The 115,343-nt window shown below is 64.7% G+C and carries 42 protein-coding genes (2 of these 42 running past the window's edge); 24 read left to right on the top strand and 18 right to left on the bottom strand.

Annotated elements, in window-relative coordinates; translation table 11 throughout:
- From AC1M7R_RS26695 to AC1M7R_RS26675, 5 genes are all read left to right on the top strand, one after another.
- Nucleotides 1-25,713, top strand: the 3' portion of a protein-coding gene (locus AC1M7R_RS26695) for a non-ribosomal peptide synthase/polyketide synthase (protein ID WP_490610129.1). 3,354 nt of this gene lie to the left of the window's left edge; the window shows 25,713 of its 29,067 coding nt (coding positions 3,355-29,067); its start codon lies off the left edge, out of view; it ends in the stop codon at nt 25,711-25,713.
- On the top strand, nt 25,710-38,882 hold the full coding sequence (locus AC1M7R_RS26690; RefSeq protein ID WP_490610128.1) for an amino acid adenylation domain-containing protein: 13,173 nt from the start codon (nt 25,710-25,712) through the stop codon (nt 38,880-38,882). Before AC1M7R_RS26695 ends, AC1M7R_RS26690 begins: the two co-directional genes overlap by 4 nt.
- Nucleotides 38,883-39,206: 324 nt before the next feature.
- Nucleotides 39,207-70,130, top strand: coding sequence for a non-ribosomal peptide synthase/polyketide synthase (locus AC1M7R_RS26685; RefSeq protein ID WP_490610127.1), 30,924 nt, complete (start codon nt 39,207-39,209; stop codon nt 70,128-70,130).
- A gap of 78 nt (nt 70,131-70,208) precedes the next feature.
- The gene (gene macA / locus AC1M7R_RS26680; RefSeq protein ID WP_072398821.1) at nt 70,209-71,360 is read left to right on the top strand and encodes a macrolide transporter subunit MacA; all 1,152 of its coding nucleotides are present in this window, start codon (nt 70,209-70,211) and stop codon (nt 71,358-71,360) included.
- A 2-nt stretch (nt 71,361-71,362) separates the two neighbouring features.
- Nucleotides 71,363-73,324: a MacB family efflux pump subunit gene (locus AC1M7R_RS26675; protein ID WP_072398820.1), complete on the top strand. Its 1,962-nt coding sequence runs from the start codon at nt 71,363-71,365 to the stop codon at nt 73,322-73,324.
- Between the two features lie 198 nt (nt 73,325-73,522).
- Here AC1M7R_RS26675 and AC1M7R_RS26670 read toward each other — a convergent pair whose 3' ends face one another.
- Entirely contained in the window at nt 73,523-74,863 is a 1,341-nt protein-coding gene (locus AC1M7R_RS26670) for a diaminobutyrate--2-oxoglutarate transaminase family protein (protein ID WP_072432100.1), read from the bottom strand.
- Between the two features lie 368 nt (nt 74,864-75,231).
- On the opposite strand from AC1M7R_RS26670, the gene AC1M7R_RS26665 reads away from it, so the two are divergent.
- The 3 genes from AC1M7R_RS26665 to AC1M7R_RS26655 are packed head-to-tail and all read left to right on the top strand — an operon-like array spanning nt 75,232 to nt 80,842.
- Complete coding sequence (locus tag AC1M7R_RS26665) at nt 75,232-76,662, top strand: efflux transporter outer membrane subunit (RefSeq protein WP_072398818.1); 1,431 nt, start codon at nt 75,232-75,234, stop codon at nt 76,660-76,662.
- 59 nt (nt 76,663-76,721) lie between these two features.
- A complete protein-coding gene (locus AC1M7R_RS26660; protein WP_072398825.1) occupies nt 76,722-77,762 on the top strand; it encodes an efflux RND transporter periplasmic adaptor subunit in 1,041 nt (346 codons plus the stop codon).
- The gene (locus AC1M7R_RS26655) at nt 77,759-80,842 is read left to right on the top strand and encodes an efflux RND transporter permease subunit (RefSeq protein ID WP_072432099.1); all 3,084 of its coding nucleotides are present in this window, start codon (nt 77,759-77,761) and stop codon (nt 80,840-80,842) included. The genes AC1M7R_RS26660 and AC1M7R_RS26655 overlap by 4 nt, the downstream gene beginning before the upstream one ends.
- A gap of 52 nt (nt 80,843-80,894) precedes the next feature.
- Here the strand turns inward: AC1M7R_RS26655 and AC1M7R_RS26650 are convergent, their stop codons facing one another.
- Nucleotides 80,895-81,761 (bottom strand): helix-turn-helix transcriptional regulator, encoded by an 867-nt coding sequence (locus AC1M7R_RS26650; protein ID WP_072398816.1) that lies wholly within the window; start codon nt 81,759-81,761, stop codon nt 80,895-80,897.
- A 32-nt stretch (nt 81,762-81,793) separates the two neighbouring features.
- On the bottom strand, nt 81,794-82,567 hold the full coding sequence (locus tag AC1M7R_RS26645) for an acyl-homoserine-lactone synthase (RefSeq protein ID WP_072398815.1): 774 nt from the start codon (nt 82,565-82,567) through the stop codon (nt 81,794-81,796).
- A 591-nt stretch (nt 82,568-83,158) separates the two neighbouring features.
- On the opposite strand from AC1M7R_RS26645, the gene AC1M7R_RS26640 reads away from it, so the two are divergent.
- Nucleotides 83,159-83,758, top strand: coding sequence for a LysE family translocator (locus tag AC1M7R_RS26640; RefSeq protein WP_072398824.1), 600 nt, complete (start codon nt 83,159-83,161; stop codon nt 83,756-83,758).
- Nucleotides 83,759-83,833: 75 nt separating this feature from the next.
- Here the strand turns inward: AC1M7R_RS26640 and AC1M7R_RS26635 are convergent, their stop codons facing one another.
- Both AC1M7R_RS26635 and AC1M7R_RS26630 read right to left on the bottom strand, forming a co-directional pair.
- Nucleotides 83,834-84,559, bottom strand: coding sequence for a helix-turn-helix transcriptional regulator (locus tag AC1M7R_RS26635; protein WP_072432097.1), 726 nt, complete (start codon nt 84,557-84,559; stop codon nt 83,834-83,836).
- A gap of 383 nt (nt 84,560-84,942) precedes the next feature.
- Nucleotides 84,943-87,597, bottom strand: coding sequence for an excinuclease ABC subunit UvrA (locus AC1M7R_RS26630; protein ID WP_103894828.1), 2,655 nt, complete (start codon nt 87,595-87,597; stop codon nt 84,943-84,945).
- A 193-nt stretch (nt 87,598-87,790) separates the two neighbouring features.
- Between AC1M7R_RS26630 and AC1M7R_RS26625 the strand changes: the two genes are divergently transcribed.
- The 7 genes from AC1M7R_RS26625 to AC1M7R_RS26595 all read left to right on the top strand — a co-directional run bounded on the left by AC1M7R_RS26625 (nt 87,791) and on the right by AC1M7R_RS26595 (nt 97,199).
- Nucleotides 87,791-89,275: a hypothetical protein gene (locus AC1M7R_RS26625; protein WP_072459460.1), complete on the top strand. Its 1,485-nt coding sequence runs from the start codon at nt 87,791-87,793 to the stop codon at nt 89,273-89,275.
- Between the two features lie 144 nt (nt 89,276-89,419).
- Nucleotides 89,420-91,579 carry a transcriptional regulator NosR gene (nosR, locus tag AC1M7R_RS26620; RefSeq protein WP_490610501.1) on the top strand — a complete coding sequence of 720 codons (2,160 nt, stop codon included), beginning with the start codon at nt 89,420-89,422 and terminating at the stop codon, nt 91,577-91,579.
- A gap of 54 nt (nt 91,580-91,633) precedes the next feature.
- The gene (gene nosZ / locus AC1M7R_RS26615; protein WP_072398811.1) at nt 91,634-93,553 is read left to right on the top strand and encodes a TAT-dependent nitrous-oxide reductase; all 1,920 of its coding nucleotides are present in this window, start codon (nt 91,634-91,636) and stop codon (nt 93,551-93,553) included.
- 28 nt (nt 93,554-93,581) lie between these two features.
- The gene (locus AC1M7R_RS26610; RefSeq protein ID WP_072398810.1) at nt 93,582-94,901 is read left to right on the top strand and encodes a nitrous oxide reductase family maturation protein NosD; all 1,320 of its coding nucleotides are present in this window, start codon (nt 93,582-93,584) and stop codon (nt 94,899-94,901) included.
- Entirely contained in the window at nt 94,898-95,815 is a 918-nt protein-coding gene (locus AC1M7R_RS26605; RefSeq protein ID WP_072398809.1) for an ABC transporter ATP-binding protein, read from the top strand. The genes AC1M7R_RS26610 and AC1M7R_RS26605 overlap by 4 nt, the downstream gene beginning before the upstream one ends.
- Entirely contained in the window at nt 95,812-96,642 is an 831-nt protein-coding gene (locus AC1M7R_RS26600) for an ABC transporter permease (protein ID WP_072398808.1), read from the top strand. The genes AC1M7R_RS26605 and AC1M7R_RS26600 overlap by 4 nt, the downstream gene beginning before the upstream one ends.
- Nucleotides 96,643-96,671: 29 nt before the next feature.
- Nucleotides 96,672-97,199 carry a nitrous oxide reductase accessory protein NosL gene (locus tag AC1M7R_RS26595; RefSeq protein WP_072398807.1) on the top strand — a complete coding sequence of 176 codons (528 nt, stop codon included), beginning with the start codon at nt 96,672-96,674 and terminating at the stop codon, nt 97,197-97,199.
- A 121-nt stretch (nt 97,200-97,320) separates the two neighbouring features.
- Here the strand turns inward: AC1M7R_RS26595 and AC1M7R_RS26590 are convergent, their stop codons facing one another.
- From AC1M7R_RS26590 to AC1M7R_RS26540, 11 genes are all read right to left on the bottom strand, one after another.
- Nucleotides 97,321-98,817, bottom strand: a complete 1,497-nt coding sequence (locus AC1M7R_RS26590; RefSeq protein WP_092181895.1) for a nitrite reductase — start codon at nt 98,815-98,817, stop codon at nt 97,321-97,323.
- Nucleotides 98,814-99,653 carry a uroporphyrinogen-III C-methyltransferase gene (cobA, locus tag AC1M7R_RS26585; RefSeq protein WP_072398805.1) on the bottom strand — a complete coding sequence of 280 codons (840 nt, stop codon included), beginning with the start codon at nt 99,651-99,653 and terminating at the stop codon, nt 98,814-98,816. The genes AC1M7R_RS26590 and cobA overlap by 4 nt, the downstream gene beginning before the upstream one ends.
- Nucleotides 99,654-99,690: 37 nt before the next feature.
- Nucleotides 99,691-100,872 carry a heme d1 biosynthesis radical SAM protein NirJ gene (gene nirJ / locus AC1M7R_RS26580; RefSeq protein WP_072398804.1) on the bottom strand — a complete coding sequence of 394 codons (1,182 nt, stop codon included), beginning with the start codon at nt 100,870-100,872 and terminating at the stop codon, nt 99,691-99,693.
- 41 nt (nt 100,873-100,913) lie between these two features.
- Nucleotides 100,914-101,441 (bottom strand): siroheme decarboxylase subunit beta, encoded by a 528-nt coding sequence (gene ahbB / locus AC1M7R_RS26575; RefSeq protein WP_072398803.1) that lies wholly within the window; start codon nt 101,439-101,441, stop codon nt 100,914-100,916.
- Nucleotides 101,416-101,859 (bottom strand): Lrp/AsnC family transcriptional regulator, encoded by a 444-nt coding sequence (locus AC1M7R_RS26570; RefSeq protein WP_072398802.1) that lies wholly within the window; start codon nt 101,857-101,859, stop codon nt 101,416-101,418. The genes ahbB (AC1M7R_RS26575) and AC1M7R_RS26570 overlap by 26 nt, the downstream gene beginning before the upstream one ends.
- A complete protein-coding gene (ahbB, locus tag AC1M7R_RS26565; protein ID WP_072398801.1) occupies nt 101,852-102,364 on the bottom strand; it encodes a siroheme decarboxylase subunit beta in 513 nt (170 codons plus the stop codon). Before ahbB (AC1M7R_RS26565) ends, AC1M7R_RS26570 begins: the two co-directional genes overlap by 8 nt.
- Nucleotides 102,357-102,818, bottom strand: a complete 462-nt coding sequence (locus tag AC1M7R_RS26560) for an Lrp/AsnC family transcriptional regulator (RefSeq protein WP_072398800.1) — start codon at nt 102,816-102,818, stop codon at nt 102,357-102,359. Before AC1M7R_RS26560 ends, ahbB (AC1M7R_RS26565) begins: the two co-directional genes overlap by 8 nt.
- 2 nt (nt 102,819-102,820) lie before the next feature.
- The gene (locus tag AC1M7R_RS26555) at nt 102,821-103,999 is read right to left on the bottom strand and encodes a cytochrome D1 domain-containing protein (RefSeq protein ID WP_072398799.1); all 1,179 of its coding nucleotides are present in this window, start codon (nt 103,997-103,999) and stop codon (nt 102,821-102,823) included.
- On the bottom strand, nt 103,996-104,298 hold the full coding sequence (locus AC1M7R_RS26550) for a c-type cytochrome (RefSeq protein ID WP_231991136.1): 303 nt from the start codon (nt 104,296-104,298) through the stop codon (nt 103,996-103,998). The genes AC1M7R_RS26555 and AC1M7R_RS26550 overlap by 4 nt, the downstream gene beginning before the upstream one ends.
- A 107-nt stretch (nt 104,299-104,405) precedes the next feature.
- Nucleotides 104,406-104,714 carry a c-type cytochrome gene (locus AC1M7R_RS26545; protein ID WP_072398797.1) on the bottom strand — a complete coding sequence of 103 codons (309 nt, stop codon included), beginning with the start codon at nt 104,712-104,714 and terminating at the stop codon, nt 104,406-104,408.
- A gap of 24 nt (nt 104,715-104,738) precedes the next feature.
- Nucleotides 104,739-106,418, bottom strand: a complete 1,680-nt coding sequence (locus AC1M7R_RS26540) for a cytochrome D1 domain-containing protein (RefSeq protein ID WP_072432088.1) — start codon at nt 106,416-106,418, stop codon at nt 104,739-104,741.
- Between the two features lie 198 nt (nt 106,419-106,616).
- On the opposite strand from AC1M7R_RS26540, the gene AC1M7R_RS26535 reads away from it, so the two are divergent.
- From AC1M7R_RS26535 to AC1M7R_RS26510, 6 genes are all read left to right on the top strand, one after another.
- On the top strand, nt 106,617-107,420 hold the full coding sequence (locus AC1M7R_RS26535; RefSeq protein WP_072398795.1) for a CbbQ/NirQ/NorQ/GpvN family protein: 804 nt from the start codon (nt 106,617-106,619) through the stop codon (nt 107,418-107,420).
- On the top strand, nt 107,404-107,988 hold the full coding sequence (locus AC1M7R_RS26530) for a cytochrome c oxidase subunit 3 family protein (RefSeq protein WP_072398794.1): 585 nt from the start codon (nt 107,404-107,406) through the stop codon (nt 107,986-107,988). Before AC1M7R_RS26535 ends, AC1M7R_RS26530 begins: the two co-directional genes overlap by 17 nt.
- A 12-nt stretch (nt 107,989-108,000) precedes the next feature.
- Complete coding sequence (locus tag AC1M7R_RS26525) at nt 108,001-108,255, top strand: cytochrome C oxidase subunit IV family protein (RefSeq protein ID WP_072398822.1); 255 nt, start codon at nt 108,001-108,003, stop codon at nt 108,253-108,255.
- A 174-nt stretch (nt 108,256-108,429) separates the two neighbouring features.
- On the top strand, nt 108,430-108,870 hold the full coding sequence (locus AC1M7R_RS26520; protein WP_072398793.1) for a c-type cytochrome: 441 nt from the start codon (nt 108,430-108,432) through the stop codon (nt 108,868-108,870).
- Nucleotides 108,871-108,873: 3 nt separating this feature from the next.
- Complete coding sequence (locus AC1M7R_RS26515) at nt 108,874-110,301, top strand: cbb3-type cytochrome c oxidase subunit I (RefSeq protein WP_072398792.1); 1,428 nt, start codon at nt 108,874-108,876, stop codon at nt 110,299-110,301.
- Between the two features lie 179 nt (nt 110,302-110,480).
- Nucleotides 110,481-112,319, top strand: coding sequence for a nitric oxide reductase activation protein NorD (locus tag AC1M7R_RS26510; RefSeq protein ID WP_072398791.1), 1,839 nt, complete (start codon nt 110,481-110,483; stop codon nt 112,317-112,319).
- 4 nt (nt 112,320-112,323) lie between these two features.
- On the opposite strand, the gene AC1M7R_RS26505 is transcribed toward AC1M7R_RS26510, so the two are convergent.
- A complete protein-coding gene (locus AC1M7R_RS26505; RefSeq protein ID WP_072398790.1) occupies nt 112,324-112,524 on the bottom strand; it encodes a protein DnrP in 201 nt (66 codons plus the stop codon).
- On the bottom strand, nt 112,521-113,204 hold the full coding sequence (locus AC1M7R_RS26500; RefSeq protein ID WP_072398789.1) for a Crp/Fnr family transcriptional regulator: 684 nt from the start codon (nt 113,202-113,204) through the stop codon (nt 112,521-112,523). The genes AC1M7R_RS26505 and AC1M7R_RS26500 overlap by 4 nt, the downstream gene beginning before the upstream one ends.
- A 583-nt stretch (nt 113,205-113,787) precedes the next feature.
- Between AC1M7R_RS26500 and AC1M7R_RS26495 the strand changes: the two genes are divergently transcribed.
- Nucleotides 113,788-114,978, top strand: coding sequence for an NnrS family protein (locus AC1M7R_RS26495; RefSeq protein ID WP_072432087.1), 1,191 nt, complete (start codon nt 113,788-113,790; stop codon nt 114,976-114,978).
- Nucleotides 114,979-115,000: 22 nt separating this feature from the next.
- On the top strand, nt 115,001-115,343 hold the 5' portion of the coding sequence (locus AC1M7R_RS26490; protein WP_072432086.1) for a hypothetical protein. 98 nt of this gene lie beyond the right edge of the window; only the first 343 of its 441 coding nucleotides appear in the window; its start codon is at nt 115,001-115,003; its stop codon lies beyond the right edge, outside the window.

The raw sequence follows: 115,343 nt of genomic DNA, 5'->3' as shown, positions 1-115,343 counted from the left end.
TACCATCATCTGGCAACCACCGAAGGCGATCCATACCTGTTGCAGGCCCTGTTGCGCTTCGACAGTCGCCAGCGACTGGACGCTTTCGCCCAGGCTCTGCAGGCCGTGATCGCCCGGCACGATATCCTGCGCACCTCGGTGGCCTGGGAAGGGCTGGAGGAGCCGGTGCAAGTGGTCTGGCGCGAAGCGCCGCTGACGGTGCAGCAAGTGCACCTGGACCAGGTCGACGGCGATATCGCCGGCCAATTGCAGAGCCGCTTCGACCCACGCCACACCCGTTTCGACCTGCGCTTGGCGCCGATGATGCGCATCCACTTCAGCGAGGATCCCGCCGACGGCAGTTGGGTGGCAGTGCTGTTGTTCCATCATTTGATCGATGACGCCACATCCCTCGGCATGCTGGGCAAGGAAATCGAAGCACACCTGGAAGGGCGCGCAGCGGCGTTGCCGGTGTCGGTGCCTTACCGCAACTATGTGGCCCAGGTGCGCCTGGGCAGCGATAGCTCGCCACACGAGGCGTTCTTCAGCGAGATGCTCGGGGATGTCGACGAGCCGACATTGCCGTTCGGCCTGCAGGATGTGCAGGGTGACGGCAGCGGTATCGAGGAGGCGACGCTGGCCGTGGACACCGGGTTGGCCAGGCGCCTGCGCGCCCAGGCCCGGCGGCTGGGGGTGAGTACCGCCAGCCTGCATCACCTGGCCTGGGGCCAGGTAGTGGGGCGTCTGTCCGCTCGCCAGGACGTGGTGTTCGGTACCGTGCTGATGGGCCGCCTGCACAGCGGCCAGGATACCGGCCATGCCCTGGGCATGTTCGTCAACACCCTGCCGTTGCGGGTCGAGGCCGGCGCCCAGGGCGTGCTTGCCGCGCTCAAGACCACCCATGGCCGATTGGCCACCCTGCTGAGCCATGAACATGCGCCGTTGGCCCTGGCCCAGCGTTGCAGTGGCGTGGCCGCGCCGACGCCGTTGTTCAGCGCGCTGATGAACTACCGCCAGACCGCCGTTGCGGCACAGGCACCCAAGGATGCAGGCCAGGCGCGGGTCTGGGCCGGGGCGCGGATCCTCGCAGGGGAAGAGCGCACCAACTACCCGCTGTCGCTGTCGGTGGATGACCTGGGCGAATCGTTCGGGCTGACGGTCCAGGCAGTGGCCGGGATCGGTGCGCAACGGATCTGCGGCTACATGCACACCATGCTCGAATCGGTGGCCGATGCCCTGGACGGCGACGTGGCTACGCCGCTGCACAGCCTGGCCTTCGTACCCGCCGCCGAGCGTCGGCAATTGCTGGACGAGTTCAATGCCTTCGATGCGGCGTACCCGTCGGGGTTGCGGGTCCATCAATTGTTCGAAGCCCAGGTGCGCGCCCAGCCCGACGCCATCGCGTTGAGCTATCAAGGCCAGCACCTGACTTACGCGCAACTGAACCGTCTGTCCAACCAGATTGCCCATCGGCTGCTGGAGTTGGGCATCCGTGTCGACGATCGGGTGGCGATCTGCATGGAACGCGGCCTGGAAATGGTCGCCGGGCTGGTGGCCATCCTCAAGGCCGGTGCCGGCTACGTGCCGCTGGACCCGGCGTATCCCATCGAGCGCCTGGCGTACATGCTGCAGGACAGCGCGCCCAAGGTGCTGCTGACCCAGGACTCGTTGCAGGAGCGTTTCTCGCAATCAGGCGTGCCCGCGCTGTTGCTCGACGCCCAGGCACGCGACGCCTTCGACATCAGTTCGCAACCCACCAGCGATCCGGATGTGCCGGCGAGCGACGACAGCCTGGCCTATGTCATCTACACCTCGGGTTCCACCGGGCAACCCAAGGGCGTGGCGATGGGGCACCGAGCCCTGGTCAACCTCATGCAATGGCAGGGCGCGCAGGCGGAGCAGCATGGCAGGCGTGGGGCGCGCACCTTGCAGTTCGCCGCGCTGGGCTTTGACGTGGCGTTCCAGGAAATCTTCAGCACCCTGTGCGACGGCGGCGAACTGTCCCTGATCCATGCCGACATCCGCCTGAATTTCCACCGCCTGTTCGAGCACATCCGTCAACAGCGCATCGAGCGCCTGTACCTGCCGTGCATCGCCCTGCAGGCCCTGGCTGAGGCGGTGGTGGGCGAGCATCGGGACACGCCCCTGGAGTGCAACCTGCGGGACGTCATCACCGCAGGCGAGCAGTTGCGCATCACGCCCCAGATCCGCGCCTTGTTCGAACGCCTGGATGGCTGCCGCCTGCACAACCACTACGGGCCGACCGAGTCCCATGTCACCACGGCGCTGACCTTGCCGGACGCTGTCGCGGCCTGGCCGACGTTGCCGGCGATCGGCCAGCCGGTGGCCAATACGCGCATCTATCTGCTGGACGAACACCTGCAACCGGTGCCGGTTGGCGTGGTGGGCGAGATTCACATCGGTGGCGTCTGCGTCGCCCGTGGCTACCTGAACCGCGACGACCTGACTGCGCAGCGTTTCATCCGCGACCCTTTCGCCAGCGACGGGCAGGCACGCCTGTACAAGACCGGCGACCTGGGGCGCTACCTGCCCGATGGCCATATCGAATACCTGGGTCGTAACGACGACCAGATCAAGATCCGCGGCTTCCGTGTCGAGCTGGGGGAAATCGAGGCCAGGCTCTGCCAGCACGCCGGTGTGAAAGAGGCGGCCGTGGTCGCCCGTGAGGACAGCCCCGGCGACAAGCGCCTGGTGGCCTACATCACCGCCCAGTCCACCGAGGCCGTGGCCGAGGCCGATGACCTGCGTGCACACCTGCAAGCGCTGCTGCCGGACTATATGGTCCCGGCGGCCTTCGTGCGCCTGGAAAAACTGCCGCTGTCACCCAATGGCAAGCTGGACCGTCGTGCGTTGCCGGCCCCGGAAGCGGATGCCTTCGCCAGCCGTGCGTACGAAGCGCCGCTGGGGGAGGTGGAAACCACGCTGGCAGGCTTGTGGGCCGAGGTGCTCGGTGTCGGGCAGGTGGGACGGCACGATCATTTCTTCGAGTTGGGCGGACATTCGCTGCTGGCGGTGAAACTGATCGAACTGATGCGCAAGGCCGGCCTGAGCGCCGATGTGCGGGTGCTGTTCGGTCAACCTACCTTGGCCGCCCTGGCGGCGGCCGTGGGCGGTCGCGCCGAGATCAGCGTGCCGGCCAACGGCATCCCCGCCGGGTGCCAGCGCATTACGCCGTCGATGCTGGCGCTGGTGAGCCTGGACCAGGACACCCTCGACCGGATCGTCGCCGGTGTGCCGGGCGGTGCCGGCAACGTGCAGGACATCTACCCCCTGGCGCCGTTGCAGGAGGGCATCCTTTATCACCACATCGCCGCCGAACAAGGCGATCCCTACCTGCTGCAAGCCACATTCGCCCTGGACAGCCGCCCTCGGCTCGACGACTTCGTGGCTGCCTTGCAGGCGGTGATCGATCGCCACGATATCCTCAGGACCGCGCTGCTTCGCGAAGGTCTCGACGCGCCATTGCAGGTGGTACTGCGCCAGAGCCGGCTGACGCTCGAAGAGCAGGCCCTCGACCCGGCCGAAGGCGATATCGCCGCGCAGTTGCAGGCGCGGTTCGATCCTCGTCATTGCCGGCTGGACCTGGACAAGGCGCCGCTGATGCGCCTGGCCTGCGCCTGGGACAGCGTTCACCAGCGGTGGGTCGCGGTTCTGCTGTTCCATCACATCGCCCTGGACCACACCGCCCTGGACGTGATGCAGGAGGAGATGCTGGCGTTCCTCACGGGCGAGGCTGACCGCCTGGAGGCGGCCATGCCTTACCGCAACTACGTGGCCCAGACGCTGTTGGGGGTACCCCGTGAGCAGCATGAGCGTTTCTTCCGCGACATGCTCGCCGATGTGGAGGAGCCGACGCTGCCGTTCGGCCTGCGGGAAGTCCAGGGTGACGGTCGGGGCATCGAGGAGGTCAAGCTGAACCTCGATCCCACGCTGTGCCGGCGCTTGCGGCAGCAGGCGCGCCAACTCGGCGTGAGCGCGGCAGCCTTGCATCACCTGGCGTGGGCACGAGTGCTGGGACGTGTGTCCGGTCGCGAGGATGTGGTCTTCGGTACGGTGTTGCTGGGCCGCATGCAAAGCGGCGAAGGAGCCGATCGGGCCCTGGGCATGTTCATCAACACCCTGCCGTTGCGAGTCGACGTGGGAGGGCAGCCGGTACGCGCCGGGGTCAAGGCGACCCACGCACGGCTGACGGCCCTGTTGGGCCATGAGCACGCCTCCCTGGCCCTGGCCCAGCGCTGCAGTGGCGTACCGGCATCGTTGCCGCTGTTCAGCGCCTTGCTCAACTACCGCCACAGCCCGTCCCAGGAGGGCGAGGGTGTCGACCGCTGGGCCGGTACGCAAGTGCTGCAGGTCATGGAGCGGACCAACTATCCGTGCATGTTGTCGGTGGACGACCAGGGCGAAGGGTTCCTGCTGAGCGTGCAGACCGCCGGTGCGGTGGATGCCCGCCAGGTCGGTGGCTACATGCAGACAGCATTGGCGAGCCTGGTGGAGGCGCTGGAGTTCGCCCCCGACACCGCCGTCAATGACCTGGAGATCCTGTCCGAGTCCGAGCGGCGGCAGGTGTTGCAGGCGTTCAACGCCACCCAGGCCGAATACCCGCTGGCGCAGACGATTCACGGGCTGTTCGAAGCGCAAGTTCAGCGCACGCCGGAGTCGTTGGCGGTGCTGCATCGCGGACAACGCCTGAGCTATCGCGAACTGAACGAGCGGGCCAACCGCCTGGCCCATTACCTGCGCAAGCAGGGGGTGAAACCCGATTCCCGGGTGGCGATCTGTGTCGAGCGAAGCCTCGACATGGTGGTAGGCCTGTTGGCGATCCTCAAGGCCGGCGGCGGTTACGTACCGCTGGATCCGGCCTATCCGGCGGACCGGATCGCCTACATGCTGGAAGACAGCGCCCCGGCGGCGGTGCTGGCCCAGGCGGCGACGCTTGGATTGTTGGCCGGCGCTGCGATGCCGGTCATCGATCTGGGTAGCGAACTTTGGCAGGACGAATCCGTTCTGAATCCCCAGGTTCCGGAACTGACCTCGTCGCACCTGGCCTATGTGATCTACACCTCCGGCTCCACTGGTCTGCCCAAGGGCGTGATGATCGAGCACCGCAACACGGTGAACTTCCTGACCTGGGCACAGCGTTCCTTCGACTCTGAAACCTTGTCGAAGACGCTGTTCTCCACTTCGCTGAACTTCGACCTGGCGGTCTACGAGTGCTTCGCGCCGTTGACCTGCGGTGGCAGCATCGACGTGGTCGCCAATGTGCTGGAACTGCAACAGGGCGAGCACGACATCACCTTGATCAACACGGTGCCGTCGGCCCTCAAGGCACTGCTGGAATCCGGTGGCTTGGGCGAGGGTGTCGAGACCGTCAACGTGGCGGGTGAAGCCCTCAAGCGCAGCCTGGTGGAAGCGCTGTTCGAGCAGACTTCCGTCAAGCGCCTGTGCAACCTCTATGGCCCATCGGAAACCACCACTTACTCAAGCTGGGTATCGATGTCCCGCGAAGAGGGTTTCGCTGCGCATATCGGTAAACCGGTGGCCAATACCCAGTTCTATCTGCTGGATGAACAGCGACAACCGGTGCCATTGGGTGTGCCAGGAGAAATCTATATCGGCGGTGCCGGTGTGGCGCGCGGTTACCTCAATCGCGATGACCTCACCGCCGAACGCTTCCTGAAGGACCCGTTCAGCCACGAAACCAACGCCCGGATGTACAGGACCGGCGACCTGGGGAGATACCTGCCGGACGGCAATATCGAATACCTGGGTCGTAACGACGATCAGGTGAAGATCCGTGGTTTCCGCATCGAACTGGGGGAGATCGAAGCACGGCTCGCCGGGCACGAGGCCGTAAAAGAAGCCGTGGTACAAGCTCGCGAAGATGTCCCGGGCGATAAACGCCTGGTGGCCTATTTCACCGAGTCCCGGACCGTGGACATCGAGGCCCTGCGCAGCCATCTGCAAGGGCAACTGCCGGACTACATGGTGCCCGTGGCCTACGTGCGCCTGGACGCCTTGCCGTTGACCCCCAATGGCAAGCTGGACCGCAAGGCCTTGCCGGCACCGGATCTGGATGCAGTGATCACCCGTGGCTACGAAGCCCCGCAAGGCGACGTCGAAACCACCCTGGCGCAGCTCTGGCAGGCGCTGCTGAGTGTGGAACAGGTCGGTCGCCATGACCATTTCTTTGAACTGGGCGGTCATTCCCTGCTGGCTGTCAGCCTGATCGAGCGGATGCGCCAGGTGGGCCTGAGTGCCGACGTGCGCGTGCTGTTCGGCCAACCCACCCTGGCCGCGCTGGCCGCGGCCGTCGGCCGCCATGACAACCAGGAAGTGCAGGTTCCGGCGAACCTGATCGCACCCGATTGCCAACGCATCACACCGGACCTGCTGCCGCTGGTGGCCTTGTCCCAGGAGGCCATCGATCGGATCGTGGCGAGCGTGCCGGGTGGTGCGGGCAATGTGCAGGACATCTATCCCCTGGCGCCGTTGCAGGAAGGCATCCTTTATCACCATCTCGCCGCCAGACAGGGCGATCCCTACGTATTGCAGGCGCAGTTCGCCTTCGACAGCCGCGAACGCCTGGATGACTTCTCCCTGGCCTTGCAGGGTGTGATCGACCGCCATGACATCCTGCGCACTTCCATGGCCTGGGAAGGGCTGGAGGAGCCGGTGCAGGTGGTCTGGCGCAAGGCAGTGTTGGGCGTCGAGCAGATGCGCCTCAGTCCTGGCGACGGCGACGTCGCTGGCCAGTTGAAGGCGCGTTTTGACGCCAGTCATCATCGCCTGGATATTCGCCAGGCACCGCTGATGTGCATTCGATTTGCCGAGGATGCGCCCAACCGGCGTTGGGTGGCGAGCCTGCTGTTCCATCACATGGCGCTTGACCATGCGGCGCTGGAAGTGGTTCGGCACGAGATGCAGGCCCACCTGCTGGGGCAGGCTGGCCGGTTGGGCGATGCGGTGCCGTATCGCAACTATGTGGCCCAGGCGCGCCTGGGCGTGAGCCCTGAAGAGCACGAAGAATTCTTCCGCGATATGCTCGGGGGTGTCGACGAGCCGACGCTGCCTTTCGGCTTGCAGGATGTTCGCGGCGATAACGGCGTCATGGAGGAAACCCGACAGGACGTCGCGATCGATCTGAGTCAACGCCTGCGCGCCCAGGCCCGGCGCCTGGGGGTGAGCGCGGCTGCCCTGCATCACCTGGCCTGGGCCCAGGTGCTGGGCCGCGTCTCGGGCCGTGAGAAGGTGGTGTTCGGCACGGTACTGATGGGCCGGATGCAGGGCGGCGAGGGCGCCGACCGGGCGCTGGGGATGTTCATCAATACACTGCCCATCTGTGTACCGGTGGGTGGGCGCGTGCGGGACAGTGTATTGGCGACGCACGCTCGACTGTCCGGATTGCTGGGGCATGAACACGCCTCCCTGGCACTGGCCCAGCGTTGCAGCGGGGTAGCCGCGCCGACACCGTTGTTCAGCGCGCTGCTCAATTATCGTCATACCAGCGCCGAGTCCATTACGTTGCACATGTCATCGGCCTGGCAAGGGATCGAGGCATTGGGTGGCGAAGAGCGCACCAACTATCCATTGACGTTGTCGGTGGACGATCTCGGCGAAGGCTTCGGCCTCACCGTTCAGGCCGTGGCCGGTGTGGGCGCGGCACGGGTCGGCGCCTATATGGAAACGGCACTGGCGAGCCTGGTGGAGGCCCTGGAGCATGCGCCGGAAAATCCATTGGTCGACCTGTCGATCTTGCCGGCGACGGAACGCGAAGAGTTGCTGGTGGGCTTCAACGCCACCCAGGCCGAATACCCGCTGGCGCAGACGATTCACGGGTTGTTCGAAGCGCAAGTTCAGCGCACGCCGGAGTCGCTGGCGGTGCTGCATCGCGGACAACGCCTGAGCTATCGCGAACTGAACGAGCGGGCCAACCGCCTGGCCCATTACCTGCGCAAGCAGGGGGTGAAACCCGATTCCCGGGTGGCGATCTGTGTCGAGCGAAGCCTCGACATGGTGGTGGGCCTGCTGGCGATCCTCAAGGCTGGCGGCGGTTACGTACCGCTGGATCCGGCTTACCCGGCGGACCGGATCGCCTACATGCTGGAAGACAGCGCCCCGGCGGCGGTGCTGGCCCAGACGGCGACGGCTGGATTGTTGGCCGGCGCTGTGATGCCGGTCATCGATCTGGGTAGCGAACTTTGGCAGGACGAGTCCGTCCTGAATCCCCAGGTTCCGGAACTGACTTCCGCGCACCTGGCCTATGTGATCTACACCTCCGGCTCCACCGGTCTGCCCAAGGGCGTGATGATCGAGCACCGCAACACGGTGAACTTCCTGACCTGGGCGCAGCGTTCCTTCGACTCTGAAACCTTGTCGAAGACGCTGTTCTCCACTTCGCTGAACTTCGACCTGGCGGTCTACGAGTGCTTCGCGCCGTTGACCTGCGGTGGCAGCATCGATGTGGTCGCCAATGTGCTGGAACTGCAACAGGGCGAGCACGACATCACCTTGATCAACACGGTGCCGTCGGCCCTCAAGGCATTGCTGGAGTCCGGTGGCTTGGGCGAGGGTGTCGAGACCGTCAACGTGGCGGGCGAAGCCCTCAAGCGCAGCCTGGTGGAAGCGCTGTTCGAACAAACCCAGGTCAAGCGTTTGTGCAATCTTTATGGCCCATCGGAAACCACCACTTACTCAAGCTGGGTATCGATGTCCCGCGAAGAGGGTTTCGCCGCGCATATCGGCAAGCCGGTGGCCAACACCCAGTTCTATCTGCTGGATGAACACCGGCAACCGGTGCCGTTGGGTGTGCCAGGAGAGATCTATATCGGCGGCGCCGGTGTGGCGCGCGGTTACCTCAATCGCGATGACCTCACTGCCGAGCGTTTCCTCAAGGACCCGTTCAGCCTCGAACCCAACGCCCGGATGTACAAGACCGGCGACCTGGGTCGCTACCTGCCGGACGGCAATATCGAATACCTGGGCCGTAACGACGACCAGGTGAAGATCCGTGGTTTCCGCATCGAACTGGGGGAGATCGAAGCCAGGCTCGCTCAGTATCCAGGTCTCCAGGAAACCGTGGTCCTGGCGCGCGAGGACATACCCGGCGATAAACGTCTGGTCGCCTATTTCACTCAATCCCGGACGAATGAGGCCGTGGACATCGAGGCGCTGCGCAGCCACCTGCAAGGGCAACTGCCGGACTACATGGTGCCGATGGCCTATGTCCGTCTCGATGCCTTGCCGTTGACCCCCAACGGCAAGCTGGACCGCAAGGCCTTGCCGGCGCCAGACCTCGACTCGGTCATTACCCGAGGCTATGAAGCCCCTCAAGGCGACGTCGAAACCACCCTGGCGCAGCTCTGGCAGGCGCTGCTGGGTGTGGAACAGGTCGGTCGTCACGACCATTTCTTCGAACTGGGCGGTCATTCCTTGCTGGCTGTCAGCCTGATCGAGCGGATGCGCCAGGTGGGCCTGAGTGCCGACGTGCGCGTGCTGTTCAGTCAACCCACCCTGGCTGCGTTGGCCGCCGCGGTGGGTGGCAGCAATGAAATCGTGGTACCGGCCAACCGGATCCCGTCTGGCTGTACGCGGATCACCCCTGACATGCTGGTCCTGGCCGACCTGGACCAGGAGACCCTCGACCGGGTCGTTGAAACGGTGCCCGGTGGCGCTCGCAACGTGCAGGACATCTACCCCCTGGCGCCGCTGCAGGAAGGCATTCTTTATCACCATCTCGCCGCCCGGCAGGGCGACCCCTACGTGCTCCAGACCCAGTTCGCCTTCGCAACCAGGGAGCGCCTGGAAGACTTCTGCCGTGCGTTGCAGCAGGTCATCGACCGCCACGACATTCTCAGGACCGCGGTACTCTGGGAAGGGCTCGATCAACCCTTGCAGGTCGTCTGGCGCGAAGCAGCGCTGATGCAGGAAGAGGTCGCACTGGACCCGGTCGACGGCGACATGGCGGCGCTGCTGTACCAGCGCTTCGACTCGAGGCATCACCGCCTGGATATCACCCGGGCCCCGATGCTGCAACTGGTCTATGCCCATGACACCGATACGGATCGCTGGCTGGCGATGCTGTTGTTCCACCATATGGCACTGGACCACACCGCGATGGACGTGGTGCGCCACGAGATGCAGTTGCATCTGCTGGGCCAGGCCGATCGTCTGGGCGCTGCGATGCCGTATCGCAACTATGTGGCCCAGGCGCGTCTGGGCGTGAGCCCTGAAGCGCACGAAGCGTTCTTCCGCGAAATGCTGGGCGATGTGGACGCACCGACCCTGCCGTTCGGCCTGCAGGATGTACAGGCCACGGGGCAGGGTATCGAGGAGGCCACGCGGGTACTCGCCCATGATCTGGGCCAGGGCTTGAGAGCGCGAGCCCGTCACCTGGGCGTGAGCGCCGCGAGCCTGGTCCATCTGGCCTGGGCGCAGGTGCTGGGGCGAGTGACCGGCCAGGACGATGTGGTGTTCGGCACCGTGCTGATGGGCCGGATGCAGGGCGGCGAGGGGGCTGATCGAGCCTTGGGCATGTTCATCAACACCTTGCCGTTGCGGGTGCGCGTGGGGTCAACCGGCGTCCGTGCCGGCGTGAAAGCCACCCACGCACGACTGGCTGCGTTGCTGGCCCATGAGCACGCCTCGCTGGCGCTGGCGCAACGCTGCAGCGGTGTGGCTGCGCCGACGCCGTTGTTCAGCGCCTTGCTCAACTACCGCCACAGCGCACCGACGGCGTCCAGCGAGGCGCTGCCGGCCTGGAACGGTATCGAGGTGCTCGGTGGCGAGGAACGCACCAACTATCCATTGACGTTGTCGGTGGACGATCTCGGCGAAGGCTTCGGCCTCACCGTTCAGGCCGTGGCCGGTGTGGGCGCGGCACGGGTCGGCGCCTATATGGAAACGGCACTGGCGAACCTGGTGGAGGCCCTGGAGCATGCGCCGGAAAATCCATTGGCCGACCTGCCGATCTTGCCGGCGACGGAACGTGAAGAGTTGCTGGTGGGCTTCAACGCCACCCAGGCCGAATACCCGCTGGCGCAGACGATTCACGGGCTGTTCGAAGCGCAAGTTCAGCGCACGCCGGAGTCGTTGGCGGTGCTGCATCGTGGGCAACGCTTGACTTATCGCGAATTGAACGAGCGGGCCAACCGCCTGGCCCATTACCTGCGCAAGCAGGGCGTAAAACCCGATTCTCGGGTGGCGATCTGTGTCGAGCGCGGTCTCGACATGGTGGTGGGCCTGCTGGCGATCCTCAAGGCTGGCGGCGGTTACGTACCGCTGGATCCGGCTTACCCGGCGGACCGGATCGCCTACATGCTGGAAGACAGCGCCCCGGCGGCGGTGCTGGCCCAGGCGGCGACGCTTGGATTGTTGGCCGGCGCTGCGATGCCGGTCATCGATCTGGGCAGCGAACTTTGGCAGGACGAATCCGTTCTGAATCCCCAGGTTCCGGAACTGACCTCGTCGCACCTGGCCTATGTGATCTACACCTCCGGTTCCACCGGTCTGCCCAAGGGCGTGATGATCGAGCACCGCAACACGGTGAACTTCCTGACCTGGGCACAGCGTTCCTTCGACTCTGAAACCTTGTCGAAGACGCTGTTCTCCACTTCGCTGAACTTCGACCTGGCGGTCTACGAGTGCTTCGCGCCGTTGACCTGCGGTGGCAGCATCGACGTGGTCGCCAATGTGCTGGAACTGCAACAGGGCGAGCACGACATCACCTTGATCAACACGGTGCCGTCGGCCCTCAAGGCACTGCTGGAATCCGGTGGCTTGGGCGAGGGTGTCGAGACCGTCAACGTGGCGGGTGAAGCCCTCAAGCGCAGCCTGGTGGAAGCGCTGTTCGAGCAGACTTCCGTCAAGCGCCTGTGCAACCTCTATGGCCCATCGGAAACCACCACTTACTCAAGCTGGGTATCGATGTCCCGCGAAGAGGGTTTCGCTGCGCATATCGGTAAACCGGTAGCCAATACCCAGTTCTATCTGCTGGATGAACAGCGACAACCGGTGCCATTGGGTGTGCCAGGAGAGATCTATATCGGCGGTGCCGGTGTGGCGCGCGGTTACCTCAATCGCGATGACCTCACCGCCGAACGCTTCCTGAAGGACCCGTTCAGCCACGAAACCAACGCCCGGATGTACAGGACCGGCGACCTGGGGAGATACCTGCCGGACGGCAATATCGAATACCTGGGTCGTAACGACGACCAGGTGAAGATCCGTGGTTTCCGCATCGAACTGGGGGAGATCGAAGCACGGCTCGCTGGGCATGAAGCGGTAAAAGAGGCGGTGATCCTGGCCCGTGAGGACGTCCCCGGCGATAAACGCCTGGTGGCCTATTTCACCGAGTCCCGGGCCGTGGACATCGAGGCCCTGCGCAGCCATCTGCAAGGGCAATTGCCGGATTACATGGTGCCCGTGGCCTACGTGCGCCTGGACGCCTTGCCGTTGACCCCCAACGGCAAGCTGGACCGCAAGGCCTTGCCGGCGCCAGACCTCGACTCGGTCATTACCCGAGGCTATGAAGCCCCTCAAGGCGACGTCGAAACCACCCTGGCGCAGATCTGGCAAGCGCTGCTGGGCGTGGAACAGGTCGGTCGTCACGACCATTTCTTCGAACTGGGCGGTCATTCCTTGCTGGCTGTCAGCCTGATCGAGCGGATGCGTCAGGTGGGCCTGAGTGCCGACGTGCGCGTGCTGTTCGGCCAGCCAACGCTATCGGCGCTGGCGGCGGCAGTGGGCGGGTACTGCGAAGTCGAGGTGCCGGCCAACGGCATTGCCCGGGATTGCACGAGAATCACGCCGGACATGCTGTCGTTGACCAGGCTGGACCAGGAGGCCATCGACCGGATCGTGGCGAGCGTGCCGGGTGGTGCGGGCAATGTGCAGGACATCTACCCCCTGGCACCGCTCCAGGAGGGGATTCTCTACCATCATCTGTCGGCCGAGCAGGGCGACCCCTATCTCCTTCAGGCGCTGTTTGGCCTGCGAGACCGGCAGCGCCTCGATGATTTCATCCTTGCGTTGCAGAGCGTCATCGATCGCCACGACATCTTGCGTACCGCGATCGTGTGGGAAGGCCTCGACGAACCTCAGCAAGTGGTCTGGCGCCAGGCGCCGCTGAAGCTGGAAGCGTTCGAGCCGGACCCGCAAGGCGCAGGCATCGTCGAACAGTTGCAACAACGTTTCGATGCCCGGCTCTATGGGCTGGACATGACCCAGGCACCGTTGATGCACCTGGCCTTCGCCGAAGACAAGCCCAACCAGCGCTGGGTCGCCCTGCTGCTGTTCCACCACATCGCCCTTGACCATACGGCGCTCAAAGTGGTGCAGCGCGAAATGCAGGCGCATCTGCTGGGGCAAGTCGGGCAACTGGATGCGGCAGTGCCTTATCGCAACTATGTGGCCCAGGCTCGCCTGGGCGTGAGCCAGGAAGAGCACGAGGCGTTCTTCCGCGACATGCTCGGCGACGTGGAGGAGCCGACCCTGCCGTTCGGCTTGCAACAGGTGCAGGGGGACGGCCACGACATCGAAGAAGCCGGCCGATTGCTCGAGCGCGATCTGAGCCGTCGTCTGCGGCGTCTTGCGCGCCGGTCCGGCGTGGGGACGGCCAGCCTTTGTCACTTGGCCTGGGCGCAAGTCCTGGCCTGTGTCTCGGGCAAATCCGAGGTGGTGTTCGGTACGGTGCTGCTGGGCCGGATGCAGGGCGGCCAGGGTGCCGACCGCGCATTGGGCATGTTCATCAATACCTTGCCCCTTCGCGTCAGCGTCGATGACCAGGATGTCCGCACGGGTGTCCAGGCCGTCCATGGGCGTCTCACCGCGCTGTTGGGCCATGAGCACGCCTCGCTGGCCCTGGCGCAACGCTGCAGTGGCGTGAGCGCACCGGCACCGCTGTTCAGTGCCTTGCTGAACTACCGCAACTCCAGTGAACAGGTCGATGCGCTGGAGGTTGACGCTGCCTGGCAGGGCATCGAGACGCTGGACGGCGAATCACGTACCAACTATCCCCTGACGTTGTCGGTGGATGACCTGGGCGAGGATTTCGCCCTGACCGTCCTGGTGAAGAACGGCATCGGCGCGCAGCGGGTCTGCGCGTATATGGAGCGCGCGCTGCAGAGCCTCGCCACGGCACTGGAGTCCAGCCCGGCTACACGTCTGCACGACCTGGCTGTGCTGCCCCATGCCGAACGCGAGCGGGTACTGGAGGCGTTCAACGCGACCACACGCGCCTATCCACGGGACAAGACCGTCCATGCCGTGTTCGAACAGCAGGCGCAGGATTGTGCGGATGCCATCGCCGTGGTGCACGATGAACAATGCCTGACCTACGGTGAACTCAACATCAGGGCCAATCGTCTGGCTCGCCATCTGGCAGGCCTGGGTGTGCAGCCGGGGGACCGTGTAGCGCTGGGATTGGCCCGTTCGGTTGAACTGCTGGTCAGCCAGTTGGCGGTGCTCAAGTGCGCCGCCGTCTACGTGCCGCTGGACACCAGCGCGCCGTTGGAACGCCAGCAGTTCATGGTCGACGACAGCGGGGCCAAGGTCCTGCTGACCCAGAGCTCCCTGGTCTCGGCGCAGAGCGCTGTGCGGGTCGACCTGGATCGCCTGGAGTTGGCTGAAGCCAGCACCGACCTCGATCTGCCCCAGAGCGCCGAAGCGGTGGCCTACATCATGTACACCTCCGGTTCCACCGGCACTCCCAAGGGGGTGCTGGTGCCGCATCGGGCGATCAACCGACTGGTGATCAACAACGGCTACGCCGATTTCAATGCCCGGGACCGGGTGGCGTTCGCCTCCAACCCGGCCTTCGACGCCAGTACCCTGGACGTCTGGGCGCCATTGCTCAACGGCGGCTGCGTGGTGGTGGTCGACCAGGACGTGCTGTTGTCCCGGGAGCGTTTCGCCCGGTTGCTGACCGAGCAGCGGGTCAGCGTGCTGTGGATGACCGCCGGCCTGTTCCATCAGTACGCCGCCGGCCTGATGCCGGTGTTCAAGCACTTGCGTTACCTGATCGTCGGCGGTGATGTGCTCGATCCGGCGGTGATCGGCCGGGTCTTGAAAGAAGGCGCGCCGCAGCACCTGCTCAATGGCTATGGCCCGACGGAAGCCACCACATTCACCACGACCCACGAAATCCGAGCCGTGGGCGAGGGCGGCATTCCCATTGGCCGTCCGGTGGGCAACAGCCGTGTCTACGTGCTGGACGCCCAGCTGCAACCGGTGCCGGTGGGCGTGGCGGGGGAGTTGTACATCGGTGGCGATGGCGTGGCGAAAGGGTATCTGAACCGCCCCGAACTGACCGCCGAGAAGTTCGTGACCGACCCGTTCAGCGCCGACCCTGGGGCGTTGCTCTATCGCACCGGCGACCTGGCGCGCTGGCGTGTCGACGGCTGCGTGGACTACCTGGGGCGTAACGACGACCAGGTGAAGATCCGTGGCTTTCGTATCGAACTGGGGGAAATCGAAGCGCGGCTCGCCGAGCATGACAGCATCAGGGCGGCTGCCGTCCTGGCGCGTGAAGACGTGCCAGGCGAGAAGCGCCTGGTGGCTTATTTCACCCTGAACGACCCGCAGGCAGGTGTGACCATCGAGACGCTGCGTAGCCATCTGCATGCGCAGTTGCCCGATTACATGATGCCCATGGCCTACGTACTGCTTGAGACGCTGCCGCTGACGGCCAACGGCAAGCTGGACCGCCGGGCCTTGCCGGCGCCGGACGCCGGGGCTTATGCCAGCCGTGAATACGAAGCGCCCCAGGGAGCGGTGGAACAGGCCCTGGCCCGGCTCTGGGCCGAGGTGCTCAAGGTCGAACAGGTGGGGCGTCACGACCACTTCTTCGAACTGGGGGGCCATTCGCTGCTGGCGGTGACCCTGATCGAACGCATGCGCCAGGCCGGGCTGAGCGCCGATGTGCGCGTGCTGTTCAGCCAGCCGACCCTGGCGGCCCTGGCGGCCGCCATTGGCAGCGGCAAGGAAATCGAGGTGCCGGCGAACCTGATTGCCGCCGACTGTGTGCAGATCACCCCGGACATGCTCACCTTGGTAGCGCTTGATCAGCCAACCATTGACCGGATCGTGGCCACGGTGCCCGGTGGCGCACGCAACGTACAGGACATCTACCCGCTGGCGCCGCTGCAGGAAGGCATCCTCTACCACCACCTGACCGCCGAGCAGGGCGACCCCTATGTACTGAAAATACTCTTCGAACTGCACAATCGTGACCGATTGACGGCTTTCGTCGATGCGCTTGAGCATGTCATCGATCGCCACGACATCCTGCGCACCAGCGTGGTCTGGGAAGGATTCGACTCACCGGTGCAGGTGGTCTGGCGTAAAGCCCGACTGGTGGTGGAAGAGGTGGCGCTGGCCGACGCGGCGGGGGATATCGCCTCGCAGTTGCAGGCCCGCTTCGACCCGCGGCATTACCGTCTCGATATCACCCGTGCCCCCATGCTGCGGCTGGCTTACGCGCAAGACGCGGCCAGGGGACGCTGGGTCGCGGTGTTGCTCTTCCACCACATGGCCCTGGACCACACGGCCATGGAAGTGGTGCAGCACGAGATGCAGGCGCATCTGTTGGGCAAGACCGCTCCGCTGGCGGCGGCAGTGCCTTATCGCAACTATGTGGCGCAGGCGTGCCTGGGCGTGAGCGAACAGGAGCACGAACACTTCTTCCGCGAGATGCTCGGCGATATCGACGAGCCGACCCTGCCGTTCGGTGTACGGGACGTGCAGGGTGACGGGCGGGATATCGAGGAAGCCCGGCGGCCTGTCGACACGGCGTTGAGCCAGCGCCTACGGGTCCTGGCGCGGCAGTTGGGTGTCAGCGCTGCCAGCCTGGTTCACCTGGCCTGGGCACAGTTGCTGGGCCGCGTGTCCGGCAAGGACGACGTGGTATTCGGCACCGTACTGATGGGGCGCATGCAAGGCGGGGACGGTGCTGACCGGGCCCTGGGCATGTTCATCAACACCTTGCCCCTGCGAGTGGAAGTGGGCATCCAAAGCGTGCGTGAAGGGGTGGAAGCCACCCACGCGCGATTGACCGGCCTGCTGGGCCATGAACACGCGTCCCTGGCCCTGGCACAGCGTTGCAGTGGCGTGGTTGCGCCCATGCCGCTGTTCAGCGCCTTGCTCAACTATCGTCACAGCGCCGGCCTCGCGGATTCCAGCCAGGCCCTGGCCGGTTGGGAAGGCATCGAGACCCTGAGCAACGAAGAACGCACCAATTACCCGCTGACCCTGTCGGTGGACGACCTGGGCGACGATTTCCACCTGACCGCGCTGGCGGTGCCACGGATCGGCGCGCAACGGGTCTGCGAGTACATGCACATTGCCCTGGAAACCCTGGTGGAGTCCCTGGAGCTGGCGCCGTCGACGCCGTTGAACCGTCTGGCGATACTGCCGGCTGCCGAGCGTCGGCAGGTGGTGGCGGGTTTCAATGCGACCATGCGTCCTTATCCGCAGGATCGGACCGTCCATGGGTTGTTCGAAGCCCAGGCCGAGGCTCGTCCACACGCCATCGCCGCTGTGCAGGATGGGCGTTGCCTGACCTACAGCGAGCTCAACGCCTGGGCCAACGGCCTGGCGCGCCATCTGGCAGGCCTGGGCGTGCAGCCCGGGGACCGCGTGGCGCTGGGGCTGGGGCGTTCGATCGAGCTGCTGGTCGGCCAGTTGGCGGTGCTCAAGTGTGCCGCCGTCTACGTGCCGCTGGATATCGGCGCGCCGCTGGAGCGCCAGCAGTTCATGGTCGACGACAGTGGAGCGCAGGTGGTCCTGGCCCGCAAAGGTCAGAAGGTTCCTGCGGGTCCTCTGCGGGTGGACCTGGGTCACATGGAGGTGGATGAAACCTGTGTCGACCTCGATCTGCCCCAGAGCGCCGAAGCGGTGGCCTATATCATGTACACCTCCGGTTCCACCGGCACTCCCAAGGGTGTGCTGGTGCCGCATCGGGCGATCAACCGACTGGTGATCAACAACGGCTACGCCGATTTCAATGCCCGGGACCGGGTGGCGTTCGCCTCCAACCCGGCCTTCGACGCCAGTACCCTGGACGTCTGGGCGCCATTGCTCAACGGCGGCTGCGTGGTGGTGGTCGACCAGGACGTGCTGTTGTCCCGGGAGCGTTTCGCCCGGTTGCTGACCGAGCAGCGGGTCAGCGTGCTGTGGATGACCGCCGGCCTGTTCCATCAGTACGCCGCCGGCCTGATGCCGGTGTTCAAGCACTTGCGTTACCTGATCGTCGGCGGTGATGTGCTCGATCCGGCGGTGATCGGCCGGGTCTTGAAAGAAGGCGCGCCGCAGCACCTGCTCAATGGCTATGGCCCGACGGAAGCCACCACATTCACCACGACCCACGAAATCAGAGCCGTGGGCGAGGGCGGCATTCCCATTGGCCGTCCGGTGGGCAACAGCCGTGTCTACGTGCTGGATGCCCAGCTGCAACCGGTGCCGGTGGGCGTGGCGGGGGAGTTGTACATCGGTGGCGATGGCGTGGCGAAAGGGTATCTGAACCGCCCCGAACTGACCGCCGAGAAGTTCGTGACCGACCCGTTCAGCGCCGACCCTGGGGCGTTGCTCTATCGCACCGGCGACCTGGCGCGCTGGCGTGTCGACGGCAGCGTGGACTACCTGGGGCGTAACGACGACCAGGTGAAGATCCGTGGCTTTCGTATCGAGCTGGGGGAAATCGAAGCGCGGCTCGGCCAGTGTCCGGGGGTGCAGGACGCGGTGGTGCTGGCGCGCCAGGACGAGACCGGTCCCAAGCGCCTGGTGGGGTATGTGATTGCCGAGCCGGGTGTCACCCTGTCGGTGCAGGATCTGCGCGCAGAGTTGGCGAGTGCACTGGCCGACTACATGGTCCCCAGCGCCTTCGTGGTGCTGCCGTCGTTCCCCTTGACGGCCAACGGCAAGCTGGATCGCCGGGCCTTGCCGGCGCCGGACGCCGAGGCTTATGCCAGTCGTGAATACGAAGCGCCCCAGGGAGCGGTGGAACAGACCCTGGCCCGGCTCTGGGCCGAGGTGCTCAAGGTCGAACAGGTGGGGCGTCACGACCACTTCTTCGAACTGGGGGGCCATTCGCTGCTGGCGGTGACCCTGATCGAACGCATGCGCCAGGCCGGGCTGAGCGCCGATGTGCGCGTGCTGTTCAGCCAGCCGACCCTGGCGGCCCTGGCGGCCGCCATTGGCAGTGGCAAGGAAATCGAGGTGCCGGCGAACCTGATTGCCGCCGACTGTGTGCAGATCACCCCGGACATGCTCACCTTGGTAGCGCTTGATCAGCCAACCATTGACCGGATCGTGGCCACGGTGCCCGGTGGCGCACGCAACGTGCAGGACATCTACCCGCTGGCGCCGCTGCAGGAAGGCATCCTCTATCACCACCTGGCCGCCGAACAGGGCGACCCCTACGTGCTTCAATCGCAGTTCGCCTTCGATACGCTCGAGCGTTTCGAAGCGTTCGTCGAGGCGTTGCAGGTGGTGATCGATCGCCATGACATCCTGCGCACCAGCGTGGTCTGGGAAGGCCTGGACGAGCCGCTGCAAGTGGTCTGGCGCCAGGTGCGGCTGGCGCCGCAACGCTTCGAGCCCGAGGCCACCGCCGGTGACGTCGCCACGCAACTGGCGACCCGTTTCGATGCGCGGCACTACCGCCTGGATCTGCGTCGGGCGCCGATGCTGCAACTGGTCCATGCCCGGGACGAGGCCCAGGACCGCTGGGTGGCGATCCTGCTGTTCCACCACATGGCCCTGGACCATACGGCCTTGGAAGTGGTGCAGCACGAAATGCAGGCGCACCTGATGGGCGAAGCCGCACAGTTGGCCGAAGCGGTGCCGTACCGCAACTATGTCGCCCAGGCCAGGCTTGGAATGAGCGAGCAAGAGCACGAAGTGTTTTTCCGGCAGATGCTCGGTGAGATCGAGGAGCCGACGCTGCCGTTCGGATTGGCCCAGGTCCAGGGCGACGGGCGTGGCATCGAGGAAGTCACGGTTGCGGTCGATGACGCTGTGGGCCGGGGGCTGCGCAGCCAGGCCCGGCGCCTGGGCGTCAGCGCCGCGAGCCTGATCCATCTGGCCTGGGCACGGGTCATGGCCCTGGCGTGCGGCCAGGAACACGTGGTCTTCGGCACCGTACTGATGGGGCGGATGCAGGGGGGCGACGGTGCCGACCGTGCGCTGGGGATGTTCATCAATACCTTGCCGATATGCGTGTCGGTGGGCGAGCAAAGCGTGGACGAGGCGGTGAAGGCGACCCATGCCCGGCTGACCGGAATGCTGGCTCATGAGCACGCTTCCCTGGCCCTGGCCCAGCGTTGCAGTGGCGTGGCGGCGCCGACGCCTTTGTTCAGTGCGCTGCTGAATTACCGCCACAGTGCCACGCAGGTGACAGAGGCCTTGCTGTCGGCCTGGAGCGGCATGCAGATGCTGTCCAGCGAAGAACGTACCAACTACCCGCTGACCATGAACGTCGATGACCTCGGGGATGGCTTCAGCCTGACGGCGCTGGTGGAATCGCGGATCGGGGCGCAACGCATCTGCGACTACCTGCAAGTCGCGCTGCGCAGCCTGTTCGAGGCCCTGGAACAGGCGCCGCAAACACCGGTGCAGAGCCTGCCGGTGCTGCCGCAGGCCGAGCGTCGCCAACTGCTGGAGACCTGGAATGCGTCGTCGGCGACCTACCCCCATGACGCGTTGATCCACGGGCAGGTGGAGGCCTGCGCCGCAGCCCGGCCCGATGCGCTGGCGGTGCGGTTCGAGGACCGTTCGCTGACCTATGGCGAACTCAACGCCCGGGCCAACCAGGTGGCCCATCACCTGTTGTCCCTGGGCATTCGCCCCGATGACCGGGTGGCGATCTGCGTCGAGCGTGGGCTGGACATGATCGTCGGCCTGCTGGGTATCCTCAAGTCCGGTGCCGGCTATGTACCGCTGGATCCGGCCTATCCGGCCGAGCGCCTGGCCTTCATGCTGCAGGACAGCGCGCCGGTGGCGGTGCTCACCCAGGCTGCGACGCGGCATTGCCTGGCAGACGTGACGGTTCCGGTGATCGATCTGGACCGTGCTGAATGGCCGGAAGCGTCCCTGGGCAACCCCCAGGTGGCGGGCCTGGATTCCAGCCACCTGGCCTACGTGATCTACACCTCCGGCTCCACCGGCCTGCCCAAGGGGGTGATGGTGGAGCATCGCAATGTGGCGCGGCTGTTCTCGGCCACCCGACCCTGGTTCGATTTCGGTTCCCAGGACGTCTGGGCCTTGTTCCATTCCTTCGCCTTCGACTTCTCGGTCTGGGAAATCTGGGGCGCGCTGACCCACGGCGGTCGCCTGCTGGTGGTGCCGCAACTGGTAAGCCGTTCGCCGCAGGATTGCTACACGCTGCTGTGCGAGGAGGGCGTCACGGTACTGAACCAGACGCCGAGTGCCTTCCGCCAACTGATCGCGGCCCAGGGCGAAAGCGAGCTCAGGCACAGCCTGCGCCAGGTGATCTTTGGCGGCGAAGCCTTGGAGACCGGCATTCTCAAACCGTGGTATGCCCGGGAGATCAACGCCGGCACGCAACTGGTGAACATGTACGGCATCACCGAAACCACCGTGCACGTGACTTACCACGCACTGAGCGCGGACGACGCGCAGCGGGTCGGTGTCAGCCCCATCGGCACGCGCATTCCCGACCTGCAATTGCATGTGCTCGACGCCCGGCGCGAGCCGGTACCGGTGGGTGTAGTCGGGGAAATGTACGTCGGCGGTGCGGGTGTGGCCCGTGGTTACCTGAATCGTCCCGAGCTCGATCGGCAGCGCTTTATCGCCGATCCCTTCAGTGGATGCGAAGGGGCGCGTCTGTACCGGACCGGCGACCTGGGACGCCGACTGGCCGACGGCAGCATCGAATACCTGGGCCGCAACGACGACCAGGTGAAGATTCGTGGCTTCCGCATCGAGCTGGGCGAGATCGAAGCCAGGCTGGCCGCGTGCGAAGGTGTCCGCGAAGCGGTGGTCATCGCGCGCGAGGACGAGCCGGGGGACAAGCGCCTGGTGGCCTATGTGATCGCCGAAGAAGGCGAGCCGCCCACGGCAGCCGGGTTGCGTGCCGCACTGCTGGGCTCCCTGGCGGACTACATGGTGCCAGGCGCCTTCGTGATGCTCGATGCCTTCCCGTTGACCACCAACGGCAAGCTCGACCGCAAGGCGTTGCCGACGCCGGACCAGTCATCGGTGGCGACTCGCGAATACGAAGCACCGCAAGGCGATGCCGAAACCGTCATCGCCACGATCTGGCAGGACCTGCTGGATCTTGATCGGATCGGTCGTCACGATAACTTCTTCGAACTGGGGGGCCATTCCCTGCTGGCGGTGAAGCTGATCGAACGCATGCGCCAGGTCGGGCTGAGCGCCGACGTCCGGGTGCTGTTCGGTCAACCGACCCTGGCGGCCCTGGCCGCTGCGGTAGGCGGACGTACGGACGTGGTGGTGCCGGCCAATCGTATTGCCTCGGACTGTCGACGGATCACGCCAGAGCTGTTGCCTCTGGCGACCCTGAGCCAGGACGAGATCGACCGCGTGGTGGCGATGGTGCCGGGCGGCTTGGCCAACGTACAGGACATCTATGCCCTGGCACCGCTGCAGGAAGGTATCCTTTATCACCACCTCGCCGCCGCCCAGGGCGATCCCTATCTGCAATACATGATGTTCGCGTTCGACACCTTCGCCCGACTGGAGGCGTTTACCCACGCGTTCCAATCGGTCGTCGCCCGGCATGACATCTTGCGTACGAGTGTGCTCTGGGAGGACCTGGCCGAGCCCGTGCAGGTGGTCTGGCGTGACGCCCGGATGGTGGTGGAGTCGGTGGAGCTGGACCCGGCGGCGGGCGATGTCGCCGCGCAGTTGCACCAACGCTTCGACCCCAGGCACTACCGCCTGGACATTCGCCAGGCACCGCTGATGCGGGTCGCCTATGCCCAGGACCCGGCGAACCAGCGCTGGGTGGGTATGCTGCTGTTCCATCATCTGGTGGACGACGCCACGTCCCTGGCGGCACTGTCCGCCGAGATCGAGGCGCACATGCTCGGGCGGGCAGATCGCTTGCCGGCGTCGGTGCCGTACCGCAACTACGTGGCCCAGGCTCGCCTGGGGGTGAGCCGCGAGGCCCACGAAGCGTTTTTCCGCGACATGCTTGGCGACGTCGACGAGCCGACATTGCCGTTCGGTTTGCAGGATGTGCAAGGCGATGGCAGCGGGATCGAGGAGGCCGGACAGCTTGTCGAGGCCGACCTGAGCCGCCGATTGCGGGCCCAGGCCCGTCTGCTCGGTGTGAGCGCGGCGAGCCTGTACCACCTGGTCTGGGCCCAGGTGCTGGGCAAGGTGTCGGGCCGCGAAGAGGTGGTGTTCGGTACCGTCCTGATGGGCCGGATGCAAGGCGGCGAGGGGGCCGACCGGGCGCTGGGGATGTTCATCAATACGCTGCCACTGCGGGTCAGCCTGCAAACCGATGTGCGTGCCGGTGTGACCACGACCCATGCGCGGCTGACCGCCTTGCTGGGGCACGAGCACGCCTCGCTGGCACTGGCGCAACGTTGCAGCGGCGTGGAAGCGCCGACGCCACTGTTCAGTGCCTTGCTCAATTATCGGCACACGGGTGCGATCACCACCACCGAGGCGTTGTCGGCCTGGGACGGTATCCAGATGCTCAGTGGCGAAGAGCGGACCAACTATCCCTTGACGCTGGCGGTGGACGACCAGGGCGAGGCGTTCAGCTTCACTGTGATGACGCCTGCGCGCATCGGTGCCCAGCGGATGTGTGGTTATGTGCGCCAGACCCTGGAAAGGCTGATCGAGATGCTCGAACAGTCTCCTCAGGCGCCACTGCATCAGCTGTCGATCCTGCCGCCTGGCGAGCGCCACAGGCTGCTGGCCGAGTTCAATGCCCACCAAGCCGACGCCCCACGGCAGCAACCAGCCATTCAGGCGTCGTTCGAGGCGCAGGCACAGCGCACGCCGGATGACCTGGCCGTGCACGGTGGCGCACAGCGGCTGACCTATCGCCAGTTGAACGAGCGAGCCAACCGGCTGGCCCATTATCTGCGCAAGCAGGGCGTGGAAGGGGATTCGCGGGTGGCGATCTGCGTCGAGCGCAGTGTCGACATGGTGGTAGGACTGCTGGCGGTGCTCAAGGCCGGCGGGGGGTATGTCCCCCTGGATCCGGCTTATCCGGCCGAGCGCCTTGCGTTCATGCTGCAGGACAGCGCGCCGGTTGCGGTGCTGACCCAGGCCGGTACCCGGGCGCTGCTGTCGGACGCCCAGGTGCCCCTGATCGACCTGGACGCCGGCCCATGGCTGGACGAGCCGGATCACAACCCGCACGTGACAGGCCTGACACCTGGCCACCTGGCCTATGTCATCTACACCTCCGGTTCGACCGGACTGCCCAAGGGCGTGATGGTGGAGCGTCGCGGCCTGCGCAACCTGATGGACTGGTACCTCGAGGACCTGGCGTTCCATGCCGGCGATGCAGTGCTGCTGGCCTCTTCCTACAACTTCGACCTGACCCAGAAGAACATCCTGGCACCGCTCATGGTGGGCGCCACGCTGCATCTGGCTGAAGAACCCTTCAATCCAGGTGCCATCGTCGCCCAGGTCGCCGAGGCCGGGATCACTCACCTCAACATGTCGCCCAGCGCGTTCCATGCGCTGGTGGACGCCGACCATCAGCAGGCACTGGCCTGCCTGAAACGGGTGGTCCTGGGCGGCGAGCCGATCCAGGTCGCCCTGCTGGAGAAACTGCCGCAGCCACGGCCAACGGTGATCAACAGCTACGGGCCGACCGAGTGCAGCGACGTGGTTGCCTGGCACATCGTGGATAGCCATCTGGAAACCTACCGGGACCAGTCGATCCCGATTGGCCGGCCCATCCGCAACATGCAGCTGCACGTGCTGGACCACCACGGCCAGCTGTTGCCGGTGGGGGTGCCGGGCGAGATTCACATCGGCGGTGTCGGTGTGGCGCGTGGCTACCTGAACCGGCCGGAGCTCAACCAAACCCGCTTCATGGCCGATCCGTTCTACGGCCAGGCCGATGCCCGCTTGTACAAGACCGGAGACATCGGTCGCTGGTTGCCCGACGGTACCCTGCAGTACCTGGGGCGCAACGACGACCAGGTGAAGATCCGCGGTTTCCGTATCGAACTGGGCGAAATCGAAGCCAGGCTCGCCCAGCACGAGGCGGTGAAGGAAGCGGCGGTGCTGGCCCGTGAAGACGTTCCGGGGGAGAAGCGTCTGGTGGCCTATTTCACCCAGTACCCGACAGACGAAGCACTGGGCATCGAAGCGCTGCGCCTGTACCTGCAGGCACAACTGCCCGCCTTCATGGTACCGGTGGCCTACGTCTGCCTGGACGCGATGCCGCTGACCCCCAACGGCAAGCTCGACCGCAAGGCGCTGCCGGCGCCGGACCTGGGGGCGTTCATCAGCCGTGGCTATGAAGCGCCGGTCGGCGACACCGAAATCACCCTGGCCCAGTTGTGGGCTGAAGTGCTCAACGTAGAGCGTGTCGGTCGTCACGATCATTTCTTCGAACTGGGCGGGCATTCCCTGCTCGCCGTCAGCCTGATGGAGCGGATGCGCCAGGAAGGCATGGAAGCGGATGTGCGGACGTTATTCGAGCGGCCAACGCTCTCGGAATACGCGGCAACGACAGAAAAAATGGAGATTGTCCTGTGAGTGTGATCGAACTGTTGGCGACACTAAGAGAGAAAGACGTACAGCTTTCAGTCAAGGGCGATCAGCTCGTGGTGCGGGGCCGAAAACAATCGCTGAGCGAGCCTGCGGTACTGGCCTTGCTGCGCGAACACAAGAGCGCACTGATCTCGTTGATCCAGGCCGGCCAATACGATGCCAACCAGGGCGGCGAACCCGACATCGCCCCCAACGCCATCCCCGCCGGCTGCACGCGCATCACGCCGCAGATGCTGCCGCTGGTGAGCCTGGACCAGAGCGCCATCGACCGCATCGTTGCCACGGTTCCGGGCGGTGCGCCCAATGTGCAGGACATTTACCCGCTGGCGCCGTTGCAGGAGGGGATTCTCTATCACCACCTGATGGCGACCCAGGGCGACCCGTATGTCCTGCAGGCACGGTTCAGCATCGCTCGGCGTGAGCGCCTGGCGGATTTTGTCGATGCCTTGCAAAGCGTGATCGACCGACACGACATCCTGCGCACCGCCATCGTCCGCGAAGGGCTGGAAGAGCCGGTCCAGGTGGTCTGGCGCCAGGCCCGGCTGGGTGTCAAGGACATCAGCGCCGAGCTGGGCGAGGGCGATGCGATGGCGCAATTGCAGGCGCGCTTCGATCCTCGCCACTATCGCCTGGACGTCAGCCAGGCGCCGTTGCTGTTGCTGGTGGTCGCCGAAGACACCGTCCACCAGCGCTGGGCCGCCATGCTGCTGTTCCACCACATGGCCCTGGACCACGCGGCCCTGACGGTCGTGCAGAGCGAAATGCAGGCTTGCCTGATGGGGCAGGCTGATCAGTTGCAGCCTGCCATCCCTTACCGCAACTATGTGGCCCGCACCCGTCAGGCCGGCCAGCGGCAGGCCGACGAGGCGTTCTTCCGCAAGATGCTTGGCGACGTCGAGGAGCCGACGCTGCCCTTCGGCCAACAGGATGTACTGGGGGACGGCACTGCCATCGAGGAACATCACCTGGCAGTGCCTCCGGACCTCGGTCGGCGCTTGCGCGGGCACGCGCGACAGCTCGGGGTGAGCGCGGCGAGTATTTTCCATCTCGCCTGGGCCCAGGTACTGGGCTGCGTCTCGGGCCGCGAGGACGTGGTGTTCGGCACGGTGATGCTGGGGCGGATGCAGGCGGGCGAAAGCATGAGCCGGGCCCTGGGCATGTTCATCAATACCCTGCCGCTGCGGGTCGGTGCAGGGGCGCAGAGTGTCCGCGATGGGGTGAAGAGCACCCACGGCTGGCTGAGCAGCCTGCTGGGCCACGAATACGCATCCCTGGCCCTGGCGCAACGTTGCAGCGGCGTGGCGGCCCCGGCGCCGCTGTTCAGTACGCTGTTGAACTACCGCCACAGCGCCAGCGCGGCTCAAGTCCTGCCTGTGGAAGCGAGCCAGGCCTGGGAGGGGATCGAAGCCCTGAGTGCGGAAGAACGCACCAACTACCCGCTGATTCTCTCGGTGGACGATTTCTCCGACGCGTTTGCCCTGACGGTGCAGGCCAGTACGCTCATCGGTGCGCAGCGCATAGGCGAATACATGCTGGCGGCCGTTGAAAGCCTGGTCGGCGCCCTGGAGTCAAGCCCCGGGGCGATGCTCAACAGCCTGTCATGGCTGCCGGCGGCAGAGCGGGAACGTGTGTTGCTGGGTTTCAACGACAGCGACCGCGATTATCCCCGGGAACAGCCGATCCAGGTTTTGTTCCAGGCTCAGGCCCGGGCCCGGCCGGATGCGCCGGCAGCGGTGCAGGGCGGACGAACCCTGACCTATGGTGAACTGGATTGCCAGTCCGACCGCCTGGCGGCCCATCTGATGGGGCTTGGCCTGCAGGCCGGTGAAAGCGTGGCCCTGCTGCTGCCTCGTTCGCTCGAACTGTTGGTCAGCCAGTTGGCGGTCCTCAAGTGCGCGGCGGTCTATGTGCCGCTGGACGTCAACGCGCCCGCCGAGCGCCAGGGGTTCATGATCCAGGACAGTTGCGCGGTGCTGGCGCTGACCCTCAGCGCCGAGGCGTTGCCGTCGCACGTGCGCCGCGTGGACCTGGACACCATCGACCTTGGCGGGCAGCCGGCCCACGCCGAGCCGCCGCCACAGTCGAGTGAAGCGCCGGCCTACATCATGTACACCTCCGGATCCACGGGCACGCCCAAGGGCGTGCTGGTACCGCACCGGGCCATCAGTCGGCTGGTGATCAATAACGGCTATGCCGATTTCAACGAGCGGGACCGGGTGGCCTTTGCCTCCAATCCCGCCTTCGACGCCAGCACCCTGGACGTCTGGGCCCCCTTGCTCAACGGCGGGTGCGTGGTGGTGGTCGAGCAGCAAGTGCTGCTGTCCCAGGAGCGCCTGCGCACGCTGCTGATCGAGCAATCGGTGAGTGTGTTGTGGATGACTGCGGGGCTGTTCCATCAATACGCGGCCAGCCTGATGACGGCTTTCGCCCGCTTGCGCTACCTGATCGTGGGCGGCGATGTACTCGACCCGGCGGTGATCGGGCGCGTCTTGAAGGAAGGCGCCCCGGTTCACCTGCTCAACGGCTACGGTCCCACGGAAGCCACTACCTTCACCACCACGTACGAGATCAAGGCGGTCGGCGAGGGCAGCATTCCCATCGGTCGCCCCTTGGGCAACACCCGGGTCTACATTCTCGACGCCCAACAGCGGCCTGTGCCGCAGGGCGTGGCGGGTGAGCTGTACATCGGCGGCATGGGCGTCGCCAAGGGCTACCTGAACCGTCCGGAACTGACGGTCGAAAAATTCCTCACCGATCCCTTCAGCCAGCGACCCGGGGCCCTGATGTACCGCACCGGAGACCTGGGACGTTTCCTGGCCGACGGCAACATCGAGTACCTGGGCCGTAACGACGGCCAGGTGAAGATCCGTGGTTTCCGTATCGAGCCGGGGGAGATCGAAGCCCGGTTGGCCCAACACCATGACGTGAAGGAAGCCGTGGTGCTGGTTCGCGAGGACGCGCCTGGGGAGAAACGCCTGGTGGCGTATTTCACGCTGCGCTCCAGCGACGAGGCGGTGGATATCGAAGCCCTGCGCGCTCATCTGCAAAGTCGCTTGCCGGACTACATGGTGCCGGCGGCCTATGTACAGCTCCAGGCCTTGCCCCTCACCTCCAATGGCAAGCTGGACCGCAGGGCCTTGCCGGTGCCGGACCAGGCTTCGATCGTCAGCCGGGGCTACGAAGCCCCCGTGGGGGAGGTCGAAAACACCCTGGCCCGCCTGTGGAGGCAGGTCCTGCATGTGGAGCGGGTGGGGCGCCACGATCATTTCTTCGAGCTGGGCGGCCATTCGTTGCTGGCGGTCAACCTGATCGAACAGATGCGCCAGGTCGGCTTGAGTGCCGATGTCCGCGTACTGTTCGGCCAGCCGACCCTGGCGGCCCTGGCCGCGGCGGTGGGCGGCGGCAATGAGGTCGAGGTCCCGGCCAACGCAATCACCTGCGGCTGCGAACGGATCACGCCTGACCTGTTGCCGCTGGTGTCGTTGACCCAGGAGGCGATCGACCAGATCGTCGCCAGCGTGCCGGGCGGTGTGTCCAACGTACAGGACATCTACCCGCTGGCGCCGCTGCAGGAAGGCATTCTCTACCACCATATCGCGGCGCGGCAGGGCGATCCCTACGTGCTCCAGGCGATGTTCGCCTTCCACAGCGAAGCGCGTATCGAGGCCTTCGCGCAGGCGCTGCAAGGCGTTATCGATCGTCACGATATCCTGCGCACGGCGGTGTTGTGGGAGGGCCTGGAACAGCCGATCCAGGTGGTCTGGCGCAGGGCCGCGTTGAGTGTCGAAGCCGTCACGCTGGAAACCGGAGGCGCCGATGCCGTGACCCAGCTCCATTCGCGCTTCGACTCCCGGCACCATTGCCTGGACATTCGCCAGGCTCCGCTGATATGCCTGCGCCATGCCCATGACCCGATCAACCAGCGCTGGGTGGCGATGCTGCTGTTCCACCATATCGCGCTGGACCATACCGCGCTGGAAGTGGTGCAACAGGAGATGCAGATGCTCCTGCTCGGCCAGGCCGATCGGCTCGGCGAGGCGATGCCGTACCGAAACTATGTGGCCCAGGCTCGCCTGGGTGTCAGCGAGCAGGAGCACGAGGCATTTTTCCGCGACATGCTGGGCGACGTCGACGAACCGACGCTGCCCTTGGGCTTGCAACAGGTCCAGGGTGACGGCCTTGGCATCGAGGAGGCGAAGCTCGCGGTGGAAGCCGGCTTGAGCCGCCGGCTGCGGGCACAGGCGCGGCGAATCGGTGTCAGTGCGGCCAGCCTGCATCACCTGGCGTGGGCCCAGGTGCTGGGACGGTTGTCCGGACGCCAGGATGTTGTCTTCGGCACGGTGCTGATGGGGCGGATGCAGGGCGGCGAGGGCGCCGACCGGGCCCTGGGCATGTTCATCAATACGTTGCCGCTGCGGGTCGATCTGCAAGCACAGGGCGTGCTGGCCGGCGTCAAGGCTACCCATGGGCGACTGACTGCCTTGCTCGGCCACGAGCATGCGTCCCTGGCCCTGGCCCAGCGTTGCAGCGGCGTGGCTTCACCGGCCCCGCTGTTCAGCGCGTTGCTGAACTACCGGCACAGCGCGGCCGATGCGACCTCGGTCGAGGCCCGGGATGCCTGGCAGGGCATGGAAGTCCTTGGCAGCGAGGAACGTACCAACTACCCGCTGACCCTGTCGGTGGATGACTTGGGCGAAGGCTTCATGTTGAGCACCCTTGTCGTCCAGGGAATAGGTGCGCAGCGCATCTGTGCCTATATGCACACCGCGCTCGAAGGCCTGGTACAAGCCCTCGAGCAAGCGCCGCGCATGCCCCTCGACCGTCTGGAGATCCTGCCGCAAACCGAACGCGACCTGTTGCTGGCGGATTTCAACGCCACCGATCGCCCTTATCCGCAGGACCAGACCGTCCTGGCGCTGTTCGAGGCTCAGGTTGCACACCTGCCCCAGGCGGTCGCGGCGGTGCATGGGCAGCGACAGGTCAGTTATGCGCAACTGAACGAGCGAGCCAATCGCCTGGCCCATTACCTGTTGGGACTGGGCGTGCAACCGGACGACTGCGTCGCGATCCTGCTGCCGCGCTCGATCGACCTGCTGGTCGGCCAGTTGGCGGTCCTCAAATGCGCGGCGGCCTATGTGCCCCTGGATCGCAACGCTTCGTTGGAGCGCCAGGGCTTCATGCTGGAGGATTGCCGGGCGAAGGTCTTGCTCACCTTCAGTACCGAAGTCGCCCCCGAGGGCACCTCTCGCGTCGAGCTGGACACCTTGACCCTGCAAGGCCCGATCCACAATCCGGCACTGGCGCAGTCCAGTGAATCGATTGCCTACATCATGTATACCTCGGGTTCGACAGGGCAGCCCAAAGGTGTCCTGGTTCCCCACCGGGCCATCAACCGGCTGGTGATCAACAACGGCTACGCCGATTTCAATGCCCACGACCGAATCGCCTTTGCCTCCAATCCGGCGTTCGACGCCAGCACCATGGATGTCTGGGGCGCGCTGCTCAACGGCGGGCAGGTGGTGGTGATCGAGCATGAAACCCTCCTCGAACCAGCGCGGTTCGCCCAGGTCCTGGTCGATACGGGCGTCACGGTGCTGTTCGTGACCACGGCCATTTTCAACCAGTACGTGCAACTGATCCCCGAAGCCATCGGCGGCTTGCGCATTCTTTTGTGCGGTGGCGAACGCGCCGACGCGGCCTCCTTCCGACGCTTGTTGAGCCTGGCGCCGGGCTTGCGCCTGGTGCATTGCTACGGTCCGACCGAAACCACCACCTACGCCACGACCCTGGAAGTCAAGGCTGTGGCCGAGCACGCGCAAAGCGTGCCCATTGGCGGGCCCATCTCCAATACCCGGGTCTACGTACTGGATGCACGCCAGCGGCTGGCGCCCCTGGGTGTGGTCGGCGAGATCTGCATCGGCGGCAAGGGCGTGGCCAAGGGGTACTTGAACCGAGCGGACCTGAGCGCGGAGAAGTTCATCGCCGATCCGTTCAGCCCAGAGCCCGGCGCGCTGCTTTACCGCACCGGTGACCTGGGCCGCTGGCTGCCCGAGGGCAATCTGGAGTGCCTGGGACGAAACGACGATCAGGTCAAGGTCCGCGGGTTCCGTGTGGAACTGGGAGAGATCGAGGCCAGGCTCGTCGCCTGTGACGGCGTGAAGGACGCGGTGGTCGTGGTGCGGGCCGACGAGCCGGGAGAGAAACGCCTGGTGGCGTACCTCATTGCACAGCCTGAGGTCAGCCTCACCGTGGCGGCGTTACGCGAGCAGTTGTCCGCCACCCTGGCCGAATACATGGTACCTGCCGCGTTTGTCCTGATGCCGGCGTTCCCCTTGACACTGAACGGCAAGGTGGACCGCAAGGCCTTGCCGGTGCCGGCGGCGGAGGCGTACGCCAGCCAGGCCTACGAGGCCCCCCAGGGCGAGGTCGAGCAAGCGCTGGCCGGCCTGTGGGCCGAGTTGTTGAACGTCGAGCGTGTGGGGCGTCACGACAACTTCTTCGAACTGGGCGGCCATTCGCTGCTGGCGATGAGGCTGATCGAGCGCATGCGCCAGGCCGAGATGGCCGTGGACGTGCGGGTCCTGTTCAGCCAACCGACGCTGCGGGCACTGGCAGCCGCCGTGGGCGGACACCGCGAGGTGGTGGTACCGGCCAATGCCATCGTCCAAGGGTGCGAGCGAATCACCCCGGACATGTTGCCACTGGCTGCATTGAGCCAGGAGGCCATCGATCGGATCGTGGCAAGCGTGCCGGGAGGCACGCAAAACGTGCAGGACATCTACCCCCTGGCGCCCCTGCAGGAAGGCATCCTGTATCACCACCTGACGGCGAAAAAAGGTGATCCCTATGTGCTGCAGACGCTGTTCGGCTTTGACAGCCGCGCACGCCTGGATGACTTCATCCTCGCGTTGCAGCGGGTGATCGAGCGCCACGACATCTTCAGGACCTCGATGGCCTGGGAAAGCCTCGACGAACCGGTGCAGGTGGTATGGCGACAGGCTCGGCTGATCGTCGATGAGCTGGAACCGGATCCGAGCGCCGGGGATGTCGTTGCGCAGCTGCAGGAGCGTTTCGACGCCCGGCATGTGCGCCTGGATGTGCGCCAGGCGCCGATGTTGCGCCTGGTTATCGCAGAGGACGTCGACAACGGACGCTGGATCGCGATGCTCCTGTTCCATCACATGGTGCTGGACCATACGGGGCTGGAAGTCCTGGAGCGTGAAATGCAGGCCCAGTTGCTTGGCAAGGCGCACGAACTGGGCAATGCGGTGCCTTACCGCAACTATGTGGCCCAGGCGCGCCTGGGTGTCGGCCAGCAGGAACACGAAGCCTTTTTCCGCGAGATGCTTGGCGATATCCAGGAGCCGACCCTGCCGTTCGGTCTGCAGGATGTGCAGCGCGATGGCTCCGGTGTGGAGGAAGTGAAGCTGGCGGTGGAGGCGGGCTTGTGTCGCCGTCTTCGCGCCCAGGCCCGGCAGTTGGGCGTCAGTGCGGCGAGTGTGATGCACCTGGCATGGGCCCAGGTACTGGGTCGTGTCAGCGGTCGCGACGAAGTGGTGTTCGGCACTGTGCTGTTGGGGCGGATGCAGGGGGGCGAGGGCGCCGATCGGGCACTGGGCATGTTCATCAACACCCTGCCATTGCGGGTGAGCCTGGGTGGACACGGTGTGTCCGCCGGGGTCAAGGCCACCCACAGGCGTCTCACTGGCCTGCTGGGGCATGAGCATGCCTCACTGGCCCTGGCGCAACGCTGCAGCGGTGTGGTTGCACCGACGCCGTTGTTCAGTTCAATGCTCAACTATCGCCATTGCGGGGTCGAGGTGACTGCCCAGGCGCTGTCGGCGTGGCAGGGCATCGAGTCGATTGGCGGCCAAGAGCGTACCAATTACCCCCTGGCGCTGGCGGTGGATGACGAAGGCGAAGGCTTCAGCCTGGTGGTGCAGGCACTGGCCGGTACCGATGCGCGACGTGTCGGCGACTACATGCACACCACCCTCGAAAGCCTGGTCACGGCGCTGGAGCGGGCGCCGGAGACGCCCCTGGGTGAGCTGGCGATTCTGCCCATGGCTGAACGCCAGCGCCTGCTGGAAACGTTCAATGCCACGACGGTCGATTATCCCCGAGGCCTGACCTTGCACGGTCTGTTCGAAACCCGTGCCGAGGCCAGCCCGGACGCCATCGCCGTGGTGACTGACGACGAGCAATGGAGCTACCAGCAACTGAACCACCGCGCCAACCAGGTTGCCCATCGCCTGATCGCCCTGGGCATCCGCCCGGACGATCGGGTGGCGATCTGCGCCGAGCGCAGCCTGGAAATGGTGGCCGGCCTGCTGGGCATTCTCAAGTCCGGTGCTGCTTATGTGCCGCTCGATCCGGATTATCCGCTCGATCGCCTGGCCTACATGCTGGACAACTGCGCGCCGAGCGTGGTGCTGACCCAGGGGGCCTTGCAGGCACGCCTGCCCGCCACCGATGCCCGGACGTTGTTGCTGGACGATGCCGCGTTCTCGACCCAGTCGACGGCTAATCCAAGGGTCGAGGAGCTGCGCTGCGACCATCTGGCCTATGTCATCTACACCTCCGGTTCCACCGGCCTGCCCAAAGGCGTGATGAACGAACATGGCGCGGTGGTCAACCGCCTGCTGTGGATGCAGGACGCTTATCCGTTGACGGCTGCCGATGCGGTGCTGCAGAAGACCCCGTTCAGCTTCGACGTATCGGTGTGGGAGTTCTTCTGGCCGCTGTTCACCGGCGCCCGGCTGGTGATGGCCCGTCCTGGCGGGCATCGCGACCCAGCCTACCTGTGCGAAGTGATCCAGGCCCAGGGCATCAGCACGCTGCACTTCGTACCGTCGATGCTGGACGTGTTCCTGGCCCATGGCGCCGCCCACGGCTGCGACGGGCTGCGGCAGGTGATGTGCAGCGGCGAAGCCTTGCCGGGGCATCTGGTGCGGCGTTTCAAGGCGCAACTGCCGCAGGTGGCGTTGCACAACCTGTACGGCCCCACCGAAGCCGCCGTGGACGTCACGGCCTGGGACTGCTCGGGCGTCGACACCCCCGACAGCACCCCCATCGGCAAGCCGATCGCCAACACCCGCATCTACCTGCTGGACGCCCATCGTCAGCCGGTGCCCATGGGGGTGGCCGGGGAGATCTACATCGGCGGTGTGCAGGTGGCACGCGGTTACCTGCATCGGCCGGAACTCACCGCCGAGCGTTTCCTCGACGACCCGTTCAGCACCGTGCCAAATGCGCGGATGTACCGCACCGGCGACCTGGGCCGCTACCTGGCGGACGGCAACATCGACTACCTGGGGCGTAACGACGATCAGGTGAAGATTCGCGGCTTCCGCATCGAACTGGGCGAGATCGAAGCGCGGCTGGCGCAACATCCAGGTCTCAAGGAGGCCGTGGTACTGGCCCGTGAGGAGGAGCCCGGCGAGAAGCGCCTGGTGGCCTATTTCACGACCCATGCCGCCGATGCGGGCCTCGACATCGAGACTCTGCGGGGCCATCTGCAGAACCTGCTGCCTGAATACATGGTGCCGAGCGCTTTCGTGCACCTCGACGCCTTGCCGCTGACCCCCAATGGCAAGCTGGACCGCAAGGCATTGCCAGCGCCGGATCGTACTGCGGTAGTGGCCCGTGCGTACGAAGCTCCACAAGGCGAAACCGAGGCGACCATCGCCGGGATCTGGCAGGACTTGCTCGGTATCGAACGGGTCGGCCGCCACGACAATTTCTTCGAGCTGGGCGGTCATTCGCTGTTGGCCGTGAAAATGATCGAGCGTATGCGTCAGGTCAAGCTGAGCGTCGACGCACGCGTCCTGTTCGACCAATCGACATTGGCGGCACTGGCCGCTGCGGTCGGCGGGTACAGGGAGGTCGATGTACCGGCCAATGGCATCCCGGCTGGTTGCACACGGATTACGCCGGGGATGCTGCCGCTGGCCGAGCTGGATCAGCCGGCCATCGATGAAATCGTGGCAAGGGTGCCGGGTGGCGTGGCCAACGTCCAGGACATCTATGCCTTGGCACCTCTGCAGGAGGGGATCCTGTATCACCACCTTGCCGCCGCCCAGGGTGATCCCTATCTGCAACACGTGATGTTCGGTTTTGACAGTTTCGCGCGCCTCGAACAGTTCGCCCAGGCGTTGCAGGCCGTCATTGCCCGGCACGATATCCTGCGTACCGGTGTGCTCTGGGAGGGCTTGCCCGAGCCCATGCAGGTGGTATGGCGCGACGCCCGTTTGAATGTCGAGCCGGTCGTGCTGGATCCGGCCGCGGGGGATATCGCCACCCAACTGCACCAGCGTTTCGACCCCAGGTTCTATCGCCTGGACATCCGCCAGGCACCGATGATGCGGATTGCCTATGCCCAGGACCCGGAGAACCAACGTTGGGTGGGCATGTTGCTGTTCCATCATCTGGTGGACGATGTCACCTCACTGGCGGTGCTGGTTGCGGAAATCGAGGCACACATGCTGGGCCAGGCACAGCGCTTGCCCGCCTCGGTGCCGTACCGCAACTACGTGGCCCAGGCTCGCCTGGGGGTGAGCCGCGAGGCCCACGAAGCGTTTTTCCGCGACATGCTCGGCGACGTCGACGAGCCGACGCTGCCGTTCGGTCTGCAGGATGTGCAAGGTGACGGCAGCGGGATCGAGGAAGCTCGCCAGGATGTCGAGGCGGACCTGAGCCGCCGGTTGCGTGCCCAGGCGCGGCAGTTGGGGGTCAGTGCAGCGAGTGTGTATCACCTGGTCTGGGCGCAGGTCTTGAGCCAGGTGTCGGGCCAGGACGACGTGGTGTTCGGTACCGTGCTGGTCGGCCGGATGCAAGGTGGCGAAGGGGCCGACCGGGCGCTGGGGATGTTCATCAATACGCTGCCCGTGCGGGTGAGCCTGGGGGCGCAAGGCGTGCGGGCCGGGGTCAAGGCGACCCATGCACGATTGACGGCCTTGCTCGGCCATGAACATGCCTCGTTGGCCCTGGCACAACGCTGCAGCGGCGTGGAGGCACCGACGCCGTTGTTCAGTGCCTTGCTCAACTATCGGCACACCGCAACGACGGTTTCGGCCGAAGCGGTGTCGGCCTGGAACGGCATCCAGATGCTCAGTGGCGAAGAGCGGACCAACTACCCGTTGATGTTGTCGGTGGACGACCTGGGCGAGGCGTTCAGTTTCACCGTCATGACCCCGGCCCGCATTGGCGCGCAGCGGCTTTGCGGGTACGTGCAGCACACGTTGGAAAGTCTGGTCCGGATGCTGGAGCAGACGCCGCAAGCGCCGTTGCACCAGTTATCGGTGCTGCCGGCCACGGAGCGCGAGCAACTGCTGGTGGGCTTCAACGCCACCCAGGCCGAATACCCGCTGGAGCAGACGATTCACGGGTTGTTCGAAGCGCAAGTTCAGCGCACGCCGGAGTCGTTGGCGGTGCTGCATCGTGGGCAACGCCTGACTTATCGCGAATTGAACGAGCGGGCCAACCGCCTGGCCCATTACCTGCGCAAGCAGGGGGTGAAACCCGATTCTCGGGTGGCGATCTGTGTCGAGCGCGGCCTCGACATGGTGGTGGGCCTGTTGGCGATCCTCAAGGCAGGGGGCGGTTACGTACCGCTGGATCCGGCTTACCCGGCGGACCGGATCGCCTACATGCTGGAAGACAGCGCTCCGGCGGCGGTGCTGGCCCAGGCGGCGACGCTTGGATTGTTGGCCGGCGCTGCGATGCCGGTCATCGATCTGGGTAGCGAACTTTGGCAGGACGAATCCGTTCTGAATCCCCAGGTTCCGGAACTGACCTCGTCGCACCTGGCCTATGTGATCTACACCTCCGGCTCCACTGGTCTGCCCAAGGGCGTGATGATCGAGCACCGCAACACGGTGAACTTCCTGACCTGGGCACAGCGTTCCTTCGATGCGCAAACCCTGTCGAAGACGCTGTTCTCCACTTCGCTGAACTTCGACCTGGCGGTCTACGAGTGCTTCGCGCCGTTGACCTGCGGTGGCAGCATCGACGTGGTCGCCAATGTGCTGGAACTGCAACAGGGCGAGCACGACATCACCTTGATCAACACCGTACCGTCGGCCCTCAAGGCACTGCTGGAATCCGGTGGCTTGGGCGAGGGTGTCGAGACCGTCAACGTGGCGGGCGAAGCCCTCAAGCGCAGCCTGGTGGAAGCGCTGTTCGAACAAACCCAGGTCAAGCGTTTGTGCAACCTCTATGGCCCATCGGAAACCACCACTTACTCAAGCTGGGTATCGATGTCCCGCGAAGAGGGTTTCGCCGCGCATATCGGTAAACCGGTGGCCAACACCCAGTTCTATCTGCTGGATGAACACCGGCAACCGGTGCCATTGGGCGTACCGGGAGAGATCTATATCGGCGGCGCCGGTGTGGCGCGCGGTTACCTCAATCGTGATGACCTGACTGCCGAACGCTTCCTGAAGGACCCGTTCAGCAGCGAAACCAATGCCCGGATGTACAGGACCGGCGACCTGGGTCGCTACCTGCCGGACGGCAATATCGAATACCTGGGTCGTAACGACGACCAGGTGAAGATCCGTGGTTTCCGCATCGAACTGGGCGAGATCGAAGCACGGCTCGCCAGGCATGAAGCGGTAAAAGAGGCGGTGATCCTGGCCCGTGAGGACGTCCCCGGCGATAAACGCCTGGTGGCGTATTTCACCCGGCCCTCGCCAGGCCAGGCGGTGGACGTGGGCCTGCTGCGTGGCTACCTGCAAGCGCAGTTGCCGGAGTACATGGTGCCGGCGGCCTACGTGAGTCTTGACGCTTTGCCGTTGACTCCCAATGGCAAGCTCGATCGCAAGGCCTTGCCCGTCCCTGACAGCGAGGCGTTCGCCACGCATCGCTACGAAGCCCCCGTGGGAGAGGTGGAGATCAAGCTCGCCTCGCTGTGGGCCGAATTGCTGAAAATCGAGCGTGTCGGCCGGCATGACCACTTCTTCGAACTGGGGGGACATTCCCTGCTGGCCGTGACGTTGATCGAGCGCATGCGCAAGGAGGGCATGGAGGCCGATGTGCGGGTGCTGTTCGGTCAGCCGACCCTGGCACTGGTGGCCGCGGCGGTAGGGCAGGTGCAGCGTATCGAAGTACCCGCGACGAAGATTCCCACCCTGGCGCGCCAGCGCCGCATCTGAGTCGCATACCGCACGATCCGCGGATGAAAAACCTTGCCGGGGGGCTTCCCCCGGCAGGGCGTTCGCCGCGATTTTTTCCCGACACAATGCCTGTCCTGCCGGGGCCGGAGCTTGTCCCTGCTTCCCATGACAGACATGCCCCAACGAATGCTCTAATTTTTTTTGGCCTGTGAGGAGACGGTCCAGAGAGGGATCTCCTTGGGTTGAACATGACGCTCTTCCATTGCCCTGGCCTGTACGCCGTATGCGTTCCGGCGCGACGCCGTACCTGAAAGACGAGATTTCGATCGTCAACCATTCCGAACTACGAAGCAGGTTTCCTCGATGCAATTCAGCGAATTGATGGCAGCGCTTTCCAAGCACCCGATCCGTCTCCAGCAGGACGACGACAACCTTGTGATCCAGGGCGACGACGAAGGACTGGACGACGCGTTGTGGGAAAGCCTTGCCCTCCATAAGCGTGAACTGCTCGAGCTGGTGGAGCGAAACGGTGGCGACTGGCTGAGCCCGGCCTTCCGTATCACCCCCGATATGTTGCCCCTGGTCAGCCTTACCCAGGAACAGATCGACCGGATCATCGACAGCGTGCCCGGCGGCGCGGGCAATGTGCAGGACATCTATCCCCTGGCGCCGTTGCAGGAGGGCATCCTCTATCATCACCTCGCTGCGGAGCAGGGCGATCCGTATGTCCTGCATGCGCTGTTCGCGGTCGACCGACGCGCTCGCCTGGACGATTTCCTCCAGGCCCTGCAAGGGGTGATCGACCGCCATGACATCCTGCGCACCTCGGTGGCGTGGGAAGGGCTGGACGAGCCGGTGCAAGTGGTCTGGCACAAGGCCGTGCTGACCCTGGAGGAGCTGCAGCTGGATCCGGCCCAGGGCGCCGTCGAGGCACAGTTGCAACAACGCTTCGATACCCGCCACCACCGCCTGGACATGGGACGGGCGCCGTTGCTGCGGCTGGTCTGCGCCGAGGATCGCCCCAACCAGCGTTGGGTAGCGCTTCTGCTGTTCCACCATATGGCGCTGGACCATGCGGCCCTGGAGCTGGTGCAGCACGAGATGCAAGCGTTCCTGCTGGGCCAGGGACACGCCCTGCCCGAGGCGGTACCGTACCGCAACTACGTGGCCCAGGTGCGCCTGGGTGTGAGCCGCCAGGAACACGAAGCCTTTTTCCGCGAAATGCTCGGTGACGTCGACGAGCCGACCTTGCCGTTTGGCTTGCAGGAAGTGCAAGGCAGCGGGCAGGTGGTCGAGGAAGCCTTCATGACGCTCCCGGCCAGCCTGAGCCAGGCCATGCGCTCCCAGGCCCGGCAACTGGGGGTGAGCGTGGCCAGCCTGGTCCATCTGGCCTGGGCGCAGGTACTGGGGCGTGTGTCCGGCCGGCAGGATGTGGTGTTCGGCACCGTGCTGCTGGGTCGGATGCAGGGCGGCGAGGGGGCTGATCGAGCCTTGGGCATGTTCATCAACACCTTGCCGTTGCGAGTCGACGTGGAAGGGCAGCCGGTACGCGCCGGGGTCAAGGCGACCCACGCACGGCTGACGGCCCTGCTGGGCCATGAGCACGCCTCCCTGGCGCTGGCGCAACGCTGCAGCGGCGTGGCTGCGCCGACGCCATTGTTCAGCGCCTTGCTCAACTATCGCCACAGCGGTACGGCGACTTCGACCGAAGCGGTGTCGGCCTGGAACGGTATTCAGGTACTCGGTGGCGAGGAACGCACCAACTACCCACTGATGCTGTCGGTGGACGACATGGGCGAGGACTTCGGCCTGACCGTCCAGGCGGTGGAGGGCGTTGGCGCGGCACGGGTCGGTGCCTATATGGAAACGGCGCTGGCGAGCCTGGTGGAGGCATTGCGGCAGACGCCGGGGGCCTTGTTATCCGGGCTGTCGGTCGTGCCCCACACAGAGCTCGAGCAATTGCTGGCGACATTCAACGCCACCCAGGCCGAATACCCGCTGGAGCAGACGATTCACGGGCTGTTCGAAGCGCAAGTTCAGCGCACGCCGGAGTCGCTGGCGGTGCTGTATCGTGGGCAACGCCTGACTTATGGCGAACTGAACGAACGGGCCAACCGCCTGGCCCATTACCTGCGCAAGCAGGGGGTGAAACCGGATTCCCGGGTGGCGATCTGTGTCGAGCGCGGCCTCGACATGGTGGTGGGTCTGCTGGCGATCCTCAAGGCTGGCGGCGGTTACGTACCGCTGGATCCGGCTTACCCGGCGGACCGGATCGCCTACATGCTGGAAGACAGCGCCCCGGCGGCGGTGCTGGCCCAGGCGGCGACGGCTGGATTGTTGGCCGGCGCTGTGATGCCGGTCATCGATCTGGGTAGCGAACTTTGGCAGGACGAGTCCGTCCTGAATCCCCAGGTTCCGGAACTGACTTCCGCGCACCTGGCCTATGTGATCTACACCTCCGGCTCCACCGGTCTGCCCAAGGGCGTGATGATCGAGCACCGCAACACGGTGAACTTCCTGACCTGGGCGCAGCGTTCCTTCGATGCGCAGACCCTGTCGAAGACGCTGTTTTCCACTTCGCTGAACTTCGACCTGGCGGTCTACGAGTGCTTCGCGCCGTTGACCTGCGGTGGCAGCATCGACGTGGTCGCCAATGTGCTGGAACTGCAACAGGGCGAGCACGACATCACCTTGATCAACACGGTGCCGTCGGCTCTCAAGGCACTGCTGGAATCCGGTGGCTTGGGCGAGGGGGTCGAGACCGTCAATGTGGCGGGCGAAGCCCTCAAGCGCAGCCTGGTGGAAGCGCTGTTCGAACAAACCCAGGTCAAGCGCCTGTGCAACCTCTATGGCCCATCGGAAACCACCACTTACTCAAGCTGGGTATCGATGTCCCGCGAAGAGGGTTTCGCCGCGCATATCGGTAAACCGGTGGCCAACACCCAGTTCTATCTGCTGGATGAACAGCGGCAACCGGTGCCATTGGGCGTACCGGGAGAGATCTATATCGGCGGCGCCGGTGTGGCGCGCGGTTACCTCAATCGTGATGACCTCACTGCCGAACGCTTCCTGAAGGACCCGTTCAGCAGCGAAACCAACGCCCGGATGTACAAGACCGGTGACCTGGGTCGCTACCTGCCGGACGGCAATATCGAATACCTGGGCCGTAACGACGACCAGGTGAAGATCCGTGGTTTCCGTATCGAACTGGGGGAGATCGAAGCACGGCTCGCCGGGCACGAGGCCGTAAAAGAAGCGGTGGTGCAAGCTCGCGAAGATGTCCCGGGCGATAAACGCCTGGTGGCCTATTTCACCGAGTCCCGGGCCGTGGACATTGAGGCCCTGCGCAGCCATCTGCAAGGGCAATTGCCGGACTACATGGTGCCCGTGGCCTACGTACGCCTGGACGCCTTGCCGTTGACCCCCAACGGCAAGCTGGACCGCAAGGCCTTGCCGGCGCCAGACCTCGACTCGGTCATTACCCGTGGCTACGAAGCCCCCCAAGGCGACGTCGAAACCACCCTGGCGCAGCTCTGGCAGGAGCTGCTGGGCGTGGAACAGGTTGGGCGTCATGACCATTTCTTCGAACTGGGCGGTCATTCCCTGCTGGCCGTCAGCCTGATCGGACGCATGCGCCAGTTGGGCTGGTCGGCGGATATCCGTGTACTGTTCGGCCAGCCGACCTTGAAGGCGCTGGCCGCTGCGGTTGGCAGCGGTCACGATGTGGAGGTGCCGGACAACGGCATCCTGCCGGGAAGCACCCGGATCACGCCGTCGATGCTGCCGCTGGTGGCGCTGGACCAGGACGCCATCGACCGCATCGTGGCGACTGTGCCGGGTGGTGCGCGCAACGTGCAGGACATCTACCCCCTGGCGCCTTTGCAGGAGGGCATTCTCTATCATCACCTCTCGGCGGAGCAGGGTGACCTGTACGTCCTCCAGACGCAGTTCGCCTTCGAGGACCGTGAGCGTCTGGAAGCCTTCGCCCAGGCGTTGCAAGCGGTGATCGATCGCCATGACATCCTGCGCACCAGCGTCGTATGGGAGGGGCTGGCTTCGCCGGTGCAAGTGGTCTGGCGCGAGGCGAAACTGCACCTCGAAGAGGTCCGGTTCGACCCGACCGCCGGGGACGCCGTAACGCAGCTGCGCCAGCGCTTCGACCCGCGACAGCATCGCCTGGACGTGGGCCAGGCACCGTTGATGCGCCTGGCCTACGGTCAAGACGAGGCCAATCGTCGATGGGTGGCGAGTTTGCTGTTCCACCATATGGCGCTGGATCATACGGCGCTGGAGGTGGTGCAACACGAAATGCAGGCGCACCTGCTGGGCGAGACCGCCCGACTGGCGGAAACGGTGCCCTATCGCAATTATGTGGCGCAGGCACGGTTGGGGGTGACTCGGCAAGAGCATGAAGCCTTCTTCCGTGACATGCTCGGCGACGTGGACGAACCGACATTGCCGTTCGGCCTGCTGGACGTGCAGGGGCAGAACCACGACATCGACGAGGCCCGGCAAGCGCTGGCCCCGGCACTGGATCTGCGCCTGCGCCAGCAGGCGCGTCAGGCGGGGGTGAGCGTCGCCAGCCTGGTGCACCTGGCCTGGGCCCAGGTGTTGGGCAAGGTGTCCGGCCGGCAGGACGTGGTGTTCGGCACCGTGCTGATGGGCCGGATGCAGGGCGGCGAGGGCGCCGACCGGGCGCTGGGGATGTTCATCAATACCCTGCCATTGCGCGTGACGTTGGGGCAGCAGGGCGTGCGGGCGGGCGTCAAGGCGACCCATGCACGGCTGACGGCCCTGTTGGGCCATGAGCACGCCTCTCTGGCCCTGGCCCAGCGATGCAGTGCCGTGGCGGCGCCATTACCGTTGTTCAGCGCCTTGCTCAACTACCGCCACAGCGCCACTGGCGCAGACGCGGCCTCGACCTCGGCGGTGCAGGCATGGCGCGGTATCCAGGCCCTGGAAGGCGAGGAGCGCACCAACTATCCGCTGACCTTGAACGTCGACGACCTGGGCAACGGCTTCAGTCTGACGGTGCTGGTGGCTGCCGGGATCGGCGCACAACGGGTCTGCGGGTATGTGCAGGCAGCGTTGGAAACACTGGTGGAGGCCCTGGAGCAGACACCCCAGGTGCCGTTGTATCGCCTGCCGATTCTGCCGGCCAGCGAGCGTGAACAGGTGCTGGTGGGTTTCAACGCCACCCAGGCCGAATACCCGCTGGAGCAGACGATTCACGGGCTGTTCGAAGCGCAAGTTCAGCGCACGCCGGAGTCGCTGGCGGTGCTGTATCGTGGGCAACGCCTGACTTATGGCGAACTGAACGAACGGGCCAACCGCCTGGCCCATTACCTGCGCAAGCAGGGGGTGAAACCCGATTCTCGGGTGGCGATCTGTGTCGAGCGCGGCCTCGACATGGTGGTGGGCCTGCTGGCGATCCTCAAGGCTGGCGGCGGTTACGTACCGCTGGATCCGGCTTACCCGGCGGACCGGATCGCCTACATGCTGGAAGACAGCGCCCCGGCGGCGGTGCTGGCCCAGACGGCGACGGCTGGATTGTTGGCCGGCGCTGCGATGCCGGTCATCGATCTGGGTAGCGAACTTTGGCAGGACGAGTCCGTCCTGAATCCCCAGGTTCCGGAACTGACCTCGTCGCACCTGGCCTATGTGATCTACACATCCGGCTCCACCGGTCTGCCCAAGGGCGTGATGATCGAGCACCGCAACACGGTGAACTTCCTGACCTGGGCACAGCGTTCCTTCGACTCTGAAACCTTGTCGAAGACGCTGTTCTCCACTTCGCTGAACTTCGACCTGGCGGTCTACGAGTGCTTCGCGCCGTTGACCTGCGGTGGCAGCATCGACGTGGTCGCCAATGTGCTGGAACTGCAACAGGGCGAGCACGACATCACCTTGATCAACACGGTGCCGTCGGCCCTCAAGGCACTGCTGGAATCCGGTGGCTTGGGCGAGGGTGTCGAGACCGTCAACGTGGCGGGCGAAGCCCTCAAGCGCAGCCTGGTGGAAGCGCTGTTCGAACAAACCCAGGTCAAGCGTTTGTGCAACCTGTATGGCCCATCGGAAACCACCACTTACTCAAGCTGGGTATCGATGTCCCGCGAGGAAGGTTTCGCCGCGCATATCGGTAAACCGGTGGCCAACACCCAGTTCTATCTGCTGGATGAACACCGTCAACCGGTGCCATTGGGCGTACCGGGAGAGATCTATATCGGCGGTGCCGGTGTGGCGCGCGGTTACCTCAATCGCGATGACCTCACTGCCGAACGCTTCCTGAAGGACCCGTTCAGCCACGAAACCAACGCCCGGATGTACAGGACCGGCGACCTGGGTCGCTACCTGCCGGACGGCAATATTGAATACCTGGGTCGTAACGACGACCAGGTGAAGATCCGTGGTTTCCGTATCGAACTGGGCGAGATCGAAGCACGGCTCGCCGGGCACGAGGCCGTAAAAGAAGCCGTGGTGCAAGCTCGCGAAGATGTCCCGGGGGACAAGCGCCTGGTGGCCTATTTCACCGAGTCCCGGACCGTGGACATCGAGGCCCTGCGCAGCCATCTGCAAGGGCAACTGCCGGACTACATGGTGCCCGTGGCCTACGTACGCCTGGACGCCTTGCCGTTGACCCCCAACGGCAAGCTGGACCGCAAGGCCTTGCCGGCGCCAGACCTCGAATCGGTCATTACCCGAGGCTACGAAGCCCCCCAAGGCGACGTCGAAACCACCCTGGCGCAGCTCTGGCAGGCGCTGCTGGGCGTGGAACAGGTTGGGCGTCACGACCACTTCTTTGAACTGGGCGGCCATTCCCTGCTGGCCGTCAGCCTGATCGGACGCATGCGCCAGTTGGGCTGGTCGGCGGATATCCGTGTACTGTTCGGCCAGCCGACCTTGAAGGCGCTGGCCGCTGCGGTTGGCAGCGGTCGCGATGTGGAGGTGCCGGACAACGGCATCCTGCTGGGAAGCACCCGGATCACGCCGTCGATGCTGCCGCTGGTGGCGCTGGACCAGGACGCCATCGACCGCATCGTGGCGACTGTGCCGGGTGGCGCGCGCAACGTGCAGGACATCTACCCCCTGGCGCCCTTGCAGGAGGGCATTCTCTATCACCATATTGCGGCGGCCGCGGGCGATCCGTACGTATTGCAGGCCACGTTCAGCATCGCCGACCGCGAGCGCCTGGACGCATTTGCCCACGCACTGCAAGCGGTGATCGATCGCCATGACATCCTGCGCACCAGCGTGGTCTGGGAAGGCCTCGATGAGCCTGTGCAGGTGGTCTGGCGCAAGGCGCAGCTGGCCGTGGAGGAGGTGATGCTGGCTGCGGCGACGGGGGATATCGCCGGGCAGCTGCGCGAGCGTTTCGACGCTTTGCACTACCGTCTCGACATGCAACAGGCGCCGCTGATGCGCATCGCCTTTGCCCATGACCCCGCCAACCAGCGCTGGGTGGCGCTGCTGTTGTTCCATCACATGGCCCTCGATCACACGGCGCTTGAAAGGGTGCGCCACGAGATGCAGTTGCATCTGCTGGGTCAGGCCGATCGTCTGGGCGAGGCGGCGCCTTTCCGCAACTACGTGGCCCAGGCGCGCCTGGGAAGCAGTCGCGAGGAGCATGAGGCATTTTTCCGCCAGATGCTCGGTGACATCGAAGAGCCGACGCTGCCTTTTGGCGTGCAGGACGTGCGCGGCAACGGCAGCGATATCGAAGAGGCCGGGTTGCACCTCGGTGCCGACCTGAGCCGTCGTCTGCGGGCTCAGGCCCGGGCACTGGGTGTGAGCGCGGCGAGCCTGCATCACCTGGCCTGGGCACGGGTGCTGAGCCAGGTGTCCGGCAAACCGGACGTGGTGTTCGGCACCGTGCTGATGGGGCGGATGCAGGGTGGTGACGGTGCCGAGCATGCGCTGGGCATGTTCATCAATACCTTGCCGTTGCGGGTGGACGTCGCAGAGCAGGATGTGCGCGGCAGTATCAAGGCGGCCCATGCCCGGCTGACCGGCCTGCTGGGTCATGAGCATGCCTCCCTGGCCCTGGCGCAACGTTGCAGCGGCGTGGTTGCGCCCATGCCGTTGTTCAGCGCCTTGCTCAACTACCGCCACAGCAATGCGGGGATGGACTCGAGCGATGCACTGGCGGCCTGGAACGGCATCGAAATCCTGAGCAACGAAGAGCGCACCAACTATCCACTGACCCTCTCGGTGGATGACCTGGGTGAAGGTTTCAGCCTGACCGCGCTGGCGGTGCCACGGATCGGCGCGCAGCGGATCTGCGCCTATATGAACGTGGTGCTGGAGAACCTGGTGTCTGCCCTGGAGCAAGCACCGCAGACGCCGTTGAGCCGCGTGTCGATCCTGCCGGCGAGCGAGCGTCGCCAACTGCTGCTGGAGTTCAACGCCACCACGCGTCGCTATCCACAGGACAGGACCGTCCACGGACTGTTCGAAGCCCTGGCGCAGGCCAATCCGCAAGCGTCGGCGGCGGTGCACGACTGCAACAGCCTGACGTATGCCGAACTCAACGCCAGGGCCAACCGCCTGGCTCGTCATCTGGCGGGCCAGGGCGTGCAGCCCGGGGACCGTGTGGCGATCCTGCTGGAGCGTTCACTGGAACTGTTGGTGAGTCAACTGGCGGTGCTTAAGTGCGCCGCCGTCTTCGTGCCACTGGATATCCATGCGCCGTTGGAACGCCAGCAGTTCATGATCGAAGACAGCGGGGCCAAGGTGCTGCTGACCCTCAGTTCCGCGAGTGTGGCCGAAGGCACTGCCCGGCTCGATCTGGATCGCCTGGAATTGGCTGACATCAGCGCCAACCTCGATCTGCCCCAGAGCACCGAAGCGGTGGCCTATATCATGTACACCTCCGGTTCCACCGGCACTCCCAAGGGGGTGCTGGTGCCGCATCGGGCAATCAATCGACTGGTGATCAACAACGGCTATGCCGATTTCAATGCCCGGGACCGGGTGGCGTTCGCCTCCAACCCGGCCTTCGACGCCAGTACCCTGGACGTCTGGGCGCCGTTGCTCAACGGCGGCTGCGTGGTGGTGGTCGACCAGGACGTGCTGTTGTCCCGGGAGCGTTTCGCCCGGTTGCTGACCGAGCAACGGGTCAGCGTGCTGTGGATGACCGCCGGCCTGTTCCATCAGTACGCCGCCGGTCTGATGCCGGTGTTCAAGCGCTTGCGTTACCTGATCGTCGGCGGTGATGTGCTCGATCCGGCGGTGATCGGCCGGGTCTTGAAAGAAGGCGCGCCGCAGCACCTGCTCAATGGCTATGGCCCGACGGAAGCCACCACATTCACCACGACCCACGAAATCAGAACCGTGGGCGAGGGCGGCATTCCCATTGGCCGTCCGGTGGGCAACAGCCGTGTCTACGTGCTGGATGCCCAGCTGCAACCGGTGCCGGTGGGCGTGGCGGGGGAGTTGTACATCGGTGGCGATGGCGTGGCGAAAGGGTATCTGAACCGCCCCGAACTGACCGCCGAGAAGTTCGTGACCGACCCGTTCAGCGCCGACCCTGGGGCGTTGCTCTATCGCACCGGCGACCTGGCGCGCTGGCGTGTCGACGGCAGCGTGGACTACCTGGGGCGTAACGACGACCAGGTGAAGATCCGTGGCTTTCGTATCGAGCTGGGGGAAATCGAAGCGCGGCTCGGCCAGTGTCCGGGGGTGCAGGACGCGGTGGTGCTGGCGCGCCAGGACGAGACCGGTCCCAAGCGCCTGGTGGGGTATGTGATTGCCGAGCCGGGTGTCACCCTGTCGGTGCAGGATCTGCGCGCAGAGTTGGCGAGCGCACTGGCCGACTACATGGTCCCCAGCGCCTTCGTGGTGCTGCCGTCGTTCCCCTTGACGGCCAACGGCAAGCTGGATCGCCGGGCCTTGCCGGCGCCGGACGCCGAGGCTTATGCCAGCCGTGAATACGAAGCGCCCCAGGGAGCGGTGGAACAGACCCTGGCCCGGCTCTGGGCCGAGGTGCTCAAGGTCGAACAGGTGGGGCGTCACGACCACTTCTTCGAACTGGGGGGCCATTCGCTGCTGGCGGTGACCCTGATCGAACGCATGCGCCAGGCCGGGCTGAGCGCCGATGTGCGCGTGCTGTTCAGCCAGCCGACCCTGGCGGCCCTGGCGGCCGCCATTGGCAGCGGCAAGGAAATCAGCGTGCCGGAAAACCGCATTGCGGCCGATTGCGAGCACATCACCCCCGAGCTGCTGCCGCTGGTCAAGCTGACCCAGGAGACCATCGACCGTCTACTGACGACGGTGCCGGGCGGCGCGCGCAACGTACAGGACATCTACCCGCTGGCGCCGCTGCAGGAAGGCATCCTCTATCACCACCTGGCCGCCGAACAGGGCGACCCCTACGTGCTTCAATCGCAGTTCGCCTTCGATACGCTCGAGCGTTTCGAAGCGTTCGTCGAGGCGTTGCAAGTGGTGATCGATCGCCATGACATCCTGCGCACCAGCGTGGTCTGGGAAGGCCTGGACGAGCCGCTGCAAGTGGTCTGGCGCCAGGTGCGGCTGGAGCCGCAACGCTTCGAGCCCGAGGCCACCGCCGGTGACGTCGCCACGCAACTGGCGACCCGCTTCGATGCGCGGCACTACCGCCTGGATCTGCGTCGGGCGCCGATGCTGCAACTGGTCCATGCCCGGGACGAGGTCCAGGACCGCTGGGTGGCGATCCTGCTGTTCCACCACATGGCCCTGGACCATACGGCCCTGGACGTGATGCAGCATGAAATGCAACTGCTGTTGCTGGGGCAGGGGGCGCAGTTGGGTGAGGCGATGCCTTATCGCAACTACGTGGCCCAGTCACGGCTGGGCGCGAGCGAAGCGGAGCACGAAGCCTTTTTCCGCGAGATGCTCGGCGATATCGACGAGCCGACCTTGCCATTCGGTTTGCAGGACGTGCAGGGCGACGGGCACGGTATCGATGAAATCCGCCAGGCCGTAGACCCGGCGTTGTCCCGGCGCCTGCGGGTGCAGGCACGCCAGTTGGGTGTCAGTGCCGCCAGCCTGGTGCATCTGGCCTGGGCCCAGGTACTGGGCAAGGTGTCCGGCCGGCACGAGGTCGTCTTCGGCACGGTGCTGTTGGGCCGGCTGCAGGGGGGCGAGGGCGCCGACCGTGCATTGGGCATGTTCATCAACACCTTGCCGTTGCGGGTGGATGTAGGCGCCGAGGATGTCAGGGCCGGAGTCAAGGCGACCCATGCCCGGCTGACGGCCCTGCTGGGCCATGAGCATGCCTCCCTGGCCCTGGCCCAGCGTTGCAGTGGCGTGGCGGCCCCGACGCCGCTGTTCAGCGCCTTGCTCAACTACCGGCACAGCGCGATCGTGGTGGACCAGGATGCGCGCTCGGCCTGGAACGGGATCGAGGCACTGAACGGCGACGAACGCACCAACTATCCGCTGACGCTGAACGTCGACGACCTGGGTGAAGATTTTTCCCTCACGGCCCTGGTGGATTCGTCCATCGGTGCGGCGCGCATCTGCGGTTATATGCAGATGGCCCTGGGCAGCCTGGTCGAGGCCCTGGAGCAGGCGCCGCAGACGCCGTTGCAGGCCTTGTCCATCCTGCCGGCGGCCGAGCGCCAGCAATTGCTCGATGCCTGGAACCGCTGCGACGTCGAATACGCCGGGGATGCCCTGATCCATCGCCAATTCGAAGCCTGGGCCGCGACTCAACCTGACGCGACGGCCGTGGTCCACGAGGACCAGGCGCTCACCTATGCCCAGCTCAATGCGCAAGCCAACCAATTGGCCCATCGTCTGTTGGCCTTGGGGATCCGTCCGGATGACCGGGTGGCGATCTGCGCCGAGCGTGGGCTGGAGATGATCGTCTGCCTGCTGGGCATCCTCAAGTCCGGCGCCGGCTATGTGCCGCTGGACCCGGCCTATCCGGCCGAGCGCCTGGCCTTCATGCTGCACGACAGCCGTCCGGCGGCCCTGGTGACCCAACCGCAATGCCGCGACAACCTGCCGCCCATGACCATCCCGGCCATCGTGCTCGATCCGCTGGATGTCGATGAGCCAGCCCAGCAACCGTCCCACAACCCCGATGTGCCGGAGCTGGACGCCAGTCACCTGGCCTACGTGATCTACACCTCCGGCTCCACCGGCCTGCCCAAGGGGGTGATGGTGGAGCATCGCAACGTGGCGCGGCTGTTCTCGGCCACCCGACCCTGGTTCGATTTCGGTCCCCAGGACGTCTGGGCCCTGTTCCATTCCTTCGCCTTCGACTTCTCGGTCTGGGAAATCTGGGGCGCGCTGACCCACGGCGGCCGCCTGCTGGTGGTGCCGCAACTGGTCAGCCGTTCACCGCAATACTGCTATGCGCTGTTGTGCGAGGCCGGGGTGACCATCCTCAACCAGACGCCGAGTGCCTTCCGCCAACTGATCGCGGCCCAGGGCGAAAGCGAGCTCAGGCACAGCCTGCGCCAGGTGATCTTCGGCGGCGAAGCCTTGGAAACCGGCATTCTCAAGCCGTGGTATGCCCGGGAGATCAACGCCGGCACGCAACTGGTGAACATGTACGGCATCACCGAAACCACCGTGCACGTGACTTACCACGCACTGAGCGCGGACGACGCGCAGCGGGTCGGTGTCAGCCCCATCGGCAAGCGCATTCCCGACCTGCAGTTGTATGTGCTCGACCCCCAGCGCGAACCGGTGCCGGTGGGCGTGGTGGGAGAGATGTACGTGGGCGGCGCGGGCGTCAGCCGGGGTTACCTGAACCGCGACGAACTGACCGCCGAACGTTTCCTGGACAACCCGTTCAGTGCCGAACCGAACGCGCGGATGTACCGCACCGGCGACCTGGGTCGCTGGCTGGCCGACGGCAGCATCGAATACCTGGGCCGCAACGACGACCAGGTGAAGATCCGTGGTTTCCGCATCGAACTGGGCGAGATCGAAGCCAAGCTGGCTGCATGCAACGGGGTACGTGAAGCTGTGGTGCTGGCGCGCCAGGACAGCCCAGGCGACCAGCGCCTGGTGGCCTACGTGATCGCCGAGGAAGGCGAGCCTCCCACGGCGGCCGAGCTGCGCGCAGAGCTGCTGGGTTCCCTGGCCGAATACATGGTGCCCAGCGCCTTCGTGATGCTGACGGTGTTTCCACTGACCACCAACGGCAAGCTCGACCGCAAGGCCTTGCCGGTGCCCGACCAGTCGGCGGTGGTGAGCCGCGAATACGAAGCGCCGCAAGGGGAAATCGAGACCGCCATCGCCGCAATCTGGCAGGACCTGCTGCAGCTGGAGCGGGTCGGTCGCCATGATCATTTCTTCGAACTGGGGGGCCATTCCCTGCTGGCGGTGAAACTGATCGAGCGCATGCGCCAGATCGACCTGGCGGCCGACGTGCGCGTGCTGTTCGGCCAACCCACCCTGGCGGCCCTGGCGGCGGCCGTGGGCGGCCGTCATGAGATCCGCGTGCCGGCCAATGTCATTCCCGACGACTGCTCGCGAATCACCCCGGACATGCTGCCCCTGGCCGACCTGGACCAGGATGGCATCGACCGTGTGCTGGCAACGGTGCCGGGGGGCGTGGCCAACGTACAGGACATCTATGCCCTGGCTCCGCTACAGGAAGGCATCCTGTATCACCACCTCGCCGCCGCCCAGGGCGACCCCTATCTGCAATACATTCTGTTCGCTTTCGACAGCCGCTCGCGGCTGGAAGATTTTGCCAATGCCCTGCAAGGCGTGGTGTCCCGGCACGATATCCTGCGCACGGCGGTGGTGTGGGAAGGCCTGGACGAGCCGGTGCAGGTGGTCTGGCGCGAAGCGCCGCTGGGCCTCGAAGAGGTGGCGCTGGACCCGGCGGCGGGGGATATCGCCGAGCAACTGCGGACTCACCTGGACCCCCGTCATTACCGCCTGGATATCCGGCAGGCGCCGATGATGCGCCTGGGGTATGCCGAAGACGCGGCAAACGCTCGTTGGGTGGGCATGTTGCTGTTCCATCACATGGTGGATGACGCGACGTCCCTGGGCATGCTCACCGCGGAAATCGAGGCCCATGTGGTGGGGCGCGGGCATTCGCTGCCGGCGTCGGTGCCCTACCGCAATTACGTGGCCCAGGCGCGACTGGGCGTCAGCCGCGAGGAGCACGAAGCGTTTTTCCGGGAGATGCTCGGCGATGTGAGCGAACCGACGCTGCCGTTCGGCTTGCAGGATGTGCAGGGCGACGGGCATGGGATCGAGGAGGTCCGGCAGCGGGTCGATGCGGCGCTGTGCAAACGCCTGCGAGTCCAGGCCCGGCAGCTCGGGGTGAGCGCGGCGAGCCTGTATCACCTGGCCTGGGCCCAGGTGCTGGGCCGTGTGTCGGGCAAGGACGATGTGGTGTTCGGTACGGTGTTGCTGGGCCGGATGCAGGGCGGCGAGGGCGCCGACCGGGCGCTGGGAATGTTCATCAACACCCTGCCGCTGCGGGTGGACCTGGGCAGCCAGGGTGTAAGGGCCGGGGTCAAGGCGACTCACGCTCGCTTGTCCGCATTGCTGGGGCACGAGCACGCCTCGCTGGTCCTGGCCCAGCGTTGCAGCGGCGTGACCGCACCGGCGCCGCTGTTCAGCGCACTGCTGAACTATCGGCATCTCGGTGCGCAGACAGCCACCAGCGAAGCCATCGCCGCCTGGGACGGTATCCAGGTGCTGGATGGCGAAGAGCGCACCAACTATCCGCTGACGTTGTCGGTGGACGACCTGGGCGAAGATTTCAACCTGACGGTCATGGCCCAGGCGCCGATCGGTGCAGGGCGGGTCTGCAATTATGTGCAGACCGTGCTGGAAAACCTGGTCGAGGCACTGGAGCAAACGCCGCTGGCCCCGTTGAACGGGTTGCGGATCCTGCCGCAGGCCGAGCGTCGCCAACTGCTGGAGACCTGGAATGCGTCGCCGGCGACCTACCCCCATGACGCGTTGATCCACGGGCAGGTGGAGGCCTGCGCCGCAGCCCGGCCCGATGCGCTGGCGGTGCGGTTCGAGGACCGTTCGCTGACCTATGGCGAACTCAACGCCCGGGCCAACCAGGTGGCCCATCACCTGTTGGCCCTGGGCATTCGCCCCGATGACCGGGTGGCGATCTGCGTTGAGCGTGGGCTGGAGATGATCGTCGGCCTGCTGGGCATTCTCAAGTCCGGTGCCGGCTATGTACCGCTGGATCCGGCCTATCCGGCCGAGCGCCTGGCCTTCATGCTGCAGGACAGCGCGCCGGTGGCGGTGCTCACCCAGGCTGCGACGCGGCATTGCCTGGCAGACGTGACGGTTCCGGTGATCGATCTGGACCGTGCTGAATGGCCGGAAGCGTCCCTGGGCAACCCCCAGGTGGCGGGCCTGGATTCCAGCCACCTGGCCTACGTGATCTACACCTCCGGCTCCACCGGCCTGCCCAAGGGGGTGATGGTGGAGCATCGCAACGTGGCGCGGCTGTTCTCGGCCACCCGACCCTGGTTCGATTTCGGTCCCCAGGACGTCTGGGCCCTGTTCCATTCCTTCGCCTTCGACTTCTCGGTCTGGGAAATCTGGGGCGCGCTGACCCACGGCGGCCGCCTGCTGGTGGTACCGCAACTGGTAAGCCGTTCGCCGCAGGATTGCTACACGCTGCTGTGCGAGGAGGGCGTCACGGTACTGAACCAGACGCCGAGTGCCTTCCGCCAACTGATCGCGGCTCAGGGCGAAAGCGAGCTCAGGCACAGCCTGCGCCAGGTGATCTTCGGCGGCGAAGCCTTGGAAACCGGCATCCTCAAACCGTGGTATGCCCGGGAGATCAACGCCGGCACGCAACTGGTGAACATGTACGGCATCACCGAAACCACCGTGCACGTGACCTACCGTGCGCTATGTGCGGCGGATGCCGAACTGGTGGGCGTCAGCCCGATTGGCGGACGTATTCCCGACCTGCAGTTGTATGTGCTCGACACCCAGGGCGAGCCAGTGCCGGTGGGCGTGGTGGGGGAAATGTACGTGGGCGGCGCGGGCGTCAGCCGGGGTTACCTGAACCGCGACGAACTGACCGCCGAACGTTTCCTGGACAACCCGTTCAGTGCCGAACCGAACGCGCGGATGTACCGCACCGGCGACCTGGGACGCCGGCTGGCCGACGGCAGCATCGAATACCTGGGCCGCAACGACGACCAGGTGAAGATCCGTGGCTTCCGCATCGAACTGGGGGAGATCGAAGCCAGGCTGGCCGCGTGCCAAGGCGTCCGCGAAGCGGTGGTCATCGCGCGCGAGGACGAGCCGGGGGACAAGCGCCTGGTGGCCTATGTGATCGCCGAAGAAGGCGAGTCGCCCACGGCAGCCGGGTTGCGCGCCGCACTGCTGGGCTCCCTGGCGGACTACATGGTGCCAAGCGCCTTCGTGATGCTCGATGCCTTCCCGTTGACCACCAACGGCAAGCTCGACCGCAAGGCGTTGCCAGCGCCGGATCGCTCGGCCCTCATCAGTCGCGAATATGAGGCCCCGCAAGGTGAAGTGGAGATCGCCATCGCCCGGATCTGGCAGGACCTGCTCAAGGTCGAACAAGTGGGGCGTCACGACCATTTCTTCGAACTGGGGGGCCATTCCCTGCTGGCGGTGAAACTGATCGAGCGCATGCGCCAGATTGAACTGGCGGCCGATGTGCGCGTGCTGTTCGGCCAACCGACCCTGGCGGCCCTGGCCGCTGCCGTGAGCGATGCTCGGCAGATCGTGGTGCCGGCCAACCTGATCGCGCAGAACTGCACCCGCATCACCCCGGACATGCTGCCCCTGGCCGACCTGGACCAGGAGGCCATCGACCGCATCGTGGCGACGGTGCCGGGAGGCGTGGCCAACGTGCAGGACATCTACGCCCTGGCGCCGTTGCAGGAAGGCATTCTTTACCATCACCTGGCCGCGGAGCAGGGCGATCCCTACGTGTTGCAGGTGATGTTCGGCTTCGACAACCGCGAGCGCTTGCAAGCCTTTGCCCATGCCTTGCAAAGCGTGGTGTCGCGCAACGATATCCTGCGTACCAGCGTGCTCTGGCAAGGCCTGCCGGCCCCGGTGCAAGTGGTCTGGCGACACGCTACCCTGGCCCTCGAAGAGGTCGAGGTAGACCCGGCTTCGGGCGACGTCGTGCAGCAGTTGCAGGCGCGTTTCGACCCTCGGCATTACCGTCTCGACATCGCTCAGGCGCCGTTGATGCGAGTGGCCTATGCCCAGGACCTGGCGAACCAGCGCTGGGTGGGCATGCTGCTGTTCCACCACATGGCCCTGGACCACACCGCCCTTGAGGTGGTGGTGCACGAAATGCAGGCCAGCCTGCTGGGCCAGTCGGAGCAACTGGCGGCGGCCGTGCCGTATCGCAATCACGTGGCACAGGCCCGTCTGGGTGTGAGTCGCGAGCAACACGAAGCGTTCTTCCACGACATGCTGGGGGACATCGACGAGCCGACGCTGCCGTTCGGCCTGCAGGATGTGCAGGGCGATGGCAGTGGCATCGAAGAAGGGCAGCAGCACGTGGAGGCGGCGCTGGCCCGGCGCCTGCGGACCCAGGCCCGTCAGCTCGGTGTGAGCGCGGCGAGCCTGGTCCACCTGGCCTGGGCCCAGGTGGTGGGGCGTGTCTCGGGCCGCGAAGAGGTGGTGTTCGGTACCGTCCTGATGGGCCGGATGCAGGGCGGCGAAGGGGCCGACCGCGCCCTGGGCATGTTCATCAATACCTTGCCGTTGCGCATCAGCGTGGGCGCCCAGGGCGTGCGTGCCGGGGTCAAGGCGACTCACGCACGGCTATCGACCCTGTTGGGCCATGAGCATGCGTCCTTGTCCCTGGCCCAGCGCTGCAGTGGCGTCCCGGCCTCGCTGCCGCTGTTCAGCGCCTTGCTGAACTACCGGCACAGCGCGGCTGAAACGCCGTCCGAGCCGGCCATCGCGGCCTGGCATGGCATCCAGACCCTGAGCATGGAAGAGCGGACCAATTATCCATTGATGCTGTCGGTGGATGACCTGGGCGAGGGGTTCATGCTCACGGCCCAGGCGGTGGCCCAGGTGGGCGCCCGACGTGTCTGCGACTACATGCACACCGCGCTGGAAGGACTGGTGAGCGCCCTGGAACAGGCCCCCGACTCGGCATTGCGTGACGTGCCCATCGTGCCGGTTGACGAACGCGAGCGACTGCTGGTGACCTTCAATGCCACCGCGGCCGAATATCCTGCGCAGCAGACGATCCATGGATTGTTCGAAGAGCAGGTACGGCGCACGCCGGATGCCCTGGCGGTGCGCCATGGCCAGCAGCGTCTCAACTACCGTGAGCTCAACGGGCTCGCCAATCGCCTGGCCTATCACCTGCGCAAGCAGGGGGTGCAGCCCGATTCCCGAGTCGCGATCTGCGTCGAGCGCGGCCTCGACATGGTGGTGGGCCTGTTGGCGATCCTCAAGGCAGGGGGCGGTTACGTACCGCTGGATCCGGCTTATCCGACGGAACGGATCGCCTACATGCTGGAGGACAGCACACCGGCGGCGATCCTGGTGCAAGGGGCCACGCGCCGCTTGCTGGGCGAGACGAGGGTGCCGTTGATCGACCTCGACAAGGGCACCTGGCAGGATGAGGCGGCTCCCAATCCCCAGGTTCCGGAACTGACCTCGTCGCACCTGGCCTATGTGATCTACACCTCCGGCTCCACCGGTTTGCCCAAGGGCGTGATGATCGAGCACCGCAACACGGTGAACTTCCTGACCTGGGCACAGCGTTCCTTCGATGCGCAAACCCTGTCGAAGACGCTGTTTTCCACTTCGCTGAACTTCGACCTGGCGGTCTACGAGTGCTTCGCGCCGTTGACCTGCGGTGGCAGCATCGATGTGGTCGCCAATGTGCTGGAACTGCAACAGGGCGAGCACGACATCACCTTGATCAACACCGTACCGTCCGCCCTCAAGGCATTGCTGGAATCCGGTGGCTTGAGCGAGGGTGTCGAGACCGTCAACGTGGCGGGCGAAGCCCTCAAGCGCAGCCTGGTGGAAGCGCTGTTCGAACAAACCCAGGTCAAGCGCCTGTGCAACCTGTATGGCCCATCGGAAACCACCACTTATTCAAGCTGGGTGTCGATGTCACGCGAAGAGGGTTTCGCCGCGCATATCGGTAAACCGGTGGCCAACACCCAGTTCTATCTGCTGGATGAACACCGCCAACCGGTGCCATTGGGCGTACCGGGAGAGATCTATATCGGCGGCGCCGGTGTGGCGCGCGGTTACCTCAATCGCGATGACCTCACTGCCGAACGCTTCCTCAAGGACCCCTTCAGCAGCGAAACCAACGCCCGGATGTACAAGACCGGCGACCTGGGTCGCTACCTGCCGGACGGCAATATCGAATACCTGGGCCGTAACGACGACCAGGTGAAGATCCGTGGTTTCCGTATCGAACTGGGGGAGATCGAAGCACGGCTCGCCGGGCACGAGGCCGTAAAAGAAGCGGTGGTGCAAGCTCGCGAAGATGTCCCGGGCGATAAACGCCTGGTGGCCTATTTCACCGAGTCCCGGGCTGTGGACATCGAGGCCCTGCGCAGCCATCTGCAAGGGCAATTGCCGGACTACATGGTGCCCGTGGCCTACGTACGCCTGGACGCCTTGCCGTTGACCCCCAACGGCAAGCTGGACCGCAATGCCTTGCCGGCACCGGATCTGGATGCAGTGATCACCCGAGGCTACGAAGCCCCTCAAGGCGACGTCGAAACCACCCTGACGCAGCTCTGGCAGGCGCTGCTGGGCGTGGATCAGGTCGGCCGCCACGATCATTTCTTCGAACTGGGCGGGCATTCATTGCTGGCGATGCAGTTGATTTCCCAGGTGCGCCTGTGCCTGGGCGTGGAACTGGGCCTGGCGCAACTGTTCGCTCATCCACAGCTCAAGGCGTTGGCGCAGGCAGTGGCCCAGGCCGGACGCAGCACCTTGCCGGAAATCGTCCGGGTGGCCCGCGATGAAGACCTGCCCCTATCGTTCGCCCAGCAGCGCCTGTGGTTCCTGGCGCAGATGGAAGGGGCCAGCTCGGCCTATCACATGCCCGCCGGGCTGCGCCTGCGCGGGAGCCTGGACGGTGTCGCCTTGCAGCGGGCGCTGGATCGCATCGTGGCCCGTCACGAAGCGCTGCGGACCACCTTCGTGCGTACCCGGGGGGAAGAGGCCTTGCAGTGCATCGCACCGGCCGATACAGGATTCGCCCTGTTGCGGCAGGACTTGTCCGGTCACGCCGATGTCGAAGCCGAGCTGCAAGTCCTGGCGACGCAGGAAGCCGCCGACGCTTTCGACCTGGAGCAGGGGCCGTTGATCCGGGGGCGTTTGATCCGTCTCGGTGATGACGATCATGTGCTGTTGGTGACCATGCACCACATCGTTTCGGACGCCTGGTCCATCGGCGTGTTGATCAAGGAACTGGCGGCGCTCTACGAAGCGTTCCGCCATGGCCTGGACGATCCGCTGCCGGCGCTGACGATGCAGTACGCCGACTACGCCGTGTGGCAACGCCGCTGGTTGAGCGGCGAGGTGTTGCAGGCCCAGTGCGGCTACTGGCAGCGAACCCTGGCCGATGCGCCGGCGCTGCTGATGCTGCCGACGGATCGGCCACGCCCGGCCCGGCAGGATTACGCCGGGGCGGCGCTGCCGGTGGCGTTCGATGCCGGCCTGACCGCCGACCTCAAGGCACTGAGCCAGCGCCACGGTGTGACCCTGTACATGACGCTGATGGCCGCCTGGGCGGCGTTGCTGGGCCGTCTTTCGGGGCAGGACGAGGTGGTGATCGGTTCGCCGGCCGCCAACCGCACGCGCTCGGAGGTCGAAGGGCTGATCGGTTTCTTCGTCAATACACTGGCCGTGCGTGTCGACGTGTCCGGGTCGCCCACTGTCGAAACCCTGCTGGCCCGGGTCAAGGCCCAGGCCCTCGGGGCCCAGGCGCACCAGGACCTGCCATTCGAACAGGTGGTGGAACTGCTCAAGCCGGTGCGCAGCCTGGCCCACAGTCCGCTGTTCCAGGCCATGCTGTCGTGGCAGACCCTGGACAGCACCGAGCTGGTGCTCGGCGACCTGAAGCTCGAAGGGCTGGGGGTGGCGAACACGGTTGCCAAGTTCGACCTGTCCCTGGAACTGGGCGAGCTGCAGGGCCAGGTCTTCGGCACTCTCGAATACGCCACGGCCCTGTTCGATGCGCGCACGGTGCAGCGCTACATCGGGTACTTCGAGCGTGTGCTGCGAGCCATGGTGGCGAACGAGCAGACCCTGGTCGACCGGATCGCGCTGGTGGATGACGCCGAGCGCGAGCATCTGCTGGTGGGCCTCAACGCCAACCAGGCGCCGTACCCACGCACGCAGGTGATCCATCAACTGTTCGAGGCTCAGGTTGTGGCCAGGCCGGATGCCATCGCGGTGGTGTTCGAAGGGGAGCGCTTGAGCTATGCCGAACTGAACCGTCAGGCCAACCAGGTGGCCCATCACCTGATCGGGCTGGGTATCCGCCCCGACGACCGGGTGGCGATCTGTGTCGAGCGCAGCGCCGAAATGCTGGTAGGCCTGCTGGGGATTCTCAAGGCCGGTGGTGGCTACGTCCCCCTCGACCCGGCGTATCCGGCCGAGCGACTGGCCTACATGCTGGGCGACAGTGCCCCGGTGGCGCTGCTGACCCAGCGCCGACTGCAGGACCGCTTGCCGCCGCTGTCGGCGCCGGTGTTGCTGCTCGACCACGCCGAACGCACGAGCCAGGGCATCGCCGCAGGGCGTGACGACAACCCGGTGGTCGCGTCATTGGGCTCGCGTCACCTGGCCTATGTGATCTACACCTCGGGTTCGACCGGCACGCCCAAAGGGGTGATGATCGAGCATCGCGGGCTGGTCAACTATTGCGTGGACGCGGTCCGGCTGTTCGGCCTGACGCCGGCCGATACGGTATTGCAACAGAACACCTTGAACTTCGACCTGTCGGTAGAGGAAATTTTCCCGGCGCTGGTGGCCGGCGCCACCCTGGCGCCGACCCGCAAGCTGTTCGGCAGCGCCGAACTGCAGCAGGACGGCGACATCCGGCCGACCTTCCTGCACCTGACCGCGGCGCACTGGCACACCCTGGCGGCCGAATGGCACAACACGCCGGCCCAGGCCCGGGATCATCTGCGCGAGGTGCGGCTGGTCAACGTCACCGGCGACGCCCTGTCGATGCAGAAACTGCAGATGTGGGACGCGGTGCGTCCGGCCCACACGCAACTGATCAACACCTATGGCCCCACCGAAGCCACCGTGTCCTGTACCGCCGCCTACATGCGCTACGACGCCAGCGCCGTGGCCGGCAACGCCACCATCGGCACACCGATGGCCAACACCCGCATCTACCTGCTCGACGGGCACCGGCAGCCAGTGCCGTTCGGGGTCGCGGGGGAGATCTATATCGGTGGCGATGGCGTGGCGCGCGGCTATTTGAACCTTGATGCCATCAATGCCGAACGTTTCCTTGTCGATCCGTTCAGCGATCAGCCCGATGCCCGCATGTACAAGACCGGCGACCTGGCCCGTTATCGTCCTGACGGGCGTATCGAGTATCTGGGGCGCAACGATTTCCAGGTCAAGGTGCGGGGTTTCCGTATTGAACTGGGCGAGATCGAAACCCGGTTGGGCCAGTGTGCCGGGGTCAAGGAAGCCGCGGTGATCGTGCGCGAAGACCAGCCGGGGGACAAGCGCCTGGTGGCCTACGTCGTGCCCCGGGCCGGCGTGACCCTGAGCGCGGCCGCCTTGCGTGCCGAACTGTCGACGTTGCTGACCGACTACATGATGCCGGGTGCGTTTGTCAGCCTGGCCGCGCTGCCGCTCACACCGAACCGCAAGCTCGACCGCCAGGCCTTGCCGGCCCCGGATGCCGAGGCCTATGCCAGCCGTACCCATGAAGCGCCCCAAGGCGCTACGGAAGTCGCCTTGGCGCAGATCTGGCAGGACTTGCTCAACGTCGAAGCGGTGGGGCGTCACGATCATTTCTTCGAATTGGGCGGGCATTCGTTGCTGGTGATGCGCCTGATTGCCCAGGTGCGCGAACAGCTGGACGTGGAGCTGAACCTGAGCGATGTCTTTGCCCAACCGCAACTGAGCGCGCTGGCCCAGGTCCTGTCCCGGGCGACACGCAGCACGCGGCCGGACATCCTGCCGGTATCCCGCGAGCAGGCGCTGCCGTTGTCGTTCGCCCAGCAGCGCCTGTGGTTCCTGGCGCAGTTGGACGCGGGCAGCGCGGCGTATCACATCCCCACCGGCCTGCGCCTGCGGGGGACGCTGGATACCCGGGCGCTCACCCGTGCCCTGGATCGCATCGTGGCCCGGCACGAAGCCTTGCGCACCACTTTTGTCCAGATGCAGGGCGAGGACGTGGCGCAACGCATCGCCCCGGCGGATTGCGGCTTTGCCCTGGCGCTGCACGACCTGACAGATGACCCCGACGCCGAAGCGACCTTGTCGCGCCTGGCCGGGGAAGAGGCTCGCCAGGCCTTCGATCTGAGCCAAGGTCCGCTTGCCCGTGGCCGCCTGGTACGCATGGACGAGCAGGACCATGTGTTGCTGGTGACCTTGCACCATATCGTCTCGGACGGCTGGTCCGCCGATGTCCTGACCCGGGAGCTGGGCGTTTTGTACGCGGCGTTCAGCCAGGGGCAGGACGACCCGCTGCCGGCCCTGCCGGTCCAGTACGCCGATTACGCCTTCTGGCAACGGCGCTGGCTCACCGGCGAGGTCCTGGGCAGGCAGGAGCACTATTGGCAGCAAGCCCTGGCCGGAGCGCCGGCATTGCTGACGCTGCCCACCGACCGGCCGCGGCCGGCGCAGCAGGACCATTGCGGCAATGCGGTGGGGCTCGTCCTGGATGAAACCCTGACCGCAGCGCTCAAGGCATTGAGCCAACGGCAGGGCACCACGCTGTTCATGACAGTGATGGCGGCCTGGGCCGCGGTGCTGGCGAGAATGTCCGGGCAGGACGATGTGGTCATCGGGACCCCGACGGCCAACCGCCTGCAGGCGCAGGTGGAAGACCTGATCGGCCTGTTCGTCAATACCCTGGCGGTGCGGGTCGATGTGTCGGCCGATCGGACGGTCCAGGCGCTGCTGCAACACGTCAAGGCCCAAACCCTGGGAGCCCAGGCCCACCAGGACTTGCCATTCGAGCAGGTGGTGGAGGTGGTGCGGCCGCTGCGCAGCCTGTCCCACAGCCCGGTGTTCCAGGCCATGCTGTCGTGGCAGAACACCGAAACCGCCGGGATGGAGCTGCCGGACATGTCGCTGCAGGCACTGGGGGTGAGCAGTCGCACCGCCAAGTTCGATGTGCTGCTGGACATGGCCTTGATCGAGGGCCGCCTGTTCGGTTCGCTGGAATATGCCACGGCGCTGTTCGACCAGACCACGATGGAGCGCTACCTGGGTTACCTCGAATGCATGCTGCGGGCCATGGTCGCCGACGAGCAGGCTGTCGTGGCGAAAATCCCGCTGTTGGCGGAGCAGGAGCGCCGGCATGTGCTGGAAACCCTCAACGCCACGACCGTCGACTACCCACGCGACCAGACCCTCCACGGCCTGTTCGAAGCCCGTGCCGAGGCCTGCCCGGACGCCATCGCCGTGGTGACTGACGACGAGCAATGGAGCTACCAGCAACTGAACCACCGCGCCAACCAGGTGGCCCATCGCCTGATCGCCCTGGGCATCCGCCCGGACGATCGGGTGGCGATCTGCGCCGAGCGCAGCCTGGAAATGGTGGCCGGCCTGCTGGGCATTCTCAAGTCCGGTGCTGCTTATGTGCCGCTCGATCCGGATTATCCGCTCGATCGCCTGGCCTACATGCTGGACAACTGCGCGCCGAGCGTGGTGCTGACCCAGGGGGCCTTGCAGGCACGCCTGCCCGCCACCGATGCCCGGACGTTGTTGCTGGACGATGCCGCGTTCTCGACCCAGTCGACGGCTAATCCAAGGGTCGAGGAGCTGCGCTGCGACCATCTGGCCTATGTCATCTACACCTCCGGTTCCACCGGCCTGCCCAAAGGCGTGATGAACGAACATGGGGCGGTGGTCAACCGCCTGCTGTGGATGCAGGACGCTTATCCGTTGACGGCTGCCGATGCGGTGCTGCAGAAGACCCCGTTCAGCTTCGACGTATCGGTGTGGGAGTTCTTCTGGCCGCTGTTCACCGGCGCCCGGCTGGTGATGGCCCGTCCTGGCGGGCATCGCGACCCAGCCTACCTGTGCGAGGTAATCCAGGCCCAGGGCATCAGCACGCTGCACTTCGTACCGTCGATGCTGGACGTGTTCCTGGCCCATGGCGCCGCCCACGGCTGCGACGGGCTGCGGCAAGTGATGTGCAGCGGCGAAGCCTTGCCGGGGCATCTGGTGCGGCGTTTCAAGGTGCAACTGCCGCAGGTGGCGTTGCACAACCTGTACGGCCCCACCGAAGCCGCCGTGGACGTCACGGCCTGGGACTGCTCGGGCGTCGACACCCCCGACAGCACCCCCATCGGCAAGCCGATCGCCAACACCCGCATCTACCTGCTGGACGCCCATCGTCAGCCGGTGCCCATGGGGGTGGCCGGGGAGATCTACATCGGCGGTGTGCAGGTGGCACGCGGTTACCTGCATCGGCCGGAACTCACCGCCGAGCGTTTCCTCGACGACCCGTTCAGCACCGTGCCGAATGCGCGGATGTACCGCACCGGCGACCTGGGCCGCTACCTGGCGGACGGCAACATCGACTACCTGGGGCGTAACGACGATCAGGTGAAGATCCGCGGTTTCCGCATCGAACTGGGCGAGATCGAAGCGCGGCTGGCGCAACATCCAGGCCTCAAGGAGGCCGTGGTACTGGCCCGGGAAGATGTGCCGGGAACCAAACGCCTGGTGGCCTATTTCACCACCCACGCCGGTGATGACACGGTGGGGATCGAAGCCTTGCGCAGCGGATTGCAGGCACAGCTGCCGGAATACATGGTCCCGGCGGCCTATGTCTGGCTCGAGGCTCTGCCGTTGACGCCCAATGGCAAGCTCGATCGCAAGGCCTTGCCGGCACCGGACCTGGCTGCGCTGATCAGCCGTGAATACGAAGCGCCCCAGGGCGCGGTGGAGACACTGCTGGCCGAGCTCTGGGCCGATCTGCTCGACGTCGAGCGGGTAGGGCGTCACGACCATTTCTTCGAGCTGGGCGGTCATTCCTTGCTGGCGGTCACGCTGGTGGAGCGCATGCGCCAGGCCGGCCTGTCGGCCGATGTCCGGGTGCTGTTCGGCCAGCCGACGCTGGCCGCGTTGGCGGCTGCCGTGGGACGAACGACGGAACGGGCGGTACCGGCCAATGGCATCGTGCCGGGCTGCACCGCGATCACGCCGGACATGCTGCCACTGGCCGACCTGAGCCAGGCGCAGATCGAGCGGATCGTCGCCGGGCTGCCGGGAGGCGTCGCAAACGTCCAGGACATCTATGCCCTGGCCCCGCTGCAGGAAGGCATCCTGTATCACCATCTGGCATCGCAACAGGGTGATCTCTACCTGCAACAGGCCCTGTTCAACCTTGCCGACCGCGGTCGCCTGGATGCCTTCGCCGGTGCCCTGCAAGGCGTGATCGATCGCCACGACATCCTGCGCACCGCCGTGCTCTGGGAGGGCTTGGGCGAGCCGGTGCAGGTGGTCCTGCGCCAGGCAGGGCTGGTGGTGGAAGAGTGCGTGGTCGAGCCCGGGCGTGACGTCGCCACGCAATTGCGCGAGCGCTTCGATCCACGGCATTACCGGCTCGACGTGCGCCAGGCTCCGCTGATGCGGCTGGCCTGTGCCTATGACGCCGGACAGGAACGCTGGGTGGCGCTGCTGCTGTTCCATCACATTGCCCTCGACCATACCGCGCTGGAGGTAATCCAGCACGACATGCAAGCCTTCCTGCTGGGGCAGCAAGCCCGACTGGGCGAGGCGGTGCCGTACCGCAACTATGTGGCGCAGGCGCGACTGGGTGTCACCCAGGCCGAGCATGAGGCGTTCTTCAGTGACATGCTCAAGGATGTCCGGGAGCCGACCCTTCCGTTCGGCCTGCAGGACGTGCGCGGCGACAACCGTGACGTCGAGCAGGCTCAGTGGCCGGTGGACGAGGACTTGAGCCGACGGCTGCGGGCCCAGGCACGCCAGCTCGGGGTGAGCGCGGCAAGCCTGCATCACCTGGCATGGGCGCGGGTGCTGGCCGGCGTCAGCGTTCGTGAGGATGTGGTATTCGGAACAGTGCTGATGGGCCGGATGCAGGGTGGCGAAGGGGCCGACCGGGCGTTGGGGCTGTTCATCAACACCTTGCCGCTACGGGTCGACGTCGGCACCCTCGGCGCACGGGCCGGGGTACAGGCCACTCATGCACGCCTGACCGCGTTGCTGGGGCATGAACATGCCTCCCTGGCCTTGGCCCAGCGTTGCAGCGGCGTCGCCACGCCTGCGCCATTGTTCAGTGCACTGTTGAACTACCGGCACAGCGCGTCCCAGGTCAGCCAGGAGACCCAGGCGGCCTGGCTCGGCATCGAAGGACTCGGTGGCGAGGAGTGGAGCAACTACCCGCTGTCGCTCAACGTCGACGACCTGGGCGAGGGCTTCGTGCTGAGCGCCACGGTGACCGCGCGGATCGGCGCGAAACGCGTGTGCGGCTACATGCATACAGCACTGGAAAGCCTGGTGGACGCCCTGGAGCATGCGCCACAGACGCCGCTGCGAGAGCTGGGGATATTGCCGCAGGCCGAGCGCCAGCAACTGCTGCTGGCATTCAACGCGACCGACACGGTCTATCCGCGCCAACAGACGGTACAAGCCTTGTTCGAAGCCCAGGCGGCTATACGGCCCGAGGCGGTTGCCCTCCAGCATGGCGACCGGCAACTGACCTATCGGGAACTGGATGCCCGCGCCAGTCGCCTGGCGCAGTACCTGCTGGCGCAAGGGGTGAAACCCCAGGCGCGAGTAGCGGTGCTGCTGGGCCGTTCCTTCGACCTGGTCATCAGCGAACTGGCCATCCTCAAGTGCGCCGCCGTCTACGTACCGCTGGACCATCACGCGCCCGAAGAGCGCCAGCGCTTCATCCTCCAGGACAGCGAGGCGGCACTGGTACTGACCACCCACGACAGGGCAGTGCCGCAAGCGCTGCGACGGGTAGACCTGGATACGTTGCACCTGGACACGTTGCAATTGGCCCAGGGCACATCCGCCTGCCCAATCCCTGCCCAGGCGAGCGATACCCCGGCCTACATCATGTACACCTCGGGCTCCACCGGCCATCCCAAGGGGGTGATCGTGCCGCACCTGGCCATCGGTCGGCTGTCGATCAACAACGGTTATGCGGATTTCGGCCCGCAGGATCGGCTGGCCTTCGTCTCGAACCCGGCGTTCGACGCCAGCACGATGGAAGTCTGGGGAGCGTTGCTCAACGGTGGCCGCGTGGTGATCATCGATCACGATACGCTGCTCGATCCACCCGGGTTTGCCCGGGCGCTGGCAGAGGCGAAGGTGTCGGTGCTGTTCCTGACCACCGCCTTGTTCAACCAGTACCTGATGCTGATCCCGGACGCACTGGCGGGCCTGCGCATCCTGATGTGCGGTGGCGAGCGCGCCGATCCGGCGTCGTTCCGGCGCCTGCTGGACCGGGCGCCGACGCTGCAGATGATGAACTGCTATGGACCCACCGAGACCACCACGTTCGCCACGGCCCACACGGTCACCCGCTTGCCTCACGGCGCGACGAGCATTCCCATCGGGCGGCCCATCGCCAACACCCGGGTCTATATCCTCGACGCGGCAGGCCAGCCGGTGCCCATCGGCGTGGCGGGAGAGATCCATATCGGCGGCGACGGGGTAGCGCTGGGCTACCTGAATCGCAAGGACCTGACCGACGAGCGCTTCATCGCCGATCCGTTCAGCGACCAGGCCGGTGCGCGCCTGTACCGCAGCGGCGACCTGGGCTGCTGGTTGCCCGACGGTACGATCGAATACCTGGGCCGCAATGACGGGCAGGTGAAGATCCGTGGGTTCCGTATCGAACTGGGTGAGATCGAGGCCCGCTTGCATGAGTATCCCGGGGTGCGCGAGGCGTTGGTGGTGGCCCGCGAGGACAACCCTGGCGAAAAGCGCCTGATCGCCTACTACACCGGGCAGGCGGACAGCGACATCATCGATGCGCAAGCATTGCGCGAACACCTGCACGCCTGTCTGCCGGAGTTCATGGTTCCGGCGGCCTATGTGCGGTTGATGGCGCTGCCGCTGACACTGAACGGCAAGATCAATGTCGGTGCGTTGCCGGTACCGGAGGCCCACGCCTACGGCGAGCGCGGTTACGAGCCGCCAGAGGACGAGCTGGAAGCCACGCTGGCCGGCCTGTGGGCCGAAGTACTGGGGCTGGAGCAGGTAGGGCGGCGGGACAGTTTCTTCGAGCTGGGCGGGCATTCGTTGCTGGCGATCCGACTGGTGGGGCTGCTGGTCCAGGCCGGATTGACGGTGTCCCTGGCGGAGCTGTTCCAGCACGACAATGTGGCAGCGTTGGCGACGTTGCTCCGGTCCCGCACCGCCGATGTCCAGGTGCAGGAGTCGGTCGTGCCGGTGCGCACCAGTGGCCAGCAGAATCCGTTGTTCCTGGTGCACGAGTTCAGCGGCCTGGATCTGTATTTCCCGGCACTGGGCAAGTACATCGACGAGGACATTCCGGTCTATGGTCTGCCGGCCGTAGAGTGGGGCGAGCCGCAGCTGCAGACGATGGAGTGCATGGCTTCGCGGTTGGTGGGCATCATCCGTTCGCTGCAACCCAAGGGACCTTATCGCCTGGCCGGTTGGTCGTTCGGCGGGGTCCTGGCCTACGAGACCGCCATCCAGCTCATCGGCCTGGACGAGGAGGTCGAGTTCGTCGGCCTGATCGACAGCTACCTGCCGCGCCTGGTGGACCAGGGACGCGAACGCTGGGCCCTGGACGAAGCCCACAAGCTTCACCTGCTGGACCGCTGCGACGTGTTCTGGAGAGCCTGCGAGCCCGAAGCGCAAGGGCTCGCGTCGATCCTGGACAAACTGGCCGACCTGCAAGGGTGCCTGGACCGGTTCGAGTTCGAAGCCCTGGTGCAGCATTGCCGCGAGCTGGGCGTACTGCCCCCGGAGCTGGCCGTCTATGACGCGGCCCAACTCTGGCAGTACCTCGATCGCGAGGTGGCCCACGGTCATGCGCTGGCCCATTACATGGTGTATCCGATTTCGGTACCGGTGCACCTGCTGGTGGCCGAGGAGCGCAAGGACGATGCTCCCGAGCATTCCGGCTACCTGGGTTGGGACGCGGTGCTGCCCAAGACGCAACTGCACTGCATCAGGGTTGCCGGCAATCACCAGACCATGATGCAAGCGCCACATGTGCAGGTACTGGGCCAGGCCATCAGCGATGCGCTGCAGGGTGTCGCTTCACGTCCGATGCCTTCGCCCAAGCGCACGTTCCAGCCGCTGTTGACGATCCAGGGCGGGCGCGCCGATCGGGCGCCGATCTTCTGCGTGCCTGGCGCCGGGGACAGCGTCACCGGCTTCATCGGCCTGACCGACGCCTTTGGTCCGGACTGGCCGATCCATGGCTTGCAACCTCGTGGACTGGACGGCACCACGGAGCCTTTCGGCCTGGTGGAAACCGCGGCGCAGGCCTACCTCGAAGCGATCGACAACGTGCAACCCGAAGGGCCGGTGCATCTGCTCGGGCATTCCTTCGGTGGCTGGGTCGTGTTCGAGATGGCGGCCCGCTTGCATGCCCGTGGCCGCAAGGTGGCTTCGCTGACCCTGATCGACAGCGAATCACCGGGGGGCAATGGCGTGGTGGGCCGGCCTTACACCGGGACGGGCGTGTTGAACCGACTGATCGAGGCGATGCAACTGGCCTCGGGCAAATCCCTCGGTATCGATGCCACGGTGTTCGGTGCCCAGGACGATGCGGCACAGATGCGCCTGCTGCATGCCGGCATGGTCCGCGCCGGCATGTTGCCGCAGCGCTCGGCGGTGGACGCGATGCGCGGTCCGGCGCGAGCCTTCGGGACGGCCCTGCGCACGGTCTATCAACCGCAACACCAATACACCGGCCCGGTGCGGCTGGTACTGGCGAACGATCCGACCCTGGATACAGCCGGCAACCAGCGCGAACAACAGCAGATGATCGAAGGATGGCGCAAGCATGTCCCCGACCTGAGCATCTGGTACGGGCCGGGCAACCATTTCACGATTCTCAAGGCGCCTCATGTCCACAACCTGGCTGCCTGGTGGCACGACAGCCTGCCCGAGCCCGACGAGGAGGTCACCCGTGATCTTGTCTAGCCGTGCGCCCCTGGGGCGCTTACCTCAAGCCCGGTGCCGTACTGGCCGGGCCCGAACCCAACGCACATAGAGTTATTTATGGAAAAGTCGAAGTTTCGCAAAATCGCTATCGTGCTTGTCCTGGTCGTGGTGACCGGCCTGGTTTTCTACAGCGCGCAGTCGCCGGGCAAGCCGCCGGAGTACCTGACCGCCACGGTCGAGCGCACGGACATCGAGAACGCGGTCCTGGCCACCGGAACGCTGCAGGGCGTCAAGCAGGTGGACGTCGGCGCCCAGGTGTCGGGCCAGTTGAAGTCGCTCAAGGTCAAGTTGGGCGACAAGGTCAAGAAAGGCCAGTGGCTGGCGGAAATCGACCCGTTGATCGCCCAGAACGCGCTGCGCCAGGCCCAGGTCAACGAAGAAAACCTGATGGCGCGGCGGCAGGCCACCGCGGCCCAGCTCAAGGATGCCAAGGCCACCTACGAGCGTTATAAGGTGCTGCAGCCGGACGATGCGATTTCCAAGCAGGAATACGAGACCGCCGAGTCCAACTACCGGGTGGAGGCGGCCAATCTGCTGTCCCTCGATGCCCAGATAAAAGACGCCAGGATCCAGGTGGAGACGGCGCGGGTCAACCTGGCCTACACCCACATCGTGGCCCCCATCGACGGTTACGTCGTGGGCATCGTGACCCAGGAAGGCCAGACCGTGATCGCCGAGCAACTGGCACCCGTGCTGCTCAAGCTGGCCGACCTGGACACCATGACCGTCAAGGCCCAGGTCTCCGAAGCCGACGTCATCCATATCAAGCCGGGCCAGGAGGTGTATTTCACCATCCTGGGGGAAGCGGAAAAACGTTACTACGCCACCCTGCGAGGCACCGAGCCGGCCCCGCAGAACTTCCTCGAGACCCAGACCGCCGGCACGCCCAAGCAGAACACCGCAGTGTTCTACAACAGCCTGTTCGACGTGCCGAACCCCGACCATCGCCTGCGCATCTCCATGACGGCCCAGGTCCGTATCGTGCTGGACAAGGCCAAGGCCGTGCTGACGGTACCGGTCGCCGCCCTGGGTGCGAAGAACCAGGACGGCAGCTACGTGGTCCGGGTGCTGGATGCCGAGGGCAAGGCCCAGCCGCGTAACGTCCAGACGGGCATCAACAATAACGTCCGGGCGGAAATCAAGGACGGGCTGGCCGAAGGCGACAAGGTGGTCATCGGTGAGCCTGCCCCGGCCGTGGCGGGGGCCTGACCATGACGCAACCACTGTTGGAACTCAAAGGGATCACCCGCAGCTTCCAGGCCGGGGAAAAGGCTTTCATCGCGCTCAAGGATATCAACCTGACGATCAACGCCGGGGAAATCGTGGCGATCACGGGGGCGTCCGGCTCCGGCAAGTCCACCCTGATGAATGTGCTCGGCTGCCTCGATCATCCGAGTTCCGGCAGCTACAAGGTGGATGGGCGCGAAACCGGTTCGATGAACGACCATGAACTGGCGGTGCTGCGACGCGACCACTTCGGCTTCATTTTCCAGCGCTATCACTTGCTGCCGCACCTGAGCGCGTTGCACAACGTCGAAATGCCGGCCATCTATGCCGGCGCCGCGGAGTCGCAACGGCATAGCCGGGCAGGGGAACTGCTGGGGCGCCTGGGCTTGCAAGGGCACCTGGCCAACCGGCCCAGCCAGCTATCGGGTGGTCAGCAGCAGCGGGTGAGTATCGCCCGGGCCCTGATGAATGGCGGCGAGATCATCCTGGCCGACGAGCCCACCGGGGCACTGGATACCGCCAGTGGCAAGGAGGTGATGAAGATCCTGCTGGAGCTCAACGCTGCGGGGCACACGGTCATCATCGTCACCCACGACGACAAGGTGGCCGCCCATGCCCAGCGCATCATCGAGATACGCGATGGCGAAATCGTCAGCGACCGGCCCAATCCGCAACGCACGCTGGAAGACCAGCCCCCCCAGGAAGCGCGCCCGGCCAGGGTCAAGCCGTCGAATCGCCTGCTGGCCAGCTTCGGCTTGTTCAGCGAGGCGTTCAACATGGCCTGGGTGGCGTTGATCTCCCATCGGATGCGCACGCTGTTGACCATGCTGGGGATCATCATCGGCATCACGTCGGTGGTCTCGATCGTCGCCATCGGCGAAGGGGTCAAGCAGTACGTGCTCAAGGACATCGAGGCCATTGGCAGCAATACCATCGAAATCATGCCGGGTTCGGACTGGGGAGACAGCCGCTCGACCGCCATCGAGACCCTGGTGCTGTCCGACGTCACGGCTTTGAGCGATCAGTATTACATCGACAGCGCCACCCCCAACCTGGGGCGCAACCTGTTGCTGCGATATCAGAACATCGACGTCAATGCCACCGTCAACGGCGTGAGTTCCAGTTACTTCCAGGTGCGCGGCATCAAGATCGGCTCGGGGGTGAAGTTCAGTGAAGACGATGCGCGCCGGCAGTCGCAGGTAGTGGTGATCGACCATAACACCCGCCAGAGGTTGTTCGGCCCCCACGTCGATCCCCTGGGCAAGGTGATCCTGATCGACAATCTGCCATGCACCGTCATCGGCGTGACCGAAGATCGCAAGAGCGTGTTCAACACCAACAAGAACCTGAACGTCTGGATGCCCTATGAAACGGCGGCCGGACGATTGCTAGGACAGCGTTTCCTGGACAGCATCACGGTAAGGATCAAGGACGGACAACCGAGCAAGCTGGTGGAGGACAATGTCGTCAAGCTCCTGGAACAACGCCATGGCATCAAGGACTTCTTCACCTACAACCTCGACAGTGTGCTGCAGACCGTGCAGAAGACCAGCCAGTCGCTGGCGCTGCTGCTCTCGCTGATCGCGGTCATTTCCCTGGTGGTGGGTGGTATCGGGGTGATGAACATCATGCTGGTTTCGGTGACCGAGCGTACCCGCGAGATCGGTATCCGCATGGCGGTAGGGGCACGGCAGTCCGATATCCGCCAGCAGTTCCTGGTGGAGGCGGTGATGGTGTGCCTCCTGGGAGGCACGATCGGTATCGCCCTGTCGTTCGGCATCGGCTACGTCTTCTCGATCTTCGTCAAGGAGTGGCAGATGGTGTTCTCCATGGGATCGATCATCACCGCAGTGGTGTGCTCGACCTTCATCGGCATCGTGTTCGGCTTCGTACCCGCCCGCAATGCCGCACGCCTGGATCCCATCAACGCCCTGGCGCGGGACTGAGACTCTGTGGCGCGTGCGGTGTGTGCGGTCATTGCGAGCAACGATCCTCCTGAGGACGTCAGGGGGATGACAGCCTTGGGCGTTTCCCGGGGCCACTATGCGGGCTTGTCGACGAAGGCTTCGGATCAGTCCAGGTGAAGCACCGCTGACGCCAGAGGACCTCCGGAACCGAGCCGCCAGGCCCGGTTCCGGTGGGGGTCATACCGCTTCGCGTGCCAGGTGCGGACGGGTTTCGTGGGTCTTTGCGAGGGCCTGTTCGAAGCGATCCAGCACCATGCCGACCTCGGCTTCGGTGATGGTCAGGGGGGGCAGGAACCTGAGCACCGCGCCATGGCGTCCTCCGGTTTCCATCATCAGCCCATTGTCGAAACAGTTGAGCTTGATGGCGTGGGCGAGGGCACCGTCAGCCTGTCCGGCACGCTGGTTGGCCGCTGGCCGGGTGATCTCCACGCCGATCATCAGACCACGACCGCGGATGTCGCCCATGCAGGCGAACCGCCGGGCGATGTCCCGCAGGCCGCTCTGCAACAACTCACCCATCCGCGCGGCATTGGCCACCAGATTGTCCCGCCGGATCTGCTGCATGGTGGCGACACCGGCGACCATGGCCACCTGATTGCCACGGAACGTACCGGCGTGCATGCCGGGGCCCCAGGTATCCAGATGCTCGGCATACACGACGACCGCCAGGGGGTAGCCCCCTCCGATGGCCTTCGACAGCACCAGGATGTCGGGCACGATGCCCGCATGCTCGATGGCGAAGGTGGTGCCGGTCCGGCCCAGGCCGGTCTGGACTTCATCGACGATCAGCAGGATGTCCTGCTCCAGGGTGATTTCCCGCAATGCCCGCAGCCATTGGGCGGAGGCGGGGATGCAGCCGCCTTCCCCCTGCACGACTTCGACGATGACCGCCGCCGGCTTGGCGACGCCGCCTTCGGGATCCGACAGGACGGTGCGGATATAGTCGATGGACAACTGATCGGTGTGCTCGCCGGCGGTGCCGAACGGGCAGCGGAACCGATAGGGGAACGGCAGGAAATGGGTGCCCTGTGCGATGAGACCGTCGCCACTCTTGGGCGACAGCTTGCCCATTGCCGATAACGCCCCGGCGGTCATCCCGTGATAGCCGCCGTGGAACGCCATCAATGGCGAGCGACGGGTGTAATGGCGGGCCAGCTTGATGGCGGCCTCGACGGCATCCGAGCCGCTGGGGCCGCAGAACAGGATCTTGCTGGCCTCGCGCATTTTTGCCGGCAGCATCGAAAACAGTTCCTGCACGAAGGCGTGCTTGGCCGGGGTCGCCAGGTCGAGGGCCTGCTGCAGATGATCGCTGCCGAGAAACGCCATCACGGCATCTCGGACTTCGGGCGGGTTATGCCCCAGGGCCAGGGTGCCGGCGTTCGACAGGCAGTCCAGGTACTCCTGGCCGCTGGCGTCCCTGATGCGCATCCCCTTGCCGCTGACAAAGAGCCGTTGGAAAGTCTGCGCATAGGTCCTTGCGTTCGACTCGACGTTTTCCAGATAACTGAGTGCTTCCATATTCGATCATCCATTGGCCATGGAACGGGAACCGGGCAGGGGGAATACGAGCCAGCCAAGGGGCCTGATCCGTGGGATCCGTGCTTGCCTGACCCACTGTCGGGCCAGCCCGATATGGCTGGCCCGACGGCAGATGCCGCCCTTGTCTGGCAGGTCCCGGGCATTTCAACAGGCCTGTGCGCTTACCGCGAATTTTCTTGCCGGCACCTGTCCCCGTTTCCCACGCCAGACACAGAATCCAGGCCGGGGTTAAATGCCTCGCACATGAATTTCAACCACCCACCCTCAACAATCTGCCGTCTCCCGAGCCGCGCCGGTGCCGGATGCCTGGCTGCTCGCTCCCATTGTCAGGTCCCGTAGAGAGCCCTATGCATGCCTTCAAGCCTCCAGGAAAAAGACTGCTGGTGACCTTGTGCGCGATGGCCCTGAACGGCTGCGTACTGGGGCCTGATTACCGAGTGCCGGACGTTCCGGTCGCCGACCGATGGCAGGCACCGCTTCCCCATGGCGCCTCCGTGGCGGCCCTGGCTGACTGGTGGCAGCAATTCGACGATCCGGCCCTGGCCGAGCTGTTGCGCCTGGCCGAAGCCGACAGTCCGTCCATGGACCAGGCGTGGGCCAACATCGCCCTGGCCCGGGCCACGGCGGACAGCGATGCGGCCGATGCCTTGCCCAGGGTCGATGGCCGTCTTTCCGGCGGTCGTGGCGCACAGCGGACCGGTCCCACACGCCTGGGCGGCTCGGGCTCCTCCGCCGAGCTGGACGCCGCCTGGGAGCTCGATCTGTTCGGCAAACTGCGGCGCAACAACGAAGCGGCGCAGTCGCGTGTCGAGGCGCGGGTCGATGACTGGCACGACGCACGGGTGTCCCTCGCGGCCCAGGTAGGCGATTACTACGTGCAGTACCGCGGCTGCCAGAAGCTGGTGCTGGCCTACCGGGACCAGGCCCAGTCGCAACAGGACACGGCGCGCATCACTCGCCAGTCGTTCGAGGCCGGCTTCACTTCCTCCGCCGACGCGGCGCTGGCCGACGCCAGCGCCGCCAGCAGCGCGGCCACTCTGGTCCGGCAGCAGAGCGAGTGCCAGGTGTTGCTCAAGAGCCTGGTGGCCTTGACCGGCGGAGATGAAGAACGGCTCGACGACGTGCTCGGCAAGACCCCGGCGCAACTGCCCCAGCCGGCCGAACTCAACGTTCGGCAGATTCCCGCCGATCTGCTGCGCCAGCGTCCGGACCTGGCTTCCAGCGAACGGGAACTGGCGGCCGCGAATGCCGAGATCGGCGTGGCCCAGGCCGACCGGCTGCCGAGCCTGAGCCTGTCCGGTACGTTTTCGGTCGGCGATACCGTGGGCCAGCACAACCGATCCTGGTCGCTGGGGCCGGTGCTGTCTGTGCCCCTGTTCGACGGCGGCAAGCGCCGCGCGGCGGTGGAAGGGGCGCGGGCCTCTTATGACGCAGCCCTGGCGGTCTATCGCCAGACATTGCGCACCAGCGTCATGGAAGTCGAACAGGCCCTGGTGCGCCTGGATGCGGCGCGGCGACGGGAGTCGGATGTCGAGCGTTCCACTGCCGGTTTCCGCGAGTCGTTCCAAGCCATCGACCGTAATTGGCAGGCAGGCAGCGTGAGCCTGCTGGACCGTGAAACCGCGCGCCGCCAGGCACTGACGGCGGAAATCGAATTGATCACCTTGCAGCAGGACCAGGTCCGCTACTGGATCGCCCTGTACAAGGCCCTGGGAGGCGGATGGCAAGTCGGTCAACCGCTTGCGCGACACCCGGCAACGAACGGAGGGGGAGCGTGAGGACGAAATCGGGCAAGATTCTGCTGGCCGTTGCCGTGCTTACGGTCGTGGCGATATTCATGACCCTGCGCCGTGGTGCCGAGCCGGCCGTGGCCGCCCCCACCGTCAGCAGCCTGAGCGTGGAAGTCGTCCAGGCGCGGCGGCAGGTCTGGCCGCAGCTGCTGTTCGCCAATGGAGCCCTGGCTCCCTGGCAGGAAGCGGTCATCAATGCCGAGACCGGCAACCTGCGCATCGCCAGCCTCGAAGCCGACGTGGGCAGCCGGGTGAAGAAAGGCCAGTTGCTGGCAACGCTGGCCTGCGATGCGGTACTGGCCGAAGAGCGCAAGCAGACAGCGCTGGTCGCCCAGGCCGTGGCGAATCTGGAGCAGGCCCGGTCCAACGATCGCCGGGCCAGGGTCGTCGGCCAGGGCGGGGCCCTGTCGGAGCAGCAGCGCGAAGAGTATCGGATCAAGGTGGCCCTTGCCGAAGCCGACCTGGCCGGCGCCAGGGCTGAATTGCAAAGTACCCGGATCCGCTTGCGGCAGACGCGGATCGTGGCGGTGGACGACGGCATCGTTTCCGCCCGCACGGCATTGCTCGGCAAGGTGGTGGCGGCCGGCGACGAGCTGTTTCGCCTGGTGCGCGACGGCCGTATCGAGTGGCAGGCCGAGCTGGACGCCCGTCAGTTGGCCCAGGTACAGCCCGGGCAGGTGGCCCGCCTGACCTTGCCGGGCGGGCAGAGCCTGGAAGGACGGGTGCGGCTGGTGTCGCCCACCCTCAACACCAAGACCAGCCGGGCGCTGGTCTACGTATCCCTGCCCACCGACAGCCCCGCCCAGGCCGGCATGTACGCCAGCGGCCAGATCGAACTGGCGGCCCGCGAGGCCCTCACGGTACCGGATACCGCGGTGATCCTGCGTGACGGCCGCTCCTATGTGTTCACCCTCAACGATGACATGCGTGTCGTCCAGCGACCGGTAACGGTGGGCCGGCGCCTGCAGCAGGCCGTGGAGATCCTCGGCGGCCTGGATGAGCCGGCCCGTATCGTGCGCGCCGGCGGTGCTTTCCTCAACGATGGCGCGAGCGTGAGCCTCGTACAATCCCAGGTTGCCCAGCCATGAATGTTTCTGCCCTGTCGATCCGCTATCCGGTCCCGGCCGTCATGCTGTTCATCCTGCTGACGGTCCTGGGCCTGCTGGGGTTCGGCAAGCTCGCCATCCAGGATTTCCCCGACATGGACCTGCCGGTGGTGATGGTCAACGCATCGCTGGAGGGCGCAGCCCCCGAGCAACTGGAAACGGAGGTGGCACGCAAGATCGAGGACAAGCTCACGTCCCTGCGCCTGCTCAAGCATGTGACGACAGTGATCACCGACGGCGCGGTCAGCATCAGCATCAGTTTCGACATCGACAAGGATGGCAACGAGGCGCTCAACGAAGTGCGCAACGCGGTGGACAGCGCCATGCCGCAGTTGCCGGCCAGTCTGGATACGCCCTCGGTTTCCCGGCTGACCACCAGCGCCTCGCCGCTGCTCACCTACGTCATCGAATCCGATGCGCTGGATGAAGAGGCGCTGTCATGGTTCGTCGATAACGAGCTGAGCAAACAGCTGTTGTCGGTACCCGGCGTTGCGCTGGTGTCGCGGATCGGCGGGGTGGACCGGGAAGTGCAGGTCAATCTCGACCCGGCGTTGATGGCAGGCTTGGGCATTCGCGTCGCGGATGTCGCTGCGCAACTGAGGGCGATGCAGAAGGACAACTCCGGTGGCCAGGGCAACCTGGGCAGTGGCCAGCAAGCCGTACGGACCCTGGGGGCCATCGACGACCCGGCCGCCCTGGGAGCCATCGATATTCCCAGCGGGGATGGCCGCCTGCTGGCGTTGAATCAGCTGGCGGATATTCGCGACACCCATGCCGAGCGCAGCAGCCGGGCCTTTCGCGACGGCAAGCCGGTCATCGGTTTCCAGGTGACCCGGTCACTGGGCTTCTCCGATGTCGGCGTGGCCAATGACGTACGCAAGTCCATGGCCGGTTTCGTGGAGAAACACACCAATGTGCGGATCGTTGAAGCCAGTGACACGGTCAAGGCGGTGCTTGCCAATTACCATGACTCGATGAACCTGCTGTACGAGGGCATGTTGCTGGCGGTGCTGGTGGTCTGGTGGTTTCTGCGGGACTGGCGCGCCACCCTGATCGTCGCTACGGCGCTGCCGTTGTCGATCATTCCTACCTTCGGCGTGATGTACCTGGCCGGGTTCACGCTCAACTCGGTCTCCTTGCTGGCGCTGGCGCTGGTCATCGGCGTGCTGGTGGACGATGCCATCGTTGAAATCGAGAACATTGCGCGACACCTGCGCATGGGCAAGACGCCGCTTCAGGCGGCCACCGAGGCGGCGGACGAAATCGGCCTGGCGGTGCTCGCCACGACGGCCACTCTGGTTGCGGTCTTCCTGCCCACGGCCTTCATGGGCGGCGTGGCAGGCAAGCTGTTCCGCCAGTTCGGGGTGACGGCTTCGGTGGCGCTGCTGTTTTCCTTGCTGGTGGCCCGGGTGCTGACACCGATGATGGCGGCCTACTTTCTCAAGGCGAAAGCCGACGCCGAGCACGATGGCCCCTTGATGACCCGCTATCTGGGCTGGATCCATGCCAGCCTGGACCGTCGCAAGACCACGATGTTGCTGGCCAGTCTTTTCTTCATCGGCGCCCTGGCCCTGGTTCCGTTGCTGCCGACCAGTTTCCTGCCGTCCCAGGACGCGGGTCGCAGCAGTATCACGTTGGAAATGCCACCGGGAACAACGCTGGAGCAGACCACCGAGATGGCTTTGCAGGCCAGCGAAAGGCTGCAGGACATGCCGGACGTCAAACATGTATTCGTCTCGGTGGGCACCGCCAGCAACTCGGGCGCCGGGCCTGCCGGCATCACTGGTGCCGGCGATGCGGTCCTGACGGTGGATCTGGTGGCACGGGACCAGCGCGAGCTCAAGCAGGTTGAAGTCGAGGCGCAGATGCGCCAGGCCCTGCGTACGCTGGCCGGCGTGCGTATCAACGTCGGCGGGGATGGCAGCGGCGAGAAACTCAACATCGTCTTGGCCAGCGACGACGGCGATCTGCTGGAACGCACTGCCAATGCCCTGGAGCCGCAGCTGCGCGGCCTGCACGGGATCGGCAACGTCACCTCCAGCAGTGCCCTGCAGCGACCGGAAATCCAGATGCGTCCCAATTTTGCCCGGGCCGCGGAGCTGGGCGTCACCAGCCAGGACATCGCCGATACCTTGCGCATGGCGACCTACGGTGAATACTCCTCGCAGTTGGGCAAGATCAACCTGTCCCAGCGTCAGGTGGATGTGCGCGTGCGCATGGATTCGCTGTTGCGCGATGACTTGCGAAGCATCGATCAGTTGCGGGTGACTGGACGGGACGGCCAGGTGGCGCTGTCCTCGCTCGGGGAACTCAGCCTGGGCAGTGGACCGGCCCAGATCACCCGGCTGGATCGGCTGCGCAACATCACCTTGTCGATCGAACTCAACGGCCGCAACCTGGGCGAGGTCATGGCCGAGGCAAGCCAGTTGCCGGCCATGCGCAATCTGCCTCCAGAGATCAAGCCGGTGGAGCAGGGTGAACTGCAGCTGATGACGGAGCTGTTCGCAAGCTTCAGCCTGGCCATGGCCATCGGTGTGTTCTGTATCTATGCGGTCCTGGTGCTGCTGTTCCATGATTTCCTGCAGCCGGCCACCATCCTCTCGGCCTTGCCGCTCTCCCTGGGCGGCGCGCTGCTGGCCTTGCTGATATGCAATTTCAGCTTTTCCCTGCCCTCGGTCATCGGGTTATTGATGTTGATGGGGATCGTGACCAAGAACTCCATTCTGCTGGTGGAATACGCCATCATGGCTCGGCGTGATCACGGCCTGGATCGCTATGACGCCCTGGTGGACGCCTGCCACAAGCGCGCACGGCCCATCCTGATGACCACCATTGCCATGGGCGCCGGGATGTTGCCCACCGCGATGGGCATGGGCGAAGACCCGAGTTTCAGGCAGCCGATGGCCGTGGTGGTCATGGGGGGGCTGCTGACTTCAACGTTGCTGAGTCTGCTGGTGGTGCCGGTGATCTTCACGTACGTCGACGATCTGCTGCAATGGTTCAGGCGGCATACGCCTGGACTGGCGTCGGCAGGCAGGGTCGAAGAGGAAGCGAAAAGCTGAATCATCCCCCAACGTACCCGATGATGACCGGGCAGACATTGGGGGGAGAGGTTCAGACGGCCTGGCGAATGGGCGGAGCGCCGTTCCATTCAGTGCCCGATGGCGTAGCGTCCATCGAGTGCATCCAGCGAATGAGGGAGCGACGACCACCAATGCCCATCTTGATGGCTGCACGCTTCAGATAGCTTTCGACGGTATTGACCTTGAGGTTGAGTTGCTCGGCAAGTTCGGGCGCCGTGCGTCCCGCCAGCAGACCCACGCACACTTCGGTTTCACGCGACGACAGGCTCAAGCCGGACAGTTGCAGTCGATCGGCGAATCGCTGGCGCAACGCTTCCATCCCACCGTTCTCCGGGCCGTCCAGCGACAGGTTGGTGTCCTGCCGATGAGGTTCCGATGGCACCAGGGCGGCAACATGCTCTTCTACCATGGGCATCAACAGGCAGGAAAAGTCTTTCAGAAGGGCATGTTCCTGGGCGGTAAAGCCCTTGGAAAAAGGTGACCGATACACGGACAGGACATAACGGTGGCCATTTTTCCGTGTGGTCAGATGCAGTTGGGTCGTTGTGTTGTGGCCGGGTGCCTTGCCCGAGAGTTCACGCTTGAGCAGACATCGGGAAAAATTGGGGACCTTCTGTGCGGGCGCGTCTTCGAAGAGGATATCGTCGGCGAGGAAAAAAGGCTTGCTTGTATGGGTGTCCACTACAGTGTCGACACAGGTATTGTCCATGCCGACGAAACCAATGCTTGAAGTGCTGTGTTCAGCGATATTACTTGTGCCTATCCTTTGCTCGGTAATATGTGTTGCGTCGACCGGGATTTCCGTGAGTATCAGGTCGTGCAACATGCGAGGGAAGTGGCGGCTGCCGGTACTGGCAATGACTTTGCCAACATGCGGAAATAGTCTTTGCAGGTTCATCCTTTCTCCAATTTCATACCAGAAGTTTGATTTTATAGATGCAGCTCAGTGTGCATGTGTATTTTTGCTGGAATGTTTCGGCCACGGCGCATTTGGCCGATATCAATGGATTTATGGAGTGTGTCTGACGAACGGTTCGTCATAAGGAAAGGGTCGTAAACGCTCGCTTCGGCAATGGTGTTTTTTCTGAGAACTCCCTCATAAGTTTCGATGGAACATGGCAACGTGCCGTAGATGATCGTCTCGCCCTTCGAGCCCAGTGCCGTGTTGTGTCGTTCGATATTCCATCCGGAACGCTTGAGAATTTTCGCCATCGAAGTGTCGACGACAACTTCATAGGCTTCGATATCTTGATGTTGGGCAAACTTCAGCATGGTCAGGAAGAGTGCCGCGGTGCGAATGTCCACACTGGCCTGGGTCAATTCGCAGGTAATGGATCTGTCAGCGAAAAGTGCAAAGCGGGTGGCTTCCCATAAATATGTTGAGCGACGTCCGGACTTTTGGGTTGGAAGAATGAAACTCAAGGGGCCGGTCATGAGTGTCGGTTTGCTGGAAGGGCGAAGTCGAACACAACCGGTGACCTGCTGGTGCTGGATTGAATATATGTAAACTGCATCAGCGTCATCGTATTCATCCCATTCGTAATTGCTGCCTCGATAGCTTTCTATATCCCACTTCTTTCTGTCGATAAAGGCAGACTTGCGAATGGCCAGTATTTGTCCCAGGGTTTTGCTCGGAATACTCGAGTAGCTTGCGATACGAGTAGATATACCGAAAAAACGAAAGGTGGCCGGGGCGTAGTTCATGAATGAGGTTTCGTGGTTGTGGGTGGAGCTACTGTTAACTTTGCACTAGGGCATTTCAACTGTCCTAAAGTACAGTGCGTGGATTTATAGAGTGGATAGTCTAATTAGTTGCCAGATTGGTGATGTGGCAGTATTCCGGGACAAACTGAGTCGCTGCGCGAATTAGTATCGTCGTTAGTCCAAGAAAGTACAGGGAGGGAGTAGCATGCGAAGGGTCTTGACTTTAGTCCGCCAACTCAACATGAACGGCATTGGCGAGGAGGATTTCTTGACGATTACGCGACGGATTGGCTAAGTCGCTGATAGTATGTGGGCCGGAAAATTGACGCTCCAACAGTGCCTGGGTTGGCCTGCAATAAAAAGGTAATAAGGCTATGGGAGCGTAGTTTGGGAGACAACAAATGGGTAAAAGCTCACGCTGATAAGTCATACGTTTGAAAGTTTCAGGGCGGCAGTGGGCAAATCTAGTGTAATTGCTCTATGCTGGAAAATTGGTCTGATGTCATACAACCAAAATATTGATTTGTATGATCGGGCCTGTCCGAACCCGAAGAAAATGAGCCATTCTGGCTCCCTGGCATGGATGACCTTATGTCTTATATCGCGCTTTCGTTGATGACAGTCCTGTTGGTTCCTGGACCGACGAACTCTCTGTTGTTGCAAACTGGCATCAACAGGGGCTTGAACGCCCGCTCCATGAGGTTCGTTGTAGCGGAATGGCTGGCTTATATTGTTCAGATGACGATGTGGGGAGTGTTTATCGATCTTCTGATCACGGATCATTCCTGGGTGGTCATTGCCACCAAGATCTTCGCTGTCTGTTTCCTGTTCTATATCTCCCTGAAGTTGTGGTTTTCGGTAAAGGATCATTTACCTGGTACTTCGGCGGGCATCAGTGTGCCGGATCTCTTCGTGGCAACGTTGACCAACCCCAAGGGCTTGTTCTTTGTGTCTTTCGTTGCGCCGGCGGGAACATTCCTGTCCGTGAGCCACTACTTGTCTTTCATGTCATTGTTCACGGCCATTATCTTTCCGGTCGGGCTGACCTGGATAGCCATTGGAGCGTTCTGTGGAAGGAAACTGCATGCCATCGTTTCCGGCAAGTTCTTGAGTCGGGCTATCTCCTTGGTTATCGGTTTGTTCGCCTGTGGCATGCTCTTCAATATCGCATCGCAGGTGGGATTCGCCTGAATGGATTATGACCAAGCGCTGGCGTCGGACTTGGCAAAAGGCCGCCGCCAGGTTAGGGCAGGATAGGGGCGGGATTCAAACGAGGTTGAGTTGAACTGCCTTGATCATGGCTTGCTTGACGTTGACACAATCCATCTTCTCGGTCATCTGCTTGGCATGAAACTTCACCGTTCGCTCGGTGATGCTCATGATCAGACCTATTTCCTTGTAGTTCTTGCCTAATGAAAGCCAGCGCAAGAACTCGATCTCCCGAGGGGACAGCTTCAAGTTGCTTTCCATGGGGGCTTCCATGGGGCGATATTGGTTGGCGATTATACTGAGCGCCTTGATGATGAATAGATTGGATCGGACGATGATGGGGAAGTCCGGATCGTTCTCTTCGGAAGACAAGTGAAGTGAGCCGAATGCCCGTCCGGGCTCATGGATCGGTACGGTGAATCCCTGCTTGATGCCGTAGGACGCAGACTGATCGAAGATTTCCGGGTTGTCGATCTCCTCGGGAATTTCATTCCAGAAGAAGGGCGTCGCCGTGACGGCGGTATTGATCATGACCGGATCGGTCTTATAAAGGGCGTTCTTGCGATAGGTTTCAACCCATTCGGCTGGGTAGTTGCTATGGATCGAGATCTTGGAGCTGTTGAACGGTGTCGGTTCCACATGGACATAAGCGAATTTATCGATCCCCAGTTTGGAAAAAATCCAGCCCAGTACTGCGGTGTACTCTTCTTCGCTGGCGCCCGAGATGTTGTTTTCCACCTCTTGGATCAGATTGAAAAGATGGCTTGAAATAGGCTTGAGCATAATGAACGAGCTCGAAAACTGATGTAAGACTTGACGCAGCCAGGCGCTATACCTTTAGAGTCGCCAAATGGAAGTTGCAAGGATGCCGCGGGGCCGACATCAACAACAGGATCTGCCTGCTATCGGCAACGGTAATGTGGAGGGAGGTGGACTGGGCGAGGCTTCGCCGTGATTCACGGGGCGCTGCTGGGGAAGATGCTGCTGTTCTGTAACCCTATGGAATGTTTTTCTTGAACATGGGGCCGACATCATTTGCCTCCTGGCCTGTACAGCCTCACATCCATCAGCAAGTGAGGCCGTCGTTAAACTACTCGTACTGAAACGATTAACTGAAAGACAGTATAGACAGGTTTCCCGGGACGGCCAGCCAGATTAAAAAAGCTTTAATATTCAGCCGCTAACGCGCTCTTGAGGAATGGCGCCGTACGACTTTCCGGACATTGGGCCACCTCGGCCGGCGCTCCGCACACCACGACTTGCCCGCCCTGGGTTCCGGCGCCCGGACCGATGTCGATGACCCAGTCGCTCTGGGCCACGACCCGCATGTCATGTTCCACCACGACCACGCTATGGCCGTCATCCACCAGGCGATTCAACTGCACCAGCAACCTGTCCACGTCCTGTGGGTGCAGCCCGTTGGTGGGTTCATCCAGCACATACAGGGTGGCCCCTCGGGCCTTTCGCTGCAGCTCTGTCGCCAGCTTGATGCGTTGCGCCTCGCCGCCGGACAGTTCGGTGGCGGGTTGGCCCAGGCGCAGATAACCCAGTCCGATATCCTGCAGCACTTGCAGCGAGCGCCGTGCCGACGCCTGTCCGGAAAAGACTTCGAGCGCCTGATTGACGGTCAGTTGCAGGACCTGCGCGATGTCCAGGCCTTGCCAGCGTACCGCCAGCGTCTGCCGGTTGTAGCGGGCACCGTGGCAGGTCGGGCAGGGGGCGTACACGCTGGGCATGAACAGCAGTTCGACACTGACGAAGCCTTCCCCTTCGCAGGTTTCGCAGCGTCCCTTGGCCACATTGAAGGAGAACCGTCCGGCGTCGAACCCCAGTTCACGGGCCTGTTCGGTCCCGGCGAACAATTTGCGCACGTGATCGAACAGGCCGGTGTAGGTGGCGAGGTTGGAGCGCGGCGTGCGGCCGATGGGCTTCTGGTCCACCCGGACCAGGCGCTTGATCGCATCGAGGCCCGCACTGACATGCCCGCCACTGGTTTGCTCGGGTTCGTCTTCCAGGCTTCGTTCGTCGGGCTCGGCGTCCTGGCCGGGTTGGCCCAGGTGAGCGCCGACCAGGTCCAGCAACGCCTGGCTGACGAGGCTGGATTTGCCCGAACCGGAGATGCCGGTCACGGCGGTGAAACAGCCGAGGGGGAAGGCCGCGCTCAGGTTGTCGAGGTTATTGCGGGTGATGCCTTCCAGGCGCAGCCAGTCGCTGGGTGTCCGCGGGGCGTGCGCAGCCTGGGACCGCTCGGCGAAGAGGTAAGTGCGGGTGCGTGATTGCGGCACCTGGCGAAGGCCGGCGGGCGGGCCGCTGTAGAGGATCCGGCCGCCTTGTTCGCCGGCATCCGGCCCGACATCGACGAGCCAGTCGGCGCGACGCATGGTCCCCAGGTCGTGTTCGACCACGAATACCGAGTTGCCGGCGGCCTTGAGCCGCTGCAGCGCGTCGAACAGGGCTTCGCTGTCGGCCGGATGCAGGCCGGCTGACGGTTCGTCCAGCACGTAGATGACCCCGAACAGCTGAGAGTTGAGTTGGGTCGCCAGGCGCAAGCGCTGCAGCTCGCCGGAAGAGAGCGTTGGGGTGCTGCGCTCCAGGGCCAGGTAACCCAGGCCAAGGTCGATCAGGGTGCCGATGCGCTCCAGCAGTTCGGCAGCGATGCGTTGGGCGGCCAGGCGCTTTTCCAGGGACAGGTTGGGCGTGTGGCGCGCATCCGGCCCTCCTGAGTGCGGATTGTCACCTCGGGCGGCGCGTTGCTCGCGCGCCTCGCGGGTTTGCCGGTGGGTGAGGACTTCGCCCGGTTCTTCGGCCTGCTCCAGATAATCGGGTGCGGTGACGCGCCTGAACACCTCGGCCAGCTCCAGCAACGGCAGGTGCGACAGCTCGGCGATGTCCAGGCCGGCGAATGTCACGCCCAGCGCCTGGCGCTTGAGACGCTTGCCTTCGCACACGGGACAATGGCTGGCGCGCATGTATTGCGCCACGCGCTTGCGCATCTGAGCGCTCTGGGAGTGCATGAAGGTATGCAGCAGGTAACGTCGGGCGCCGCTGAACGTACCCTGGTAGCTGGGTTCGAGCTTGCGCTTGAGGGCGGCACGGGTCTGGGCAGGCGTCAATCCGGCGTACACCGGGACGGTGGGGGTTTCTTCCGTGAAGAGTATCCAGTCGCGCTGTTCCTGGGGCAGGTCACGCCAGGGAACGTCGACGTCGTAGCCCAGGGTAACCAGGATGTCCCGCAGGTTCTGGCCTTGCCAGGCCATGGGCCAGGCGGCCACGGCCCGCTCGCGGATGGTCAGCGAGGGGTCCGGCACCATGGAGTCTTCGGTCACTTCATAGACCCGCCCCAAGCCATGGCATTGCGCACAGGCACCCTGGGGCGTGTTGGGGGAAAAATCCTCGGCGTAGAGCATGGGCTGATCGGCCGGATAGCTGCCGGCCCGGGAGTAGAGCATGCGGATCAGGCTCGACAGGGTGGTGACACTGCCCACCGAAGAGCGCGCGCTGGGGCTGCCCCGTTGTTGCTGCAAGGCCACCGCCGGCGGCAGGCCGTCGATGCTGTCCACGTCGGGCACGCCCACCTGGTCGATCAGGCGCCGCGCGTAGGGCGCGACGGACTCGAAATAGCGACGCTGGGCTTCGGCGTAGAGCGTGGAAAAGGCCAACGACGACTTGCCTGACCCCGACACGCCGGTAAAGACCACCAGGGCATCGCGGGGGATATCGACGTCGACATTCTGGAGGTTGTGTTCGCGGGCGCCACGCACCCGGACGAAACCGGTGGATGGCGATGAAAAGGCGTGCGCTGGGCCGGAGCGTGGGGGCATGAGGGGTCCTTGTCGTGATGTGCGCACCTTAACGCGTCGGCGCTGCTCGACGAAACTGCTGCGCCGAATGAATGCAACCCGGCTCACAGATGAACGATGCGACCGGCTCCAGCCGTTTTAGTGCAATAAGAATTTACTCCGGATGAAAGAGATGAGAAAAGCTTCTCAGTTTCCCCATGGATATGGATCCTTCATGCCTCGATCGAAATTCTTCACTACGCTCTTTGTCGCGCTGATTGTCGGCGCTGGCCTGTGGTACATGTGGATGATCACCAGCGCCAAGCTGGAGTGGGGCGGCACCAGCCCCGGCCAGCAACAGCTGGGCGCCGTAGCGGATACCCGGCACCGGGCCGCCTCCCAGTACTGCACAGGCGTGGTGGCGACCCCCCAGGGCACCTGGCTGGTCGCCCGTCTGAACGGGGATGCCGGGCAGGTCGAGGCCTCCGCCGATGTGGTGGACCTCGATGCGCTGGTGCGCGGCAAGTCCAATGACGAGCCTGAGCCGGTGGGCTCCGGTGCCTTCGCCTACCTGCTTTCCGGCAGGGAAAAAGAGACCTCTTTCATTTCGCGCCTGGACGCCCAGGGACAATTCCAGTTGGTCGCCCACGTAAGCGCCGCCGCCTGCCTGGTTGCCAGTCCCGATGGCGCCAGCGTCTTGCTGCTCACCGGCCTCGACCGGCCGGAGGCCGGATCCGGCGACAGCGTCGGCCAGACCGTGGTCTTTCGCAGCGACGATCAGGGCAAGCGCTGGACCTGGCTGGAGCAGGGCTGGTTTCCCAAGGCCGATCAAGTGGCCTGGAACCTGAAGCCGTACTTCCATGGCACGGATGAAGTCTGGGCCTGGGGCACCCCCAGCGGCGTCGACAACGAGAGTGGCGAAGATGCGCCAGGCGCCATTTCAACCGGTGTCTACTATTCCGCCGATCGCGGCGACCACAGTACGCCGGTCATGGCGGCCGAATCGCTGCTGGTCACCAGCGAATATGTTCGGGTCAAGCGTCCGGATGTCTTGCAGTGGCATACCGATGCCGGCACCTATGGCGACATCCGCACCCATGTGATCCAGCTGGACCCGCAACGCGCGTTCATCTGGGTTTCCCAACGCTTCTGGGGCAGCAACCCCGACGGCGAGGGCGCCCACATCGCCTTCAACGTCACGACACGGGCTCGATTGCAGCGCAGCACCGGTCAATGGCAGGTCGTGGATACCCAGCGCGACGACAAGCTGTTCATCGCGGCCTTGGCTCAGAACGCCGACGGGCGGGTGGCCGGCCTGGTGGACCAGGAGGAATCCGGACGACACGTGATCGCCGAGCTGGATACCGCGACGCTGGCCTGGCGTCCCCTGGGCGAGCTGCCCAGCGTGTTCGCCCCCCTGGCGTCGCAGAGCCGGCTGCGCGAGGGGCATTTCTATCTGGGGCAGAACAGCCTGCTGGTCAATGTCACCAGCGAGCACCGGCCACCGCGCTGGCTCTATTGGTGGTCGGATGCGAGCATTTGCGCCGATGGGGTGTTCTATTCCCGGGACTGGGGCCGTTCCTGGCAGCGTCTCGCCATCGGCGGCTACCTGGGCATCCTGGGTTTCCAACCGACGCAGGATCGTGTGATCTGGGCCAAGGGCAACTGGTACGACAATAACGATCAAGGCATCTACTCCTACAGTCTTGCGCAGGACTGAACGTCTGCGTCGGGGCGAGAGGTACCAGCCTCTCGCCCCGTGATGCCCGCCAGGCAATTTTTTTCAAGTTGATTTCAATCAAGGGCGCCGGATAGAGCGGCTCCTACCATGATCGCCACGATCCCGTCTCAAGCCCTGGCGTTCATGACCCGTTCCTTTGCGTTCTCGCACCTCATCCGCTTCTGGCTCAACGCATTCTTCATTCTGCTGGCCCTGTGCGCGGGCTTCGCCCAGGCCAGGGATTACGGCGAAATCCAGCGACAGCGTATCCACCATGTCCTGGGCCGGACCGATTCGGTGTCCGAGCCCCAGGGGCCCTTCAAGGTGTGCACGCTCTCGACGGCCGGCAAGGTATCGGGCTATGTGTTCCAGAGCCTGGATGTGGTGGACATTCCCGCCTACTCGGGCAAGCCGATCAACGTGCAGGTGATTCTCGACCCCGCCGGTGTGATCCTGGATGCCTATGTGCTGGAGCACCATGAGCCGATCCTGCTGATCGGTATCGCCGAGGAGAAACTCCACGGATTCAGTGCCCGCTACAGCGGTGTCAAGGTCAATCAGCGGGTCGTGGTAGGGCATTCCAGCGACCCGGATGCGGTGACGGTGGACGCCATTGCCGGAGCCACCGTGACGGCGATGGTGGTCAACGAAGTCATCATGCGTGCCGCCCATGACGTCGCGGTGTCCCTGGGCCTGGTCAAGGGCGATGCAGGCCTGGCCGTGGCGCCGGCGCGAGTGCGCGAGGACGTCTACGAGCCCGCCGACTGGAAGACCCTGGCCGGCAATGGAGCGGTGCGTCGGCTGCACCTGACCCGCGACCAGGTCGACGCTTCCTTCAAGGGGACCGCCGCCGAAAAGGTCGAAGCCGCCAGTGCCGAGCAGGCGGGCGACACCTTCATCGATCTGTACGTCACTCACCTGAACCCGCCCACCATCGGCCGCAACCTGCTGGGCGAGGCGCAGTACCGCGCGCTGATGAGCGAGCTCAAGCCTGGCGAGCAGGCCATTGCCGTGATGGGCAGCGGACGGTATTCCTTCAAGGGCTCGGGTTATGTGCGCGGTGGGATCTTCGATCGGGTGCTGTTGCGCCAGTTCGGCGACACCATCAGTTTTCGCGACATGGACTTCCAGCGCCTGGATGATGTGGCTGCCGAGGGCATGCCCGAGTTCGATGAAATGGCGATCTTCATCGTCCGTGCCTCCCACCGTTTCGATCCCGGTTCGCCCTGGAGCCTGGAGCTGCTGGTGCGCCGCCAGACCGGGCCGGTCAGTGGACTCTTCAGCAGTTTCGAGCTGGCCTATCGATTGCCCGAGGCGTACCTGGAAAGGCCCTTGCCCACGGCCGCGCAACTGGCAGCGGCCGAAGAAGCCCGCCGCCCCCTGTGGCTGACCCTCTGGTACCGCAAGAGCGTGGAAATCGTCGTGCTGGCGGTGGCCTTGCTGGTGCTCACGATCATCCTGTTCTTCCAGGACCCGCTGGCCCGCCGGCCCAGGCTTTTGCATTGGGTTCGTCGGGGTTACCTGGTCTTTACCGTGGTATTTCTCGGCGGCTATGCCTTGGCGCAATTGTCAGTGGTCAATGTGCTGACCTTCGTTCATGCATTGTTCGAAGGTTTCCGCTGGGAGCTGTTCCTCACCGATCCGCTGATCTTCATCCTGTGGGTGTTCACCGCGGCCAGCCTCCTGCTGTGGGGGCGCGGGGTGTTCTGTGGCTGGCTGTGTCCGTTCGGCGCGCTGCAGGAACTGATCAACGAGCTGGCGCGCCGGTTCAGGGTGCCCCAGTACGAGCTGCCTTTCGCCGTGCATGAACGGTTGTGGGCCATCAAGTACATCATCCTGCTGGTGCTGTTCGGCGTTTCGCTGGAGTCCATGGCGACCGCCGAACGCCTGGCGGAGGTCGAACCCTTCAAGACCGCCGTCACCCTCAGGTTCGACCGCCAATGGTGGTTCGTGGCCTATGCCGCAGGCTGGCTGTTGATCAACCTTTTTACCCGCAAGGTCTATTGCCGCTACATCTGTCCGCTGGGGGCCGCCCTGGCCATGCCGACCCGCCTGCGTCTGTTCGACTGGCTCAAGCGCCGCAAGGAGTGCGGCAATCCCTGCCAACTGTGCGCCAAGGAATGCGAGATCCAGGCGATTCATCCCGACGGCCGGATCAACGCCAACGAATGCCATTACTGCCTCGACTGCCAGATGACCTGGCACAACGAAAACAAATGCCCGCCGCTGATCAACAAGCGCAAGAAGCGTGGCAAGGCGAGCGCGGCCGATCCGCAGCTGATTCCCGTGGTGCAGGCGCCCTGAGGCACCCCGATGGCCTGTTCCCCTGACCATTTCATTCTTCACGGAGCACACAGCATGAGCGATAAGAAAACCGACAATCCTGACGTGGCGCAAGAGCCCCGGGGCGTCAGCCGCCGCAGTTTCCTGGGTACCGGCGCCGTCACCGGAGCGGTACTGGCCGGCGCAACGGCGCTGGGCGCGGGGACATTCACCCGTGAATCCTGGGCCGCTGCGGCCAAGGAGGCCAAGTCCAGGATCCATGTGGCCCCCGGCGAGCTGGACGAGTACTACGGGTTCTGGAGCGGCGGCCACCAGGGCGAGGTGAGGGTGCTGGGGGTGCCGTCGATGCGCGAACTGATGCGTATCCCGGTCTTCAACGTCGACTCGGCCACCGGGTGGGGGCTGACCAACGAAAGCAAGCGCGTGCTGGGGGACAGCGCCAGGTTCCAGAACGGCGATTGCCACCACCCGCACATCTCCATGACGAACGGCAAATACGACGGCAAATACCTGTTCATCAACGACAAGGCCAACTCCCGGGTGGCGCGTATCCGCCTGGACATCATGAAGTGCGACAAGATGCTTACGGTGCCCAACGTGCAAGCCATCCATGGCCTGCGCCTGCAGAAGGTGCCGTACACCAAGTACGTGTTCGCCAACGGCGAGTTCGTGATTCCGCACCCCAATGACGGCCATACCTTCGACTTGCAGGACAAGAACAGTTTCACGATGTTCAACGCCATCGACGCCGAGAAGATGGAAATGGCGTTCCAGGTGATCGTCGACGGCAACCTGGACAACACCGATGCCGACTACACCGGCAAATATGCCGCGAGCACCTGCTACAACTCCGAGAAGGCCTATGACCTGGGCGGCATGATGCGCAACGAGCGCGACTGGGTGGTGGTGTACAACATCCCGCGTATCGAGGCGGCGATCAAGGCCGGCAGGTTCATGACCCTGGACGGTTCCAAGGTGCCGGTGGTCGATGGGCGCCGGGTCAATGGCAAGGATTGCGAATTCACCCGCTACATCCCGGTGCCGAAGAATCCCCACGGCTGCAATACTTCCCCCGACGGCAAATACTTCATCGCCAACGGCAAGCTGTCGCCCACGGTCTCGATGATTGCCATCGACCGCCTGGACGATCTGTTCGCCGACCGCCTCAAGGATCCTCGCGACGTGATCGTCGCCGAGCCGGAACTGGGCCTGGGGCCACTGCACACCACCTTCGACGGACGCGGCAACGCCTATACCACCTTGTTCATCGACAGCCAGGTGGTGAAATGGAACATGGAGGAGGCCATCCGCGCCTACAAGGGCGAGCAGGTCAACTACATCAAGCAGAAGCTGGATGTGCAGTACCAGCCTGGCCACAACCACGCGTCCTTGACCGAATCCAGCGATGCCGACGGCAAATGGCTGGTGGTGCTGTGCAAGTTCTCCAAGGACCGTTTCCTGCCCACCGGTCCGCTGCACCCCGAGAATGACCAGTTGATCGACATTTCCGGGGAGGAAATGAAGCTGGTGCACGATGGCCCCACCTTCGCCGAGCCCCATGACTGCATCCTCGCCCGGCGCGACCAGATCAAGACCCAGAAGATCTGGAACCGCAATGACCCGTTCTTCGCCGACACCGTGGCGCTGGCCAAGAAAGACGGGATCAACCTGGAGACCGATAACAAGGTCATCCGTGACGGCAACAAGGTGCGGGTCTACATGACCTCCATGGCACCGGCCTATGGCGTGACGGAGTTCACCGTCAAGCAAGGCAACGAGGTGACCGTGACGATCACCAACATCGACCAGATCGAGGACGTCTCCCACGGCTTTGTCATGACCAACCACGGCGCGAGCATGGAGATCAGCCCGCAACAGACTTCGTCCATCACCTTCATCGCCGACAAGCCTGGCCTGCACTGGTACTACTGCAGCTGGTTCTGCCACGCCCTGCACATGGAGATGGTCGGACGCATGCTGGTGGAAAAGGCCTGAGTCGGCCCATCGAAAGGAGACAGGTGCAATGACCTGGAACACGCGGCCACCCGCGGGCCATGCTCGCCAACCGGTCATTGCGCTGGTGCTCTGCCTGCTGTCTGGCGGCGCGCTCGCCGCGCCGCAACCCATCACGAATCTGCCCTTGCAGGCCGAGGGCGAGCGCCAATGGCGCCTGCCTGCCGGGCAATACACCGGCTCGTTCAGCATTGATCAGCCGATGACCCTCACTTGTGCGCCGGGGGCGGTATTCCAGGGGCAGGGGGAGGGCAACGGGCTGATCATCCGGGCCCCGGACGTCCAGGTCCAGGGCTGTACGTTCCTGGATTGGGGCCATGACCTGACCGCCATGAACGCCGCCGTGTTCGTCCAGCCGGTCGCCAGGGGGGCCGTGGTGCGCTTGAGCCGCATGCAGGGCCAGGGTTTCGGCATCTGGGTCGATGGCGCGCGGGACGTCAGCCTGATCGACAACGTCATCCAGGGCGATCCGAGCCTGCGTTCCCAGGACCGAGGCAATGGCATCCATCTGTATGCCGTGCAGGGCGCCCGGGTCATTGGCAACCAGGTGCGGCAGGCCCGCGACGGCATCTACATCGATACCTCCAGCGACAACCTGCTCCAGGGCAATACCCTGGAGGACCTGCGCTACGGTGTGCATTACATGTTCGCCAACGATAACCGCCTGCTGGGCAATACCACCCGGCGTACCCGCACCGGGTATGCCCTGATGCAAAGTCGCAAGCTGACGGTCATCGGCAACCGTTCCGAGCAGGACCAGAACTACGGGATCCTGATGAACTACATCACCTATTCGACCCTGCGGGACAACTTCGTCACCGACGTACGCGACGGCTCCACCGGCGACACCATGATCACCGGCGCCGAGGGCAAGGGGCTGTTCATCTACAACTCATTGTTCAACCGTATCGAAGGCAATCACTTCGAGCGCAGCGCCCTGGGCATACACCTTACCGCCGGCTCGGAAGACAACCGCATCGCCGGCAATGTCTTTGCCGGCAATCGCCGTCAGGTCAAGTACGTCGCCACGCGCTTGCAGGAGTGGTCGGCGGACGGACGCGGCAATTACTGGAGCGACTACCTTGGCTGGGATCGCAATGGCGACGGCCTGGGCGACGTGGCCTATGAGCCCAACGACAACGTCGATCGCCTGTTGTGGCGCTACCCCCAGGTACGGCTGTTGATGAACAGTCCGGGCGTCGAGCTGTTGCGCTGGGTGCAGCGAGCCTTCCCGGTAATGAAATCCCCTGGGGTGACGGACAGCCATCCGTTGATGGCGGCACCGGTCTTCGCCCCGCAACGCAACACTGCTTCGGAGGACGCGCCTTGAACGTCGTCGAGATCGAGGGCGTCAGCCAGCGTTATGGCGACGCCACCGTATTGCATGGATTGGACCTGGACCTGGCCCAGGGCGAGGTGCTTGGTCTGTTCGGCCATAACGGCGCGGGCAAGACCACCACCATGAAACTGGTCCTGGGCCTGCTGCGGGCCAGTGAAGGACAGGTGCGGGTATTCGGCCGGGCACCGAGCGATCCCAGCGTGCGACAGATGCTCGGTTATCTGCCGGAGAACGTGATGTTCTACCCGCAGTTGAGCGGCCTGGAAACCTTGCGCCATTTCGCCCGGCTCAAGGGCGCCGCGCCAGGGCAGGTCGAGCGCCTGCTGGAGGAGGTGGGGCTGAGCCAGGCCTCGCGGCGCAAGGTGCGGACCTACTCCAAAGGCATGCGGCAACGCCTCGGCCTGGCCCAGGCCTTGCTCGGCCGACCGCGGCTGTTGCTGCTGGACGAGCCGACCGTGGGCCTGGACCCCATCGCGACCCAGGACCTCTACCAGTTGCTCGATCGCCTGCGCTGGCAGGGCACCAGCATCATCCTCTGTTCCCACGTCCTGCCCGGCGTCGAGACGCATATCAATCGCGCGGCGATCCTGACCCGAGGGCGCCTGCTGGCCCTGGGCAGCCTGGCGCGGCTGCGGGAGGAGGCACGGCTGCCGACCCTGATCCGGGCTTCGGGCCTGGCCCGTGCCAGCCAGTTGCAACAGCATTGGCGCAGCGAGGGGCATGTCACCCAGGGCTGGGGAGCCGAAGGCTTGCAGGTGGCCGCGCCCGACGGCAGCAAGCTGGCGTTGCTGCGTCAGTTGCTGGCGCAACACAACCCGACGGATGTCGAGATCAAGCCGCCGTCCCTCGAGGACTTGTACCGCCATTACATGAGCGGCGCGGCAGCCGGGGAGGTGCGTCCATGAACCCGATCTGGAACATGGCCCGCAAGGAGTTCAGCGATGGCCTGCGTAACCGCTGGCTGCTGGCGATCAGTCTGTTGTTCGCCGTGCTGGCGATCGGCATCGCCTGGTTGGGCGCCGCGGCGTCCGGCCAGTTGGGCTTCACCTCGGTACCGGCCACCGTGGCCAGCCTGGCCAGCCTGGCGACCTTCCTGATGCCCTTGATCGCCTTGCTGCTGGCCTATGACGCCATCGTCGGCGAGGACGAGAGCGGGACCTTGCTGCTGTTGCTGACCTACCCGCTGAGCCGTGGACAGTTGCTGCTGGGCAAGTTTGTCGGCCATGGCCTGATCCTGAGCCTGGCGACGCTGATCGGCTTCGGTTGCGCAACGCTCGCCATCGCCTTGCTGGTCGACGACGTCGAGCTGGGCCTGCTGCTCTGGGCCTTTGGCCGTTTCATGCTGTCGAGTTCGCTGCTGGGCTGGGTCTTCTTGGGATTGGCCTATGTGCTGAGCAGTCTTTCGACGCAAAAGTCCACCGCCGCCGGCCTCGCGCTGGGGGTGTGGTTTTTCTTCGTGCTGGTGTTCGACCTGGTACTGCTGGCGCTGCTGGTACTGAGTGAGGGCCGCTTCAGCCCGGACCTGCTGCCCTGGCTGTTGCTGTTCAACCCTACCGATGTGTACCGGCTGATCAACCTGTCGGGGTTCGACGGCGTCTCCAGCGGTGCGTCGGTCATGACCCTGGGCAGCGACTTGCCGGTGTCGGGGCCGGTGCTCTGGCTTTGCCTCGGGGTGTGGATGGCGGTGCCGTTAGGGTTGGCCTATCGGCTGTTCGAGCGCCGGTGCCCTTGAATTGTGATTGATGAATGGAGCATGCAACGATGAACAAGGTGTCCTACAAGGCGAGCCGCCTCCTGGCCGGGATAGTGGTGTGCCTGGCGCTGGCGGGGTGTGAAAAGGCTGCGGCGCCATCGTCCAGCGAGGCGACCCTGGCGTTTCACCCCGGTGACGAGTGCCATGTGTGCGGCATGGTCATCACTGACTTCCCCGGGCCCAAGGGGGCGGCGGTGGGGGCGGGCGGCGTGAAGAAATTCTGCTCGCCGGCGGAGATGCTCGGCTGGTGGCTGCAGCCGGAGAACCAACGGGCCGACGTCAAGCTGTACGTCCACGACATGGGCCGCGGCCATTGGGATGCCCCGGACGATGCCCACCTGATCGATGCGCGTACCGCCTGGTTCGTCGTCGGCACCGGCCTCAAGGGCGCCATGGGCGTGGTGCTGGCCTCCTTCTCAGATGCCCAGGCAGCCCGGAAACTCGCCAGTGAGACTGGCGGCCGTGTCCTGCGCCTGGAAGACATCGACCAGGAGCTGCTCGGGCAGGCCTCGGCCATGTCTTCCATGAGCCATTGACCGAGCCCTTCGTGTCGGCTGAGCTGTCGCCATCGTGGGCAGGTAAGCGCACGAGGGATCCGTATCGGCAATGATGCAAATGACCACCCCGGGGAAGGCTCGCGCTGCGGGGTGGTGTGTTTCAGTGGGACGTGCCCTCGGCGAATTCGATCTTGTTGCCGACGTTGTACTTGCCCGAAGGCTTGTTCATGGGCAGGCGCTTGATTTCCTGCAGTGTCTGGCTGTCATAGACGATCAGCGCGCCATCGGTGTCCCAGATGCTCAGCAGCAGGTAGCGGCCGTCGCGGGTGAATTCGACATGGGCGGCGGTCTTGCCGGGCATGGGGCGCAGGGTATGGGCGATTTCCAGGGTCTGCTTGTCGATCAGGTGGATGGCATCGTTGCCCGGGGCGAAGAACACGTCGGTCCAGGCGTAGCGGGAACTGGCGTGGCTGCGCAGGAAGAATCCCGGCCCCAGGGTGGGGATCTGCTTGATGACTTTCCAGGTGCTCAAATCGATGACCGAGACCAGCCCCTTGCTGATGTTGGGCGTGGCGAACACCCAGTGCCCATCGCGTTGCCAATAGGTTCCCGAACCCAGGTGCGGCATGCCCGGCAAGGCAATGTCGGTCACGACCCGGCCATTGTCGAGGTCGACCACCTGTCCCCCCTGGGCCTTGCGTGAAGTGGCGAGCAACTGGCGATAGTCGGGGGAGAAAGAGAAGTCGTCGAGGTGGTCCTGGACCTCGATGCGCCGCGGCACGAAGTCCGGATTCGGGCCGGTGGGCAATTCCCAGACTTCCTTCGCATCCTTCAGGGCAACGATGAAGCTGTCTCGCGGCGGAGCGGTATAGACCGCGCTGACCCGGGAAGCCTGGCCACGGCTGTCGACGGTCTCGATGGTCTTGACCAATGACAGGTCCCGGGCATCCAGCACGGCAAGGCTGCCGGGCAGGTAGTTGCCCACCAGCACCCAGCGCCCGTCCTTGCTGACCGCCAGGTTGCGGGTATTGAGACCGACCCGCACCTCGGCGATCAGCTTGAGATTGTGCAGGTCGTACAGGCTGACCCAGCCGTCCCGGGACGCCAGGTAGACGAAGCGCCCATCGGGCGAGAACTTCGGCCCGCCATGCACCGCGAAATGCGAGGCGAAGCGGGCCAGCACTTCGAAGCGGTCCCCATCGACGATATCGACATGGTGGTCACCGGCTTCCACCACCACGAACAGGTTCAGCGGGTCGGCCTGGTGCTGGGGCTTGTCGGGCAGGCTGGCGACATCCGCCAGCAGGCGGTGGCTGTGGCGGATGTCGTCCTCGCTCCAGCTTGGCTCGACGGCGGGCGGCCGCTGCAGGTAATGGGTCAGGCCATCGATCCGGGCGGCGTCCAGTACTGTACCGAACCCTGCCATCTGGCTGGCCGGCCGGCCCTTTTCGATGACCTGGCGAATCTCGGCGGGTTTGATCCGGCCCAGGCTCTGGGGTAACAGCGCAGGCCCGGCACCGCCGATGCGATTGACCCCATGGCACTGCTGGCAGTACTGCTGGTAGGTGCGCTCGGCCAGTTCCAGGTCCGGGACGTTGGCATCGCTGCCATGGGCCGTGCCCACCCACAGCAGGGGGGCCAGCCACCAGCGGATCATGGCGCCACCTTCGAGACCGGGAACAGGGATTGCACAGGATGCAGGCACGCCGGATGCTGCAGCGGCTGGTGGGCGAACAAGCCGACCACCCGACCGATCACCGTCAGGGTCGGCAGGCCCTCGCAACACTGCGCGGCCATGTCCGGCAAATGCGCGAGGGTGCCGCGATGCACTCGCTGGTCGGGGCGTGTGCCGTTGCTGATCAAGGCCGCCGGGGTGTCGGCCGCCAGGCCTGCCGCCATCAGCCGCGTGGCGATGGTGCCCAGGTTCGACAAGCCCATGTAGAACACCAGGGTCTGGCTGTCGTCCGCCAGGCTCTGCCAGGGCAGCTCAAGATCACCTTCGCGTTGCAGGTGGCCAGTGATGAAGCGGCAGGAATTCACCAGGTCGCGGTGGGTCAGGGGAATGCCGGCGTAGGCGCTGCAACCGGCAGCGGCGGTGATCCCCGGTACCACCTGGCAATCGATGCCGCGGGCCAGCAGGTATTCCAGTTCTTCGGCGCCGCGCCCGAAGATGAATGGATCGCCGCCCTTGAGCCGGACCACCCGCTGTCCCTGTCCGGCCAGGTCGGCCAGCAGCGTGTTGATCTGTGCCTGGGGCAGGCTGTGGCAACCGGCGGCTTTGCCAACGTAGTGCCGGGCGCATGTCAGCGGAACCAGGCCCAGCAGCTGCGGGCTGATCAAGCGGTCGTAGACCACTGCGTCGGCCTGCTGCAACAGGCTCCAGGCACGCAGCGTCAGCAGGCCGGGGTCACCGGGGCCGGCGCCGACCAGGGCGACTTCCCCCGGTCTGAAGGGCGATTGCAGGGCAGCGGGCAAAACGATGGGGGCAGGCATGGGATTTCCTTGGTTCGGTAGCAGATTCGCCATTGGCTCAGCGCGCGGGGGACAGGGAGACATTGGCAATCGCCTGCAGGCCGATTTCTTCGTCCAGCAGATGACACCCGGGGTCCTGGCCCCACAGGTCACCCTCGGCCCAGGCCCGGGTGCGCGTATTGCCGTTGCAGATGGCCAGCCAGCGGCAGTGGCCGCAGCGGCCGCCCACGGTCCGTGGGTGCTCGCGCAGTTTCAGCAGAAGGGGGTCGGGGCGCTCGTACCAGAGGGTGCGAAACGGCGTACGGCGCACGTTGCCCACCGAGTGCTGCCACCAGTAGGTATCGGGATGAACCTCGCCGGTATTGTCGATATTGGCGATGCCGCAGCCCGAGGCATTGCCGCCCCAGGCTCGCAGCATCTGCTCCAGTGCGTCGGCATGCCGGGGCAGGCGTCGGGCGACCCATTGCAGCAGCAGGATCGCATCGGCGTCGTTGTTGCCGCTGACGAAATCGCTGTCGCGGCCCTGTTCGATGTCGTCCCAGGCCTGTTCGAAGATCAATCCCATGGCCTCGCGGCTCATCTGTTGGTGGGCATCGAGCGTGCGGCTGCGCTTGCCCCGGCCGCTGTAGTTGAGGTGTGACAGGTAGAACTTCTGTACGTCGTATTCCCTCATCAAGCCCAGCAGTTGGGGAAGCTGTGGGTGGTTCTGCCGGGTGAGGGTGGTCCGCAGTCCCACTCGGATACCTTGCTCGCGGCAGAGCCGGATGGCCGCCATGGAGCGGGCGAAGCTGCCCTTGAGCTGGCGGAATTCATCGTGGGTCGCTTCCAGGCCATCGATGCTGATGCCGACGTAATCGAACTGCGCCGCGCCAATTCGCTCGATGTTGTCCGCAGTGATCAGGGTGCCGTTGGTGGACAGCGCGAGAAACAATCCCCGATCCCGGGCATGCCGGCTGAGCTGGAACAGGTCTTCGCGCAGCAGGGGTTCGCCACCGGAAAGAATCAGCACGCGGACCCCGGCGTCATGCAGGTCATCGATGACCTTGAGGGCCGCGGCGGTATCCAGCTCGTCGCGAAACACGCTGTCGGCGGAGGTGGCGTAGCAATGCTTGCAGGTCAGGTTGCAACGCCGCAGCAGGTTCCAGATCACCACCGGTGGCCGGACGCTGCCCGGTGGCGAGGTGCGCGGGGCAGGGCATTGCCCGGCCAGGGCCCGCAGATAATGGCTGATCCTCAACATAAAGCGCTCCTTCGTCGCGCAGGCACTCTTTCATACAACGCCTAGGGGGAAGGCAGGCGCAGGCCGGTTTTTTTCAGGATGCGGCTGCTCACCAGCATGTCGTCGGCGGCGCAGGCCTCGCCCAGCAGATACCGCAAATGTTCGCGGTAGCGGTCGATCTCTTCGCGGCTGCGGCCATGCACCATGGCGAACAGGTTGTAGCGCCAGCCGGGCTGGCGCGGACGGCGGTAGCAGTGGCTGACGAAGGGCTGCGCGCCCAACAGGGCACCGAGGCGCGGGACGTCGGCATCGGCCACGTCCCAGACCGTCATGCCGTTGTGGCGGTAGCCCAGGCGGTAGTGATTGGGAACGGCGGCGATGCGACGGATGGCGCCTTCGGCCTGCAGGCACTTGAGCAGGTCGAGGGTCGCTTCCACGCTCAGCCCCAGCTGTTCGGCCAGCCACCCCCAGGGGTCGTCCACCAGCGGCAGGCCGGCCTGGGTCAGTTCCACCAACCGCCGTACCGAAGTCGCTTGCGCCGCAGGCGGCGTGGACAGCAACGAATCACACGGGGAAATACAGGCCGACATGGTATGTCTCCTCCTTGGGCAGGTTCAGCGGTACCAGGCCTGTCAGGCGCTCGATGCGCAGCAGGGTGTCGGTGATCGCCTGTTCGCTGGAGCAGGCGAGTACGAACCACATGTTCCAGGCGTGCTCGCGACGGTAGTTGTGGGCCACCTCGGGCATGCCGTTGAGCAGCTCGGCGATGGTGTCGAAGCGCGGCTCGGGCACCGCCAGGGCGGCCAGGGTGAACGCCCCGCCCAGTCGATCGATGTCGAACATCGGGCCGAAACGGGTGAGCACGCCGTCATTGAGCAGCTCATGCAATCGGTCGAGCAGTTCGGTACTGCTGCTACCCAGTTCATGGGCCAATGCCTGCCAGGGCTGACGTACCAGCGGCAGGCCCAGTTGCAGGCGGTTGATCAGGCGTCGATCCAGGTCATCCATCGAGACGCGCTCCGGCAGGAGGGGCGTATCGCCCGCCGCACTGCTTGAACAGATGGGAGCTGAACAGCAATTCATGGGGCAGGTCGTCCAGCAGGTGCTGTTCGAGCAGGGCCTTGACCTGTGCCTGTACGCGGTCACGCTGGCGTCCATGGATCATGCAGAACAGGTTGTATTGCCACTGGGGCAGGCGTCGCGGACGCTGGTAGCAGAGGCTGATTCCCGGGGCCTGGCCAAGGCGGCGACCCACTTCGTCCACCAGGGCATCCGGTACGTCCAGTACCAGCATGGCGTTGGCGGCGAAGCCCAGGGCACGATGGTTGACCACCAGGCCGACCCGCCGGAACAACCCCTCTTGATGCCATTGCCGCATCTGTTCGAGGACCTGTTCTTCGCGGGCTTCGATCTGCCCGGCCAGCGCCTGGAAAGGGCGCGGGGTCAGGGGCAGTCCCGTTTCCAGGAGACGGCGCAGGGCCAGGGATTGTCGTTCGCTCAACGCGTTATTCATCAGCAGCCTCCAGGGCGAAGCCCAGGTCGATGCGGTAGGCGGTCAGCATGGGCAGGTCCAACGGCGTGAGGCCGGTGTCCCTTTCCAGCTCCAGGAGAATGTTGTCCAGGTGGGCGCGGTCGGGGCCGGTGAGCACGAACCACAGGTTGTAGCGGTGTTCCCGGGCGTAGTTGTGATTGACCTCCGGGTAATGGCTGACGCGGGCCGCCACCTGATGCAGGCGGTCCACGGGCACCGCCAGGGCTGCCAGGGTGCTGGCGCCGGCCCGGGTGTGCTCGAACACCGGGCCGATCCTCGACAGGGTGCCGGCCAGTTGCAGGTGTTGCAGGCAGTCGAGCACCTGGGCTTGCGTACAACCCAAGGCCTCGGCCATGGCCTGGTAAGGCTGCGGGCACAACGGCATGCCATGCTGAAAACGGTCGATCAGGCGACGGGAGAGCGAGGCGGTGTTCATGCTCAGTACCCCGGCTTGTGGGCGCGGCTGCTGAAGAAAATCCCGCTGGGGCTCTGGGCGGGCAGGGTGGCCAGTCGCTCGAGCCGGTACGGATCCCACACCTGCACCTCGCCGCCGTCCCGGACAGACAACCACATCTGGTCGCCCCTCGCGGTGAATTCCATGTGCAGCACCGCAGGTCCCGGCTTCAGGTCGGCGACGATGGCGTGGGTCTGGGTGTCGATGACCTGGACGCGGTCGTTATCCGGGTAGGCGAAGTTGACCCACAGCTGCCGGCCATCCGGGCGTGCCGTGACAAACACCGGCTGGCCGGCCACGGCGATGGCATCGACCGGCTGCCAGCGCCGAGCGTCCATCACCAGCACCTGGTGATGACCGACGGCGGGCACGAAGGCGTGTCGGTCGGCCATGGCCCAACCTTCCAGATGAGGCATCTTGTACACCGGGAGCCTGGCCTGGCCGCGCCCGTAGTGTCCGAGTACACGTTTCACGCCGCGTTCGGGGTGCCACAGGTCGAGTTGGGCCATGCCGTCCTCGCCGAACAGTCCGGCCATGTAATAGCGACCGTCCGGGGTGATCAGCGCGTCATAGGGTTGCTGGCCGATGCCTGTGAAACGTTCGATTCGTGGCGTTGGGCCCTGGCTGAAATCGGCGCTCCAGATTTCCCCGGTGTCGAACAGGCTGAAGACGAAGCGTTGCCCCGGTGCATCCACCAGGCCCACCACCCGGGAGCGCTTCTGCCTGTCAGGCAGCGGTGTGGCGGGAATGTCGGCGACCTGCTCCAGGGTCCGGGCATCGAACACCTTGACGCCCCCGGGCTCGTAGTTGGAGACGGCGATCAGCTTGCCGTCCTGGCTGATCGCCCCGCCGATGCTGTTACCGCCCTGGATGATGCGGCGATCGATACGTGCGCTGAGCAGGTCGACCTTGCTCAAGCCGCCATCGCGGCCGAACACGTAGGCATAACGCTGGTCCCGGGAAAACACCACCGAGGCATGTGACAGATCGCCCAGCCCTTCGACACGAGCGAGGGCGGTATGGGTGTCGCTCTCGATGATCTGCAGGCTGCCGGTGGCGCGCTCCACCACCACCCCCAGGTCACCTGTGCCGCGCAGCGGCGTCTGGGCGCAAGCCGACAGCAGCATGGCGATGGCCGTGAAGGACAGGAGAGAACGGATCATGAGGCGGGTTTTCCTTGAAGGAGCCGGTCCACCAGCCAGCGGATATCGTCGGGAGCGAGCAGTGCCGCCCAACCGGGCATGGCGCTGCCGGGGCGGCCGAAGGTGACGGTGGCGATGAGGCTGTCGCGGGATTTACCGGCCAGGGCTTCATGGGTCAGGGGAGGGCCGAGGCCGCCGGTCAGGTACAGGCCGTGGCAGGCGCCACAGTCCTGGTCCAGCAGGTGTTGCAATTGAGCCTGGCGCTGGTGGTCGGGAGCGGCCAGCACGCAGGAAGAGAAAGCGAAGAGGAGGGTGGTCATCGAGATTGCAGTGCTGTGTCGTTCCATGACGCCTCCTGAATTGAAATCGTGCGCGCTCCTGTGACGAGGGGATAAATCCCTCGCCACAGGGATGGACTCCTTGAGCGTTATTTAAGAGTCAAGACCCACGCCGCGAGGATCTTGGCTTCCTCTTCGGTCACGGGGTTGGCCGGCATTGGCATCGGGCCCCAGTTTCCCTGGGTCCCTTCCTTGATGTGCTTGGCCAGTACCTCCTGTGCCCCGGCGACGCCGGCATTCTTCGCCGCCACCTCCTTGAGCGCCGGGCCCACCACCTTGGTGTCGATGGAGTGGCAGGCGGCGCAGGGCTTGCTCTTGAACAGCGTCGGGCCGTCTTGCGCCGACGCCGGCAGGCTGTAGGCGGCAGTCAAGGCCAACGCAATCAGAATAGGCTTCATGGTTTTTCCTCTTATTGATGGGGCTCAATAGATGTCGTGTTGGGTGTTGTAGACGTTGAATTTTCCGGTCGGGGTGATCAGGCGCTTGTCCTTGATCACGTTCTTGACCTTGAGGGTCTTGTCGTCGATCACCACCAGCGCCGACTCGTCTTCCTGACCACTCCAGACCGAGAACCAGACCTCATCGCCGGCCTTGTTGTATTCCGGTTGCACCACTCGCAGCGCGCCTTTCCTGATTCCGGCGTATTCGGCGATCGGCAGCACCTTGTAGCCGGCGTCGAGCTTGTCGATGTCGAACACCGCCACCGACTGGCTGAGCTTGGCGTCGGGGCTCAGGGTGGTGTCGACGTACAGGTGACGGGACTGGGGATGGGTCTTGATGAACAACGAACCGCCGCCCTGGCCCTGGAGCGAGCCGACCTGCTTCCAGGCATATTGCGGATGCTTGAGCGGGTCGGTGCCGATCAGCGAGACCCCGGCGTCGCCCAGGTGGCTGGTGGCCCAGACGGGGCCGTAGAGCGGGTGGTCGAAGTTGGCGCCACGACCCGGGTGCGGGGTCTTGCCCACGTCCACCAGGGCGGTGAGCTTGCGCTCCTTGGAATCGATCACCGCGACCTTGTTGGAGTTGTTGGCGGCCGTCATGAAGTAGCGGTGGCTGCTGTCCCAACCGCCGTCATGGAGGAATGGCGCGGCGTCGATGCTGGTGATGGTGAGGTTCTTGATGTCCTGGTAGTTGACCAGCATCACCTTGCCGGTTTCCTTGACATTGACGATGAACTCCGGCCATTCGTGAGACGCGATGATGGCCGCGACCCGGGGCTCGGGATGGTATTGCTGGGTATCGACCGTCATGCCCCGGGTCGAGACGATCTGCCTGGGCTCCAGGGTCTCGCCGTCCATGATGGTGAACTGCGGCGGCCAGTACGAACCGGCTATGGCGTACTTGTCTTCATAGCCCTTGAACTTGGAGGTTTCCACCGAGCGGGCCTCGATGCCCACCTTGATTTCGGCGACCTTGGTCGGCTCCTTCGGCCACAGGTCGATCATGTCGATCTTGGCGTCCCGGCCGATCACCAGCAGGTAGCGTCCCGAAGCGGAGATGCGAGAAATGTGCACCGCATAGCCGGTGTCGATCAGCTTGACGATCTGCTTGCTGTCCCCGTCGATCAGGGCGATCTTGCCATCGTCGCGCAGGGTCACCGAGAACAGGTTCTGCAGGTTCAGGGAGTTGAGTTGCCGGGTGGGCCGATCCTCAGGCTTGACCAGCACTTTCCAGGTCTTGAGCGTCTCGGCCATGCCCCATTCAGGGGGTGTCGGCGGGGTGTGCTGGATAAACTTGGCCATGACCGTGATCTGGTCCTTGGTCAGGGCGTTGGAGGTGCCCCAGTTCGGCATGCCGGCGGCCGAGCCGTAGGTGATCAGCGCTTCCAGATAGGCCTGGCCGCGCGACTGGGTGATGTCCGGTGTCAGCGGCTTGCCGGTGGCGCCTTTGCGCAGGACACCGTGGCAGCCGGCGCAGCGCTGGAAATAGATTTCCTTGGCCGCGTCGAAGTCGGCCTGGCTCAGGTCCGGTGCGCCTTCGGTCTTGACCAGGCGAGGCTGGTCGGGGGCGGCGGATTGGTCGGCGAAGGCGTGGGACGCCACCAGCGCGGTACACAGCGCCGTGACCCTCAGGACCCACGATTTTTTGTGGCTGATCAGCATTCCATTTCTCCTCAGGCATGACCCGCGCTGCGCTGTAATGGATGTTCGGCGCGCAGGTTCCGGGTGCGATGCAAGGCTATTCCCTGGCCTGTGATTACTCGCTTGACGTCGATCAAGTTTGCCCGCCGAGCTCCTTGCCAGGTTGTCGCAGGGGCCCGTAGCGTGGCCGGTAATCGTATTGTTCCAGCAGGCCTTGCCATGAACCCGAGCCACACGCTCCACCAACCGGACGAGCCTTTCTATCAACCCCAGGACAACGAACCTGCGCTGTTCGAGCAGGCCTGGCGCCATGGCATGCCGGTGCTGATCAAGGGGCCCACGGGTTGCGGCAAGACCCGTTTTGTCCAGCACATGGCCCACCGCCTCAAACTGCCGCTGTACACGGTGGCGTGCCACGACGACCTGAGTGCCGCCGACCTGGTGGGCCGCCACCTGATCGGCGCCCAGGGCACCTGGTGGCAGGACGGACCATTGACCCGCGCGGTGCGCGAGGGCGGCATCTGCTACCTGGACGAAGTGGTGGAGGCGCGCCAGGACACGGCGGTCGTTTTGCATCCGCTGGCCGACGATCGCCGCCAGCTGTATCTGGAGCGCACCGGCGAGGTGCTCCAGGCGCCGCCGTCGTTCATGCTGGTGGTGTCTTACAACCCGGGTTACCAGAACCTGCTCAAGGGCATGAAACCCAGCACGCGCCAGCGTTTCGTGGCGATGCGCTTCGGTTATCCTGCGGTGCCGGACGAGGAGCGCATCGTGGCTCGCGAGGCCGCGGTGGACCCGGCCCTGGCGGCCCAGGTGGTGCGGTTGGGACAGGCGTTGCGCCGGCTCGACCAGCATGACCTGGAAGAAGTGGCATCGACCCGCCTGTTGATATTCGCGGCGCGGATGATCGGCGCCGGGATGGAGCCGCGCCAGGCCTGCCTGGCGTGCCTGGCCGAGCCGTTGAGCGACGATCCGCAGACCGTCGCGGCGTTGATGGAAGTGGTCGATGTCCACTTCGGTTGAGCCCGTGGCGGTGGCCCGGCGTTTGCCGGGTGACCTGGCGATGTGGTTTTTCATCCTCGCCGAATTGTCGGTGTTCGCACTGCTGATCCTGGCCTTCACCGTCGCCCAGGCGTTGCATCCGCAAATGTTCAGCGAAGGCCGGCAACTGCTGGATCGCTCCACCGGCCTGGCCATGACCCTCAGCCTGCTCACCGCCGGACTGTTCGCCGCACTGGCCCAGGAACAGGTTCGGCAGGATCGGCCACGGCGGGGCGCGGTGTCGCTGTGGCTGGCGTTGCTGTTCGCGTCGGGCTACGTGGGGATCAAACTCACCGAATATGCCCATCTTTCGGCTAGCGGCCTGGGCCTGGAGCGCAACACGTTTTTCACGTTGTACTGGATCCTCACGGCGTTCCATTTCCTGCATGTGCTGCTGGGCATGGTGATCCTCGGCTGGCTGGCCGAGCGCTGCCGGCGGCGTCGCCATGATTCGCAGCGTTGCAGCGGGTTGGAGTCCGGTGTGCTGTATTGGCACATGGTGGACCTGGTTTGGGTGGTGCTGTTTCCGGTTGTCTACGTGCTCGATTGAGCGGAGGTGCTCGTGCCGGCTTCCCGTGTCCTGATCGCCTGCTGGTCGATGCTGGTCGTGCTGAGCATCGGTACTGTCGCCCTGGGCCAGGTCGCCGCCACCGGGCTGGTGTCCATCGCCATCCTGGCGGTCGCGGTGGGCAAGGCCTGGTTGATCGCCGACGGCTTCATGGAACTGCGCCATGCGCCGCGGTTGTGGCGTTGGTTGGTGCTGAGCTGGGCGGTGCTGTTGGCGAGTGTAATAGGGATCGTCATCACACCCGCCTGAACCTGTGAACACAGAATCCCTCGCCACAAAACAACCCCTGCCATAAAAGCTCACCTGCCTTTTGGGCGGTGGCGGAACAACCCACCAAAACCATCGGAGATTCTTGATTGCCATCAAGCGGTTTCAGAGCCCTCGCTTCCTAGAATGAACACGCCAAGCAATGAGGAAGTGACCATGTCAGATACCTTCACCAAAGGCATGGCCAGGAATATTTATTTCGGGGGGAGCATCTTCTTCTTCCTGATATTCCTGGCCCTGACCTACCACACCGAACAGACCTTTCCAGACCGTAGCAACCAGGCCCAACTGAGCGAGTCGGTGATTCGCGGCAAGGGCGTCTGGGAGCGCAACAACTGCATCGGTTGCCACACGCTGCTGGGCGAGGGCGCTTATTTCGCGCCGGAGCTGGGCAATGTGATCAACCGGCGCGGTGGCGAGGAAGCCTTCAAGCCGTTCCTCCAGGCCTGGATGAAAATGCAGCCCTTGGGAGCCCCTGGGCGCCGGGCCATGCCGCAGTTCAACCTGAGCGAGCAGGAAGTCGACGACCTCGGCGAATTCCTCAAGTGGAGCTCGAAAATCAACACCAATGGCTGGCCGCCAAACAAGGAGGGCTGAGAGATGAGCATGGCTAATCCGCATCTGAAATTCGCCTCGCAAGCCGTCGCCAAACCCTACTTCGTGTTTGCCCTGATGCTGTTCCTGGGACAGGTGCTGTTCGGTTTGATCATGGGCCTGCAATACGTGGTCGGCGACTTCCTGTTCCCGCTGATCCCCTTCAACGTGGCCCGCATGGTCCACACCAACCTGCTGATCGTGTGGCTGCTGTTCGGCTTCATGGGCGCGGCTTACTACCTGGTGCCGGAGGAGGCCGATCGCGAGTTGCACAGCCCGAAACTGGCGCTGCTGTTGTTCTGGGTGTTCGCCGCCGCGGGCGTGATGACCATCCTGGGTTACCTCTCGGTACCCTACGCGACACTGGCGAAAGTCACCGGCAACGACCTGCTGCCCACCATGGGGCGGGAGTTCCTGGAGCAGCCGACCATCACCAAGATGGGTATCGTGGTGGTGTGCCTGGGCTTTCTCTACAACATCGGCATGACACTGCTCAAGGGCCGCAAGACCACGGTCAGCATGGTGATGATGACAGGCCTGATCGGCCTGGCGGTGTTCTTCCTGTTCTCCTTCTACAACCCGGAAAACCTGGCCCGCGACAAGTATTACTGGTGGTGGGTGGTGCATCTTTGGGTGGAAGGCGTGTGGGAGCTGATCATGGGCTCGATGCTGGCCTTCGTGCTGATCAAGGTCACCGGCGTGGACCGGGAGGTGGTGGAGAAATGGCTCTATGTGATCATCGCCATGGCGCTGATCACCGGGATCATCGGCACCGGCCACCACTTCTTCTGGATCGGCGCGCCCGAGGTCTGGCTGTGGGTCGGCTCGATCTTCTCGGCCATGGAGCCGCTGCCGTTCCTGGCAATGGTGGTCTTCGCCTTCAGCATGGTGAAGAACCGTCGGCGGCAACACCCGAACCGTGCGGCGACGCTGTGGGCCAAGGGCACCACGGTCACTGCCTTCTTCGGGGCGGGCGTCTGGGGTTTCCTGCACACCCTGGCACCGGTGAACTACTACACCCACGGCTCGCAACTGACCGCGGCCCATGGTCACCTGGCGTTCTACGGTGCCTACGCGATGATCGTCATGACACTGATCAGCTATGCCATGCCGCGCCTGCGCGGACTGGGCGAAGCGGCGGACGAGCGTTCCCAGCGACTGGAGGTCTGGGGCTTCTGGCTGATGACCCTGTCGATGGTAATGATCACCTTGTTCCTCACCGCTGCCGGTGTCGTCCAGGTATGGCTGCAGCGCTGGGCGGTGGATGGCAGTGCCTTGCCGTTCATGGCCACCATGGATCAGCTCAAGCCGCTGTTCTGGGCGCGCCTGGTCAGTGGCGTCGGGTTCCTGCTCGGGTTGCTCTGCTACCTGTTCAGCTTCCGTCAACGGGGGCGTGCGGCGCTGCGTGCACCGGCGGCGGTGGTGCCTTCGTGAGTCACCACAGTGGTTAGTCCGGACCCATTTGTGGCAAGGGGATTCATCCCCGCTGGGCTGCGAAGCAGCTCCAAAAGGTCTGCTACTGCGGTGTATCAGACCGGATGCAGGGGCCGATTCACGCCCCAGCGGGATGAATCCCCTCGCCACAATGGGTTCGGCTTAAGAGGAGAATAACCATGGCATTCACCCTGGAGCTGGAAGAATGGGTCGGCAGTGTCTGGCACCGTTTCATCACCCGTCGCGCCAGTGTGGATTTTCCCGAAGCACGGGTGGAATTGAATGCGCGACTACGCGCCCTTCAAGTGCTGTTTCACGCCACGGGCGGTTCTCGCCAGTTGGGTGTGGAGGCGGTCAGCGACCGTGATCTGCTGCTACGTCGCAACCTGTTGCAGCAGATCGCCGGCACCTGCAAGCGAGTACCCCTGGCTTGCTGCGACGGCAATAACCTGCGTCTGCCGGCGAGCCTGGCGGCGTTTCCCGATGTCGGCCTGAACGAAGAGCTGTATCGATGGCTCGCGTTGCTGGCCGCGCAGTCGGGGCCGATGAGGCACTGGGGGCGGGACAACCAGCGCTGGACCCAGGCGGTATTGCAGCGCTACCCGGTGCTGCGTCCTCGCTACCGGCGGTTGGTGGAAACGCACTTGGCGCTGCGCCCCGATCCGGCCACACTCGACCCGGCTGAAGCGGCCCTGGAGCGCGCGTTGTGCCAGGCCCTGCGCGAGCCCGGCAGTGTCGAGCATTTCCCGCGCAGCGAACGGGCAGCCTGGCCGCTTCCGCTCTGGTTATATCCGCCCCGGCATCTGGCCAATCCCCAAGGCGCCGATCTCGAAGAGTCCGATCAGTACCTGGCGACACCGCCGGGTGAACAGCAGGGTGGACGCAAGCGCGCCGAACGCATCGACGAAACCAGTCGTGACGGCGGCCTGCTCATCGTGCGCCTGGAAAACCTGTTCAGTTGGACCGAGCACGTGGACCTGGATCGCTGGTCGGACGACAGCGAGGATCCGCACGCCGCCCGGGTGGCCGAAGACCTCGATCAACTGACCTTGTCGCGCACGCGGTTGCGCAAGGGCGGTGGCTTGAAACTGCATCTGGACCTGCCGCCAGCCGACGCGGATGACATGCCGCTGGGCGAAGGCATCCTGTTGCCGGAATGGGACTACCGCAAACAGCGCCTCCAGGATGATTTCGTCAGCTTGCAGACGTTTGCTCCTCGCGACTGCGAACCCCAACCGTTGCCAGCACGTCTGCGTTCCCCGGCCCAGCGGTTGCGCCGCCAGTTCGAGCATCTGCGCAACGACCGGCAGTGGTTGCGCCAGCAAACCCAGGGTTCGGAACTGGATCTGCAGGCCTGGCTGGATTTTCACGTCGAGCGCCGGCAAGGACCGTGCAGCGAGCGTGGCCTGTTCATGGAGCAACGCCAGACCCGCCGCGACCTGGCCTGCCTGCTGCTGGCTGACCTGTCGATGTCCACCGATGCCCATCTCAACGATGAGCACCGGGTGATCGATGTGATCCGCGACAGCCTGCTGCTGTTCGCCGAAACGCTGTCGGTGCTGGGGGACGACTTTGCCTTGTATGGCTTTTCATCCCTGCGTCGCCAGCAGGTGCGGATGTATGAGCTCAAGACATTCCACCAGCACTACGATGACCAGGCCCGCGGCCGTATCCAGGGCCTCAAGCCCGGTTATTACACGCGCATGGGCGCCGCTATCCGGCAGGCCACGCAACGCCTGGCAGGCTGCAAGCGGCGGCGCAGGCTGTTGCTGCTGCTCAGTGACGGCAAGCCCAATGACCTGGACCTGTATGAGGGCCGCTACGGTGTGGAGGATACTCGCCAGGCCGTGCTGGAAGCCCGCCGCCAGGGGGTGACGCCGTTCTGCATCACCATCGATCGCGAGGCGGGGGATTATCTGCCGTACATGTTCGGGGCCAACGGCTACACCTTGATTCGCCAGCCCGAGCAACTGCCGCTACGCCTTCCGCAGCTGTACCGGCAATTGACCCAGGATTGAGGTGTCAGGCGATGTCGCGAGGCAACCAGAAGAACATCGCCACGCACAATACCGCCAGCCCTACGCAGAACCAGGTGAAACGGCGCACCCGCCGTGCCCCAGCCAGTGCCGCCTCGGCCGGCAGGGGCATGCCGCACTGGCGGCATTGGGTTTCACTGGCAGGGTTGGCCTGTTGGCAATACAGGCAGATGGGGCGTGGGCTCATTCGAATTGCTCCAGGCGCAGGCGATCGAGGATTGCGATCTGGCGACCGTCCTGGGTGATGATCTTTTCATCGATCAAGCGCCGGATGATTCGCGAAAACGTTTCCGGCTGGATGGACAGGTGGCCGGCGATCAACTGCTTGGCCATCGGCAACTCGAACTGGCTGTCCACGGTTTGCAGGCGTACCAGCTGCGTCAGCAGGTAGCGAACCACGCGGTGGGTGGCGTTCTTCAGCGACAGGGTCTCGATTTCGTTGACCCGTTGATGCAGGCGCACGCACAGCTTGCCGAGCAGGGCGAAGGTCAGCCGGCTGTTGCTTTGCAGCAGGCGCATATAGGTGGCATTGGACAGGCGATACAGCTGGGTCGGGCCGACCGCATCGGCGGAGGCGACATAGTTGGGGGTGTCCATCAGCATCATGGCCTCGGCGAAGGTCTGGCGTTCGCCGATGACCTCGAAGACTTTCTCCTGGCCGTCGGGGGTGAGCCGGTAGATCTTCACCGCCCCGGCAATCACGAAGTAGAACGCCTGCGCCGGTTCGCCCTGGCGGAACAGCGGATCACCCTTGTCGATGTTCAGCAGTTGACTGGTACTCATCAATTCGTCGAGCTGTTCTTCGTTCAGGGGCTCGAACAGATGATGGCTGCGCAAGATCTGGTGATGGACACGGTGGAGCACCATGGCGTGGATCCTTGTGATGGAAAATGAAGGTTCGGGTCAGAGCAGGCTCAGGGACAGACCGCTGGCCAGGGCCACGATGCAGGACAGCACGACGAACCAGGCAAGCGGCAAAGCGACATGTTTCATGGGGCACCCCAGGGCAGAAGACTATGCCGTCCCTGAGCAAGAGGCGGGCCAGGGGGCCGAGCGTGGTTCCCTGGGGCTTTGTCGTCGATGAGGGTAAAAATTACCCTGATGCATCAGGGTAAAAACAACCCTGAACGGGTAATAACTACCTTTCCTGCTACAGTTTTTTCGGACGATGGACAGGCTTTCCATCGCCGCGTGGCTGTCGGTTCCGTGTCCGACACGCCTCGCAGCCCCGGCCAGCCCCGCTCCCGCAGGGTTGCGCCGGGTCCGCCTGGGCAGGGCCTGGGGAGCGTGGTCGTGTCCGGCAAGCCCCTTGCAAGTGAGGGTCGAAGGCGCAGCGTCGCCGACGGGCTGGCTTGATCTGAGACAAGGCCGGTCTGCGGCGATAGCCGATCATTCGAACCCTGATTTGTCGTACCTCCCTGGCGAGCCAGATGAGGCAAAGGAGTGGTGTATGCAAGTGCTCGACCGTCGCAAGGCCATGGCCATCCTGCCGTTGTGGCGCCTGGCGTTCCGGCCGTTTTTCCTGGCCGGCTGCGTGCTCGCCCTTGTGGCGATACCGTTGTGGCTGTCGGTGTTCACAGGGCACCTGTCGGCCTGGCAGCCGGCGGGCGGCTGGTTGGCCTGGCACCGTCATGAGCTGCTGTTCGGCTTCGGCCTGGCGATCATCGCCGGGTTCCTGCTGACGGCGGTACAGACCTGGACGGGGACGCCGGGGCTCAGCGGCAGGCGCCTGGCGGCCCTGGCGATGGTTTGGCTGGGGGCGCGTCTGGCCTGGCTGGGCGCGGCACCCTGGCCGTTGCTGCTGGTGTTGGAGCTGGGATTCGCCGTGGCGGTGGCGGCCTTGATGGGCAGCATGCTGTGGCGCGTGCGGCAGAAGCGCAATTACCCGGTCGTGCTGGTGTTGCTGTTGCTGGCCGCGGCCGATGGGTTATCCATCTATGGCCTGGCCCGGCATGACGACGCTCTGCAGCGCCAGAGCGTGCTCACTGGCCTGTGGCTGGTGGCGGCGATGATGGGGTTGATCGGCGGGCGAGTCATTCCGTTCTTCACCCAGCGAGGCCTCGGCCGGGTAGAGGGCGTTGCCCCCTGGCCGTGGCTCGACTGGCTGCTGCTGGCGGGGTCGGCATGGGTGGCGCTGCTGTACGCGTTCGGCACGGCGCTGACCGTCAACCCCGTGTGTGGCCTGCTGTTCGCCGGGCTGGCGGTCGGGCACGGAATTCGTCTGGTGCGTTGGCATGATCGGGACCTGTGGCGGGTCCCGCTGCTGTGGTCGCTGCACCTGGCCTATGCCTGGCTGGTGCTGGCTTGCCTGGGCATGGCGCTCTGGCATTTCGGCGTGCCGCTGAATCCGAGCCTGGCGGTGCACAGCCTGAGCATCGGCGCCATGGCCGGGTTGATCCTGGCGATGATCGCACGGGTCAGCCTGGGCCATACCGGGCGACCGCTCGAGCCGCCGTCGGGCATGACCCTGGCGTTCATCCTGCTCAACCTCGCCGGCCTGAGCCGCGTGTTGCTGGTGATGGTGTTTCCGTTGGCCGCCCTTTGGCTGGCGGGACTCTGCTGGACGCTGGCGTTCGGGCTCTATGCCTGGCGCTACGGTCCGATGCTGTTGCAGGCCCGGGTGGACGGGCATCCGGGATGAGTCCTGCGGACGGAGGCGAACGATGATGTATGGGGTCTTGCTGGTCACGCATCTGTTGGCGGCCATCGCCTTCATCGGCACCTTGTTTTTCGAGGTGTGCATCTGGCACGCGGCCCGCCGGCCTCTGGCCGAAGGTGCACGGGAGGCTGCCGAGCAGGCCATCGCCCGACGCTCGCGCCATGTGCTGCATGGTGTGGTGCTGTTGCTGTATGGCGCCGGTATCGGCCTGGCCTGGCAGCATCGTGGCGCATTGAGCCAGCCCTTGAGCAACAGCTTCGGCCTGCTGCTGAGCCTGAAGATCCTGTTGGCTTCGAGCATCATCGGACACTATCTGTTGCTGGCCTACTGGTTGACCCGTGGTCGGC

Source organism: Pseudomonas sp. MS01C9, from assembly GCF_058202755.1.
This window is presented reverse-complemented; position numbering and strand designations above follow the sequence as displayed.

What these genes read in the sequence shown, in the direction of transcription:
- AC1M7R_RS26500 (WP_072398789.1), bottom strand. Translation starts at nt 113,204, where the DNA reads ATGGTGCTCCACCGTGTCCATCACCAGATCTTGCGCAGCCATCATCTG.
- nosR (WP_490610501.1), top strand. Translation starts at nt 89,420, where the DNA reads ATGACCCGTTCCTTTGCGTTCTCGCACCTCATCCGCTTCTGGCTCAAC.
- AC1M7R_RS26550 (WP_231991136.1), bottom strand. Translation starts at nt 104,298, where the DNA reads ATGACCACCCTCCTCTTCGCTTTCTCTTCCTGCGTGCTGGCCGCTCCC.
- AC1M7R_RS26520 (WP_072398793.1), top strand. Translation starts at nt 108,430, where the DNA reads ATGTCAGATACCTTCACCAAAGGCATGGCCAGGAATATTTATTTCGGG.
- AC1M7R_RS26600 (WP_072398808.1), top strand. Translation starts at nt 95,812, where the DNA reads ATGAACCCGATCTGGAACATGGCCCGCAAGGAGTTCAGCGATGGCCTG.
- AC1M7R_RS26535 (WP_072398795.1), top strand. Translation starts at nt 106,617, where the DNA reads ATGAACCCGAGCCACACGCTCCACCAACCGGACGAGCCTTTCTATCAA.
- AC1M7R_RS26540 (WP_072432088.1), bottom strand. Translation starts at nt 106,418, where the DNA reads ATGCTGATCAGCCACAAAAAATCGTGGGTCCTGAGGGTCACGGCGCTG.
- AC1M7R_RS26625 (WP_072459460.1), top strand. Translation starts at nt 87,791, where the DNA reads ATGCCTCGATCGAAATTCTTCACTACGCTCTTTGTCGCGCTGATTGTC.
- AC1M7R_RS26610 (WP_072398810.1), top strand. Translation starts at nt 93,582, where the DNA reads ATGACCTGGAACACGCGGCCACCCGCGGGCCATGCTCGCCAACCGGTC.
- AC1M7R_RS26590 (WP_092181895.1), bottom strand. Translation starts at nt 98,817, where the DNA reads ATGATCCGCTGGTGGCTGGCCCCCCTGCTGTGGGTGGGCACGGCCCAT.
- ahbB (WP_072398803.1), bottom strand. Translation starts at nt 101,441, where the DNA reads ATGTCGGCCTGTATTTCCCCGTGTGATTCGTTGCTGTCCACGCCGCCT.
- AC1M7R_RS26505 (WP_072398790.1), bottom strand. Translation starts at nt 112,524, where the DNA reads ATGAGCCCACGCCCCATCTGCCTGTATTGCCAACAGGCCAACCCTGCC.
- AC1M7R_RS26560 (WP_072398800.1), bottom strand. Translation starts at nt 102,818, where the DNA reads ATGAACACCGCCTCGCTCTCCCGTCGCCTGATCGACCGTTTTCAGCAT.
- cobA (WP_072398805.1), bottom strand. Translation starts at nt 99,653, where the DNA reads ATGCCTGCCCCCATCGTTTTGCCCGCTGCCCTGCAATCGCCCTTCAGA.
- AC1M7R_RS26655 (WP_072432099.1), top strand. Translation starts at nt 77,759, where the DNA reads ATGAATGTTTCTGCCCTGTCGATCCGCTATCCGGTCCCGGCCGTCATG.
- ahbB (WP_072398801.1), bottom strand. Translation starts at nt 102,364, where the DNA reads ATGAATAACGCGTTGAGCGAACGACAATCCCTGGCCCTGCGCCGTCTC.
- AC1M7R_RS26510 (WP_072398791.1), top strand. Translation starts at nt 110,481, where the DNA reads ATGGCATTCACCCTGGAGCTGGAAGAATGGGTCGGCAGTGTCTGGCAC.
- AC1M7R_RS26635 (WP_072432097.1), bottom strand. Translation starts at nt 84,559, where the DNA reads ATGCTCAAGCCTATTTCAAGCCATCTTTTCAATCTGATCCAAGAGGTG.
- nirJ (WP_072398804.1), bottom strand. Translation starts at nt 100,872, where the DNA reads ATGTTGAGGATCAGCCATTATCTGCGGGCCCTGGCCGGGCAATGCCCT.
- macA (WP_072398821.1), top strand. Translation starts at nt 70,209, where the DNA reads ATGGAAAAGTCGAAGTTTCGCAAAATCGCTATCGTGCTTGTCCTGGTC.
- AC1M7R_RS26630 (WP_103894828.1), bottom strand. Translation starts at nt 87,597, where the DNA reads ATGCCCCCACGCTCCGGCCCAGCGCACGCCTTTTCATCGCCATCCACC.
- AC1M7R_RS26495 (WP_072432087.1), top strand. Translation starts at nt 113,788, where the DNA reads ATGCAAGTGCTCGACCGTCGCAAGGCCATGGCCATCCTGCCGTTGTGG.
- AC1M7R_RS26545 (WP_072398797.1), bottom strand. Translation starts at nt 104,714, where the DNA reads ATGAAGCCTATTCTGATTGCGTTGGCCTTGACTGCCGCCTACAGCCTG.
- AC1M7R_RS26570 (WP_072398802.1), bottom strand. Translation starts at nt 101,859, where the DNA reads ATGGATGACCTGGATCGACGCCTGATCAACCGCCTGCAACTGGGCCTG.
- AC1M7R_RS26645 (WP_072398815.1), bottom strand. Translation starts at nt 82,567, where the DNA reads ATGAACTACGCCCCGGCCACCTTTCGTTTTTTCGGTATATCTACTCGT.
- AC1M7R_RS26595 (WP_072398807.1), top strand. Translation starts at nt 96,672, where the DNA reads ATGAACAAGGTGTCCTACAAGGCGAGCCGCCTCCTGGCCGGGATAGTG.
- AC1M7R_RS26675 (WP_072398820.1), top strand. Translation starts at nt 71,363, where the DNA reads ATGACGCAACCACTGTTGGAACTCAAAGGGATCACCCGCAGCTTCCAG.
- AC1M7R_RS26530 (WP_072398794.1), top strand. Translation starts at nt 107,404, where the DNA reads ATGTCCACTTCGGTTGAGCCCGTGGCGGTGGCCCGGCGTTTGCCGGGT.
- AC1M7R_RS26640 (WP_072398824.1), top strand. Translation starts at nt 83,159, where the DNA reads ATGTCTTATATCGCGCTTTCGTTGATGACAGTCCTGTTGGTTCCTGGA.
- AC1M7R_RS26670 (WP_072432100.1), bottom strand. Translation starts at nt 74,863, where the DNA reads ATGGAAGCACTCAGTTATCTGGAAAACGTCGAGTCGAACGCAAGGACC.
- AC1M7R_RS26555 (WP_072398799.1), bottom strand. Translation starts at nt 103,999, where the DNA reads ATGATCCGTTCTCTCCTGTCCTTCACGGCCATCGCCATGCTGCTGTCG.
- AC1M7R_RS26685 (WP_490610127.1), top strand. Translation starts at nt 39,207, where the DNA reads ATGCAATTCAGCGAATTGATGGCAGCGCTTTCCAAGCACCCGATCCGT.
- nosZ (WP_072398811.1), top strand. Translation starts at nt 91,634, where the DNA reads ATGAGCGATAAGAAAACCGACAATCCTGACGTGGCGCAAGAGCCCCGG.
- AC1M7R_RS26660 (WP_072398825.1), top strand. Translation starts at nt 76,722, where the DNA reads ATGACCCTGCGCCGTGGTGCCGAGCCGGCCGTGGCCGCCCCCACCGTC.
- AC1M7R_RS26515 (WP_072398792.1), top strand. Translation starts at nt 108,874, where the DNA reads ATGAGCATGGCTAATCCGCATCTGAAATTCGCCTCGCAAGCCGTCGCC.
- AC1M7R_RS26665 (WP_072398818.1), top strand. Translation starts at nt 75,232, where the DNA reads ATGCATGCCTTCAAGCCTCCAGGAAAAAGACTGCTGGTGACCTTGTGC.
- AC1M7R_RS26650 (WP_072398816.1), bottom strand. Translation starts at nt 81,761, where the DNA reads ATGAACCTGCAAAGACTATTTCCGCATGTTGGCAAAGTCATTGCCAGT.